This window comes from Lachnobacterium bovis DSM 14045, assembly GCF_900107245.1.
In the GTDB taxonomy this organism is placed as follows: Bacteria; Bacillota; Clostridia; order Lachnospirales; family Lachnospiraceae; genus Roseburia; species Roseburia bovis.
Map to the genome: position 1 here is coordinate 1 of NZ_FNPG01000008.1, position 115,343 is coordinate 115,343.

A 115,343-nucleotide genomic window follows, 5' to 3' on the forward strand; every position below is an offset into this window, starting at 1 on the left:
GGTTGGGCTTATCAGATGAAAGCATACTCGCATAGACTAAAAGAAGAACGAATATTTCAAAGTATGTCCAGGAAAGGGAACTGCCTTGATAATTCGATAATGGAGAATTTCTTTGGTTTACTTAAGCAAGAGATATACTATGGTGTTGTTTACTATAGTTATGAGGAATTAAAATCGGAAATAGAACGGTTTATAAAGTATTACAATGAAGAGAGAATAAAAGAAAAGTTAGGATGGATGAGTCCTGTTCAATACAGGCACCATCTTTTAGCTGCATAAAGAAAACGAGACGACCGAAGTCGTCTCGTAAAAAAGTCTAACTTTGAGGGGTCACCTCAATTTTTATCAAATAGGCAATGTCCTTTTTTCTTATAAAAAAACTTATTACAACAATTAAATTGTAAATTTTTTCCAAGCTAAAACTTTTGATAACAAAGTTTTAATATAGTTTTTGCAGAATTATTATGCGTTTCACTAAAATAATTGTGCTGGCATGTTTTCGCCTGTTGCGAGCTTTGTAATGTATGATAAGCCATTGGTGAAGCTTTTGCTGCAACTAGAAAGAGCCAATAGACCAAGTGTTAAAGCCATTTCTGAAAATAAATATATGCCGTTGTATGCAATGGAATATGCAAATGAGTTTGTCATTCCTAAAAATGATGTATAGGAGCTAAAGAATATAACACCTGATAGAACAGCAAATACAAATCTTCCAAAAACTCCAGCAATATAGCCTTTTATTAAACCGTGTTTTGAATTGGTAAAGATACCAGATAATCCTAAAGCACCAAATGCTAAAATATAATCAGTAATAGTTTGTGGTAAACTTATGATGTAAGGATTAACAATTAATTGCAAAAGTCCGAAAGCTACTCCGGCAGTTATACCTATTTTTATGCCATACCAATAGCCTATTAGTGTTACAAAAAGCATACTAAAAAGAGTAATAGAACCGCCCATTGGTAAATTAAAAAGTTTGATAAATGAGGCTAAAAAAGCAATTGCAAGTGTTACAGATGTAAATGCAAGTTGTTTAGGACTAAGTTTTAGTTTTTTCCCAAAGAAAGCACAGGAAAGTAACAAAATAGCGATTATTAAAACTACAATTGATATATTACCTAATAAGGTGAATGAGTAAGTACCATCATTTGCGGTACTAGATTTTAAAAATAGTGACATTTTAATTATTCCTCCATAACTATAAAACATAAAATCGAATATATTTCAATCCAGATAAAACTTTAATATTTTTTTTGAATAAAGTCAAGTTGTGTATAAAATATATTATTATTATAGAAAATTGATGTAAAAGCACTTTACAACTGTGAAAATATACAGAAATAAAGAAAAAAATATTTACAAATTCTAAAAAAAGCTTTAATATAGAGAAGAAGTAATATTTTTATACACAAAAGGAGAATTGGAAGATGAGTTATGTAGATGAGGTATTAAAAAGAGTTAAAGAAAAAAATGCATCAGAACCTGAATTTTTACAGGCAGCAGAAGAAGTTTTAGAGTCATTAAAACCTGTTATTGATGCAAATGAGGAAAAATTTAGAAAAGAAGCATTGCTTGAAAGACTAGTTGAGCCAGATCGTCAGATTAAATTCCGTGTACCATGGGTTGATGATAAAGGACAAGTACAGGTTAATACAGGATATAGAGTACAGTATAATAATGCTATTGGACCTTACAAGGGAGGATTGAGATTACATCCTTCTGTTAATATCGGTATTATTAAGTTCTTGGGCTTTGAACAAATTTTCAAAAATTCTTTGACAGGACTTCCTATTGGTGGAGGTAAGGGTGGTTCTGATTTTGATCCTAAAGGAAAATCTGATAGAGAAGTTATGGCATTTTGCCAAAGCTTTATGACAGAATTGTGCAAATATATTGGAGCTGATGTAGATGTACCAGCTGGTGATATTGGAACAGGCGCAAGAGAAATTGGATACATGTTTGGACAGTACAAGAAAATAAAAGGAACATACGAAGGTGTTCTTACAGGTAAAGGATTAAGCTATGGTGGTTCACTTGCTCGTACTGAAGCTACAGGATATGGCCTTGTATACATTACAGAAGAACTTTTAAAAGATCACGATATGGATATTAAGGATAAAACAGTAGTAGTATCAGGTGCTGGAAATGTTGCAATTTACGCTATTCAAAAAGCACAGCAGTTAGGTGCAAAGGTTGTAACATGTTCTGATTCTACTGGTTGGATTTATGATCCAGAGGGAATTGATGTTGAATTATTAAAAGAAGTAAAAGAAGTTAAACGTGCAAGATTAACAGAATATGCAGCAGCTCGTAAGAGTGCAGAATATCACGAGAAAAAGAATGGTGAGCACGGAGTATGGAATATTAAATGTGATATTGCATTACCATGTGCTACTCAGAATGAATTAGACTTAGATGATGCAAAAGAGCTTGTTAAAAATGGTGTATTAGCTGTTTGTGAAGGCGCAAATATGCCTACAACTTTAGATGCAACTAAATATCTTCAGGATAATGGAGTATTATTTATTTGTGGTAAAGCTTCAAATGCAGGTGGTGTTGCTACTTCAGCACTTGAGATGTCACAGAATAGTGAGAGATTAAGTTGGACATTTGAAGAAGTAGATGGTAAATTACAGCAGATTATGAAAAACATTTATCATAATATTTCAGATGCTGCAAAACGTTATGATATGGAAGGTAACTATGTGGCTGGCGCAAATATTGCAGGTTTCGAAAAAGTTGCAGATGCAATGTTAGCTCAAGGTGTTTGCTAAAATAAATTATTTGCTAGAAAAGTAAATTCAAGATATTTATAGTATTAAGTAAACAATACTAAGAAAAAATATCAAACAAAAAATATCAAACAAAAAATATCAAACAAAAAATATCAAACAAAAAAATTAAAAATAAAAAATATTATTAAAAAAATGATAAATTCCTCTGTGTAGGCAGATTGTTTATGCATATGTATGCCAAATGATGCATATTATTTAACAATCTACATAGAGGGATTTTTCTTAATATGAGATGTTTTCTTTCCGAAATATACACTGTATATAATATATAAAAAATATAAAGAGAGAGTGTAAGAATGAGAAAGAAAAAACAGCTACAAAGATTACTCGGATGGATACTAATAATTATGGCTGCGATTATTGTTGCGATGGTTATTAAAACGTATGTAATAATCAATGCCATTGTTCCAACAGGTTCAATGGAAAGGACTATTAAACCTGGCGACAATATTTTTGGAAATCGATTAGCGTACGTTTTTGATAATCCAAAGCGAGGAGATATAATTATTTTTTATGCACCAGATGATTTGTCTCAAAAATTTATTAAAAGAATTATAGGATTACCTGGAGATAAAATAAAAATAGTAAGTGGAAAAGTATATATAAATGATTCCAAAACTCCCCTAAAAGAAAATTATTTAAAAGAAAGATGGTACGTTATGGCAGGACCGCTTGAATATAAGGTGCCAAAAGATTCCTATTTCGTAATGGGTGATAATAGAAATAACTCTAATGACTCAAGATTTTGGAAAAATACATATGTAAAAAAAGATTATATAATTGGAAAAGGATTCTTTATCTATTTTCCTTTTAAAGATTTTGGTGAAATGAAGTAGATTAATACTTAAAAGTGTGCAATAATACTCAATATAAAGAGTGTTGTTACACACTTTTTTGGAGGGAAAAATGGGTATTTTAGAAAAAATATTTATTAAATCAGAATATTCTCAAGAGAAAAAAAGAACAGAATATGGTATTTTATGTGGAGTTTTAGGCATTTTTTTGAATATGGTGTTATTTTTGTCTAAAATCATAATTGGTACTATAAGTGGTTCAATTGCAATTACGGCAGATGCGCTAAATAACTTATCTGATGCAGGAGCTTCTGTAGTTACCTTGGTAGGTTTTAAAATGGCCTCACAAAAACCAGATCCAAATCATCCGTTTGGACATGGTAGAATGGAGTATATTTCGGGTTTTGTTGTGTCAATTTTTATTATTATAATGGCAGTTGAGTTGATACAATCTTCTTTTTTAAAGATACTAAATCCCCAAGAGGCTAGAACATCGGTGTATGTAATACTTGTTTTGATAATGTCAATCCTTGTTAAATTTTATATGGCATTTTATAATAGAAGAGTGGGAAAAAAGATTAACTCTCAGTCATTGTTTGCAACTGCAACGGATAGTTTGAGTGATTGTGTTGCAACGAGCATCGTATTAATAGTTTCTATTTTAGCCAAGTTTGGATATGGTTTTTTAGATGGGTATGCAGGAGTAGCGGTTGGATTTTTCATCTTGTATGCAGGATATACAGCAGCAAAAGATACAATAAATCCGTTGTTAGGACAACCACCAGAACCAGAATTTCTTGATAAAATTATCTATATAGTGACACATTATAATGAAAATATAGTAGGTGTTCATGATGTTATGGTTCATGATTATGGACCAGGAAGACGCATAATATCTTTGCATGCGGAAGTTCCTGTTGATGGAAATATAATAGAGTTACATGATATAATCGATAATATTGAAAATAAATTAAATAACGATTTAAATTGTATATCCGTTATACATATGGACCCGGTTGTAACATCGGATAAAGATGTTATAGAATTGAAAGATAAGATAAAAATTATAGTTTTAAAAATAGAATCTTCAATGACTATTCATGATTTTAGAGTTGTTAAAGGAAGTACTCATACTAATATTATTTTTGATGTAGTTGTGCCATATTATATGGATGCTAATGAAGCAATTCTACAAAAACAAATACAAGAAGAAGTGAATAAACAAATTGGTGAAGATTATTTTGTGGTAATTCATATGGATACTGATTTTACGAAAAAAAAGAGAGTTGAAAGTAAGAGTAATTAGGAGGAAGTAATGAGCAAGGAAAATTTTGAAGCATTTTCTAGAACAAAGAAAAACATGGAAAAACAAGGAAAAACATGGAATGGAGGAGAAAAAAGTGAGCAAACACAACAGGCTAGTAAAGAGGATTTTAAAGAGCCTATGAATGCATTTTCAAATATAAAAAATGTAATTGGTGTTGTAAGTGGAAAAGGTGGAGTAGGAAAATCTTTTGTGACATCATCATTAGCTGTTCAAATGGCAAAAAAAGGTTACAAGGTTGGAATACTTGATGCTGATATAACAGGACCATCAATACCAAAAATGTTTGGCTTAAAAGAGCAGGTTGTTGGTGATCATAGAGGAATGCTTCCAATTGAAACAAAAGAAGGTATCAAAGTTATTTCTATAAATCTTTTAATGGATAATGAAGAGGCACCTGTTATTTGGAGAGGACCAGTTATTGCTGGCGTTGTAAAACAATTCTGGAATGAAACATGTTGGGGAGATTTGGATTATTTATTCGTCGATATGCCACCTGGAACAGGAGATGTGCCACTAACAGTGTTCCAGTCTCTTCCAGTCGAAGGAATAGTTATTGTAACATCACCACAGGAATTAGTTCAGATGATTGTGAAAAAGGCTTATAATATGGCAAATATGATGAATATAAAGGTATTAGGGGTTGTTGAGAACTTCAGTTATTTACTATGTCCAGATTGTGGTAAACAAATCAAATTATTTGGTGAAAGTCATATAGATGATGTAGCAAAAGAACTTGGAATAGAAGTACTAGGCAAGCTACCACTTAATCCGGAAGCTGCACAGATTGCAGATGAAGGAAAATTCTTTGAAATTGATAATGAAGAAATGTTATCAAAAGCAATTGAAGTATTACAGAATACTGAAAAGGTTAAAGCATAATTTAATTTTGATAAAAGTATCAATGAATCATAATTAAAATATAAATAAAACCCCTCTTTATTGGTGACTATGAGAGATATTCCAAATTTTGGATAACCTCTAAATTAAACCTTTAAAGAGGGGGTTATGTTTATTTATTTTTTTATTCTATACAGAATCCCTTAATAGTATTTAAATTCGTATGATTAATCATATCGCGTTTTTATTTGCCTGAATATTTATATTCGTTAGAGCTTCTAAATATAGTATTGCTTGAACCTAATTGATTAACTACAATCTTATCTCCAGGTTTGATACCACTTGAGCTGATAGTTAATAATTTGTCTGAAGAGAAGTCGGTATCAACCTTTGTACCATTGATATAAACCCTACTCCATTTAGTGAAATTCTTACCTTCAATAATCACTTGTGAACCATCAATTGATTTCTTAGCATTTGAAACTGTTACGTCATCTATACCCATAACGATGTTTGTTGCTGGATATAAATCTTTGCCATTGTAAGCAAAACGTTTACCGTATAACAAATCGTATTGTAAATTCTCTAAACCTTTTTCGTAGTCAGAAGAATTCATTTGTGTTTGATGATAGTTTAAAATTGTTCCTTCATGAATACCAAGTGTATTTGTTGTATTAGCTAAAAGCTGATATGCTTTTAAATCAGCATCTTGTTTTGGAAGACCAAAATTGTTCCAAGTAATATATTTTGTTTTATAAATATCACCTGACTTCATATCAGAATCCTGAAGTCCCATAGTTGGTAAATGATCTCCAAACATAACAACTATAGTTTTTTCATTACGTTTACTTAATTCAGCAGTTAAATCAGCAATAAAGTTATCTACTTGGTGAAGCTGGTTAACATAGTATGTATACTGGTTAGTCTGAGCTTCATTAGAAGTACCAGAAACTTTGAATTCTGGATTGGCGATAACTGGATCTTTAGGATAATCACCATGTGAACTTACAGTAATTGTGTAAGTAAAATCAGGCTGATTAGGTGTTGAATCAAGTGTTTTAATTGTCTCGTTTACAAGAATATCATCTGTTGCCCAGCTTCCGTTAGGAGTGTAACTTTGGATATTCATAAGTTCTTTACTAGTAAAAGAATTAAATCCCATTTTAGAGAATGCATTAACACGGCTGTAGAAATTACCACCATTGTTGTGAACAGCATGTGTGCTATATCCGATTTTTGTTAAATCTGCTGCAACACTTTCACAATCAGTATCCTTAAGAATAGTTTTGTAAGGATATTCTCCAGTACCAAAGTATTTAATACTCATGCCAGATAATACTTCGAATTCTGTATTTGCAGTACCGGCACCTACTACAGGCACTGTTAAATATCCAGAAGTGTATTCTTTTTCTAATTTATGGAAAGTTGGTATAGGGTCTTTATTTGTGTGTAAGAATTTAATCTCTGATGGATCACAAAAAGACTCTAATAAAATACAAATTACATTTGGTTTTTCGTTATCAGCGATTGAAGTAGTTTGTTTTTGACTGTTTACTTTATCTTCAATTGCGTCAATTGTTTCTTTGTTGTAATTGTGTGGCTTTTTCATACCACGGTCAATAACGCTTGATGAAAAACTATATACAAAGCCATAGTTTTCATATCCTTGAGCGATATTCGAAAAATAACTTGCAACTACATGTGTTTTCTGTGCAGCAGTTGTAATTGTTGGAACACCTGCAAATAAAATAATTAAAACAGAAACAGGAGCAACAATGTAGTGGATTTTACCTTGATATTTTGGTCCTTTAATGAAAAATACAACAAGGAATAAAACAAATAATCCTAATCCTGCCACAACAAGAATTGCCTGTGTAATTGTAAAGTAATGAGTGTTGGTCATTGCAAGTAAATCTGATACCATCTTAAAATCTGTAAAAGCAAATGGAGTTACACGATTTGATAAAATAACACCATTTGTTACCCCAAGTAAAAACCATACCGAACTAATAATCAATCTGAAGAATGCACGTCTTCTAAATAAATATACTAGTGTAAGTGAAGCAAAAACTAAAAATGCATTGTAGAAATATGCAAGAGTATGACCTCCAACGAATCCACATGCTGATACCAAGCTACGTCTAGAAATCCATTCTATAACAAAAACTAATCCACAAGAAAGTAATAAGTGGAAAAGTAAAGAGTATTTATTTAAGAAATCTATACGTTTTTGTCGCTCTGGAGAAATTTGCTTTTTAGCAGTATTTGTTTGCTGTGCATCATCTTTTTTTCTTGGAAAATTTAATTTTTTAAAATTGAATTTTCTAAATTTTGTAGACATTTTTATACCTCCATCTTATAATAATTAGATTAAAAAAAAATAGATATAAAAACAAGTGGAAAGATAGATAAAAAATAAGGATAAAAAAACTAAAAAATATAAGAAATAAACAAAAAATTAAATAAGTCCAATTTAATATAAAGAAATATATATAAATATTTTACTTAATTATGCAGTAATTACAAAAAGACCCCAAATTTAAGTAGGGGTCTTTGGTAGTTTTTTGATTTTTAATTGTGTCTAAATTGTGAAAGCAATGTGTTCAAAAATTAAAAGATATTATTTATTTGATCTTCTCCAGATTTTTAATTTTTCTGCTTCCTTTATAAGCTCATCTCTGAAATCTGGATGTGCAATTGAAATCAATTTTTCGGCGCGCTCCCATGTAGATGTTCCTTTAAGATTTATAATACCATATTCTGTTACAACGTAATGAGTGTTTGCTCTTGTATCTGTTACGATAGATCCGTTTGTAAGAGTAGGTTTGATTCTAGAATATGTTTTTCCTGAACGATCAGTAAATGTTGAGGAACAGCAAATAAAACTCTTACCACCATTAGATAGGTAAGCACCTAATACGAAATCAAGTTGTCCGCCTGCACCACTGATTTGTTTTGTTCCAGCTGATTCAGCATTAATTTGACCGTATAAATCAAGATCAACGCAGTTATTAATAGAAATAAAATTATCAAGTGCTGAAATCTGGCGAATATCATTTGTGTAGCTTACTGGAGCACTCATTAGTTCAGGGTTTTCATTGATGTAATCATACATTTTTTTTGTACCTGCACCAAAACCAAAAGTTTGACGATAACGGTCGATATTTTTCTTTGAACCGTTAATTTTTCCAGCTCTTGCGATGTCAACAAATGCGTCAACATACATTTCTGTATGTACACCTAAATCTTTTAAATCAGATTGAGCGATAAGTGAACCGACAGCGTTTGGCATTCCTCCAATGCCTAATTGTAGGCAAGCACCATTTGGAATTTCATTAACTATTAATTCAGCAACCTTTTGGTCAATCTCAGTTGTTGGGCCACCAGAACTTAATTCAGGAATTGGTGAATTATCTCCTTCTACTATGTAGTCAATTTCTGAAATATGAATACAGTTTTCAGTTCCGCCTAAACAAACAGGCATATTTTGATTTACTTCTACTATAACTTTTGCTGATGAATCGCAAACAGCTTTAAGATGAGATGCATTTGGTCCAAAATTAAAATAACCATGGGCATCCATAGGAGCAACAGTAAACATTGCAACGGCGGGTTTAACGTCCAAATCACGATAGTATCGTGGAAGTTCAGAATATCGTATTGGTGAATAATATGCGCATCCACGAGAAACCAACTTACGTTCGATGCCGCTCATGTGCCAACTGTTCCAAGTGAAGTGTTCCCCAGCATCTTCACGTTCAAAAATAGCAAGTGGCTTAAGTAAAATTCCGCCACGCAGTTTTACGTCAGTTAATTCGTCTGTTCTTTTTGCTAGAGCTTTATCTAATACGTCAGGTGTGCCATTACACCAACCGTAATCAACCCAATCTCCAGATTTGATTGTTTTAACTGCTTCGTCAGCAGAAACAAGTTTTTGAGAGTATTCCTTTAAAAAATCCATTTCTTCCTCCTTATATAAACTCCTTATACAAAAAAATTGTTATTTTTTTGTCATAAATAAATATACTACTTTTATAAAAAATATACAATTGTTAATAATCACATAAATTGTTTTTGTTTTTTATAAAAATAACCATATTTATAGATATATTATGTGTATAAAAAAAATATAAAGTCAATTTACAAGGAGAAAGAGCACGGTATAAAATTTAAGCACCACTTCCTAGAAAGAACAAGAAATGGGTTAATCGTCAAAAAATAGAGGAAAGAGAAAGTTAAAGTGTCTCAGGTAATTTAAATTCATCCCCTTTGGCTTTATAGATATCAATCATTTTTTTATATTCTTCATTACGTGGTCTAGACAAATCGTATAGCTTTTGATAGCATTTTGATAGTTCATAAAAAGCAAGTCGTCCACTGATTTCTACATCGATAATGGGACCAACTTCAAAGGCACAATTATAAAACCAGATAATTGCCTCGGAGTAATCTTTTATTTCCTTATAATATAAGCCGATTTCATAACACATTTCACTACATGCATCAGTTGCAAAATCTTTTAATGCGTATTTAAAGAAATTAGCGTCATCTTTTAATATTCTATATGAGTGTGCTAAAGCACATGATATTTCCTTGAAACAATCTGTGTTATCTATGAAATGTAAAAAAATTTCTTGACTCTCTAAAAAATCAGAATCGCTTCCACATTTATATAACTCTTTGACGTACATTCTTAAAATCTTGTTAGAAAGAGTTTTATTTTTCTTAAACGAATCAATAAAGATAGAAAAGTCTCGTTTGCTATGATTTCCTTCTGGATAATGCAGTATTTCAATATCACTATCGAATATTATAGGCGTTGTATTAATTGTTTCGTGGATTGGATCAATCCATGTAAAAGTTCGTAATCGTTTAAAAAGTTTAGGGCGTAATTCTTTTTTTGCATTTTGGACAGTATTGTTTGAAGATGGAGTGACATAATACATTTGTACGATTTCAACGTCATCAATAAGTGCATCTTTCAATAATTTGAATTTTTTTTGATTTTCTTCGTTAAGTACTTCATCAGCATCTGGAGCATAGATGTAATCTTTTGTGGCTTTTGAAAAAGCAAAATTTCTTGCGGCTGAAAAATCATTAATCCACTCAAAATCATAAACTTTGTCAGTATATTCTAAGGCTATTTTTTTGGTGTTATCAGTTGAGCCGGTATCAACAATTATTATTTCATCCATAAGATGTGCAACGGAATCTAAACAACGTCTTAAAACTTTGGATTCATTTTTTACAATCATACATAGGCTTATAGTTTTCATGTTTTTAATTGGCATAATATGGAGAATAATATTATGCTATCCCCTTTCTTTGTATGTATTTTATAAGATAACTATATTTTTATATTAATATGTGATACAATTATTGAGCTTAAATGGAGGTAGAAAAAATCATGAGTAGTAATGAGTTTTTCAAAAAAACAATAGTTGTAGTAATTGGTGCATTAATTTGCTGTGCATTGTGGGGAAGTGCATTTCCTGCTATTAAATTGGGATATAAATCAATGAATATCAAAGCACATCAAACCAATCATCAGATACTATACGCAGGTGTAAGATTCTTTTTGGCAGGATTTCTTACTATATTAATAGCAAGTATAATACAAAGAAAAATTTTAAAACCACAAGTTGAGTCAGCTTCTAAGATTTTTATATTGGCAATGTTTCAAACGGTAGGACAATATATTTTCTTTTATATAGGATTAGCTCATACCACAGGGATAAAGGCATCAATTATTGAAGGTATAAGTGGTTTCGTTGCAATAGTTTTATCGGCAATAATACTAAAGATGGAAAAGATTACATTAAATAAAATTTTGGGATGTATTCTTGGTTTTTCAGGTGTGGTTATAGTGAATTTATCAGGACAGGGATTTAATTTTAGTTTTTCACCAATAGGTGAGGGATTTATACTTTTATCTACGGTAGCATATGCGTTTTCATCAGTTTTTTTAAAGCTGTTTTCAAAGACAGAAAAGCCGGTCATTCTTTGTGGATATCAATTTATGATAGGTGGACTTTTAATGATGATGTATGCAGAGCTTATGGGGGCACAGATAAGTGATTTTAGACTAAGAGGTGTAGGAATACTTCTTTATTTGGCTTTTGTATCGGCAGTGGCATATTCCCTTTGGGGAGTGTTGCTTCAATATAATGACGTCTCGAAAGTTGCAATTTTAGGCTTTATGAATCCGGTTTTTGGAGTAATATTATCGGCAATATTGCTAAACGAACTTGATTTGTTAGGCGTCAGATGTATAGCGGCTCTTTTGTTAGTTAGCGTAGGAATTTACATTGGAAGTAAATTTTCTGATAAAAATTAAAATAATACATAGAAAAAGGATAAAAAAATGGAAAATCATACAATAGTAACTTTAAAAAAAGGACAAGGAAAAATATTAAAATCAGGCGGTTTGTGGGTGTTTGATAATGAAATTGACACAATCGTAGGAAAGTTTAAAAATGGTGACATGGTTATAGTTCATGATTTTGATGGTTATCCTATGGGACGTGGATTTATAAATCAAAATTCCAAAATTCGAGTTCGCCTGATGACTAGAAATGTTGATCAGGAAATAAATGATGATTTCTTAAGAATGAGATTACAAGAAGCGTGGGATTATAGAAAAAAAACAGTAGATATTAGCAGCTGCCGAATAGTATTTGGAGATGCTGATTTCTTACCAGGTCTTGTAATTGATAAATTTTCAGATGTTTTAGTAGTACAATGTTTAGCACTTGGAATGGAAAGATTTAAACTGAAAATTATTGAACTATTAAAAGAGATTTTGTTAAATGATGATATAACAATCAAAGGTGTCTATGAAAGAAGCGATGCCAAAGAAAGAATAAAAGAAGGAATGAAAAAGGTAAAAGGATTCATCGGAGACGAATTTGATACTAATGTGGAGATAATTGAAAACGGTGTTAAATATATAGTAGACGTTAAAGATGGTCAAAAAACAGGATTCTTTTTAGATCAAAAATATAATAGATTATCTATTCAAAAGCTTTGTAAAGGTGCCAAAGTACTTGATTGTTTTACTCATACTGGTTCATTTGCATTAAATGCAGGAATTGCAGGCGCAAAAAGTGTTACAGGAGTTGATGCTTCAGAACTCGCTGTAAATCAGGCTACTGAGAATGCTAAGTTAAATGGTTTAGAAGATGTTGTTAAATTCAAATGTGAAGACGTGTTTGAATTATTACCAGAATTAGAACAAAAAGGAGAAAAATTTGATGTAGTTATACTTGATCCACCAGCATTTACTAAATCAAAAAGTTCTATAAAAAATGCAGTAAAAGGTTATAGAGAGATTAATCTAAGAGGAATGAAATTGGTTAAAGATGGAGGATATTTAGCAACATGTTCATGTTCACATTTTATGGACTATGAGCTCTTTACTAAAACAATTGGTCAAGCAGCGAGAAATGTTCATAAGCGATTAAAACAAGTTGAATTCAGAACACAGTCTCCAGATCATCCTATTTTATGGGCAGCGGATGAGAGCTATTATTTGAAATTTTATATTTTCCAGGTTGTTGATGAAAAATAAAGAAGGATAAAAAACTATAATAATAAGGGCGTATAAAAAAAGTTTATACGCCTTTAAATAAATACTTGATATAAGTCACATAAATTACTTTTCTACTTTTCGAAAAATTCTTTTTCTAGTGCATCAACAGCATTTCTAACACAGTCATCACAGGAACATAGAATAGTTCCAGTTTCGATACCTTTTAAATTTTTGCAAATAGTATCACCGCAAGACTGAGAAAAAGCAGATAATAATTTTTTTCCATTAGCTGGAGTTTTAGGTGTAATTGTGTTAGCACATCCGGCAACAATTCCTGCTCCAACTAAAGCACCACAAGTTCCTTCTAAACAGCCCATTCCACCGCCAAAGCTACTGCCTAGGTTGCGGACTAACTCATCATTCATTCCTGTAATATCAGAATATGCTTTGATTACAGCTTGACAGCAATTATATCCATTGTGTTTAAAAACTACGGCTTGTTCACGTCTATCCATAATGGTCTCCTTTGAAAAATTGTTAATATTTATAAAGCAAGTATAACATGTTTTTTATAAAAAATTAACTGGAATAAGTAAATGTGCTGTGCTAGAATAAAAGGCGCTAGAAAATACCAAACTTTTTAAAAAGGAGACAAAATGGAAGTCTGTAAATATAAAAAGAAATGTGGAGGATGTGATTATCAAGGCATTTCTTATGAAGAACAATTAAACAAAAAACAAAAATATATAAACAAGTTACTAGGAAAGTATGGAAGAATTCATAATATAGTAGGAATGAAAAATCCATATAATTATAGACATAAAGTAAATGCTGCATTTAGTTTTACAAGACAGGGTAAAATAATTGCAGGAACATATAAGGAAGGAACTCATGATGTGGTTGATATTCCAGAGTGTCAAATAGAAGATTTGGAATGTAAAAAAATTATTAACGATATAAAATTAATGCTAAAATCATTCAAAATCAAAACATATGATGAGGATACGGGCTATGGTTTGCTTAGACATGTTATGGTTAGAAAGAGTTACTATAATAAAGAAATCATGGTTGTATTGGTTTTATCGTCTCCAATTTTACCATCAAAAAATAATTTTGTTAAAGCATTAAGAAAAAACAATCCTAATATAAGTACGGTTGTAATAAACGTTAACGATAAAAAAACTAGCATGGTTCTTGGAGAAAGAAACATAGTAATATACGGTAAAGGATTTATAGAAGATCAATTATGTGGAATGACATTTAGAATTTCGCCTTCATCTTTTTATCAGGTAAATCCAGAACAAACAGAAAAAATCTATTACAAAGCAATTGAATATGCTAAACCTTCTATGAAAAAGAAAATGATAGATGCTTACTGTGGAACAGGAACTATCGGTTTAGTAATGAGTAAAAAAGCAAAAGAAGTAATAGGTATAGAGTTGAATCCTGATGCAATAAAAGACGCCGTTACAAATGCAAAAAAGAATAATAGTAAAAATATTAAGTTTTATAATGAAGATGCTACAGATTTTATGCTTAAACTTGCAAGCAAGGATGAAAGAATAGATGTTGTAGTTATGGATCCACCAAGAAGTGGAAGTACTTCGGAGTTTATAGATGCAGCAGCTAAATTATCTCCAGGCAGAATAGTCTATGTCTCATGTAATCCAGAAACATTAGAAAGGGATTTATCTTATTTTGCCAAGAAAAATTATAAAGTAAAAGAAATGACACCATATGATCAATTTCCTTTTACAAAACACATAGAAGTCGTTAGTGTGTTGATTAAGGAAGATTAAAAACAATAAATCAGGCATGTAAAAGTGCACAAAAAAGCAACATATTTTTCGTAAAACTTGGTGAAAAATAAAAATAAAAATTAGGGAAAATATGTTGCAAAAAAGGAAATATTAGGTTATAATAGGTGTTGCTGTGACATTGATAGCGATGAAATGTGAGGTTGCTACCTATGTGGTAGGTTTTCCATGGAGCGAATGTCAAGTTAGGAAACTGACGACAAGTCACTGTACAAACAATATGGACTACCAAAGTGTAGGGATAACGTGTGTTTAAAACAATGACACACACGGGAAAGTGTACAGTCACCGCTTGTCGTACTGAAGTAAAAGTGCGAAAAGGAGGCGACTTTTTTTATGGCAAGTCAAGTAATGAGAATTACTCTTAAAGCTTATGATCACGAATTAGTTGATTCATCAGCAAAAAAAATTATCGAAACTGTAAAGAAGAACGGATCACAGGTGAGCGGTCCAGTACCTCTTCCAACTAAGAAGGAAGTTGTTACTATCTTAAGAGCTGTTCACAAATATAAAGATTCACGCGAGCAGTTCGAACAGAGAACTCATAAGAGACTTATTGATATCACAACACCAACACAGAAAACTGTTGATGCATTATCAAGATTAGAAATGCCAGCTGGTGTATTTATCGATATCAAAATGAAAGAGAAATAAGATTTCTCAAAAGAATAATTAAGATATCCCTGATTAGTTAATATAGATTGACTGCTCTAGGATGAACGGGTCCGCTACTTATTTATTCATTAATAAGCAAGAAGCGTTCCGCTGTAGAAAACAGGAGGTAAAGAAATGAAGAAAGCGATTTTAGCAACAAAAGTCGGTATGACACAGATCTTCAATGCTGATGGCGTATTAGTACCAGTTACAGTATTACAAGCTGGTCCTTGTGTAGTAACACAGGTTAAAACTGTTGAAAATGATGGTTATAGCGCTGTTCAGGTAGGATTTGCTGACAAAGTAGCAAAAGTTGTAAGCAAAGATGCTAATGGAAACAAGAAAGTTGGTCATAGACATGGCCTTAACAAAGCTCAGATGGGACATTTTGAAAAAGCAGGTGTTTCAGGAAAGAGATTTGTAAAAGAATTCAAATTTGAAAATGCAGATGAGTACAAATTAGCAGATGAAATTAAAGCTGACATCTTCGCAGAAGGCGACAAGATTGATGCAACAGCAATTTCAAAAGGTAAAGGATTCCAAGGTGCAATTAAGAGATTAGGACAGCACAGAGGACCTATGGCTCACGGTTCTAAATTCCACCGTCACCAGGGTTCAAACGGTTCTTGTTCAACACCAAGTAGAGTATTCAAAGGAAAAGGAATGCCAGGACACATGGGTAGCGTAAAAGTTACAATTCAGAATCTTGAAGTTGTAAGAGTTGACGCTGAGAACAATTTACTTTTAGTAAAAGGTGCTGTACCAGGAGCTAAAAAGTCACTTATCACTATTAAAGAGACTTGCAAGGTTAAATAAGCACTTGAATTAAGAAAGGAGGAACTTTACGATGGCTAAAGTAGCTGTTTATAATATGGAAGGCGCTGAAGTTGAATCAATGGAATTAAATGATTCAGTATTCGGTGTAGAAATAAATGAACACTTAGTTCACATGGCTGTACTTCAACAGCTTGCAAATAATCGCCAGGGAACACAGAAAGCAAAAACACGTTCTGAAGTTCGTGGAGGCGGAAGAAAACCATGGAGACAAAAAGGAACAGGTCATGCAAGACAGGGTTCTACAAGAGCTCCACAATGGACAGGTGGTGGAATGGTATTCGCTCCAACACCAAGAGATTACTCTTTCAAAATCAATAAAAAAGAGAAGAGAATCGCTTTAAAATCAGTTTTAACATCAAAAGTTTCAGAAGAAAAATTTGTTGTTGTTGATGAATTAAAATTAGATGAAATTAAAACAAAGAAATTTGTTGAAGTTTTAAATAACCTTAAAACACAAAAAGCTTTAGTTGTATTAGATGAAATGAACGCAAACGTTATTGCATCTGCAAAAAACATCTATACAGTTAAAACTGCTCAGGTTAACGAGCTTAATGTATACGATGTATTGAAATATGATACAGTTATCGTAACTAAAGCTGCTGTAAAGAATATCGAGGAGGTATATGCATAATGGCTGATATTAAATACTATGATGTAATCCTCAAACCAGTAGTAACTGAAAAAAGTATGGAAGCTATGGCTGAGAAAAAATATACTTTCTTAGTTCATCCAGAAGCTACTAAAACTATGATTAAACATGCAGTTGAGGAAATGTTCGAAGGCGTTAAAGTTTCTAAAGTAAACACAATGAACTGTGCAGGAAAGAAAAAACGTCGTGGAATGGTAATCGGTAAAACTGCAAAAACTAAAAAAGCTATCGTAACTCTTACAGCAGAAAGCGCTGACATTGAACTTTTCGCTGAAGCATAAGAGATAGCTGAGTAGAATATGCACAGAAAAGTGCGATAAAAAATCGAAAGGAGAAAGCGAATGGGAATTAAAACATATAACCCATATACACCTTCTAGAAGAAATATGACTGGCTCAGATTTCGCAGAGATTACAAAAACAACTCCTGAGAAATCATTATTAGCACCATTACAGAAACATGCTGGTCGTAATAATCAAGGTAAAATTACAGTTAGACACCACGGTGGTGGAAACAGAAGAAAATATAGATTAATCGATTTCAAAAGAAATATTGATGGTATTCCAGCAAAAGTTGTTGGTATCGAATACGATCCAAACAGAACTTCAAACATTGCGTTAATCGTATATGCTGATGGTAGAAAATCATACATCTTAGCTCCACAGGGACTTACAGATGGAATGGTAGTTATGAGTGGTCCAGAAGCTGAAGTTCGTGTTGGTAACTGCTTACCACTTGAAAATATTCCAGTAGGTACACAAATTCATAATATCGAAATTATGCCAGGTAGAGGTGGACAATTAGTTCGTTCTGCAGGTAATGCAGCTCAGTTAATGGCTAAAGAAGGAAAATATGCAACATTACGTCTTCCTTCAGGAGAAATGAGATTAGTACCAATCACATGTCGTGCTACAATCGGTGTTGTAGGTAATGCTGATCATAACCTTGTAAATATCGGTAAAGCTGGTCGTAAACGTCACATGGGTATTCGTCCTACAGTTCGTGGATCTGTTATGAACCCTAATGACCATCCACACGGTGGTGGTGAAGGTAAAGCTCCAGTTGGACGTTCAGGACCAATGACTCCTTGGGGTAAACCAGCTCTTGGATTGAAGACAAGAAAGAAAAATAAACATTCTAACAAACTTATCATAAGAAGAAGAGATGGTAAGGCAATCAAATAATTAGGAGGTTATTATAATGGCACGTTCACTTAAAAAAGGACCATTTGCTGACGAAAGCTTATTAAAAAAAGTTGATGCGATGAACGCTTCTGGCGACCAACAGGTAATTAAAACTTGGTCACGTCGTTCAACTATTTTCCCATCTTTCGTTGGACACACAATTGCTGTTCATGATGGTAGAAAACATGTACCTGTATATATTACAGAAGATATGGTTGGACATAAACTTGGTGAGTTCGTAGCAACAAGAACTTACAGAGGTCATGGAGCGGATGAAAAGAAATCTGCAGTAGGCAGATAGTAAGATTACTGAAAGGAGGTTCTAACCATGGCAAGAGGACATAGATCACAAATTAAAAGAGATAGAAATGCAGTTAAAGACAACAGACCTTCAGCTAAGTTATCTTACGCAAGAGTATCTGTTCAGAAAGCATGTTTCGTTTTAGATGCTATTCGTGGCAAAGACGTACAAACAGCTCTTGGTATTGTAATGTACAATCCAAGATATGCTTCAAGTCTTGTAGAAAAATTATTAAGATCAGCTATTGCAAACGCTGTTAACAATAATGGAATGAGAGAAGAGAACCTTGTAGTAGCTGAATGCTATGCTAACAAGGGACCAACAATGAAGAGAATCAAACCTAGAGCACAAGGAAGAGCTTATAGAATCGAAAAAAGAATGAGCCACATCACAATTGTGCTAGATGAAAGATAGGAGGAGAATTCATGGGACAGAAAGTTAATCCTCATGGCTTAAGAGTCGGCGTAATCAAAGACTGGAACTCAAAATGGTATGCAGACAAAGATTTCGCTGATTACTTAGTAGAAGATCATGAAATCAGAACTTTTTTGAAAAATAAGTTATACGCAGCTGGTGTTTCAAAAATTGATATTGAAAGATCATCTGATCGTGTAAAAGTTATCATTTATACAGCTAGACCAGGTGTTGTAATCGGTAAGGGCGGAGCTGAGATTGAGAAAGTTAAAGCAGAAGTTCAGAAATTAACATCTAAGAAATTAGTTATCGATATTAAAGAAGTAAAAAGACCAGATAAAGATGCTCAGTTAGTAGCTGAGAACATTGCATTACAGTTAGAGAACCGTGTTTCTTTCCGTAGAGCAATGAAATCTTGTATGGGTAGAGCAATGAAATCAGGTGCTAAGGGTATCAAAACAACATGTTCTGGACGTCTTGGCGGAGCTGATATGGCTCGTACAGAAAGTTACAGTGATGGAACTATTCCACTTCAGACATTAAGAGCTGATATTGATTATGGATTCGCTGAAGCAGATACAACTTATGGTAAAGTTGGTGTTAAAGTTTGGATCTATAAAGGAGAGGTACTTCCTACAAAAGCTAATAAGGAAGGAGGAGCTAAATAATTATGTTAATGCCAAAGAGAGTAAAACATCGTAAACAGTTCCGTGGTTCTATGGCTGGTAAAGCTACAAGAGGTAACAAAATCACTTATGGTGAATATGGTATCGTAGCATTAGATCCATGTTGGATCAAATCTAATCAGATTGAAGCAGCCCGTGTAGCTATGACAAGATACGTTAAACGTGGTGGTAAAGTTTGGATCAAAATTTTCCCGGAAAAACCTGTAACACGTAAACCTATGGGTGTTCGTATGGGTAAAGGTAAAGGATCCCTTGAGTACTGGGTAGCAGTAGTTAAACCAGGAAGAGTATTATTTGAGATCGCAGGTGTACCTGAAGACGTTGCTAAAGAAGCTTTACGTCTTGCTACACACAAATTACCTTGCAGATGTAAGATAGTTTCTCGTGCAGATTTAGAAGGCGGTGAATCAAATGAAAAATAATTATATTAATGAATTAAAAGCACAGTCTGTTGAGGATTTACAGGCTAAGCTTGTAGAAGCAAAAAAAGAACTTTTCAATTTGAGATTCCAGAATGCAACAAATCAGTTAACAAACACAGCAAGAATTAAACTTGTAAGAAGAGATATTGCAAGAATTCAAACTGTTATTACTGAAAAATCAAGAGTTGCAGAGTAATCGATATCCTACAGAAAGGAGATTTATATCGTGGAAGGAAGAAATCTTAGAAAAACACGTATTGGTGTTGTTGTAAGTGATAAGATGAACAAAACAATTACTGTTGCCGTTCTTAACAACGAAAGACATCCACTTTACAACAAAATCGTTAAAAAGACATATAAATTAAAAGCACATGATGAATTAAACGATGCTAAAATCGGTGATAAAGTAAAAGTAATGGAAACAAGACCTCTATCAAAAGATAAGAGATGGAGACTTGTAGAAGTAATAGAAAGAGCAAAATAATCAAAGGAGGCTACAAGCATGGTACAGCAGGAAAGTAGACTCAAAGTCGCTGATAATACAGGAGCAAAAGAGTTACTTGTTATCCGCGTTATGGGTGGATCTACTAGAAGATATGCGAACATTGGTGATGTTATCGTTGCTACAGTTAAAGATGCAACACCAGGTGGCGTTGTAAAAAAAGGTGACGTTGTTAAAGCCGTTGTTGTTCGTACAGTAAAAGGTGCCCGTCGTAAAGATGGTTCATATATTAAATTTGATGAAAACGCAGCAGTTATTCTTAAAGATGACAATACTCCAAGAGGAACTCGTATTTTTGGACCAGTAGCTCGTGAGCTTCGTGAGAAACAGTTTATGAGAATTGTTTCTTTAGCTCCAGAAGTATTATAGGAGGTACTTACAGATGGCTAGCATGAAAATTAAAAAAGGCGATAATGTTGTTGTAATCGCTGGTAGATATAAAGATCAAGAAGGCAAAGTTATTGCTGTTAACAAAAAAGATAATTCACTTATTGTTGAAGGTGTTAACATGGTTACAAAACATGCTAAACCTAGCATGGCTAATCAACAAGGTGGTATTATCCAAAAAGAAGGCAAAATCGATGCTTCAAATGTAATGCTTATGCACAATGGCGTACGTACAAGAGTTGGTTTTAGAGTAGAAGACGGTAAAAAAGTTCGTTTCGCAAAAAAAACTGGCGATGTAATTGATACAGTCATTGACAAGAAAAAAGTAAGAGAATCTAAATAATTACTGGAGAGAGGAGGAAAATTCAGTTGAGTAGACTTAAAGAACAATACGATAACGAGATCAAAGACGCAATGGTCAAAAAATTTGGTTATAAGAATGTGATGGAGATTCCAAAACTTTCTAAAATCGTTGTAAATATGGGTGTTGGAGAAGCTAAAGAAAATAGTAAGGTTCTCGACGCTGCCGTTAAAGATATGGAAACAATCACTGGACAGAAAGTTGTTAAGACAAAAGCTAAAAACGCTATTGCTAACTTTAAGATCCGTGAAGGTATGCCAATTGGATGTAAAGTTACATTACGTGGAGAAAAAATGTATGAGTTTGCAGATCGTTTAATCAATCTTGCATTACCACGTGTACGTGACTTTAGAGGTGTTAATCCTAACGCATTCGATGGTCGTGGAAATTATGCTCTTGGTATTAAAGAACAGATTATTTTCCCAGAAATCGAGTATGATAAAGTTGATAAAGTTAGAGGTATGGATATTATCTTCGTAACTACAGCTAAAACAGATGAAGAAGCACGTGAATTATTGACATTATTCAATATGCCATTTGCTAAATAAGTAGGAGGGAATTTTAATGGCTAAGAAATCAATGAAAATCAAACAGCAACGTCCAGCAAAATTCTCTACTAGAGAATACACACGTTGTAGAATTTGTGGTCGTCCACATTCAGTATTAAAGAAATACGGAATTTGCAGAGTTTGCTTCCGTGAATTAGCTTACAAAGGAGAAATCCCAGGAGTAAGAAAAGCTTCTTGGTAATTTTCTAAAGGTAGGTAGATGAAATCCTAGGTAGGTGGTGAGGGAATAATTTCCCGAGCCATAGACAGGATTGTAATGATATTAATTTTACTCTCAAGAAGGAGGAAACCTAAAGCATGGTAACAAGTGATCCAATCGCAGATATGCTTACAAGAATTCGTAATGCAAACACTGCTAAACACGATACAGTAGATATCCCAGCTTCTAAAACAAAAGTTTCAATTGCTAACATTCTTGTTGATGAAGGATGGGTAGAAAAATACGAGATTGTTGAAGATGGAAATTTCAAAAACATCCGTGTTACATTAAAATATAGCGCAGATAAAAGTGAAAGAATTATCACTGGATTAAAGAGAATTTCTAAACCAGGTTTAAGAGTATATACTGGTAAAAACGAAATCCCTAGAGTACTTGATGGACTAGGAACAGCTATCCTTTCAACAAATCAGGGAATCATTACTGACAGAGAAGCTAGAAAGCTTCAAGTTGGTGGAGAAGTATTAGCATTTGTATGGTAGTATTTCGTGGCGTGAATCATTAGATTTATGCTTAAGTCTTTAGGTTATGGGCTAAGGACGCTATTTAGTCTTATGACTAAAATGAACTCTAAAAGTATAAACCAATCTTGTTAGGTTGGACATACTATATAAATCAAAGATGATATTTCATCAATACAAAATAGGAGGTACGGGCATGTCACGTATAGGAAGAATGCCAATCGCAATTCCAGCAGGTGTAACTGTTGATATTGCAGAAAATAATCATGTGACTGTAAAAGGTCCTAAAGGAACTCTTGAAAGAACACTTTCTTCTGAAATGAAAATTGCTATTGAAGAAGACAAAGTTGTTGTTACTAGACCTAATGATTTAAAGAAAATGAAATCATTACACGGTTTGACAAGAACATTAATTAACAACATGGTTGTTGGTGTAACAGAAGGTTATACAAAAACTCTTGAAGTTAATGGTGTTGGTTATAGAGCATCTAAATCTGGAAAGAAATTAACATTAAACTTAGGATATTCACATCCAGTTGAAATGATCGATCCAGAAGGTCTTGAAGCAGTAGTTGAAGACAATAAAATTATCGTAAAAGGTATCGATAAAGAACGCGTTGGCCAGTACGCTGCTGAAATCAGAGATAAAAGAAGACCAGAACCTTACAAAGGTAAAGGTATTAAATATGCTGATGAAGTTATTAGACGTAAAGTTGGTAAGACTGGTAAGAAATAATTAGAAGGAGTGGACAAGTAATGGTTAGTAAAAAATCAAGAACACAGGTTCGTGAAAAGAAACATAAAAGAATGCGTAATCATCTTGCAGGTACTGCAGAACGTCCACGTTTAGCAGTATTCAGAAGCAATCAACATATGTATGCTCAGATTATTGACGATACTGTTGGACATACACTTGTTTCTGCATCTACTCTTAATAAAGACGTGAAAGCAGAACTTGAGTTTACAAATAACGTTGATGCAGCTGCTAAACTTGGTACAGTTATTGCAAAAAAAGCTTTAGACAAAAACATCAAAGAAGTTGTTTTTGATAGAGGCGGATTTATTTACCAAGGTAAAGTTAAAGCTTTAGCTGAAGCAGCAAGAGAAGCTGGATTAGAGTTCTAGAAATTTCTAGACTCTCCGCTTTCTGCTTAAAAAGTAGAAAGATTCAAAATTTTAGGAGGAAATAACATGAAACGTGAAATCATTGATGCAAGTCAATTAGAATTAGTTGACAACGTTGTTGACATCAAACGTGTAACAAAGGTTGTTAAAGGTGGACGTAACATGCGTTTCACAGCTCTCGTTGTTGTTGGCGATAAGAATGGTCATGTTGGTGCTGGTCTTGGAAAAGCAGCTGAAATTCCTGAAGCTATTCGTAAAGGAAGAGAAGATGCTATCAAGAGCTTAATCAACGTTAAATTAGACGATAACAAGAGTGTTACTCATGATGTAACAGGAAAATATACAGGTGCTTCTGTTTTATTAAAGAAGTCTCCTGAAGGTACTGGTATCATCGCTGGTGGTCCAGCACGTAGTGTGTGCGAATTAGCAGGTATCGAAAACATTCGTACAAAATCATTAGGATCAAACAATAAGCAAAACGTAGTACTTGCTACAATTGAAGCTTTAAGACAGTTAAAATCCCCAGAAGAAGTTGCTAGACTTCGTGGTAAATCTGTTGAAGAAATCTTGGGTTAAGGAGGAATTGAATAATGGCAGATAAGAAAGTAAAAGTTACACTTATTAAGTCCACAATTGGTGCAGTTCCTAAGAACAAGAAAACAATCGAAGCTTTGGGATTAACAAAATTAAACAAAACTGTTGAGTTGCCAGATAACGCAGCTACACAGGGAGCTATTCGTAAAGTAGCACCATACGTGAAAGTAGAAGAAGCATAATTTAGTTTTATAAAGAAGGAGGTGCAATTATGGATTTATCAAGTTTAAAAGCAGCTGCTGGATCAAGACAAAGCAGTAATTTTAGAAAAGGTCGTGGACATGGTTCAGGCAATGGTAAAACAGCTGGTAAAGGACATAAAGGTCAGAAAGCTCGTTCAGGAGCACCAAGACCAGGTTTTGAAGGTGGACAAATGCCTTTATACAGACGTTTACCAAAGAGAGGTTTCACTAATAGAAACTCTAAAGACATCGTTGCAATTAACATTAGCGTATTAGAGAGATTTGATAATGATGCAACAGTTTCAGTTGCAACATTAATTGAATGTGGTATCGTTAAGAATCCAAGAGATGGCGTTAAGATCTTAGGTAACGGCGAATTTACTAAAAAACTTACTGTTCAAGCTGATGCATTCAGCGCAAGCGCTAAAGAGAAAATCGAAGCACTTGGTGGAAAAGCTGAGGTGATCTAATGCTAGAAACAGTCCGTAATGCATTTAAAATTAAAGATATTCGTAAGAAATTAATATATACTTTTTTTATGCTTATAGTCATCAGAATAGGAAGTCAGCTTCCTATTCCTGGTGTTAATGGCAGAGTATTCTCGGAGTGGTTTAAGAACCAGACATCAGATGGATTGGGATTTTTTAATGCAATTACTGGCGGATCGTTTTTAAATATGTCGGTATTCGCACTGAATATCACACCATATATCACAGCTTCTATCATTATTCAATTATTGACTGTAGCTATTCCACAATTGGAAAAGATGCAAGAAGATGGTGAAGATGGTAGAAAGAAAATTGTTGCGCTTACCAGATATTTAACTGTTGTTTTAGGCCTAGTACAGTCTATAGCAATGGTTGTAAGTTTTTATCGTGGCAATTACTTAAATACACAATTACCTACAGCACTTAACATTGTTATGGTAGTTTCTGTGTTAACAGCAGGTTCCGTTATTTTAATGTGGATCGGCGAACAAATTACTGAGAAGGGTATAGGAAATGGTATTTCTATTGTTTTAACAATCAATATTATTTCTAGAATGCCAGAAGATATTGGTTCATTATGGACACAGTTTATTTCTGGCAAAAAAATACCAAAAGCAACATTAGCAGCATTCATTATTGCAGCTATTATCATTGCAATGGTATGGTTCGTAGTTTTACTTCAAGGAGCAGAAAGAAGAATTCCTGTTCAGTATTCAAAGAAAATACAAGGAAGAAAACAAGTTGGCGGACAGCATACAAATATTCCTTTAAAAGTAAATACAGCTGGTGTTATTCCAGTAATCTTTGCTCAATCATTGTTGCAAACACCTGTAATTATTGCAAGTGTTCTTGGAAAAGATAAAGGAACAGGTATTGGAGCAAAAATTCTTAATACATTATCACAGTCAAACTGGTGTAAAGCAGAGCATCCTGAATATAACATTGGTTTAGCTATATATATTGTATTAATTATAGCATTTGCATATTTCTATACACAGATTACATTTAATCCATTAGAAATTGCAAACAACATGAAACGTTCTGGTGGATTTATTCCAGGTATTAGACCAGGAAAATCTACTAGTGATTATTTGAATACAATTTTAAATTACGTTGTTTTTATTGGAGCTATCGGATTAGCGATTGTTGCATTTGTACCAATCTTCTTTAATGGAGTTTTCGGAGCTCAAGTTTCATTTGGTGGAACATCTATTATCATCATCGTAGGTGTTATCATTGAAACAGTTAAACAGGTTGAGTCACAAATGTTAGTGCGCTACTACAAAGGTTTCTTAAGCGACTAATTTAAATGCACAATTGGAGATACTGGCTTAGCCGTATCTCCTTTCGTGCAATAAACTATAAAAGCATATATTGGATTATACTGAGTCAGTGTAAAAGGAGAAAAATGATGAAAATTATTATGTTAGGAGCTCCTGGAGCAGGAAAGGGAACTCAAGCAAAACAGATTTCTACAAAATATGAAATTCCTCATATCTCAACAGGAGATATTTTCCGTGCTAACATAAAAAATGGTACAGATTTAGGAAAAAAAGCTAAAGAGTACATGGATAAAGGTGCGTTAGTGCCAGATGAATTAACATGTGATTTAGTTATGGATAGAATTCAGCAGGAAGATTGTAAAAATGGATTTATTTTGGATGGTTTTCCAAGAACAATACCTCAGGCAGAAGCACTTGAGAATGCTTTAACTGCAGCTCAACAGACAATGGATTATGCTATAAATGTTGATGTTCCAGATGAAAATATCATCAAGAGAATGGGTGGTAGAAGAGCTTGCTTAAATTGTGGAGCAACATATCACGTTGAATTTAATCCAACTAAAGTAGAAGGCGTATGTGATTCATGTGGTAGTGAAATTGTTTTAAGAGAAGATGATAAGCCAGAAACTGTAAAAAACAGATTAAATGTTTATCATAATCAGACACAGCCATTAATTGATTTTTATAATAAAAAAGGTATCTTAAAAACAGTCGATGGAACACAAAGCTTAGATAAAGTTTTTGAAGATATAGTTACAATTTTAGGTGATAGATAATGAGTATTACGATTAAATCTGAACGTGAAATTGACATCATGCGTAAAGCAGGTGAGATTTTAGCTAATGTACATCAGAAATTAGCAAAAGAAATTCAGGTGGGTATGTCTACTTATGAAATCGATCAAATAGGAGAAGATCTTATTAGAGAATATGGATGTATTCCTTCTTTTAAAAATTATCAAGGATATCCAGCTTCGATTTGTATATCAATAAATGATGAAGTTGTACATGGAATTCCTTCACAAAAGAGGATTGTTAAAGAGGGAGATATAATAAGTTTAGATGCCGGAGTAATATATAAAGGATATCATTCGGATGCTGCAAGAACAGTTGGTGTTGGAAAAATATCACAAAGTGCTGACAAATTAATAAAAGTTACTAGACAAAGCTTTTTTGAAGGTATGAAAAAAGCTAAAGCTGGTAATTATTTGAGTGATGTTTCAAATGCAATTGGTGGATATGCAGAAGGTATGGGATATGGAGTTGTCCGCAGTTTTGTGGGACATGGAATAGGAACAAGTTTACATCAGGAACCAGAAATTCCCAATTTTGTGGTTGCTAATAGGGGACCTTTATTAAGAAAAGGAATGACATTAGCAATAGAACCAATGATTAACGAAGGAACACATAAAGTCGATGTATGTAGTAATGGTTGGACAGCAGTTACTTCTGATATGAAGAATTCTGCGCATTATGAAAATACAGTGCTAATTACAGATGGTAAACCTGAGATTTTAACTCTAACAGAAGAAGAAAAAGAAAATGGTTTTTTAGAACTATTTTAAATAAATAATTAACTAAAATCAATAAATCAATTGACACAGGAGGATAAAGTAATGTCTAAAGCAGATGTAATTGAAGTTGAAGGAGTTGTAGTTGAAAAACTACCAAATGCATTTTTTAAAGTCGAATTAGAGAATGGCCATCAAATTATGGCTACTATCAGTGGTAAATTAAGAATGAACTTCATCAGAATTTTACCTGGAGATAAGGTAACTATAGAGATGTCTCCATATGATTTGACAAAAGGTAGAATTATTTGGAGAGATAAATAAAATAGTATTGACTTTCAAAGTGTTTAAAGTTATAATATAAAACGGACACTTTTGGAAAGTATTCCTCAATCGATTTGAGGAAGCTTGATAGAGAAAGGAGGATTTGCTGTGAAGGTAAGATCATCAGTTAAACCTATTTGCGAAAAATGCAAAGTCATCAAAAGAAAAGGAAGAGTCAGAATTATCTGCGAAAATCCAAAACACAAACAGAGACAGGGCTAATCAAATATATTAACCCTGTTATTTGTGCATAAAGTAATTCTTTTGAAATCAGTAAATCACTGATTATTATGATTATGTGCGGCTGCAGCGCATTAATAGTGTGCTGTTCATAATAAACAGTAGTGTCATCCTACTGTATCTAGTCTATAATACCGAGTAGATATAGATAAAAATTGGTGTCAAGTAAGTCTTAGACTGAAAGAAAATATGGAATACTCATTGGTGTACACACATTTCAGGACGTGCAACCGTAGCTGTGCAGGAGTGAGGTTCGGGCGAGAGTATATTTTGTTGCAAGTATACTATGTAGGATATAAAAAAGAGAAAAATATGGAGGTGTAAACACACATGGCTCGTATTGCAGGTGTAGATTTACCAAGAGAAAAACGTGTTGAAATCGGTTTAACATACATTTACGGTATTGGTAGAGTAAGTTCAAATCGTATTCTTGAAGCAGCTGGTGTAGATCCTAGCACTCGTGTTAGAGATTTAACAGATGAAGAAGTTAAGAAAATCAGTTCAGTTATCGATGAAACTCAAACTGTAGAAGGTGATTTAAAGAGAGAAATCGCTCTTAACATTAAGAGATTACAAGAAATCGGATGCTACAGAGGAATTCGTCATAGAAAAGGACTTCCAGTTCGTGGTCAGAAAACAAAGACTAATGCAAGAACAAGAAAAGGTCCAAAGAGAACTGTTGCAAACAAGAAAAAATAATTAAAAGATAACAATGTAAATACTGAGTGCAAGAGATGCGCTTAGATCATAAATTTGAGAGAAAGTAGGTTAGTTTTAAAATGGCTAAGAACGTTGCAAAGAAAACAACTAAAAAGCGTGTAAAGAAAAACGTTGAACGCGGACAAGCACATATTCAGTCATCTTTCAATAACACAATCGTTACAATTACAGATGCTGAAGGTAATGCTTTATCATGGGCAAGTGCTGGTGGTCTAGGATTTAGAGGTTCAAAGAAATCTACTCCATATGCTGCACAGATGGCAGCTGAAACAGCAACAAAGGCAGCTTTAATTCACGGATTAAAGACTGTAGACGTTATGGTTAAAGGACCAGGATCAGGAAGAGAAGCAGCAATTCGTGCGCTTTCTGCATGTGGTCTTGAAGTTACAAGCATTAAAGATGTAACTCCAGTACCTCACAATGGTTGTCGTCCACCAAAACGTAGAAGAGTCTAATAGGAGGTATAGATTAAGATGGCAGTTAATAAAGTACCTGTACTTAAAAGATGCAGATCTCTTGGTTTAGAGCCAAGTTACTTAGGATATGATAAAAAATCAAAAAGAAATTTAAAAAGAGGTAGAAAAATCTCTGAATATGGACTTCAGTTAAGAGAAAAACAGAAAGCTAAGTTCATCTATGGTGTATTAGAGAAACCTTTCCACAACTATTATGAAAGAGCTGATAGAATGAAAGGTATCACTGGTTCAAACCTTATGACTATTTTAGAGTCTAGACTTGATAATGTAATCTTCAGACTTGGTTTTGCAAGAACTAGAAGAGAAGCTAGACAGCTTGTAGGTCATAAATTCGTTACAGTAAACGGAAAATTAGTAAACATCCCTTCATACCTTGTAAAAGCTGGTGATGTTGTAGAAATTAGAGAAGCTAGAAAAAATTCTCAGAGAATGAAAGACGTAGTTGAAGTTGCTGGTGGAAGATTAGTACCAGAATGGTTAGATGTTGATGCAGAAAAATTACAGGGAACTGTAAAGAATTTACCAACACGTGAACAGATCGATGTTCCAGTAGACGAAATGCTTATCGTCGAGTTATATTCTAAATAATGATTAGTATTAAGTAAATTAGCAACGATACCCGAGAAGGAGGGACTTTGTAGTGTTCGATTTTGAAAAACCAAAAATTGAAATCGCTGAAATATCAGATGATAAAAAATATGGCAGATTTGTTGTTGAGCCATTAGAAAGAGGTTATGGTACAACACTTGGTAATTCTTTAAGAAGAATTATGCTTTCTTCATTACCAGGAGCAGCTGTCAGCCAGGTTAAGATCGAAGGTGTTTTACATGAGTTCAGTTCAATTCCAGGTGTTAAGGAAGATGTTACTGAGATCATCATGAATATCAAGAATCTTGCAATTAAAAATACCAGTTCTACAAATGAACCAAAAGTTGCTTATATTGAATTCGAAGGTGAAGGCGTTGTTACCGCAGCTGATATTCAGGTTGATTCTGATATCGAAATAATGAACCCGGATTTAGTAATAGCTCACTTAAACGGTGGCGCTGAAAGCAAATTATACATGGAGCTTACTATAACTAAAGGTAGAGGTTATGTAAGTGCAGATAAGAATAAAACAGATGATACTCCAATCGGTGTAATTGCTGTTGATTCTATCTATACTCCGGTAGAGCGTGTAAATCTTTCAATAGAGAATACTCGTGTTGGTCAGGTTACAGATTTTGATAAGCTCACTTTAGATGTTTATACTAACGGAACACTTGAGCCTGATGAAGCAGTTAGTTTAGCTGCAAAAGTTCTTAGCGAACACTTAAATTTATTCATCGATTTATCAGATGCTGCACAGCAAGCAGAAGTAATGGTTGAAAAAGAAAGCGATGCTAAAGAACAGGTTCTTGTTATGAATATTGATGAATTAGAACTTTCTGTTCGTTCATACAACTGTTTAAAGAGAGCAGGTATCAACACTGTTGAAGAACTAATTAATAAAACACCTGATGATATGATGAAGGTTCGTAACCTTGGTCGTAAATCATTAGAAGAAGTTTTAGCTAAATTAAAAGAGCTAGGACTTGAATTAAATCATGGAGTTGAATAAACTCTTATAGTAATGTAACTAAAAATAACTCATTAATAGGCAGAAACAGTAAGACCATTTGGCATGGAGTATGTCTATAGTCATGAGTGGCACTTGGAGAGTTCTATGAAATGAAACTCTTCATTATATAGCTTGCACTTTTAGTAAGTCCATAAGGGCATAGAAATGTAAGTACCACAGGAGGAAAAATAAATGGCTAAATATCGTAAATTAAGCAGAACTTCTAGTCAGAGAAAAGCTTTATTAAGAGGACAGGTAACAGCTCTTTTAGCTAATGGTAAAATCGTTACAACAGAAGCAAAAGCTAAAGAAGTTCGTAAAATTGCTGAAAGATTAATTGCAAAAGCAGTTAAAGAAAAAGATAACTATGAAGAAATCGTTGTAAAAGCAAAAGTTCCATGCAGAGACGAGAACGGAAAAAGAATTAAAGAAGTTGTTGATGGAAAGAAAGTAGCACGTTATGATCTTGTAGATAAAACTATTAAAAAAGATTTACCTTCAAGATATCATGTTAGAAAAGAAATCAATAAAGTTTTATATACAGTAACTGAAGGAACTAAAAAGAAAGATAGACATAAAGTTGATCTTTGCGATAAATTATTCGGAGAATATGCTGAGAAATATGCTACACGTAATGGTGGATATACTCGTATCGTTAAGATTGGCCAACGTAAAGGTGACGGAGCTTTAGAAGTTATTCTTGAGTTAGTTTAATCGGTATAAATTGGACTATGTGTAATACTGATGTTGCACATAGTTCTTTTTTTATTTAAAATTTACAATTTTAGTATCATATGTTACAATTGTAGTGAAATGATCAAAAAAAGAGATAAAGCATAAAGTCAAAAAATGAAAAGTGAGGTGAGACAAATGGAAAGTGGCGATAATGGAGGGAGTAAGTCGATTTATTCTTCTGGAAATGAGGCTGAGGGACCCGGTATTAAGTATATAAATAAATTTGAAGTTTGTCTGACCGTATATAAATATCTATAATAGTTACTTTTTATTTTTAAATAGTATTTTTACATTAAATATATATGTCGAAGGCAATAATTTCATATTTTTCATATTTCTTAATCCTTTCATTTTCTTTTCTAGAATGAGACTTATAACACATGTTTAAGAATTTAAAAGATAATTAAAAAATAATTCAAGTTTTATATGGTGTTTTTTTAGGACTATACAAAGGAATGTTAATGTATTTTGAGACTAACATATCTGAATTCAGATACATCATATTGAAACTTGGTGTTTTGGTGCGCAAAAATAAATATGTGTTATCCTTCTGTTCTACCTATTAGACAAAAATAGCTTTAGACAGAAAGAGAGGAAGAAATGACAAGTGTTAATGAGGTTTTAAAAGATAATGATAAAGTTAAAATTAATTATCAAGATGAAATAATAGCTTTAGTTAGAAGTAAAAGCTCTCCAAAAGTTGTAAAGGATAAATTGTCAGAATATCATGCAAGTGATATTGCGGATGTAATTGAAGTCTGTACGCTTAAAGAGAGAGAGCTAATTTATAGAATACTAGATATGCAAAGTTTAGCAGATGTATTTGAATATCTTGAAAATGCAAGTGAATTATTAGAAGAAATTGATATTCAAAAAGCAGCTAGAATTCTAGAATTGGTTGATGCAGACGATGCGGTTGATATTTTAAAGGATGCAGATCCAAAAATGCGAAAAGCATGGTTGAGTCTTATGAATAAAGAACATTTGAAAACGATTAATGTTTTTTATTCATACGAAGAAGATGAAATAGGTAGTAGGATGTCTACAAATTTTGTCACATTATATTGTAATTTATCAATCAAAGAAGCTATGACATCCATTATTAAACAAGCTAAAAGTCATGATAATATATCTAATATATTTGTTTTGGATGAAAATGGTGTTTATTATGGAACAATCAGTTTGAATGAATTAATTATTGCGCGTGAAAATGATGAATTATTAGATATCATTTCGACGTCATATCCTTATGTTTATTCAGATGAAAAGATAGATGATTGTATTGAAAACTTGAAAGATTATTCAGAAAAATCAATACCAGTTTTATCAGATGAAAACAAGGTATTAGGTGTAATTACTGCCCAGGATTTGATTGAAGTTGTAGATGATGAGATGGGTGAAGATTATGCTAAATTAGCTGGTTTAACTGCGGAAGAAGATTTAAAAGAGCCAATTTTTGAAAGTGTAAGAAAAAGATTACCATGGTTAGTGCTTTTATTAGGTTTAGGATTGGTTGTATCAAGTGTTGTAGGTTTATTTGAGGCTGTTGTATCACAGCTTACGATGATAATATGTTTCCAATCTTTAATACTAGACATGTCAGGAAACGTTGGTACACAATCATTGGCTGTTACAATTAGAGTGTTAATGGATGCACAACTCACAGGGAAAAAACAGTTAAGTTTGATATTAAAGGAAATGAAAGTAGGCTTATTGAATGGTTTATTGTTAGGCTCACTTTCGTTTGTCGGAATAGGACTTTATATAGCATTGTTTAAGCATTCGCCAGCAGTTACGGCGTTCTCAATATCAGCTTGTATTGGAACAGCGTTACTTTTGGCAATGGTGATTTCAAGTTTAGTTGGAACAATTATTCCTATTGTGTTTAAAAAAATTGGAGTAGATCCAGCTGTTGCGTCAGGTCCATTAATAACAACTGTTAACGATTTAGTAGCTGTTGTGACATATTATGGATTAACATGGATTTTTATTATTGATATTATGCATATTACGTGTTAATAAGATATTTGATAAAAAAGTCATGCCTAATAATAAGCAAATAAATATAAAATAACTATTTAAAAGACATTATGAATATGGAAGGTTAAAGTAATGTTAATAGCAACAAATAGAAAAGCAATTTTAAGAAAAGTCTTAATATATATAGCATTTATTATGATAGCTGTTTTTTTGGTAAAAAACGATTATGCGTTATATGAAAAACCAATTGGTACGATAATTGAAGCTAGTACTAAACAAACAAATAAGAATCACAAAGAAGAAATTGAAAAAAAATATGAACAAAATTTAAAAGTCAAAATAAGAAACACAAAGGATAAAGGTAAAATTATTAAGATAAAAAATGATTTTTCTTATTCACGATTTCAATGTTCTGAATATAAAAAAGGGCAAGATGTATTTTTACATATGACAGAAGGTAGTGTTTCAAAAGTTTCAATTACTCAAGTAAAATTGGATTATGTAACAGTTGGACTTATTATAATATTTTTGATGTTCTTATTTGCTTTGATGAATACAACAGGTATATTGATAATGTTGTCATTGGTGGCTAATAGTATTGTGTTTGTATTTGGATTAAAAGGATTTGCAAGTGGAAAAAATTTGATGTTATTAACTATTATTATGACGTTGTTGTTTATAATATGTACAATAGTTATATTAAATGGATTTTCCAGAAAATCAATTGGAACTGTATTGTCATCGGTTTTAACGGTTATAATTGTTGCAATAATTTATGCAATAGCGTATATGAATTCACCTAAACCTAGTTTTGAATACATTCCGTATACAATTGGATTTGAGGACTTAGAGACTTTGTACCATGCGTCATTGGTATTTGGAATCTTAGGAGCGGTAACGGATGTTGCGATAACAATAAATTCAGCAACATGTGAGATTATTAATGTTTCTAAAAAAATAAATTTAAAAAAATTAATTAGTTCAATTAGAGAAATTGCGTATGACATAATGGGAACAATGATAAGTGTCGTTTTTTTTAGTTTTATTTGTGGTGAAATACCATTGTATGTGCTAAAAATGAAAAATGGTTTTTCTTTTTTAGAGATTATGCGTAATGGCGAAGAATTTGAGATAATTCGATTTTTGGTAGGTGCAATCGGAATTGTTATGGCAATTCCGGTGTCTGCATTTGTTGCAGTTTTGGTGAATTTAAAAAAATACAAAGAAATTGCTGTTGGTACTGTTAAGATTGATGAAGAAAATAATAGAGTAGATAATAAAGTAGATAATAAAAAAACCAATCAAGTAGATAATACTATAAATCATAGTAAGGAGGAAGAAAAATGATAATGATAATTTTAGGTGTTTTCCTCTTTATTATGATGTCAGCAATTGGTGGAGAAAGAGGAATTGCATCAGTTTTTTCAGTTTTTGGAAATATTGCATTATTAGTAGTGTTTTTATATTTGTTAGCTTGGGGCTACAATATTTATGCTGTTACTTTGGTGTGTGGATTAGCTTTTTTATTAATAACGTTATTTGCTCAAAATGGTTTGAACTTCAAGACAATGGCAGCTTTTGTATCTATCTTGATAATAATGGTTTTGTTGGGAATAATTGGTACATTTGCAATAAATATGTTCAATATTGGTGGATTTGGTGAGCTATATACACTTGATGAAGATATGGCTTTTTTAAATAATCGTATTGGAATTAACGCAAATGGTCTATTGGTTAGCTCTTGTTTTTTAGGAGGAATTGGAGCAATATGTGATACAGCATTATCAGTTGCTACTGTAGAATATGAAGTTTTTTCTAATAATAAAAATATATCGGAAAACAAGCTTATAGAAGCAGGAAGCAAAATAGGAAAAGATATTCTTGGTACAACAATTAATACATTATTATTTGCAGAAGTAGGAGACGCATTTTTTGTATGGATTATTTTTGTGAGAAGACATTATGATTTTGTTGAATTAATAAATTCTAAATCATTCCTACAAAACATTTTGATGCTTGTAGTTGCTAATATAGGATGTTTAACAATAATTCCTCTGTCAGCATTTTTGACAGCTAAAATGTTAAGTAAGAAAGGTATTCAAAAGCAGGAAAGTCAAAAAATCAGTAATCAAAAAAAGAATTAAAGAAAAAGACTGTAAAGAAATAGGAAATAGCAAAATAAATAAAAGTAAATTTAATGAAAATTCGACTAAATTAGAGAATTATTCAAAAATCTATTTACAATATTTATTGTAAGTGCTATATTAGATTGCGGATGGTATTCGAAAAGAAACTATACCGTAATTGATAAGATGTTTTTTAAATTAAGGGTAGAGTAGACTAAGTGACGAAGCTTGCATCATTTTTATGAGTGGGACTTGTATCACCTTCAGAAAGGAAGGTGGTGTCATGAAAGTTGGTATTATAGGAGCAGGAAAAGTAGGTTGTTCTTTAGGAATGCTACTTAACCTGCAATATAACAATGTACTGGGCTTTTATAGTAGGAGCCTGCAGTCCTCAAAAGAGGCTGCCCAATTTACCAAAACAAAACAATATTTTGAATTAGAAGAGTTAGTAGAAGAAAGTGATACAATATTTTTGACAGTGCCAGATGATGTAATTGAGGAGGTTTGGAATTGTCTAAAAAGGTTTCCAATAAAAGGGAAAATGATTTGCCATTGTAGTGGCTCTTTGTCGTCAACAATCTTTTCAAATATTGAAGATACCGGAGCGTACGGGTTTTCAATTCATCCATTATTAGCAATATCTGATAGATATTCATCGTATAAAGAACTTCCAAAAGCTATATTTACAATTGAAGGAAATAAAGAAAAAATAGAGAATATTTCATCATTATTTGAAAAAATTGGTATCAAAGTAGAAACAATTAGTTCAGAAGTAAAAATGAAATATCATGCAGCAGCTGTTATGAGCTCAAATTTAGTTGTGGCATTAATAGAAAGTGCTCAGAATCAGTTAGTTAAATGCGGATTTTCTCAGCAGTCGGCATGTGCTGCTTTAGAACCATTGATTAGGGGAAATGTAGAAAAAGTATTAAAAAATGGTACTATAAATGCTTTGACAGGGCCTATTGAGAGAAATGACATTGGAACTGTACAAAAACATATGTCAGTTATTGATGGAATTGATAAAAAAATATATGATATTTTATCAATTAAAACATTAGAAATCGCTAAATATAAACATCCAGAGAATGATTATAGTAAAATGGAAGAATTTTTAAAAGAGATTTAAAGGAGAATGGGAAATGAAAAACACAGTAACAACACTTCAGAACATGAAAAAAGAAGGAAAAAAAATCAGCATGTTAACATGCTACGATTACACTACAGCTTGTTTAATGGATGAGGCTGGAATTAACGGAATTTTAGTTGGAGATTCATTAGGAATGACAATGATGGGATATGAAGATACTTTGCCAGTAACAGTTGAAGATATTATACATCATACAGCAAGCGTTTCAAGGGGATTAAAAAATACATTCTTAGTTGCTGATATGCCATTTATGTCGTACCAGACTTCCGTATATGATGCAGTAAAAAATGCAGGAAGATTGATTAAAGAGGGACATGCTCAAGCCGTAAAATTAGAAGGTGGCGCTTCAGTTTGCAAGCAGATTGAGGCAATAGTCAAAGCCGATATTCCTGTTGTTGCGCATATAGGATTAACTCCACAATCAATTAATGCATTCGGAGGATTTAAAGTTCAAGGAAAAAATATAGATAGAGCAAAACAGCTTTTAGAGGATGCGAAAGCAGTTGAAGAAGCTGGAGCTTTTATGGTAACTCTAGAATGCGTTCCAGAAAGATTAGCAACATTAATTTCAAAAGAATTAACAATTCCAACAATTGGTATTGGTGCTGGAAATGGTTGCGATGGTCAGATTTTAGTGTATCAGGATATGTTAAACATGTTCTCTGGTTTTAAACCAAAATTTGTAAAACATTTTGCAAATATTGGGGAAGAAATGAAGAGAGCATTTAAAGACTATGATCAAGAAGTAAAATCATTAGCATTTCCAGCAGAGGAGAATAATTTTAAAATAGATGATCAGGTAATTGAAGCGCTTGAAAAAGAGTGTGAAAATAAGAATAAAGAAATTGAAGTTATAATTAATAATAAATTAAATTCAGATGAAGTTAATGCATAAAGGAGAAGGAAAGAAATGATAATTGCAAAAGAAATCAGTAAAGTTAAAGAAAATGTTAGAGAGTGGAAAAAACAAGGCTTATCAATCGGCCTAGTTCCTACAATGGGCTATTTACACGAAGGACATGCAAGTTTAATAAAAAAAGCAAGAGAAGAGAATGATAGAGTGATTGTTTCTGATTTTGTTAACCCAATTCAATTTGGACCCAAAGAAGATTTGGCAACTTATCCAAGAGATTTTGATGCGGATTGTAGATTATGTGAGTCAATTGGAGCAGATTTAATTTTTAATCCAGAACCATGTGAAATGTACGAAGATGACTTTCATTCATATGTTGGAGTAAATACATTGTCAGAGGGATTATGTGGAAAAAGTAGACCAATACATTTCAATGGTGTGTGTACAGTTGTAACAAAATTATTCAATATTACAGAAGCTGACAGAGCTTATTTTGGACAAAAAGATGCACAACAGCTTGCAATTGTTAGAAGAATGGTAAGGGATTTAAATTACAATATTCAAATCGTTGGTTGCCCAATTATCAGAGAAGCGGATGGTTTAGCTAAGAGCTCTAGAAATACATACTTATCAGAGAATGAAAGACAAAAAGCTACAATTTTACATAAGGCACTCGAGCAAGGCGAAAAAATGGTTAGAGATGGCGAGACTGATGCAAATAAAATTGTAAAAACAGTTAGAGACATTATTGAATCAGAACCACTTGCAAAAGTTGATTACGTAGAAATTGTTGATTGGAATGAATTGCAAAAAGTAGATAAGATTGATGGACCAATATTAATGGCTGTTGCAGTTTATATTGGAAAAGTTAGACTTATTGATAATTTCATAGTTGAAAATTCAATAGTTATCGAAATGGTTTAATTAAGAAATTAATATTAAATTATAAAAACGATAAATATTGAAGAAGTCATATATATTTTAAAATAATTATAATCAGATTTAATTTTTTTGGAGGAAGTCTTGTAATGAATCTTACAATGTTAAAAGGAAAAATACATAGAGCAGTAGTAACTCAGGCAGCATTAGATTATGTTGGAAGCATCACAATAGATGCTGATTTATTAGATGCCGCAGGGATAAATGAATATGAATTGGTACACATTGCAGATGTTGAGAATGGAAATCGTTTTGAAACATATACAATAGCAGGCGAAAGAGGAAGCGGAATGATTTGTCTTAATGGAGCAGCAGCAAGGGAAGTCCAGGTAAATGATCATGTTATCATTATGTGCTATGCATCTGTAGATGAAAAAGAAGTAAAAGATCACAAGCCACAGGTGGTGTTTGTGGATGAAAAGAATCATATTTCTAGAAAAACATGCTATGAGAAGCATGGTAGATTAGAAGATATGGAATAGGAATAATTAAAAACCATATATAATAAAAAATATAAAAAATTAGGAATATACAATTATATAGTTTATAAGAGGTTAATTTAAAGGTACTTTCTGAAATAGAGTATTTCATTTTTTAGAAATGGGATATTTTGAAGAAAGTACCTTTTTTGTATTATTTAATTTAGTGTTTCTAAGTGCATATATAATGAAAAAATTTACGTATGGAGTAATTAACTGTAGACATTTAAAGTGTTAATGTGTATAATTATAAAATACTAGAGATATAATCTGTAATTATCATAGGAAGAACTTTTATGAATGTTTAATTATAATATCTGTCATTCATAAGTACCTCTAGTATAGGAAGAGAAAAAGAGAGGAAGAGAATTATGGAAAAAAAATCCAGAAGTAAGTTTTCAAGCAAGTTAGGTTTTGTACTTGCAGCAGCTGGTAGTGCAGTTGGATTAGGTAATATTTGGAGATTTCCTTATCTTGCGGCAAAATATGGCGGCGGAATATTTTTATTAGTGTATTTAATTTTAGCTTTTACATTTGGTTATACAATGATTATGACTGAATCTACATTAGGAAGAATGACTGAAAAAAGTCCAGTTGGTGCATATAAGCATTTCGGTGCATCAAAGTTTTTAAAAGCAGGTGGATGGCTTAATGCAATAATTCCATTACTAATTGTTCCATATTATTCAGTAATTGGTGGCTGGGTAATGAAGTACTTATTCACATATTTAAGTGGAAACGGAAGCAGTGCTTCAAAAGCAGATGCATTCGCTAAATTCACAACTTCAGCTCAAGAACAAGTATTTTGGTTTGTGTTGTTTACACTTATTACAATGTTAATTATTTTTGGTGGCGTTAGAAATGGTATTGAGGCCGTTTCAAAAATTATGATGCCAATTTTAGTATTTTTAGCTATTGTTATTGTTTTCTATTCAGTAACAAGACCTGGCGCAATTAAGGGTGTTAAATATTTCTTAATCCCTAACTTTAGTCAGTTTTCATATAAAACTGTAGTAGCAGCTTTAGGACAGATGTTCTATTCATTATCAATTGCGATGGGTATTTTATATACATTTGGTTCTTACATGAAAAAAGACATTGATATTGAAAAAACTACAAAACAAGTTGAAATTTTTGATACTGCAATTGCAGTTTTAGCTGGTCTTATGGTTATCCCAGCAGTATTTGCATTTGACGGAGGCAAGAATTTGAACGCAGGTCCAGGATTAATGTTTGTTGCTTTACCTAAAGTATTCAACAGCATGGGATTCGGTGGATTTATTGGAGTTGTATTTTTCTTATTAGTTTTACTTGCAGCAGTTACAAGTTCAGTAGCTTTGGCAGAAAGTGTTGTTTCTACATTCGAAGATGAATTACATTTTACAAGAAAAAGAGCAGCAACAGTTACTGCAACTATAATGTTAATCCTTGGTACATTATCAGCATTAGGATTTAATGTGTTATCAAGTGTTAAGATTTTTAATATGGATATTCTTTCATTCTTTGATTTCTTAACAAACTCAGTGATGATGCCAATTGCTGCGATAGCAACTTGTGTGTTAGTACTTAAAGTAGTAAAAATCAAAACTATTGAGGATGAAATCAAAACAACATCTAAATTTAGAAGAAAAATTGTTTATAATTTTGTAATTAAATATGTTGCTATTATTTTCTTATTAGTAATTTTAGTGACATCAGTTTTAGGTGCATTTGGCTTTAAAATGTTCCAATTATAAAATAATAAGAGAGAGAGAGTTAGTATGAAAACGAAAAAAAAAGGTGGATTTTCCGGACAATTAGGATTTGTCATGGCCGCTGCGGGAAGCGCAGTTGGTGTTGGTAACATTTGGAGATTTCCGTATCTTACAGCCAAAGATGGCGGTGGATTATTCTTGCTTGTTTATTTGGCATTAGTACTCACTTTTGGTTTTACATTATTAACCAGTGATTTGGCTATTGGACGTAAAACCAAAATGAGTTCAATTTATGCGTATGGTCAGGTTAAGTCAGGATGGAAGTTTTTGGGTTATATCACATTTGTTGTTCCGGCATTGATTATGACATATTATGCAATTATTGGTGGATGGATCACAAAATATATTTTAATTTATCTAACTAATTCAAGTAAAGATGCAGTAAAAGATAATTATTTTACAGACTTTATTACTTCTAAGGTGTCGCCAATTGTGTTAATGTTGATCTTTATGACAATAACATCAATTATCGTATTCTTAGGAGTTGAAAAAGGAATTGAAAAATTCTCTAAAATTATTATGCCAGGATTGTTTGTAATAATTGTTGGTATAGCAATTTATTCATTGACTTTATCACATAATGTTACATTACCAAGTGGAAAACAAATAACAAGAACTGGTTTAGATGGCTTGAAAGTTTATGTTATTCCAGATTTTAGTGGACTTACTGTTAAGAAATTTTTACAAGTTTTATTAGATGCAATGAGTCAGTTGTTTTTCTCACTTAGTGTATCTATGGGGATTATGATAACATATGGTTCGTATGTAAAAGATGATATTGATTTGAATAAAGCTGTTTCACAAATCGAAATATTTGATACAGCAGCAGCATTTTTAGCAGGACTTATGATTATTCCAAGTATTTTTGTTTTCTCAGGAGTAGAGGGAATGTCGGCTGGACCAGGATTGATTTTTATTTCATTACCTAAAGTGTTTAATGAAATGGGAATTGCTGGAAAAGTAGTTGGATTAGTTTTCTTTGTTATGGTATTTTTTGCAGCATTGTCATCATGTATTTCTGTATTAGAGACATTAGTAGCAAACTGTATGGAATTATTTAAAGTATCAAGAAAAAAGGTAACAGTAATCTTAACTTTAATTTATATGTTGGCTTCTATAGTAGTATGCTTAGGATATAATGTATTTTACTTTGAAGTTAAGTTACCAAATGGCTCAACAGGACAGTTGTTAGATATAATGGATTATATCAGTAACAGTTTCTTGATGCCTTTGATCTCACTCATTTCAGCAATCTTAATTGGCTGGGTAGTTGGACCAGATTGGATAATTGGAGAAGTATGTAAAAACGGCGAAAAATTCAGACGTAAATTAATTTATAGAATTATGATTAAATATATTGCACCAGTAATAATGTTTGTCCTATTCTTGCAGTCAATTGGTGTATTCTAAAATAATCATAAAAGTGAAAAGATTATATGTGTGAGAAATCACATAAAGAAAAAACACATAAAATAAAAAAGCTTTCATATCGTAGGAAATTGCGATATGGAAGCTTTTTTTATAAAAATTATGTAACAAAGCTGTAAGAAAAAATCTCTCAAAAAGGAATCTAATAGGTGTTAAAAAGAAGTAAAAAAGAAAGAACCGATATGACCTACCCCTAAATCAAATCGATTCTTTCTTACCCTTAAAAATATTTATACACCCATAATTTGTAACTATTTATTGCTCCCCTTCGTTACTCCTTATGACCATACTATATCATAAAAATAAATTTTCGTAATTTTTTGACGTGAAACTGTCTTTTTTTGTCTTAAAACTGTTTTTTTCTGGTAACTATTATAAAAAAATAAAATTTAAACCGTAAAAATAGGGCATAGTAAGTCACGATTACAAAAAACGTATTAAGATGATTTAATAAAAATAAATAAGAAAAATCGAAAAAAATAAACTGTTAACGAAAAGATAAATTAGTTTACAAAAATATAAAATTATAAATATTCAATGATAAATATTCAATGATAGTAATAAATATTCAATATATAAAATATAATTAAAAAAATATAAAATTATATTAAAGACAACAAAATTTTATCCATTTTTTCAGCAAAAAGGTAGAGAATTAGGGCCTTTTTGCCGTTATAACACAAGAGATGATGAAAATAAAGAAGAGTTGACAATTATGAATGAATTGTATACAATTTGCTTACATGATATATACGGAGGTCGAATATGAAAGAATTAATAATAAAAAATTCTAGTTTTGAGGAAGATGTATTGAATTCTGATATACCAATCCTAGTTGATTTTTGGGCGGAATGGTGTGGTCCATGTAAGATGCTTTCACCAGTATTGGCAGAAATTGCTGAAGAAAATGATGCTTTTAAAATTGGAAAAGTTAATGTAGATAAAGATCCATCTTTAGCTCAGAAATATCTTATTACCAATATTCCATGCTTAATTTTATTTAAAGATGGAAAAGAAGTCAATAGGATGGTGGGTTTACATAGCAAAGAAGAAGTATTAGAGTTTATACAAAAGTAAAAAATAGTTGTAAAGATTATAATATTAAATTAAATCAAAAAGAAGAAGAGGTATAGCATGAGTGATAAATACGATCTATTAAAAATTGAAAATCAGATATGTTTTCCATTATATGCATGCTCCAAAGAATTAATTAGAAAGTATACGCCGTTATTAAAAAAGCTAGAGCTGACATATACGCAGTATATAACAATGTTAGTTTTATGGGAGAAGAAATCGGTAAATGTTAAAACGCTAGGTGAGTATTTGTTTTTAGACTCTGGAACATTAACTCCGGTATTGAAAAAATTAGAGTCAAAAGGACTGTTAACAAGAGAGAGATGCAAAGAAGATGAGCGTTTATTGAATGTAAGCATAACTGAAAAAGGATTAGAATTAAGAGAATTAGCTGTTGATGTACCAAAAGAGATACAGGGATGTGTTGATTTAGACTTAGAAGAAAAAAAAGTGTTATATAAAATTTTGTACAAAATGCTAGAACAGTTTTAACGTATTAAAAAAATGAAAAAAGTATTATTGCATAAAAATTAAAAGAAAAATTTGGTAAAATTTAACGTTGTAGTTTTTACAAAATAGTATTAACATTTAATTAGATTAAACGTTTAAGTAGCTAGATTAACTAGTCTTAGCTACTTAAATTTTGAAAAGCTATTTAAACGTTTAAACTATTGCTAATAGCGACAATAATAATGACAAAGATGCTAATAGTAAGAAAATTTACGGTAACAATAGAAACCGTAATAACAGAAAAGGTAATAATGATATTAACAATAGGTTATTTTATGAAGGAGGAATAATAATATGTTGAGGAAAAAAGTTACAGCATTTTTAATGGTTGCAACAATGGGAGTAGGAGCACTTGGGATGTCTGCGTGTGGAACAGACAGTAGCAAAGCTGACAGCGCAAAGGCTGATACAGTAAAAGATGGAGTAAAAGTAGAAATATACAACGTAGATGGAAAAACTAAAATAGAAACATTGAAAGTTAAATCAGGTGAAAAAGTCAATCCTAAAGAGCCAAAGAAGGATGGATACAAGTTTATTGGCTGGTATTTAACACCAGATCACACAAGAAAAGCAGATTTGACACAGGGAATCACAGAAAACACAAAGCTTTATGCAGGACTTGCACAGCAGAAAGAAGATACAAGAACTTTTTACATCGTAGGAAATGGAAAAAGTGATGTTTTGAAGGAATCTAACTGGGGCAAAGTAATGGGTGATGCACAAAAATTAGAGAAAAAAACTGTAAATGGAGAAAATGAATACACTATAACATTGAATCTAAAAGCAGGAGATCAGTTCCAATTTGCACTTGATGGAAAATGGTCTGATCAAAGAGGATATGGTTATTTGGCAGAAACCTCAAAAGATGGAAAAGAATATTTTAAAGATTCGGGTTCGTTAGGTGATGCGTCTGTGAAAAAATCGAACATAGAAGTAAAAGAAGATGGTAAGTATACTTTTACACTAAAGACTTATCCAGCAGATGATTATTATGACAAAAAAGATGAGTATTATAAAGAGTCAAGCAAAGAAAACTTTAATTTAAATCCTTATGATACCATTACATTTGATTACAGCGCGAACTAAAAAAGGAAAAATAAGGATATAAAAATTCTGAATATATGACTCACAGCACTAAGCACTAGACTAGTACATTGTGCTGGTCTAGTGGTTTATGAGCGATTAGAGATGAGAGACATTCATCTAGGATATTTAGTTTTGTGTTAGATAATTTAGGAATGTAGCAAACACTATTGTGTTGTTTTAATGTTTTATATAAAACATAATCCGTTACTAAAATATTTTTATCTTTATATTTTTCTAAATCTTCAATTGATTGTATAATTTCAAAATTAGCGAAATTATTTTTGTATAAATGTATTTTATCACTATTAGAAGAATCTAGTGCGATGAAATTATATTTATCTGAATTGAAGAATTTAGATGCCGTTTGTTTTAGGTTGTCTAAATCAGAATTAATCTGGTAAAACAATGGATCATTGATTATGCAATCTAAGGCGATTAAAGGAATAAAATTTTTGTTACCTAAAGTATAAAAAGACTCTTTACATGTGTTATAACAAATGATTGCATCAGCTTTATCACATTTTTCGTAGGAAGAGTCATTAAGAATGATAATATCATATTTTAAATTATTAAAATATTTTATCAAATCCTTCAACACGAACATATTCTCAGAGTTTAGAAGAATAGAATCAGTTGGAGGAATATAAATTGCAAGAACGCTATTGCGTTTTGCAGCAAGCGCTTGAGCTGCTTGATTTGGAGAGTAGTCGAGAAGGTTAATAATTTGTAGGACCTTCTGTCTGGTTTCAGGTTTAATTTTGACATCTTTTCGATTGTTGATAATGTATGAAACTGTGGCAGTAGAAACACCTGCTTCACGAGCAACATCTTTAATAGTAACTTTAGTTTTTGACATAATTGCCTCCTAAAAGTAGTTTAATCGTCTTATCTAATATTATTTATAAATAAATAAAATGTCAATACAGAAGGGAAAATAAAAAATGAACCAGTTTGCATTATTACATGAGGCAGATTCGAAGTATTGTTTTGCAATAAAAAATGATGAAATAATAATAAGATTACGAGCTTCTAAAGAGGATAAAATAGATGTATATTTAGTTTATGGCCCCAAATATGAATTTCATAATAATAGATACAAGGCTAAAATGAAAATTCAATATGAAGATTCGTTATATAAATATTATGAAAAAAAATTAAAATTGAAGGATTTAAGACTTGCATATATTTTTGAAATCTATGAAAATGGGAAAAAATATTTTTTTTGCGAAGATGGATTAGTAATAAACTATGATTTTGAAAATGCATTCTATAATTTTTACCAAATGCCATATATAAATGAAAATGATAGAGTAAAAGTGGTGGATTGGATGCAGGGAGCAGTATTTTATCAAATTTTTGTTGATAGATTTAATATTGGCAGAAGCTCAAAGGATAAATCGTATATTGACATGAAGTGGGGCGATAAGCCTACTCCCAAAAACTTTGCAGGTGGTGATTTGAGAGGAATAATTGAAAAACTTGATTATTTAAAAGAACTTGGAATCACAGCAATATATTTGACACCAATATTTTTGTCAATTTCAAATCATAAATATGATATTTCAGATTATAAAAAAATTGATCCAATGTTTGGAGACAAGGATGATTTAAAAGAACTTGTACAAAAAGCTCATAAAAAAAATATTCGTATAGTGCTTGATGCGGTATTTAACCATTGTAGTATGAATATAGCACAGTTTCAGGATGTTATTAAAAATGGAACTAAGTCAAAATATTATAATTGGTTTATAATAGATGGTGAATATCCAGAACCTGAAAAAGGAAATTATGAATGCTTTGCGTCATGCAATTATATGCCAAAATTTAATACTTCAAATGAAGAAGTACAAGATTTTTTACTTGATATTGCAGTATATTGGATTAAAGAATGTGATATTGATGGATGGAGATTAGATGTTTCAGATGAAGTATCACATGATTTTTGGAGGAGATTCAGAAAAGCTGTAAAAGGTGTAAAATCAGATTGTGTAATAATCGGAGAAAATTGGCATGATGCGTATACATATTTGATGGGAGATCAATATGACAGTATTATGAATTATGCATTCACAAAAGCATGTTTGGATTATTTCGCAAAAGACAGACTTGATGCAAAAGGAATGGCAGCTAAGTTAAATCAGATTTTAATGAGAAATAATAGCTTAATTAATTCGATGATGTTGAATTTAGTTGATTCGCATGATACATTAAGATTTTTTACAGAGCTAGGGTGTAATAAGAAAAAACAATTGTGCGCACTTATGCTAGCTACTGTTTTTCCAGGTGCCCTATGTGTATATTATGGAACAGAAATATGCATGGAAGGCGGATATGATCCAGACTCAAGACGATGCTTTAATTGGAATCAGGATGAATGGGATACAGAGTTTTTGAAAGAATTTAAAAAAATACTTAAAATGAAAAAAGATGATGTAATCAGATATGGAACAATTACAGCATCAGAAAAAAACGGACTATTAGTTGTGGTCAGGGAGTATAAATGCGAGAAAATTGTCTTGGAGATGAACATGACAAAAAAGGCAGTAAATGGAATAGAACCATTTAAGTATAGAGTTATAAGAAAGGGTGAATATAATGAAAAGAAAATTGGTTGCAATGTTGCTTCTTAGTTCAATGCTATTAACAACAGTTGGATGTGCAAAAAAAGGAGAATCAGTAAACGCAGATAAAGGGAAAGGGGCAGCAGTCTTTGATGGGAAAATAGAAAAAAATGTGACAATTCATGTTTTGGAGAATGACACCGCAATTGAGAAGGGCTATTTTAAAGAGTTAATCGAAGCTTTTAATGAAAAATATAAATCAAAGGGAATAAAAGCAGTTGATGCAAACATGGATCAACATTCAGATTTAGCAAAAGATGGACCTTATGGATATGGACCTGATGTAATCTATCAGGCTAACGATGTTATCATGAAATATGCAAAGGGTAAACATATTTTACCATTACCAGTTGAACAATTTGATTGCTATAAACAGGTTCCAAAAGTTGCCTGGAAAGCATACGAGACAAAAGTTGATGGAAAAACATACACATGTGGTGTTCCAGTAAATGTTCAGGCACCAATGCTATATTACAGAAAAGATTTATTGCCAGCAGATTGGAAAGAAAAATGGGATGAGAATAAAGATAATATTCCAGATATGGTGCAGTCTTGGAAGAAAATGTATCAGTTTTCTGTAGAAAGACATAAAGAAGATTCCACAAAATATGGTTATATGAAATCAATAAATGATATGTATTTTACAAGTGGATTCCTATTTTCATATGGTGGATATATATTTGGAAAAAACAATACAGATACATCAGATGTGGGGCTTTCAGCTAAGAATTCTGCTAAAGGAGCAAGAGTTGTAAATCAGTTGGCATCAGTTATGAATGAAGATTGTATTGATGATACGATTACAACAAATGCATATAGTAAGCTTGGTGATGGCTCATATTTTTCAACAATTTCTACACCGGATGTTTACTCAACATTCGTAGAAGAGTTAGAAAAAAACTATACTGGAATGTCAAAAAGTGAAGCCGAAAAGAAGGCAAAGGAGAACCTTGTAATGACAACCTTACCAACTTTACCAGCTTCAGGAGATTTAACTGATAATAGTACAAAAGAGATAGCATGCAAATCAATGGGCGGAGTAAATGCGTATGCAATTAGTTCTTATACAAAAGCACCAAATGCAAGTTTGCTATTTGTTAAATTCGCAACTGAATATAAAATGATTCAAAAACGTGCGGAAATGCTTGGAATTGCACCTGCTAGAAAAGATGTGGCAGAAAAAGTTGGAGGAGTTTCAAAACAGATTTATAAAAACTTGGATAATAATGATATTGTCTTGATGCCATCTATATCAGCAGTTTCACAGATATGGACTCCTGGGCAGACATTTTTTACTGATATTGCAAAAGATGCATATAGAAAGGACTCAGAAAAGAAATATAAAGAAATTGGAGATTATCAAAAAGGTCTAAAAGAAATGTGTAAACAAATAGAGGACGCAATTACGACGCTTAAATAATGGGGGAATATGATGGATAACATTGTAAGAAATAAGAATAAATTTTTCAAAAATAATGTTACAAAAAAGAAAAAAAACAAAGAAACAAAGACAAAAAAGATTACTGAATTTTGGAAAAAATCTTCTAATCCGGTAAAAGCGTCTTTAGTACTTATGGGAATCGGTCATTTGAAATATAAATGTTTTTACAAGGCAATTATTTATTTTATGGTAGAAGCTTTGATGATTACATATATGATTTCAAGAGGAATAGACGATGTGATTGGATTTTTTACCTTAGGAGTTGTAAAAGCAGATGCGTGGGCTAGAATTGAAGGTGACGATTCAATAATTATGCTTTTAATGGGAATATTCTCATTTATAGTAATTACTCTTTTCGTTGTTATTTATATTCAATGCATAAAAGATGCATATAGACTTCAATTAGATTATGAAAACGGGAAAAAATGTAAAACTTTCAAAAAATTTATAGCAGATTTTTTTGATACAAAATTTCATGTTACAGCATTATCATTACCAGTTATAGGTGTATGTATTTTTAATGTACTTCCAATTGTTTTCATGATTTTAATAGCATTTACAAACTATGGAGGAACGATTGTTCCGCCAGAATTAATAGATTGGGTTGGAGTGAAGAATTTCCAAAAGTTGTTGGTATTATCTAAATTTGGTCCAACTTTTGCTAAGATTTTAAAATGGAATCTTTTGTGGGCAGTTTTATCAACAACTTTAAATTATTTTGCAGGGTTAGGACTTGCGCTTCTTTTAAACAAGAAATGTGTAAAGGGAAAAGCTTTTTGGCGAGCTTTTCCAGTACTTGCATATGCAATACCTGGTTTTATTACATTATTAGCATTTAAATTTCTTTTCTCGTATGGTGGACCAATTAACCAGATTATTGTTGCACAGGGTGGAAAAGCCATTGGATTTTTAGATTTGGATGCTAAGATTTCTTCAAGAATTATTGGTTTATTTGTTAATTGCTGGATTAGTGTTCCTTCAATTATGTTACTTGCAACAGGTCATCTTTCTAATATGGATAAGACTTTATTTGAAGCAGCTAAAATTGATGGTGCAGGTAGGTTTGCAAGATTTTGGAAATTAACAATGCCATTTATGTTATTTTCGACAATGCCAGTTTTGTTAGGACAATTTATTGGAAATTTTAACAATTTTGGTATCTTCTATTTCTTAAGAGGAGGACTTTATAATAAAGGTTATTTCCTCGCAAGTGATACAGATTTGCTAATAAACTGGTTATACAACTTATCGATTGATAATAATTATTATTGCATAGGTGCTGCAATCAGTTTGGTTATTTTCATAATAACATCAGCGATTTCGCTATTCATTTATGTAAAATCGCCATCATATAGAGAGGAGGATACTTTCCAATAATGAATAAAAGAGAAAAACTAGACACTTTTTTTACATATGTGTTTTTAATACTTATTGCATTTATTTTCTTTTTCCCATGTTTGTGGCTGATACTTGCTTCATTTTCAAAATCAGGAAGTATATATTCGTTTAAGGGATTTTTCCCAAAATCATATAGCTTACAGACATTTGCAAAATTATTTACAGATACGAGAATGTATAATTATCCCAGATGGTTTTTTAATACACTTTTCATTGCCACTGGAAGTTGTATTATAGGTACTTTTTTGACAATAATGACAGCATATACAATGTCTCGATTTGAGTTTAAGGGTAGAAAAACAATTATGAAATCAACAATGGTATTGGGAATGTTTCCATCTTTTATGGGGATGATAGCAGTATATTTGTTGATGACTCAATTTGGATTAATCAATCATTTATGGGGATTGATTTTGATTTATGCAGCAGGTGCACCGATGGGATATCTTACACAGAAGGGATTTTTTGATACGATTCCTAAAGCGATAGATGAGGCCGCTAAGATTGATGGTGCAACCAATTTTCAAATTTTTACTAAGATAAATCTTCCTTTGGCCAAGCCAATGATAGTTTACACAGCCCTGACTTCATTTACATGGCCATGGAGTGATTTTATACTCCCAAAACTTTTGTTGAAGGAGAAAAACTTATATACAGTTGCAGTTGGCTTGATGAGCTTAGATGAGACACAATTTGCCAGATTTGCAGCAGGAAGTGTATTTATTGCGTTACCAATTGTTGTTTTATATTTTTGTTTAGTCAAAAATATGGTTAATGGTATTTCGGAAGGAGCTATTAAGGGATAAAAGGAGGAAGCGAATGAACAGAAGAAGGTTAATAGGCGCTACAATGTTATCACTAGTTTTGACAGTTAGTAATGTACCAATGGTTACAGTTCGAGCTACAGAAGACACTTCAGTGTCGAATAAGGCTGATTTTTCAACAGATGTTGTTTATTAGATTGTTACTGACAGATTTGTAGATGGAGATTCATCGAATAATCCACAGGGCGAAATATTTAATAAGTCAGATAATAGAAAGTATCATGGTGGAGATTGGGCTGGTATAACACAAAAGATTAATGACGGATATTTTACAGATATGGGGATAAGTGCACTTTGGATTCCATCTCCTGTTGAAAATATAATGTCAATTGATCCAAGTAATAAAACTGCATCATATCATGGATATTGGGGAAAAGATTTTTTTAGAACTAACCCTGCGTTTGGCACGATGAATGATTTTAAAAATTTAATAAAAACTGCTCATAGCAAAAACATTAAAATCATAATAGATTTTGCACCTAATCATACTTCGACGGCAGAGTTTGCAGGAATGAATTTTCCTGAAGATGGAGCGTTATATCGTGACGGAAATCTTGTTGGAAAATATTCTGATGAATTAGGCGGAATTTTAAAAGGTCAATCAATAAACGTAAATAGTAAGGGAGAAGTTAATGGATTAAGACTTGAAGGTGGAGAATATGATATTTCTGTTGAAACAACAAAAGGAACTAAGGCAAAATACAGTTCGTTTAGAGTATTATCATCTAAGCAAGTGGCAACTAGGTTCTATGTAAATAATGCTAATACACAATATGGATCGTCAGTTTATATAGTAGGAAATGTTGAAGAATTAGGAAACTGGGATGTAAATAAAGCTGTTGGCCCATTTTTCAATAATACAAAGTCAATAGCAAACTATCCAACCTGGTTTTATGATATCAGTTTACCATCTGGTAAAAAAATAGAATACAAATACATTATGAAGGATTCAAGTGGTAATGTAATATGGGAAAGTGGAGCTAATCATAAGTATTCAACTGTTACTCAAGGAACTGGTGTAGTCGTAGATAATTGGAAGTAATACATTTTGATTTTCATAAAATCCATATGTTATAAAAAATAACAAAACCACCAACTAGTGTACAAATAACCCTCAATCGTCAGGTTTGTTCTGACTTTTGTAAAGGTGCACTTGGTTGGTGGTTTTTATTGTTACTTTCTATATATCCTGCCAAAGAGATAGAATGCGATGTAAATTTAATTATAAAAAATTTAATTATCAATTGTATAAAGACGTTCAAATTCTTCAACAGGTTGTGGTGGAGAAAAATAAAAGCCTTGAAACAAATTACAACCCATCTTTGACAAGAAAGGAATCTGTTCTTTAACTTCGACACCTTCAGTTATAACTGTCATACCCAATTCCTGTACAAGCTTTATTAAAAGTTCCAAAATGTAATGATTTTTTTCAGGCTCTCGTGTCTCATATAAAAAGGACATTTCAAGTTTTAATACATCAACTGGTAAATCTTTTAAAATATTTAATAAAGTATATCCGTTACCAAAGTTATCTATTTCAATAATAAAGCCATTACTTTTTAATTTTTGAACAACAGCAATTTTTCTGTCAATGTCCTGCATCAATACGTCTTCAGTTATTTCAAGGCGCAGAGTCTGAGGTGATAAATCATATTTTTTTATAAGGCGCATAAATTCTTCATGAACATCTAAAAAGTAAAAATCCATAGGAGAAATGTTAAGAGATAAGTAAAAGTCTTCTCCTAACTGATTTTTACGTCCTTCCTTTTTCCATTTTGAAAGAAGAGCACAACTGCTTTCCCATATAAATTTATCTAGCTTAATAATGGTTCCGTTTTTTTCCAAAATTGGAATAAACTGGTTAGGATACAGCAATCCTTTAATTATATGTTGCCATCTGACGAGCACTTCTGCACCTACAACTATATCGTCCTTGGTAACTTGTGGTTGAAGATAAAGTAAGAGTTCGTTATTATTAATTGCATCATTAATGCCAACGGTTACTTCACGTTCCCAAAGAAGCTGTCTGTCAAGGTGTTGGCTGTATTTTATGATTTGGTGTGTATAATTGTTTTTAAGCTGTTCTATGGCTTGGAAACAGTGTTCAAACATTAAAGTTATTGGAATTCGGTCATCGGTTATTTCATAAATGCCAATCTGATAAACGATAGGGTAATATATTTTGTCGTAGCTATCAGCCAGTTCTCCAAAGAGGTTCCTGACTTCTAAATCGTTAAAATCAGAACGTTTAATTAAAAATCCAAACTTGTTACTACTTAATCGTCCATATAATATACTGTGATTTTTTGCAAGCTCTTTAAGACCCTTTGTGGTGATATGTAAAACATCATCGCCGATAAATGATCCAAAAACATCATTTATTAATTTAAATTCATTTATTGCAATTACAACAGCAAGATATCTGAATTGAGGGTATTCTTCTATATGATCCCTTACAATTTTGTAAAAATGATTTTTATTATAAACTCCCGTTACGGCGTCGTGTATAGCTAGATAGCGTTGTTTTTCAAAACTATCAACGGAATCAGTTCGATCCATAATTTGATAGTACGAGCTTATGCGTTTATTTTTGGAGTTATATACATTATGATAATCAATTTGTAAGTGTAAAAGTTTATTATTAATAACTCTTGAACAAAAACAGGTAAAATCTTCTTTAACTTCACTTAAATTAGGATTGTTTAACCATACTTTTAAGATTTCCTGGCTTAAGTCAACTTCGTTGTCAGATAATCCTAACAGTTCATGAGCAGCATCATTTATATAAATACAGGTATTGTCAATGTCACAAAAAATAAGTGCATCCGAAAAACTTGAAATTACTTGTGAAAGCATGTATTCAAGTAATCTTTTTGGTACATGATAAAAGGAAAAATAATACACAAGTAAAGCTGAAAATGAATATCCGAGAATTGGTAAAATAGGATCGGATGAATTAAAAATATGTAATAAATCAAAAATTATAGAGATCAGCATAAAAATTACGATGAAAATATATTTATGAAAATATGAAAAGGGTGTGGTTATTATTTTGTTAATAAGAATGCCAAAAGAGAAGGCCAAAACAATAAAAATCACCGTAAAATGTAGTGTAAACCCCCAATATGTTGTTAAAAATAATTCGCCACGAGTAAAGATAAGTTTGGTATCAGTAATTTTAAAAACATGGTGGAATCTATAATTTAAAAATAATGAAACAGTATCAAGGATTGTAAGTATGGTTAAAATTTTGTGAAAGGCATCTCTGTAAAAAACATACTTGGTATATGATGAGCAAAAGAAAAATAAAGATAACATGGTCCAGTCAATTGCAACAAAATAAAGCGCAAATGCGATATTTGCAACATTATCGGATGGCGATATAACTAAAAGAATAGTAATTAAATGTATCATAAGTACAGCTGCAATAAAATGGCGAACATAATTTGCAGCTGCCTTGTGAAATCTATATGTGCTGATTAAACATATAAATAATATTATAAATGAAAAGCTCAAAATACCAATGTTAAAATAAAAGCTCAAAATTTTCACCTACATTCAATAGTGTATAGATTTTTATCTGTACTCAAAAATTTCGTTTGTCATAATATGTTTCGGTAATTTATAAACAAACATAAACAAATATAAACAAATATAAACAAATATAAACAAATAGGAAATGAGCTTGACATGTAGAATGAAATAAAGTATCTTATAATTAAATTGTGCACAACCTAAATAAAAAGGAGGAAAACATATGTATGATGTAATCGTTATTGGATCAGGACCAGCTGGATTATCAGCTGCAATAAATGTTAGACAAAGAGGTGGAAGTGTATTAGTTTTAGGAACCAATATAGAAGAGAATCCTCTTATGAAAGCAGAAAAAATAGATAATTATTTAGGATTACCAGGTAAAACAGGAAAAGAGCTAATGGAAATTTATGTTTCTCATGCAAAAGATATGGGAGTAGAAATTAAAGAAGCAAGAGTACTTAATACAATGAAAAATGGTGATTCGTGGATGGTTAGTGCTGGAAGTGATTTTTATGAAGCGTATGCCATTATTCAAACTGGAGGCATTGTCAGAGGGAAAAAATTCGAAGGTGAAGAAGAAAAAGTTGGAAAAGGTGTAAGTTATTGTGCAACTTGTGATGGAATGTTATACAGAGGAAAAAATGTTGCCGTAATAGGATATGGAAAAAGTGATGAAAAAGAAGCAGAATTTTTAAAGGGAATTGGATGTAACGTAGAATATTTTGAAAACCCTAAAAAAGTGGTGGTTGAGGGAAAAGATAAGGTTGAAAAAATAAAAGTATCCGATGTAGAATATACTGTAGACGGAGTGTTTATTTTAAGACCAACAATCGCACCAAACGAGCTTTTTCCTAATCTTGAGTTAGATGGAAATTATATAAAAATAGACAGAAAAATGCAGACAAATATTGAGGGATTGTATGCAGCAGGTGATTGTACAGGTTTGCCACTCCAGGTTGCAAAGGCTGTAGGTGAAGGACTAGTTGCAGGCCAAAGTGCTATGGCATATGTATCAAAAAGTAAAAAGAAATAAATAATAAAAGAGGTTATGTGATGCAGAATAAACAAATAACAAATTATTTAAAGGCAAATCTACATGCTCATACATTCAGATGTCAGCATGCTTATGGAACAGAAAGAGAATATGTAGAGACTGCAATTGAGATGGGAATTAAAGAATTTGGTTTTTCGGATCATATTTTTTGTCCATTTAAACATGGTGAAGTATCTACAATGCGAATGAAATTAAGTGAAGTAGAAGGCTACGTTGATACACTCAATAATCTTAAAAGAGAGTATAAAAATGATATAGATATCTTAATTGGGTTTGAGGCTGAGTATATAAGAGATTTTTATGAAGAACAGATGAAAATTTGTAGAGATTATGATATAGATTATCTTATTTTAGGTCAGCATTTTATTGGAGATGAGTTCCATGGACCATATTCAGGTGCACAGACAACGGATGAGTCAATACTAGAGGGATATGTGGAATTGGCAATAGAAGGAGCCAAAACAAATAGTTATACTTATATGGCGCATCCCGATCTGATTTTTTATACAGGAAATAAAGAAATATATTATAAGCACATGAAACATTTGTGTGAAGAATTAAAAAAACTAGATATGCCATTAGAATTTAATATGTTAGGAAGAGCGACAAATAGAAATTATCCAAACGAGTTTTTCTGGCAGATTGCAGGAGAAGTTGGAAATAAGGCAATTATCGGAATTGACGCACATGATACTACAATTATCCAAAATGTAGAAGCATATAATCAGTGTATGGAGATTGCAAGGAAAAATAATATAGAAGTGTTACCAAAAATTGACGTAAAAAAAACACCATAAGCTATCTTTATGGTGCTTTTTTTTGTTCTGCATATCGAACAGAACGAATCAAAAGGGGGGTATATATATTTATAAGGGGAATAAAGGAAAGGGTTACAATATATAGTCAAATACCCAGTATCGCCTGAGTATTTACAAATCATTGTTATTTTTTTCCAACAGATGTATAATAACATGGTGAATTTAAAGCATCAAGGTGTAATAATTGCAAAACAAAAAAGACCATGGAATTGAGGGAAAATATGGAAAAATTACAAATATATATAAAAAATGTAATTCACGAACGATTGAAAAATTTAGAATGTTTTTCGCCGTATGAGGTTGTGATAAAAGATTTTACGTTATCAGATGACAGTGTTAAGGAAATTGATTCAAATGAACCAATAATATATGTATTTAGTTTAAATAAGCAAGAAACCAACAATCCTTATACATTTTTTAGATTTGTCGATTCAATAAAGTTAAAATCAAATTTAGCACGTTTTTTATTTATTATAGAGAACAAAAATTTTGATTGCGCTTATGGATGCATAAGTCATGGGGTGGATGCACTTCTAGTTGAGCCTGTTGATAATGTCGATTTAGCAATTCAATTGGCAAAGCTGACTGGAAATTTAAGGAAGGCGCAAAGAGACTATAAAGAAAGAATACGCCTAGAAGAGTATGAATTTAAAAAAAGGTCCGTTATAATGGGAAGAATGGTTAAGAATATCCTGAACAAACCAAAGGAATTCGAGTTCTTACTTCCAGAAATTAATAATAGATACAAGTTAAATTTAGAAGAAAAGAGATATAGAGTGGCAATTGTAGGCCTCGGAAAATATAGCATATATCAGGGAAATATGAGTTTTATTCGTGGAATATATAAATTGTCAGTTAAAACACTTAATAATGCAAATGAAATAATTGCCTCAAGTGAACCATCAATAGGTCTTATTGGTATTATCAATTATTCTGAGAATTATTCTAAAGAACTAGATCTTATGGAATTACATCGCCTAAAAAATTATTTAGACCAGGAAAGTGCAGATAGATCAGAGGGACAAATATCTTTGACAGTTGGACCAATTGTTCAAAATATAAGTGAAATTTATGATTCATTAGAACAAGTAATAGATGCCCAAGAATATAGGATGATAAAAAATGATAATGTAATTTTTGCAGAAGATGTATGTAAGAATAGAATAAATTTATATGATTTGATTCCACAAAGAGCTATCAAAGAGTTGGTGCGTTATGTTGCACTAGGAAATATAGAGGCAGTAAATAATTGGTTTAAGCTTTTTGATGAAAAATATATTGAAGATTTCCAGAATTATCCACCAGGGTATAGAAAACTATGTGGAGAAATATATGAAAATATTAAACAGTTAGGGGAAAACAACAGATTAACCATGTTCCCTAAGGCACGATTTAATGCAATTGGAAATGTTTTTGATGGGAAAAAACGAATGGAAGAGTTACAGATTCTACTTGTTGAAATGTGTCATATTGTTTTAGATGAGGCTGATAATGGTAAAGAAATAGCACATAGAGCCATTGCCTATATGAAGGTGCACTACAAAGAGCCTTTGACATTAGAGGTTTTGGCAGAAAAATGTAATTTGAGTACTAGTTATTTTAGTAGAAAATTCAAAGAACAGACTGGTGAAAATTATATAGATGTTTTAACGGAAATCAGAATAAAAGAGGCAGAACATCTTCTCGTTAATACTCGAAAATCAATTATTGAGATTTTAACAGAAGTAGGTTATTGTGATGATAAACATTTTAGAAAAGTATTTTTCAAGCACACAGGACTTACACCAAGTAAATATAGAAAAGAAAAAACAAGGATAAAGACCGAGAGGGAGGATAAGGTTGAAAAAAAATAATTATAAAGAGGAAGATTTAGTTGTAATCGCAAAACGAGAGAACAATACAAAAAGAACATATCTAGTTGTAAATAAATTGCAGGGTAAGCATATTCCGGTTTCGCCATCAAAGGCGTTAGCGATGTTTGATACCCTGGCAGATATTTTAAAAAACAGATATCAAAACGAAAAAGTTTTATTCGTAGGATTTGCTGAGACTGCAACAGCGATTGGAGCAAGAGTTGCAAATACATTTGGAGGAATTTATATTCAGACGACACGAGAAAAAATTCCAGATGTTGATTATTTGTTTTTTACAGAATCTCATAGCCATGCAACTGAACAAAAACTTGTTGAAAATGATATAAAAAAGTGGATAAATGAAGTTGATAGAATCATTTTTGTGGAAGATGAGGTTACAACAGGTAATACCATTAAAAAAATTATAGATATAATTAAGAACAAATATCCACAGAATAAAAATAAAAACAAGATTAAATTTGCAGTAGCATCCTTACTAAATGGAATGAATGATGAAGCTTTAAATAAATATAAAAAGGAAGATATAGATTTAAATTATCTGGTTAAGACAAACCATGAAAAATATATACAAATAGTTTCAGGAATTTCGGAAAATGGAGAATATATTGTTGATTCAGTAGATATAAACAATATATTAAATCCTGATATTATAAAAATACCTGGACTTATCAATACAAGACGTGCAGCAGATACTAAAACATACGAAGTTGCCTGCAAAAATCTGGCAGAAAAAATATGGACTATAATACAAGAGAAAAATGAGTTAGTACAATTAAATTCCAAAAATATATTGGTGCTTGGTACAGAAGAATGTATGTATCCGGCTATTTTTGTGGGAGCTTTTTTAGAGGAAAAAGGTTTTAAAGTTAAAACACATTCAACGACAAGAAGTCCAATCGCTGCAAGTAAAGATGAAGGATATCCTTTCGAAAAACGTTATCAAGTCTGTAGTTTTTATGATAGTCAGCGAGTTACGTTTATTTATAATTTAGCTAAATATGATCAGGTGATAATAGTAACTGATGCTGAAGTTACAGAAAGAAATAAAGGATTAAATTCACTAGTTAATAGCCTGGAAACAATGGGAAATCAAAACATAATGTGCGTTAACTGGATAAAATAATACAAAGGGGATTAAGATGAGAAGTTCATATAATACAAATGATGTAGAGTTACTTTTAAAAGATATTACTGGGGTGGTCAAGCCACAACCCACGGAAGAAAGAGAAAAACTGATTCAGCAGGGAAAACATTATTCAGAGATGTTACCAATAGAATATGTTCCAACAGAAAAATATATGGAAATATACGAAGAGTCTCTTAAACAATTTGCAAAGGTCAATGCAAAGGCTATTGGTGTTTTATCAGACAAGATTATAAAACGAAGGGGTAAGGATGTTGTTCTGGTGTCATTGGCACGTGCAGGAATTCCTGCGGGTATACTCATTAAAAGATATATAAAAAAGAAATATGATATAGAAATAAAACATTATTCAATTTCTATAATCAGAGGTCGTGGAATAGACAAGAATGCTGTAAACTATATTTTAAGTAAGCATAAGCCAGAACAAATAGTTTTTGTAGATGGTTGGATAGGAAAAGGTGCAATTCTTAAGGAATTAAGAAAAGATGTGCAGGAATTTAAAGGGGTTTCAAGCGAACTAGCAGTTATTGCTGACCCGGCAGGGGTATCCGATTTATATGGAACAAGAGAGGACATTTTAATTCCCAGCTCATGTTTAAACAGCACAGTTTCAGGCCTAATAAGCAGAACTTTTTTAAGAGATGACATTATTAAAGAAAATGATTTTCATGGGGCAGTTTTTTACGAAAATTTAAAAGGCTCTGATTTGTCATACGCTTTTATAGAAGCCATTGAAAAAGAATTTGATTTTTCAGATGAAGCAGAAACAAAAGAAATAACTTATTCGAAATATAGATACGGACGTGAAGAGGTTGAGGCCATAGCCACTGAATATGGAATTGATGATATCAATTTAGTTAAGCCTGGTATTGGAGAGACGACAAGAGTGCTACTGAGAAGGGTTCCATGGAAGATTTTAATTGATGAAAAGGTTAAAGACGAACCAGAATTAAGTGCATTAAAAAGGCTTGCAAAAGAAAAAAATGTTCCAGTGGAATTTCATCCACTAGAACACTATAAAGCATGCGGCATAATAAAAAAATTAGCTGATGCATAAAATGCAATATCTAACGTGTAGTATTCAGTTACATACTGTAGAGAAAAACTGATATAGTAAATGACTAACGTAATATATGCTTGGATGTAGAAGGTGGTGTTATATCAAATGATGATGTGACACCATATTCTTTTGCTAAGAATAATATTTTCTGAGCCCATCTTCCGTGAGTTTTATACTCGTTCATTCTAGTCTGACTACCTTCTTTTGAAACCAATTGCGATGAATTTAAATCATAATTTAATATAGCACAAGCATCTAAATAATCTTGTTTAGTTACCTTTAATGAATCGTTGATAACATCAATTTGTTTTGGATGTATGACAGTTTTGCCAATAAAACCAAAATTAAAATCACGTTTTAATTCTTCTTCCAAACCTTCTTTCCAGTTATAACCATCAAAATATTCCCAAACAGGTCCAGAAATTACGTAGTCTTGCCCGAAAATTGAAACTATACTTGCCAAAATATTGGCAATAGGAATAATATCATAAATGGTGTCAGTGCTATGACGTCTAAAACCATATGTATTACATAAATCATTGCCGCCCACCCTGATAGTTAAAACGTATTTTTCAATTTTTTTCAGCGACTGTTTAAGAGAATATAAAATATTAGTTCTTTCTAATTCGTTTGTAAGAGTCGAATCCTCCAATATTGGCATCATATAAAAAGTTTGATTGTAAGAGTCATTGATTTTGATGATTTGGTCAATATAATCATTTACATTTGTAAGCGAAAATTTCGGGATAATGTATCCTTTAATAATTTTTCGTGTATCACCTAAACGTTTGGTGATAGATTCGATTTGTTCTGGATTACGAACTCTGATAAAAATTTTAGGAATATAAAAATCCTGTGTTTTTGAAGTTTTATATATTTTTGTTAAAGAAGAAATCATTGTTTCTTCGGCTTCTTCTACAAAATTATCATTAATTGTATCTTCTAAACATAGTGCTAAAGAAAACTTTTTTCCAAAATCTTCATTAATAATTTTTTGAGAAATATTTGATTTGTTAGCAGGTGAGTATAATAAAGCTCCTACACTATAGTATAGTTCTGAATTTTTCATAGTAACTCCTTTATAATTATTTATTGTCTAAAGAAAAGTATATAATCTTTTTTAATATTATTCAAGAAGAGCATATTTTAAAAAAGAAGACTGTTAATTTATTGACAAGAGGGTATATTGTTTGAAAAGATAAAGTGTGATAATATTATATTTAAGATTCCTTTAGAGAGGTGTAAAACAATGTATAGATGTGGCAGATTAAATCAGCTTAGTGATTTTTTTAAAGATATATCCCAAAGGGAAAAAGGCATAATTTATCGCTATAGAATAGAAGAATATAACCAGGATATCTTTGAATTTTTAAAAAGATATTTTGATGAAGCATATAAAAGTGGAGCTGTATTAGGAGATGGAATTACTAATCCTACAGAGCAGAATCTAGATTATTTTTACAATATTCATGGAAACGAATTTGAGAATTCGATAGATTTTTTTGAAAAAAAATTAAAAATATGGCTACCGCGATTGAACGATTATCAGAAGGATATATTGGCTCAATCGATTTATGATGAATTGATGGGGTTAAAAAAATCTGGAAAAAATGACAACATGCTTAAAAATGCCTACATAAAATTTATGTGCTGGCTATACTATAAATTTGAAAAAGTTGTTAATCAATCAAGTAGTTCATTCATTCCTAAAATATTGTATATGGGAAATATGAGTAAGCATGAAATGCAATTTTTGAGTATGATCTCAAAGATTGGTTGTGATATTGTTTTGGTCTTTACAGATAAGGGCCAAAGTTATAAAAAAGTTGATTCAAATAATGTTTTTTCAACCAAATTTGAGGTGCTAAACGGAGGAGAGTTTCCAAGCGATTTTTCAGTAAAAAAATTAGCAGAGAAGCCGGTTGTAAATGTAAGTAAAAATCAGCCGGTAAATAGAGCAAACCAGCCGGTAAATAGAGCAAACCAGCCGGTAAATAGAGCAAACCAGCCAGTAAACAGAGCGAACCAGCCAGTAAACAGAGCGAACCAGCCGGTAAACAGAGCGAACCAGCCGGTAAACAGGACAAGTCATCCGACAGCACCGACAAGAAGATTAGAAAGTGGTTTTATAAGTGCAATTAACACTTGGATAGAGGGAAAAGACATTACGGATATTTTAACTCCATATTCTCAAAGAGGTAATGAAGAAAAATTTATTTATACATCGTTTATTAGAGTAAATGGAGTAGAAGATAGACAAACATATCCAAATGAGTTATATAGATTTATAGAACAGTTGCGCCAGAATGATAGAAAGTTTGTGATAATAGAAAACGAGATTCCTAAACCTACAGTACAAGAAATCTCAAATATCAGACGAGGTAATTACACAGATGTAGCTCGAATGCTTAATGAATTATCAAAAAACATTAATTATGCGACTAGCGTGCAATTGCAAAAGATAGTTACAGTAGAATTTATTAACTTCTTTCTTGATGAAGGGGAAAAAATGGGCAATAATGTTAATAAATTGATGAATAAAGCTGTCTATATTTTGTGCTGGTTAAAGAAATATGGAGACATTTTATTTCACGATTGGAAGAAGGAAAACATAGGTTGTGTTATTTATTTAGGTGGATGTAAAGACGAAAATGAAGATACTTTTTTAAGATTTTTGTCACGATTGCCTTTAGATATTTTAATTTTAGTTCCAAATTTAAATCAAAAATGTCTATTGACAGATGAAAAATTATATGAGATAAATTATAGTCAAAGTATGGAATTAAATGAATTTCCTAAGACCAGTAGTGGTTTAACAATGAATACAGTGGCGTTTAATGCAGAAAGAGACTTAGATACAATAATGTATCAGGATTCTGGAATGTACAGAATTAATCAGTTTAAAAAAGCGAATGTTGTATTTTTGAGAACAATGTTTGAAGAGATTGAAATATTATGGGATGAGGCATTAAAATTTAGACCAGGATTTGAGACAATAAATGACACAGTAATTATGCCGGTTATCTCAGCTAAAGTTTCAGGAGTAAAAGATAGAAACGTTAGAGATTATTTAGCATTAGTTAACAAACTAAAAGCGGCACCACGTACATTGGTTATACAAAATGTTGATTATATTCCTCAAGGAATGAGAAACCCTATGAAAGAATATGCAACAAGTTTTTACAAAAATGGAAGACTTCTTAAGGAAAAAATAAAAAGTCATCCAGCGTATAAATTTAGAATTTTACGTGAAGAAATGCAGGATTATATGTTAGAAAAATTGCAAAGTTTAATAGAACAATGTATAATCAGAGGAACAAAGCAAAATGGAACTGAATATACAATTATTTCTGTAGCATTGAATTTAAACAATGAGATTATTCGTATGTTGCAAGAATTTGATTTTACAGGGAAGAATCCGAAAGTGATTTATTTTAACACAAAAGACAGACCGTGTTCGTTAGAAGATACTATTTTACTTGCTTATCTGAACATGCTTGGATTTGATACGGTATTCTTTGTTCCAACAGGGTATCAGTGTATAGAAGGGTATTTAAACAAGAAATATTTCGAGGAATATCAAGTGGGTGAGTTCATGTTTGATTTGGCAACAAACCATGTCGACAGTATGTTTTCATCCATAACAAATAAAATATTTAGAAGATAAGAGGAAAAAAGATGGGATTAAATTTTAAAACAAATGAAACACAGACTGCTGTAGCTACAGCGCCTACAACATCAACAGATATCATTGATGTTAAACCATACGATATCGTAGAAGACAGACAGAAAATGAATGAGACATTAGTTGCATCTAAAGAAGTAGACGATTTAGCAAGCCAAATTGAAATTGCTGATTTAAACACAATCGTTACATTTGGTGCAGAAGCAGCAGATGAAATTGCAAAGGCTTCAGATGTTGTATTAAACGGAATGTCTTTATCACAAATTGAAGAGTCAAGTGAAATGCTTAATACTCTTTCAAAAATAATGTCAAAATTTGATATTGATGAAATCAAACAGGAGCCAGGTTTTTTCAATAAATTGTTTGGAAGTTTTAAAAAACAATTAGAGAAAATCTTAGAAAAATACCAGACAATGGGTGGAGAAGTTGACAAGATTTATGTTCAACTAAAACAGTATGAAAATGAAATAAAAGAAGCTAACAAAAAGTTAGATAAGATGTTTGATGCTAATGTTGAGTATTATCATTTATTGGTAAAATACATTTTAGCTGGAGAGCAGGGCTGTCAAGAAATTAAAGACTATATTGAAAAGAGACAAGCTGATTTTGAAGCGACAGGAGATAATTCAATTCAATTTGAAATCCAAAATTTGAATCAGGCGTTACTTATGTTAGAGCAAAGAACACAAGATTTAAGAATAGCAGAAAATGTAGCTATGCAGTCTATTCCAATGATTAAAACAATGGAATTTTCTAATTTGAATTTAGTAAGAAAAATAAATTCAGCATTCATCATTACATTACCAGTTTTCAAACAAGCTTTAGCACAGGCTATTATGCTTAAACGTCAGAAACTTCAGGCAGAAGCTATGGCTGCATTAGATGAAAAGACTAATGAATTATTAATTAAAAATGCCAATAATACTGTTGAACAGTCTAAGATGACAGCAAGACTTGCTTCAGGAAGTTCAATTAAGATAGAGACTCTGGAATCAACATGGAGAACTATCGTAAATGGTATTGAAGAAACAAAAAATATTCAGGAAAATGCCAGAGCTAAGAGAATCGAGGATCAGGCAAGACTTGAAGAAATTAAAAAAGATTTCAATGAAAGATATCATATGCCAGCTAGCAAAAGATAATTTCATAAGATATAAAGGGAAACAAGGAGGATTATAATATGCCAATTAACTTATCAAAAGGACAGAAAATTGATTTGACAAAAGGAAGACCAAGCTTACATAAAATAAGAGTAGGATTAGGATGGGATGTAAATGAGTTTGATACAGGTGGAAGTTTTGACTTAGATGCATCAGCATTTTTGGCAGCAGGAAATGGAAAGTGTACTCAGGATACAGATTTTGTTTTCTATGGAAATTTAGAGCATCCTTCAAAGGCGGTTGTTCATACAGGAGATAACAGAACAGGTGAAGGAGAAGGCGATGATGAAGTAATTAATGTAGACTTATCATTGGTACCAGATAGAATTGAAAGAATTGCATTTACTGTTACAATATATGAAGCAGAAAAGAAGAATCAGAATTTTGGACAGGTTTCAAATGCCTATATTAGACTTATTGATGAAGAAACTAATGAAGAAATTGTTCGTTATGATTTAGGTGAAGATTTTTCAATTGAAACAGCAATTGTTGTAGGTGAGTTGTATAAGAATAACGGAGATTGGAAATTTAATGCAATTGGTAGTGGATTCCAGGGTGGACTTGCTGCTCTTTGTGGTCACTATGGATTAGAAGCAGAATAATAGGAGGAATAAAATATGCCAGTTAATTTAACAAAAGGACAAAAGGTTAGTTTAACAAAGGACAATCCAGGATTAAATAAAATTGTAGTAGGATTAGGATGGGATGCTAATCAGTTTGACACAGGTTCACAATTTGATTTAGATGCAGCAGCGTTCATTTTAGGAAGCAATGGAAAAGTTGCGTCATCAGATGATTTTATTTTTTACGGAAATAAAAAAGATAAATCTGGATCAGTTGAGCATTTAGGAGATAATAGAACAGGTGAAGGTGAAGGCGATGATGAACAGATTCGTATTAACCTTGCAACAATGCCAGCCAGTGCAGAAAGAGTAGCATTTACTGTTACAATCTATGAAGCTGAAGCAAGAAATCAAAATTTTGGACAGGTAAGTAACGCTTACATTAGAGTTTACAATGAAGAAACTAACGAAGAATTAGTTCGTTACGACTTAGATGAAGACTTCTCTATAGAGACAGCTGTAATTTTTGCTGAAGTATATAAAAGAGGCAATGAGTGGAAAGTTAATGCAATGGGAAGTGGCTACCAAGGTGGCTTAGCAGCGCTTTGTGCAAATTATGGAGTTGAAGTAGAGTAAAAATTGACAGGAAGGCTAATTAAAAGAAGGAGGTTTTTAAAATGGCAATTAGCTTATCAAAAGGACAGAAAATAAATTTAACAAAAGAAAAAGAAGGCTTAAACAAGATACGTGTTGGCCTCGGATGGGATGAAGCTAAAAAATTCCTTGGAATTTTTGGCGCAGATGTTGACTGTGATGCGTCTGCAATATTATTAAGAAACGGTAAATTTGTTGACAAAAAAGATTTAGTCTATTTTGGAAATTTAAAGCATAAATCAGGTTCAGTAGTACACTGCGGAGATAACCTAACAGGATCAGGCGCAGGAGATGATGAACAGATTCTTGTCGAATTAAAAAGTGTACCAAGCGATGTTGATAGAATTGTATTTGTTGTAAACATTTATGATTGTATTGCAAGACGTCAGCATTTTGGAATGGTAAAAAATGCCTATATCCGAATCGAAGATCAAGGTTCAAGATCAGAATTATGTAGATTTAACTTGACTGATGAATATAATGGATGTACAGCAATGATTATGGGTGAAGTATCCAAAGAAGGAAATGAATGGCAATTCCATGCTATTGGACAAGGAACAGATGACGCTAAGATTGGACAATTAGTTAACAGATTTTCTTAAAAAAAATAGGGAGAAAAGAAAATGAAATTTGAAGGTTTAACCAACACTCAGGTTGAAGAATCACGTAGAAAATTTGGCTCTAACGTGATACCGGATTCAGAACCAACAACTTTTTGGGATGAATTCAAAGAAACATTTAGCGATCCTATGATTAAAATACTATTAGCGATTGCTGGTTTAATGATAGTAATGTTTTTCTTAGGTTATGCAGAAATCTATGAACCAATTGGAACTATCGTTGCAGTTTTAATTGTTGCTTTTGTATCAGCAAAGACAGGAGTTGCAAGTGATACAAAGTATAGAGAGTTAAAAGACAGCACAAAGAAAGATACTTGTAAAGTACATCGTGATGGAAAATTAGAAGTGATTGAAGTTGATGATGTTGTTGTCGGAGATAAAGTATTACTTCAGTCGGGAGATAAGATTCCTGCTGATGGTATATTAGTAGATGGAAAATTAAGAGTTGACAACTCAGCTCTTAATGGAGAAGCTGAAGAATGTAAAAAAGAAGCAGCTCCTATTGAAACACAATTAGCTGATAGTATCACAGGTGATACATTTGTTGATAAACATTCTTTATTTAGAGGCGCAGTAGTATTTGATGGCGAAGGCTACTTAGATGTAAGAAAAGTCGGTCTTAAAACTATGATGGGTAAAATGGCTGAAGAAATGCAGGAAGAAGAGCCAGATTCACCACTTAAAGTTAAATTAGGAATTCTTGCAAAACAGATTTCTACATTTGGTTATATCGGTGCCATTGTTATTGCTATTTTTTACTTAGTTCATACAATTATGGTGGCACATGGTTTAGGTGCATTTTTGGCACAGGGACCTCAAGGTGTTATTAAGAGTGTTGTAAACGCAGTTTCATTGGCAGTTGTTATTATCGTTTGTGCAGTACCAGAAGGCCTTCCTCTTATGATTTCACTTGTTCTTATGCAAAATACAAGTAAGATGCTAGATCATAACGTATTAGTTAGAAAAGCAGAAGGTATTGAAACTGCTGGATCACTTAATATTTTATTTAGTGATAAAACAGGTACAATCACAAAAGGATCACTTGAAGTTGTAGATTTCTTTACAGCTGATGGTAAAAGTATTGAAATTAATGAATTGGATAAACATGAAAAAGTAAAAGGTTTAATCAATTTTGCAATTGGAAAAAATACACAGTCGCTTTTTGATGCAGAAGGCAGAGTTGTCGGTGGTAATGCAACTGATCAGGCATTAATGAAATTCTTAGGAATTGATGAATTCAATAAACTAGAAAATGATGATGTTCATAAAATTACTGCGAACCAGGGCTTCAATTCAACTAACAAATTTTCACAGGCTAGAATTGATAGTTTAGGAAAGACATTCTACAAAGGTGCACCAGAGAGACTTTTAGCAAAAGCAAAAAAATATTTAGATGCAGATGGTAATGTAAAAGACTTAAATCTTGATGTTTTGAATAAAAAAATTGATGATTTAGCTGTTAAAGCAATGAGAGTTTTAGCTTTCGGTTATTCAGAAAAAGATTTAGTTGAAAATAGCATTAATGACGATGTTGTTTTAATTGGTTTAGTTGGTATCAGAGACGATGTTCGTGCTGAAGCTAAAGAAGCTATTCATGAAGTTAGAAAAGCCGGAATTCAGGTCGTTATGATTACTGGTGATAGATTAGAAACAGCAGTAGCCATTGCAAAAGATGCCGGATTAATTGAATCAGATGAGGATAAAGCAATTTCTTCAGCTCAGTTAAATGAAATGTCTGATGATGAAGTAAAAGCTATTATTCCACACATCAGAGTTATTGCAAGAGCTTTACCAACAGATAAGTCAAGAATGGTAAGACTTTGTCAGGAAATGAATCTTGTTGTAGGTATGACAGGTGATGGTGTAAATGATTCGCCAGCTCTTAAACGTGCAGATGTAGGTTTTGCTATGGGTAGTGGTACTGAAGCTGCTAAAGAAGCAGGTAAGATTGTTATCTTAGATGATAACTTTAAATCTATTAAAGATGCTATTTGGTATGGAAGAACTATTTACCATAATATTTTAAAATTCTGTAAATTCCAGTTAGTTATTAATGTAACAGCTGTATTAGTAAGTGCAATTGGTCCTTTCTTCGGAGTAGAAGAACCACTTAAGGTAACACATTTATTATTTGTTAACCTTGTAATGGATGGACTTGGAGCTATTATGTTAGGTAATGAACCAGCACTTGAAAAATATATGTCTGAAAAACCAAGACGTAGAGATGAAAGCATCATCAGTAAGAAAATGATGGCTCAGATTATTACAATGGGACTTTGGTTAACAATCATAAGTTTTGTATATTTAAAACTTCCTTTCTTCCAAAATCTATTTGTAGGTGCAGGAGAAAAATATAAAGTACTTAAAAACAATGTAAAAATGTCTAATGAATATTTACCATACGTAAGACACTTAACAGGCTACTTTGTATTATTTATAGTTGCTGCATTATTCAATGGATTTAACGTAAGAGATAATGGTTTTGGTATTTTCAAAAATTTAGTTTCAGGTGAAGATAAAAACACAGGATTTTTAAAGGTGTTTGTTGCTATTTGTGCAGTTCAATGTTTAATAGTTAATGCAACATTAATTCCAAATCCAGTATTCAATTTCATTGGTAAGATGTTTAGCTGTGAAACATTTGGAATCAAAGGTTGGATTGCTGTTATTGTACTTGCATTTACAATGATTCCTGTTGACATGATTAGAAAATTTGTTACAAAATCATATAAAGAAGTATAATCGAGATAAAGGCAATAAAAAGCAGATTATAATTTATAATAATTAAATTAAAAACAAGAAATACAAAAGGATAAAAAGATGGCGTGTCAACTATGGATAATAGTGGAAATAGATTGATGCGACATCTTTTTGATTTTCACAACATACGAGCAAAACATAAACAACATATAAGTGAAGCACAAACAACATACTAATAAAGCATAAGGAGAATATAATGTTAATCTTTTTTTCGGATTTAGATAAAACTTTAATTTATTCGTATAAGCATGACATAGGAAAAGAAAAAGAATTAGTTGAGATGTATCAGGGGCGAGAAGTCTCTTATATTTCAAAAAAGACATCAGACTTGTTAAAAAAAATGATGGGTACAAGAAAAATAGCAGAAAATAATAATGTTTTATTTGTGCCAACAACGACAAGAACAATTCAACAATACAATAGAATTACGCTTCCAATCGAAAAACAAAAATTTGCATTGGTTTGTAATGGAGGAATTCTTTTAGAAGAGGGAAATATTAATCAAGTATGGTATAAAAAATCGTTAGAAATAATCAAGGATTCTAACGCAGAAATTAAAAAAGCTATATCCATTCTAGAAAAAGACGAAAGTGTAAATTTTGAAATAAGGTATATTGAAGATTTATTTGTTTTTACGAAAAGTGAGGAGCCTCAAAAAACGTTGAATAATTTAAAAGAATCAATAGATCAAGAGAAGGTTGATGTTTTTTTGAATGGAGTAAAAGTCTATGCCGTTCCTAAAAAACTTACAAAAGGAAATGCAGTAAAAAGATTTATCGATTTTTATAAAAATAATATAAAACAAGATGATATTAAAACAGATGATATAAAAGCAGAGGATATTAAAACAGTTGCAGCAGGTGATTCGCTTTTTGATATTTCTATGCTAGAAAGTGTGGATCAAGCTTTTGCACCTTTCGAACTATTAGCCGAATATCCTCATTTAAAAAATATAAAAACGAATTCTGATAATCAATTATTTTCGGAGAAGATTTTAGAGAGTCTATTAGAATGAATACCATAAAAGATGAATTTGAATCGTGAATTAGAATGAAAAATGCGCACTTACAAACAAAATATCAGACAATAGAAAAATAAAATAAAAAATATCAGAAAAAGGGTTGACATATTTAAAAGTGCATGTTATATTATATATAACAAATCACTTAGTGAAGAAAAGAGGTTGAGCTAGAAAAAAGGTTTAGTTTAGAAAAAGAATAGTTTATTGAATCACTTAGGAATAAGAAAAAATAAGTGTACTAAGTGAAATACAAAAAGGAGGTACGGTCCAAAAGGAACGTTACGTTGGCAAGAAGCAACCAAGCAAACTAAAGTCGAATCAGAAACCAATAGACAATGGAATAATATGAGAGTAGGTATTTGGTATTAAAGTTTAGTTAGATAGTATCGTTTGCTACTGAAGTCTATTAGGAAGACGAAAGAAGAGATTTTAGAATGTTTTTTAACTGGTGGCTGAGACAATACTCAAGCCATTAAGAAAAGGCATAACGGAGGTATAGGCCATTGGAAATCACAAATTGATAGGCGTCGTTCGAATTTAAAATTTTTCGGATGACGCCTATCTTATTTTATAAAATAATGGTACAATTAATCCGATAAATAAAATAACTATTTTTTAGGAGACTAATATGAAACTTATATCTTGGAATGTTAATGGCTTAAGAGCATGCGTAAAAAAAGGATTTGAGGAATTTTTCAATGAAATAGATGCAGATGTTTTTTGCATTCAAGAATCTAAGTTACAAGAAGGACAGATAGATTTAAAACTTGAAGGATATCATCAATACTGGAATTATGCAGAGAAAAAAGGATATTCAGGAACAGCTCTATTTACAAAAAAAGAACCAATAAGTGTAACTTATGGAATGGGTATAGAAGAACACGATAAAGAAGGACGTGTTATTACAGCGGAATTCGAGGAATTTTATGTAGTGACATGCTATACACCAAATGCCAAAAGGGAGCTAGAAAGACTTGAATATAGAATGGTATGGGAAGATGACTTCAGAAAATATTTAAAGAAATTAGAAGAGAACAAACCAGTAATAATGTGTGGAGATTTAAATGTGGCTCATAAAGAGATTGATTTGAAGAATCCTAAGACAAATCGTAAAAATGCTGGCTTTACAGATGAAGAACGAGGTAAAATGACTGAATTGTTAGAAGCCGGGTTTATAGATACATTTAGATATTTTTATCCAGACAAAGAAGAAATATATTCATGGTGGTCATATAGATTTCATGCTAGAGAAAAAAATGCAGGTTGGAGAATTGATTATTTTATAGCTTCAGATTCATTAAAAGATAAATTAGTAGATGCAAAGATTCACACATCTATATTAGGTTCAGATCATTGTCCAGTTGAACTAGACATAAATGCCTAAAGTAGTCAAGTAAAAAAATAAAAATAAATAATGAATTTTTTTTACATTTAGCCCATGGAAAACAAGTATTGCTTGCGTTATAATTAGACTCGTTGTTGATAAATAAGGAGGAGCGTGTATAATTATGGTAAATGAAGTGTTAGATGAAGTAATGCTAAAAGGGAAATGTAAAGGAAAAGCTGAGGCAGTAGTAAGGTGTCAATGCAATATTGAGGATGCACCGAAGAATTGTCCGCAAGCTGAAAAATGTATGTTTTATTCATATTACAAGTGCTCTAAGTATTGGAAGCGCTTAGCATAAAGAGAATTGAAAATTTAATAAAAATTTAATTGATTTATGGTGAAGCACATATTATAGTATAGTAGATGCGTTTTTAGTATTTACCTCATAACGATATTTTACAGAAGATACTAAATGATGCTATATTGATATTAAATTGATGACTAGGGGTTCTTGAGGTGGCGAAGCGGCCACACCAAGGCCCTTTTTTGTTCTTTTATAAAAAACGGAGGGATTAAAATGAAAATTTTAGTATTAAGTGATTCACACGGAGATGTTGATTCGATGGTAGAAGTTGTAACAAAAGAAAGACCAGATGCAATATTTCATTTGGGCGATTTGATAGGAGATGCCCAAGAATTACATAATGAATTTCCAAATATTCCATTTTATATGGTCCCAGGTAATTGCGATGGATATGGTTACGATGATATAGAGGCTTCTGAAAAAGTTGTTGAGTTGGAAGGTAAAAGATTTCTTCTTTTACACGGACATACAAGAGCTGTTAAGTTAGGATATATGTCGTTAGAGTATCGTGCAAAAGAATTAGAAGTGGATGCAGCCTTATTTGGACATACACATGTGCCGTATGCTGATTATTTCGGTGAAACTTTAATTTTTAATCCTGGTAGTATTGGACAACCACATTATGGAGAAGACCCAACTTATGGCATTTTAAAAATAATTGGGGATAATATCAAATATGAGCACTGCGTATTTTCTGAGGTGTGTTCCAGGTAATAAAATAAAAAAATCATTAATAAAACACATAAATAAGATTTTTGATTCATTTTTTCACGGATAATGCAAATAAATCGTTTTTTTATAGAAAAATTGTTGTTTCATAACTACAAGTTATAAATAGAATAAAAATAAAAAAATTGACTGTATAGGGGGTTATGGTTTACAATATTGTTTGAATTTTATAAAAATAACGAGGAGCGAAAAATGGTAAAAGTAGTTAAATTTGGTGGAAGTTCGTTAGCAAGTGCAGAACAGTTTGCTAAGGTTGGAAAAATTATACGTGCAGATGAAACAAGAAGATATGTTGTACCAAGTGCACCAGGTAAGAGACATTCAAAAGATACTAAAGTTACAGATATGCTTTATAAATGCTATAGTTACGCAGAAGCTGATGAGGACTTTCGTGTTTTATTAATGAAAATTAAGGATCGTTATGATTCTATTATTAATGGTTTAAGAATAAAAGTAAGTTTAGATAATGAATTTAAGACTATTAGTGATAATTTTAAAGCTAAAGCAGGTGAAGACTATGCAGCATCTCGTGGAGAGTATTTAAATGGTATTGTGATGGCTGCATATTTAGGATATAAATTTATTGATGCGGCAGAAGTAATTTTCTTTGATGAAGATGGTAATCTTAATATGGATAAAACCATTAAAGTTTTAGGGGAAAGACTTTCAAAAGAAGAAAAAGCCGTTATTCCTGGATTCTATGGAAGTTTACCAGATGGAACAGTAAAAACATTTTCAAGAGGTGGATCTGATATTACAGGTTCAATAGTTGCAAGAGCCGTACACGCTGGTTTATATGAGAACTGGACAGATGTATCTGGTTGTTTGGTTGCTGATCCAAGAATTATTGATAATCCAGTTCCAATTGAAGTAATTACATATAGAGAATTAAGAGAATTATCATATATGGGAGCTTCTGTTTTACATGAAGATGCTATTTTCCCAGTTAGAAAAGCTGGTATTCCAATTAATATTAAAAATACAAATGCACCAGAAGAACCAGGTACATTAATTGTTGAAAGCACAGTTCAAAAACCTGATTATACAATTACAGGTATTGCTGGTAAAAAAGGATTTGTAGCAGTAAATATTGATAAAGATATGATGAATGGTGAAGTTGGCTTCTGTAGAAAAGTTTTACAGGCATTTGAAGAAGCAAATATTTCAATCGAGCACATGCCATCAGGTATTGATACTATGACAGTATTTGTTCACCAGGATGAATTTAAAGAAAAAGAGCAGCAGATTATTGGTTCAATCAGAAGAAATCTTGATCCAGATGTAATTGATATGGAAGGAGATTTAGCATTAATCGCAGTTGTTGGGAGAGGAATGAAGGCTACAAGAGGTACAGCCGGAAGAATTTTCTCTGCATTAGCACATGCAAGAATTAATGTAAAAATGATAGATCAGGGTTCATCAGAACTTAACATTATCATTGGAGTAAGCAATAGCGACTTTGAAGAAGCAATAAAAGCTATTTATGATATTTTTGTAGAAACAAAATTATAAAATAATATATTTTTTATAAGAACCGTTGAGTATAAGAACCGTTGGGTATAATGTTACTCAGCGGTTTTTTCGCATAAATCTATGAAGTCTTATGATTTTTTATTATTTCATTCTAGGATTGTGAAAGTTTTTTTAAAACTTTTTGATTTTTCTGCAAAAAACTATATTTTCTTGCAAAAAAAACAATAATGATGTAAAGTTATAATATTGAATATTATGGAGGATGATTGAGAAAGATGGAAAGTGAGATTTTTAAAAGAGCAAATGTTGCCAAAAAAAGACATTTGTTAGGATTTGCAGGTCTTGCAATTCTTTTATGTGCATTTATTATTGGATATACATGGGATATTAAAAATACGAATGCACACAGAGTTGACTTAGATAAGAAATTTATTAGTAAGTGTAAAGATGGAAATGCTGTTAAATTAACAATTACTTCTGCACCAATTGAGGTTGCTAGTAGAGAAGGCTCAAAAGTAAAATATAGCATTGTTGAAAATGAGAATGCTTTGTATATTTTTGAAGCAAGTAAAGATGAAATGAAGAGCATCAGCAAAAAAATAAATAAAGATGGAAAATATGTTATCTATGGTGCTTTAAGAAAAATTTCTGCAGTTAGTGATGAGAGTGACTTAGAAAATTGCGTTGTTAAGTCATTAACTGATATGCAGGGAAAACAATTAATCGATAAAGAAGACTTCAACGACACATTTGGCGATTATATGGTTGAAAATGGTGCGGATGGACATTCGTTATTTGGGGATGTTTTAATATTTTTAATGATTATTGACGGAATTGTTATGGTTATTTTCGTATTCCTATTATATGGTGATAGAACCGCCACAAAGAGACTTGCTAAATATTCAACAGAAGAGTTAAAGAAAATTGAAGATGAAATAAAAGATTCTAAAACTGTAGCTATTGTGGATAATAAGTTATATTTAACACCTAACTATTTGGTTAGAGCATCTCGAAATTTAGTGATTTTGCCTTACGAAGACATTTGCTGGATTTATAAAAAAACAAATTCATATGGATTTGTTAAGGTACCAGATCAATTAACTATTGCAACAATAGAGGGTTATTTTATTACAATTCCTAATAAGATGTTTGATTCAGATAAAGAAAAAACAAAAGTTATTGATATATGCGTAGAAAATAATCCAAATATAGCAGTAGGATATGACATTGGAAAAGAAAATAATTACAGAATAATTAGCAAAGACATGAGAAATCTAGTAAAAATTGGGGAGGATCCAAGAGATAAATATAAAGATAAAAACTTTGTAGAATTATTAGATAAAAAAGACTTAGAAGTAGACGAAGAAGATGCATAGTAAGAATTAATTCCTCACTTATAAGTGAGGAATTTTTTTACATAAAAAAGAATCAATTAGCATTTGATTATAAAATAAAAAGGGCTTTAGAAACGGGACTATAAAAGCACTATATGAATTCCTATCAAGGAAATTATATGAGTGGAATGGTAAAGATAGTGACTCATTTATCGGACCTGGAGATATTTTTGGTGAATACTATATTGTGAATGAAAGCACAGGCGAAAGTAAAATAGGATTTTTATCTAGAATAGCATTTAAATTATTAAAATATGATGTTTTGTTTTTAGTGTACGGAGTTTTACGTGTTATGCTTGATAGAAAGTATGGTAAGTACATGAAGAGATATACAGAATATGAAAGAGAAAAAATAGATGCAGAAGTATGTGGCGGCAAAAAAGAGTATATAGGCAAAATATATTTGACACCTACTTATTTCGTTTCAGATTTAGTAGCAGTACCGTATGAAGATATTTGTTGGATGTATTGTAAAACTATTAAAAAAAATTTTATAAAAGCAAGTGAGCAATTAGTGGTTTCTACAATTGATGGTTTTACTTTTGCAGTAACTTGTTTTAAAAACAGGGATTATGATCCCAAAATTCTTGTAATGAGAAAATGTTTAGAAAAAAATCCAAATATTGCAATAGGATATGACAGACATAAAAAAGCTAGATATTCGAAACTAAAAAAAGAAATAAGAAGACTAAAAAGAGAAGGTAAAGATCCTATTAAGGAATATAGAAACAAGGATTTTGTAGTATATTTTGGATAAGATAATAGAAATTGAATAGTAAAATAATCCCTTATTAATACATATTTTAAATAGCCTATATTTTTACGATAATTTGTAAAAAAAGGATACATATCACTGAAAATATTAGTAAGGGATTTTTTACATAAAGTAATTATTTTTATATGATATTATATACAACTTTATATATAATATTATGCTTGTTTACTTGCTTTGTAGGCTTCAATACAAGCGTTAGCAAGTTGATCACCGCATGAAGTGTTCTTGATGCCACATTTAATTCCTTGTATTCTGTTTACAACTTCTTCAACGGTCATGCCTTCAACAAGTTTAGGAATAGCCGCAAGGTTACCAGGACATCCACCAGTAAAAACAACATTTCTAACGATGTTTCCGTCCAATTCTAATTCAATTTTACTAGAGCAAGTTCCTTTTGTTTTATAAGTATATTTGAACATGTTTCCTCCTTGTATTACATCAAATTAATCCCAATTATAGCAAGTAATATTTGTTAGTTCAATAGCAATTGTTAAATGTAGTTACAAATATGTAAATTGTTAAAAAAAAGTTAACAATTAGTTAATTACATAAGGTTGAGAATAATTGTTTAAAGTGATATAATTTTGTCATTGTTTATGATAGGAGTAGGTATAGGATGAGTACAATTACAAAGATTTTTGGCACACATAGCCAGAGAGAATTAAAAAGAATCAAATCTAAAGTAGATAAAATAGAATCATATCATGATTCTATGAGAGCTCTTTCAGATGAAGAGTTAAAGGGAAAAACATTAGAGTTTAAAGATAGACTAAAAAATGGTGAGACACTTGATGATATTTTACCAGAGGCATATGCAACAGTACGAGAAGCAGCAAAACGTGTTTTAGGTATGGAACACTACAGAGTTCAGCTTATTGGTGGAATTATTCTTCATCAGGGAAGAATTGCAGAAATGCGTACTGGTGAAGGTAAAACATTAGTATCGACATTGCCAGCCTATTTGAACGCCCTTGAAGAAAAAGGCGTACATATCGTTACAGTTAATGATTACCTTGCAAAACGTGATGCTGAGTGGATGGGAAAAGTTCATGAATTTTTAGGCTTAACAGTTGGTGTTGTCCTAAACGATATGGATAATGACGAAAGACGTGATGCTTACAATTGTGATATCACATATGTAACTAATAACGAATTGGGTTTTGATTACTTAAGAGATAACATGGTAATCTATAAAGAACAATTAGTTCAAAGAGGATTACATTACGCTGTAATCGATGAGGTCGATTCAGTATTAATTGATGAAGCCAGAACTCCACTTATTATTTCAGGTCAAAGTGGAAAATCTACTAAGTTATATGAAGCCTGTGATGTACTTGCAAGACAGTTACAAAGAGGTGAGGATTTACCAGAATATTCTAAGATGGATGCTTTAATGGGTGTTGAACAGGAAGAAACTGGTGATTTCATTGTTAATGAAAAAGATAAAATTGTTAACTTAACTCAGGAAGGCGTTAAGAAGGTTGAAAGATTTTTTAATATAGAGAACCTGGCAGATACAGAAAACTTAGAGATTCAGCACAATATTAACCTTGCTCTTAGAGCTCACAATTTGATGTTTAAAGATCAGGATTATGTTGTAAAAGATGATGAAGTATTAATCGTAGATGAGTTTACAGGAAGAATAATGCCAGGACGTCGTTATTCAGATGGTTTACATCAGGCGATTGAAGCAAAAGAGCATGTTAAAGTAAAACGTGAAAGTAAGACACTTGCAACTATTACATTCCAGAACTTCTTTAACAAATACGATAAGAAATCTGGTATGACAGGTACAGCTCTTACAGAAGAAAAAGAATTTAGAGATATCTATGGAATGGATGTAATTGAAATTCCTACAAATAAACCAATAGCTCGAATCGATCATGACGATGCAGTATATAAGTCAAAAGATGAAAAATTTAAAGCTGTTGTTGAGGAGGTTGTAAAAGCGCACCAAAAAGGACAGCCAGTTCTTGTAGGTACAATTACAATCGAAACATCAGAATTAATCAGTGGTTTATTAAAGAGACGTGGAATTAAACATACAGTACTTAATGCTAAATTCCATGAGCAGGAAGCTGAAATTGTAGCACAAGCTGGTCAGCACGGTGCAGTTACAATTGCTACAAATATGGCTGGTCGTGGTACTGATATTAAACTTGATGAGGAAGCATTAGAAGCAGGTGGATTAAAGATTATTGGTACAGAAAGACATGAATCAAGACGTATTGATAATCAGTTAAGAGGACGTGCTGGTCGTCAGGGTGATCCAGGTGAATCACAGTTTTTCTTATCACTTGAAGATGATTTGTTAAGATTGTTCGGTTCTGAAAGATTAATGGCTATTTTTGAAGCTCTTGGTGTTCCAGAAGGAGAACAAATCAAACATAAGATGTTAAGTTCTGCAATCGAAAGAGCACAGAAGAAAATTGAAAGTAACAACTATGGTATACGTAAAAACTTACTTGAATATGATCAGGTTAATAACGAGCAAAGAGAGATTATGTATGCAGAACGTCGTAGAGTATTAGACGGAGAAAACATGAGAAATGTAATCTTTAAGATGATTCAGGACAGAGTAGAAGCTGCAGTTGATACATGTATTTCATCTGAAATCGATAGAAAAGATTGGGATTTAAACGAGTTAGATGAGTTATTACTTCCAATTATCCCAATGGAACCAACAAGACATATGGATTTATCAGATGTAAAAAATGAAAAACAATTAAAACAATTCTTAAAAGAAAAAGCAGTAAAATTATACGAAGAAAAAGAAGCAGAGTTCCCTGAAATCGAACAGTTTAGAGAATTAGAGCGTGTAGTTTTACTAAGAGTTATGGATAGGAAGTGGATGGATCATATTGATGATATGGATCAGTTACGTCAAGGTATCGGTTTACAGGCATATGGTCAAAGAGATCCAAAAGTCGAATATAAAATGGTTGGATTTGATATGTTCTCAGAGATGACTTCAGCTATTCAGGAAGATACAATCAAACTTCTATATCATGTAAACGTTGAAGAGAAAGTTGAAAGAGAAGAAGTAGCTAAAGTTACAGGTACTAACAAAGATGCAGAGGGTCCAAAGGTACCTAAGAAGAGAGAAAATGCCAAAATATATCCAAACGATCCATGTCCATGCGGAAGTGGTAAAAAATATAAAAACTGTTGTGGAAGAAATTAGTACATCAAAGATGTAAATGTTAAATTAAAAGGTGCAAAGTCAGTGTGATTTTGCATCTTTTTTAGTTATATAGGAAAAGTGTTATTTAAGGAATACGTTATTAGAGGAGGCATTATTTATTAAAGGTTGTAATATTAGAAGTGGGATTAGAAGATTATATAGTTTAAAAGAAATTAAGTTGTTTGTATATGTAAAAAAAGCACGCAAATATAACGAAAATTTTATCGTTTTAAGTCAAAATAACGAAAAAATAAAGAAATATTCGCAATATATATTGCAATATAACATATAAAGTGTTATATTGAATGTATCTTAAAAATATGCCTATGAGAGAAGAGAATGTGGCAAATAGCAGAGGTAATACTGTGCATCTTTTTGTTACGTTCTCTTTTTCATTGAAAAAGAAGAAAAATAAAAAGATGGAGTAGAGGTTTATGTGTAGTGATTTTGTTGAAAAAGTCGAAAATACACCAATTATTGCTGCTATTAAAAATACAGAGGGTTTGGAGGTGTGTTTGAAAACTGATATTGATGTTATATTTGTTTTATTTGGAGATGTGTGCTCTATACCAAAGATTGTAAAGAAGATAAAAGATGCAGGAAAGATAGCTATGGTGCATATAGATTTAATCAGTGGATTAAGTGGAAAAGACATAGCGGTTGATTATATTAAAAAAAACACGCAGGCGGATGGAATAATAACCACGAAAAATAATTTGATTGCACACGCTAAGGAAGTTGGACTAAATACTATTTTAAGATATTTTGTGTTAGACAGTATGGCACTTGTAAATATCGAAAACCAAGCAAAACAAAGTAATATACAACCAGATATAATCGAAATTATACCAGGTGTAGTTGTTCCCAAAATTATTAAATGTATTGATAAGATAACTAAAGTTCCGGTGATGGCTGGGGGGCTGATATCGGATAAAGAAGATGTTATGAATGCATTATCAAGTGGAGCAATCTCAATATCAACAACTAATCAAAGTGTCTGGTTCTTAGATTAATCTCAGGGTGAATAGAGGAGGAAGAAAATGGCAAAATATGTAATGGCATTAGATGCAGGTACAACAAGTAACAGATGTATTTTATTTAATGAAAAAGGGGAAATGTGCAGCGTTGCTCAAAAAGAGTTTACACAATATTTTCCACAACCAGGTTGGGTCGAGCATGATGCAAATGAAATCTGGCAAACACAATTGTCAGTAGCTCGTGCTGCAATGAATAAAATTGGTGCGAAAGCAGAAGATATTGCTGCAATAGGTATAACCAACCAACGTGAAACGACAATAGTTTGGGATAAAAAGACAGGTCAGCCAGTATATCATGCAATTGTATGGCAATGTAGAAGAACAGCGGATTATGCAGAAAGTCTTAAAGAAAAAGGATTTGTTGATTGCTTTAGAAAGAAAACTGGTTTAGTAATTGATCCTTATTTTTCAGGAACAAAATTAAGATGGATTCTTGAAAATGTACCTGGAGCAAGAGAAAGAGCAGAAAAAGGAGAACTATTGTTTGGTACAGTTGATAGTTGGTTGATTTTTAAATTGACTAAAGGAAAGGTTCACGTAACGGATTATTCAAATGCATCAAGAACAATGTTATTTAACATTAATACACTTGAGTGGGATGATGATATCTTAAAAGAGTTAAATATTCCAAGAGAGATGCTTCCAGAAGCAAAACCATCAAGTTGTGTATATGGAGAATCTGATCCAGAATTCTTTGGAGGAAAAATCAAAATTGCTGGTGCAGCAGGTGATCAGCAGGCAGCTTTGTTTGGCCAGACATGTTTTACAGCAGGTGAAGCAAAAAATACATACGGAACTGGTTGCTTTATGCTTATGAATACAGGCGACAAACCAATTTTTTCAAAAAATGGATTATTAACCACAATAGCTTGGGGATTAGATGGAAAAGTAAGCTATGCTTTAGAAGGTTCTGTATATGTTGCTGGAGCAGCTATTCAATGGTTAAGAGATGAGTTAAGAGTGATTGATACATCACCAGATTCAGAGTATTTTGCAACACAGGTAAAAGATACAAATGGATGCTATGTTGTTCCTGCTTTTACGGGGTTAGGTGCACCATATTGGGATCCATATGCGCGAGGAGTTATTACAGGTTTAACACGAGGTGTTAATAAATATCATTTGATTCGAGCAACTTTGGAATCTTTAGCTTTCCAAACAAATGATGTATTACATGCAATGGAACTTGATTCAGGAATCCATTTATCAGCATTAAAAGTTGATGGTGGCGCTTGTAAAAATAATTTCTTGATGCAATTCCAATCAGATATTATCGGAGCACCTGTAAGAAGACCTGAATGTGTTGAAACAACAGCTATGGGTGCATCGTATTTAGCAGGTTTGGCTGTAGGATATTGGAAGAACAAAGAAGATGTTATGAAAAACTGGGAAATCGATAGAACGTTCGAACCAGAAATGACAGAAGAACAAAGAAAAGAAGAAATTAAAGGATGGGACAAAGCAGTTAAATGTTCATTTAATTGGGCTAAAGATGAATGATAAATATGGAGGTATAGAATATGCGAATATTTATTTGTGAAATGATTGGCACGGCGATGTTATTGTTATTAGGTAACGGCGTTAATTGTAATGTTTCTCTTAATAAGTCAGGGCAAAAAGGCGGAGGAACAGTGCAGACAGGACTTGCTTGGGGACTTGCAGTTTTGCTGCCAGCATTTATTTTTGGCAAAACAACAGGAGCACATTTTAATCCAGCAGTTACATTAGCACTTGCAGTAGAAGGATCTGTAAAAACAAGTGATATTCCTTATTATCTTTTAGGACAATTTATTGGCGCATTTATCGGTGCTGCAATTGTTATTTTATTATTCTATGATCATTTTAAAGCAACAGATGATCCAAGCGTTAAATTAGGTTGTTTTGCGACTGGTGGAACAATACGTAATACGTTCTTGAATTTTTGTTCAGAATTTGTATGTGGATTCGTTTTATTATTTGCAATTAAAGGAATAGGACAAGTCAGTGGTGCTGATAAAGTCGGATTAAATTATTTACTTGTTTACGCTATCATCGTATCAATTGGTATGTCACTTGGAGGTTTGACAGGATATGCTATGAATCCAGCCAGAGATTTTGGACCTAGACTTGCTTATGCAGTTTTACCAGTTCCTGGCAAAGGAGATGCAGATTGGGGTTATGCATGGATTCCGGTTGTGGCACCAGTATTGGGCGGAATTGCAGCTGTTTTGCTATATTCCGTAATACCATTTGCTTAAAAATTAATATTAAATTGTGGAGATTGGAGTCAAACAATTATTAACTTACCGCAAGGTAGGTTAGATTGTTGGCTCCTTTTTTGAAAGGAGAAGGGCATGAAAGACGTTATAATTATTGGCGCAGGAGTAACGGGAGCTGCCGTTGCTAGAGAGTTATCCAAATATGATTTAGATATATGTGTATTAGAAAAAGAAGAAGATGTATGTTGTGGTACATCAAAAGCAAATAGTGCTATAGTACATGCTGGCTTCGATGCAAAAGCTGGCTCATTAATGGCAAAACTAAATGTAAGAGGAAATGAAATGATGGACGAACTATGTAAAGATTTGGATATTCCATTTAAAAGAAATGGTTCGCTTGTTGTATGTATTCATGAAGAGACAAAAGAAGGTTTAAAAGATTTATATAATAGAGGAATCGAAAATAATGTCAAAGGACTTAAAATTATAGATAAAGAAGAACTAAGGAAATTGGAACCAAATATTTCAGATAATGCTGTAGCTGCTTTATATGCTCCAACTGGTGGAATAATTTGCCCATTTGAATTAAATATTGCTATGGCAGAGAACGCAAATGAAAATGGTGTTGAGTTTTATTTTAACACTCAGGTTGAAAAAATATATTCTGATATAGAAGGAATTTATCATGTAAAAACAAATAATGGAGAATATAAAACACGTTATGTTGTAAACGCCGCTGGAGTGTACGCAGATGTAATCCATAATATGGTAAGTAGTAAAAAAATAAAAATTACACCAAGACGTGGAGATTACTGTTTGCTTGATAAAGAAGTAGGAGGACATGTAACACATACAATTTTTCCACAGCCAACAGCACTTGGTAAAGGAGTTTTAGTTTCACCAACCATACACGGAAATTTAATTGTTGGACCAACAGCTGTTGATATAGAAAACAGGGAAGGAGTCAACACGACAGCAGAAGGAATAAGCGATTTAATAACAAAGGCTAATGATCATGTCAAAAATTTACCACTTAAAAAAGTTATAACAAGTTTTGCAGGACTAAGAGCGCATGAAGATAATCACGAATTTATCATAGGAGAAGTGGAAGACGCACCTAATTTTATTGATTGCGCTGGTATAGAATCACCGGGATTGACAAGTAGCCCTGCAATTGGAGAAATGGTTGGAAACATTTTTAAAGAAAAATTATATTTAAAAGAAAAACCAAATTGGAAAAAAACTAGACGTGGTATTTTAAATCCAAGCACATTATCAATGGATGAACGCAATGAATTGATAAAAAAACAACCAGCATATGGAAATATAATTTGTCGATGTGAATCGATTTCGGAAGGTGAAATAATAGATGCAATCCATAGACCATTAGGTGCTAGATCACTAGATGGGGTAAAAAGAAGAACAAGAGCTGGAATGGGAAGATGCCAAGCAGGTTTTTGCTCACCTAAGACGATGGAAATAATAAATCGTGAATTAGGTTTAGATTATGAAAACATAACCAAAAGCGGTGGTAAATCAAATATTGTATTTGGTCGCACAAAGGGGGAAGACAGATGAAAGAATATGATATCGTTGTAATTGGAGGAGGTCCTGCAGGACTTGCGGCAGCAGTATCTGCAAAATGTTCCGGCGTAGAAAATATAATAGTTTTAGAAAGAGATAAAGAATTAGGTGGTATCTTAAATCAGTGTATTCATAATGGTTTTGGACTTCATACATTTAAAGAAGAATTAACAGGTCCAGAGTATGCATACAGATTTATGGAAAAATTATATAAAGAAAAAATACCATATAAATTAAACACAATGGTTATGGATATTTCTAAGGATAAAATTGTAACTGCAATGAATAGAGAGGATGGAGTTTTCAAGATAAAAGCAAAAGCAGTTATTTTAGCAATGGGATGCAGAGAACGACCAAAAGGAGCACTTAATATTCCGGGCTATAGACCAGCAGGTATTTTTTCGGCAGGAACAGCGCAAAGACTTGTAAATATTGAAGGATATATGCCTGGCAAGGAAGTAGTTATTTTAGGATCAGGTGATATAGGACTTATCATGGCAAGAAGAATGACTCTAGAAGGTGCAAAAGTAAAGCTCGTTGCAGAATTAATGCCATATTCAGGAGGCTTAAAACGAAATATAGTTCAGTGCCTAGATGATTTTAATATTCCATTAAAGTTGTCTCATACAGTTGTTGATATAGAAGGAAAAGAAAGAGTTTCAGCAGTTACAATAGCGCAAGTAGATAATCATGGAAAACCAATAAAAGGTACTGAAGAAAGATATACTTGTGATACATTGCTTTTATCATGTGGTTTGATTCCAGAAAATGAGCTTTCTAGAAATGCTGGAGTTTTAATGAATTCACTAACAAATGGCCCAATCGTAAATGAAAGTCTAGAGACAAACATAGAGGGAATATTTGCATGTGGAAATGTGTTACATGTGCATGACTTAGTTGATTATGTATCAGAGGAAGCAAAAAAAGCAGGTGAAAGCGCCGCAAAATATGTTAAAGGTGAGCAAATAAATAATAATAACAATTCAGTAGAAATTAAAGCAATAGAAGGTGTTCGTTATACAGTCCCATCTACAATAAATGTAGATAGAATGGAAGATATGCTTACTGTAAGATTTAGAGTTGGCAAGGTATATAAAGGTGCATATGTAAGCGTATATCTTGACAATGAGCGCATTATGCATAACAAGAAAAAAATAATGGCACCCGGAGAAATGGAACAAGTTATTCTAGTAAAAAATAAATTAAAGGAACAACCTGAATTAAAAACGATAACTGTAAAAATTGAAGATGAATAAGGGGAGAAAAAATGCTATGGAAAAGAGAGAATTAACTTGCATTGGATGCCCAATGGGCTGTCAAATTACAGTTGAATTAGATGAAAAAGAGGTAAAATCAGTCCAAGGTAACACCTGTGCAATAGGAGATAAATATGCAAGAAACGAAGTGATAAATCCAGAGAGAACTGTAACTTCAACGATTGTTGTTTTAGAAGGTGATAAACCAAGAGTTTCAGTAAAAACCAAAAGCAATATACCAAAATCACGAATAATGGATTGCATGAAGGAAATTGATTCTGCAAGAGTAAAAGCTCCTGTTAAAATAGGAGATATACTTATAAAGAATGTTTGTGATACGGGAGTTGATATAGTTGCAACAAGAAATATAGAAAAGTTATAAACACTGTAGAATATCAATGAGATGTACTGACCCCCAAAAGTTTGAACAAAAACTAACGATTGGAGGTCGGTACAAGATATTTCTACAGTGTTTTTCTAATGAAATAATCAGCTGTTACAGGTATTAACGAGTAGTAGTCTAAGCTACCGCAAACTATTGTTCGTAAATGTTATATGTGCTATACTGAACCTAAATATGATTTCGGAGGGTGATTAAGAGATGGATTTTAAATTGCATTCAAAATACAAGCCTACAGGGGACCAACCGCAGGCAATCGAACAATTAGTTAAAGGGTTTAAAGAGGGAAATCAATTTCAAACTCTTTTGGGTGTAACTGGTTCTGGAAAGACATTTACAATGGCAAATGTGATAGAACAATTGAACAAACCAACCTTAATTATTTCTCATAATAAAACGCTTGCCGGACAGTTATATGGCGAGATGAAAGAATTTTTTCCAGAAAATTCAGTAGAATATTTTGTATCATATTATGATTATTACCAACCAGAAGCTTATGTTCCACAGTCCGATACCTATATTGCAAAGGATTCAGCAGTTAATGATGAAATAGATAAACTTAGATTGTCAGCAACGGCTGCATTAGCAGAACGAAAAGATGTAATAATTGTTGCATCAGTTTCGTGCATTTATGGAATTGGTAGTCCGGATGATTATATGAATATGATGGTATCTTTGCGTGAAGGAATGGAAAAAGATAGAGATGACGTAATAAAAGAATTAATAAACATACAGTATACAAGAAACGAAATGGATTTTAAAAGGAGTACATTTAGAGTTCATGGAGATGTACTTGAAATTTTTCCGGCAGACGCAACGGATACAGCAATACGAGTTGAGTTCTTTGGAGATGAAATAGATAGAATAACAGAAGTGGATGTTTTGACAGGAGAGATTAAAGCAGTGTTGAAACATGCTGCAGTTTTTCCAGCTTCACATTATGTAGTTCCTATGCAAAAGATGTTAGTTGCTTGTGATAAAATTGAACAAGAAATGCAAGAACGTGTTAAATTTTTTAAGGGAGAAGATAAATTAATTGAAGCTCAAAGAATAGCAGAAAGAACTAATTTTGATGTGGAAATGATGAAAGAAACGGGCTTTTGTAGTGGGATTGAGAATTATTCACGTCACTTAGCAGGTAGAAAAGAAGGCGAAATGCCAGAAACTCTAATGGATTACTTCCCAGATGATTTTTTGATAATAGTTGATGAGTCACATATTACAATACCACAGGTTAGAGGAATGTATGCTGGAGATAGATCAAGAAAACAGACACTTGTTGATTATGGTTTTCGTTTACCATCGGCACTTGATAATAGACCTTTAAATTTTGAAGAATTTGAGAGCAAGATAAGTCAAATGTTATTTGTGTCAGCTACGCCAAATGTTTATGAAAAAGAACATGAATTGTTTAGAGCTGAACAGATTATTAGGCCAACAGGTCTATTAGATCCAGAAATTTCGGTACGTCCGGTCGAGGGCCAGATAGATGATTTGATTTCTGAAGTAAATAAAGAAGTTGCCAATAAGCATAAAGTTTTGATAACGACTCTTACAAAGAGAATGGCGGAAGATTTAACACAATATATGACAGAAGTTGGAATAAGGGTTAAATATTTACATTCAGATATTGATACTCTTGAAAGAGCAGAAATAATAAGAGATTTAAGACTAGATGTTTTTGATGTTTTAGTTGGAATTAACCTTTTAAGAGAAGGATTAGATATTCCAGAAATTACGTTGGTAGCTATATTAGATGCAGATAAAGAAGGTTTTTTACGTTCAGAAACATCACTTATTCAAACGATTGGTAGAGCTGCTAGAAACAGTGAAGGACATGTAATAATGTATGCGGATAAAATCACTGATTCGATGAGAGTTGCCATTGATGAAACAGAACGAAGACGAAAAATACAAATGGCATATAATAAAGAACATAACATTACGCCGATGACTATAAAAAAAGAAGTAAGAGATTTAATCTCGATTTCTAAGAGAGTGGCCGCAGAAGAACTTAATTTTTCAAAGGATCCTGAATCAATGGATGATAAAGAACTTGAAAAATTAATAGCAGATATCAAAAAGAAAATGAAAAAGGCAGCAGCAGAATTGAATTTTGAGGCAGCAGCAGAATACAGAGATCAGATTGTAAAATTAAAAAAGATGCTAAATTCATAACTCAGAACATAGGAAGGAAAGAAAATGAGTAAACCAAAATTAATAAAAATAAGAGGAGCCAAAGAACACAATTTAAAAAATATAAGTGTTGATATTCCAAGAGATGAGTTTGTGGTTTTTACAGGCTTGTCTGGTTCAGGAAAATCATCACTTGCATTTGATACAATATATGCAGAAGGCCAGCGAAGATATATGGAGTCGCTTTCTTCATATGCAAGACAATTCTTAGGTCAAATGGAAAAGCCCAATGTAGAAAAAATAGAGGGATTGCCACCAGCTATTTCAATTGATCAAAAAACAACTAACAGAAATCCACGTTCAACAGTTGGAACAGTAACAGAAATCTATGATTATTTTAGGCTGTTATATGCAAGAATTGGTGTTGTTCATTGTCCAAAATGTGGCAGAGAAATAAAAAAACAGACAATTGATCAGATGGTAGATTCAGTTATGCAATTGCCAGAAAGAAGTAAAATTCAATTATTGGCACCAGTGGTACGTGGTAGAAAAGGAACCCATCAGAAATTACTTGAAAAAGCCAAAAAAAGTGGATACGTTAGAGTGATAGTAGATGGTTCATTATATGATTTATCAGAAGTTATTGAACTTGAAAAGAATAAAAAACACGACATTTCAATTGTAGTAGATAGATTAGTTGTAAAAGAAGGAATTGAAAAAAGATTAACAGATTCACTAGAAACTGTTTTTCATTTAACAGAATCAATTGCAGTAGTTGAAGTTCTTGGAGGAAAAGATGGTGAAAATATATATCTTAATTTTTCTCAGAATTTTGCGTGCCCAGATTGCGGAATAAGTATTGATGAGGTTGAACCAAGAAGCTTTTCATTTAATAATCCATTTGGTGCATGTCCAACATGTTACGGCTTAGGATATAAAATGGAATTTGATGAAGATTTAATGATTCCGGATAAAAATTTGTCGTTTAGTGAAGGGGCAGTTCAAGTAATGGGATGGCAGTCGTCAAACGATCCTAAAAGTTACTCCTATGCAACATTGAAAGCTTTGTCAGAAGAATACGGTTTTTCGTTGGATACTCCATACAAGGACTTACCAGAAGAAATTAGAACAATGTTTATAAAAGGTGGAGACGGAAGAGTTTTAAAGGTTCACTACAAAGGCCAAAGAGGTGAAGGCGTTTATGATTTAGTATGGGAAGGGCTTGTTAATAATGTTGAAAAAAGATACAGAGAGACAAGTTCAGATGTTATGAAAGCTGAATACGAACAGTTTATGAGAATCACTCCTTGTAAAACTTGTAAAGGACAACGACTAAAAGAGTCTTCACTTGCTGTAACTGTAGGCGATAAGAATATTTATGAAATGACATGTCTTTCAATCAAAGATTTGGTTAAATATTTAGATGAATTACAATTAAACGAACAACAGAAATTGATAGGAAATCAGATTCTTAAAGAAATTAAAGCAAGAGTTGGTTTTTTAAAGGAAGTCGGACTAGATTATTTATCATTAGCTAGGACTGCAAGCACTTTATCAGGTGGAGAAGCCCAAAGAATAAGACTTGCAACACAGATAGGTTCTGGATTGGTTGGAGTCGCATATATTTTAGATGAGCCAAGTATAGGCTTGCATCAACGTGATAACGAAAAACTATTAAAGGCGCTTATGAATCTTAAAGATTTAGGTAATACGTTGATTGTTGTAGAACACGATGAAGATACCATGAAAGCAGCAGACTACATAGTTGATGTAGGACCTAAGGCAGGTGTTCATGGTGGAGAAATAGTGGCGACAGGTACATATGAGGACATTATTAATAATAAAGATTCAATAACTGGAGCGTATTTAAGTGGAAAAATAAAAATACCTGTTCCATCAGAAAGAAGAGAACCTACAGGCTGGATTACTGTAAAAGGAGCTCGTGAGAACAATTTAAAAAATATCGATGTTGATTTTCCACTTGGTGTACTTACCTGTGTAACTGGCGTCTCAGGTTCTGGAAAAAGTTCATTAACTAATGAAATTTTATATAAACACCTTGAAAAATCACTGAATCGTGCAAGAACTATAGCGGGTGATCACGATGGAATCGAAGGAATCGAGCAACTCGACAAAGTAATAGATATTGATCAGTCTCCTATAGGAAGAACACCACGTTCTAATCCTGCAACGTATACAGGAGTATTTGATATAATAAGAGATCTTTTTGCAGCAACAGCAGAAGCAAAAGCACGCGGATATAAAAAAGGAAGATTTAGTTTTAATGTAAAAGGTGGACGATGTGAAGCATGTCGTGGAGATGGAATATTAAAAATTGAAATGAGATTTTTACCAGATGTGTATGTTCCTTGCGAAGTCTGTGGTGGAAAAAAATACAATAGAGAAACGTTAGAGATAAAATATAAAGGAAAAAGTATTTATGATGTTTTAGATATGACAGTTGAAGAAGCATTGGAATTTTTCAAAAACGTACCAAGAATTCATTCGAAAATACAAACCCTTTATGATGTTGGTTTATCTTATATAAAATTAGGACAACCATCTACAGAATTATCAGGTGGAGAAGCCCAAAGAGTTAAGTTGGCAACTGAATTAAGTAAACGAAGTACCGGAAAAACGATATATATTCTTGATGAACCAACAACCGGTTTACATTTTGCAGATGTTCATAAATTGGTAGAAATTTTAAGAAAACTATCAGAGGGTGGAAATACTGTAATTGTTATTGAACATAATCTTGAAGTGATAAAGACGGCAGATTACATTATTGATATGGGACCTGAAGGCGGCGAAGGCGGCGGTCAGGTAGTGGCAACGGGTACCCCAGAAGAGATATGTAAAGTAGAGGAATCCTATACTGGACAATTTTTAAAGCCATATTTAAAATAATAGATTGAATAGTCGAGTGATAAGTTTGTTCAAATATGATAAAAGAGCTATCGTATATTTTGTAAATGTGAACAAATTTTAAAAATTCAAATAAATAAAAAAAATTATTTGAAAAAAAATTATAATCGTATATAATGGTTATTGTATATGTAAAATTGATAGCATAGATTTTCCGTATATAAGAAGAATGAGCACAGTAAAGACTGGCAATTAGTAAGAAAATGCATATTAAAGTAGATATAATTTATGTATGAGAGATATTGATAATATTTTGGTGTTGTTATAGGACAATGCAAACTTCTTAAAAATATATGGAATATATAAGATAAATTTGGATAAAGTTAGAAAGGGGCTATAAAATGGTCGGAACAGATATAGGAATTGATTTAGGAACAGCGAGTATTTTAGTATATGTAAAAGGAAAAGGCGTAGTTTTAAAAGAGCCTTCAGTAGTTGCAATAGATAGAAGTACTAGAAAGATTTTAAAATATGGTGAAGATGCCAGACTTATGATTGGTAGAACACCAGGTAATGTAGTTGCAACAAGACCATTAAGACAGGGTGTTATCTCAGATTATGATACAACAGAAAAAATGATTAAACATTTCATTCAAAAAGCTGTTGGAAAGAGATGCTTCCGTAAACCTAGAGTAGCAGTTTGTGTACCTTCTGCAATTACAGAAGTAGAGAGAAGAGCAGTAGAAGAAGCTACTTCAGAAGCAGGAGCAAGAGAAGTAAGAATTATAGCAGAACCAATTGCAGCTGCAATTGGAGCTGGTATTGATATTTCTAAACCATGTGGAAACATGATTGTAGATATCGGTGGTGGTACAGCTGATATTGCTGTAATTTCATTAGGAGAGTCAGTAGTAAGTACATCAATTAAGATTGCTGGTGATAACTTTGATGAAGCTATCGTTAGATATATGCGTAAGAAACATAACTTATTAATCGGTGAGAGAACAGCCGAGAACATCAAGGTTAAGATTGGTACTTGTTACCCACTTGCTGAACCTGAAACAATGGAGGTAAGAGGTCGTAACCTTGTTACAGGTCTTCCAAGAACAGTTACAGTAAGTTCAGAAGAAACAGAAGAAGCTTTAAGAGAAGCTACTTTAAATATCGTAGAAGCTGTACACACAGTATTAGAGAAAACTCCACCTGAATTAGCAGCTGACGTTGCTGATAGAGGTATCGTATTAACAGGTGGTGGAGCATTGCTTAGAGGCTTAGAGGAATTGATTGAGGATAGAACAGGTATCCACACAATGACTGCTGATGATCCAATGACATGTGTAGCTATCGGTACAGGTCAATACGTTGAATTATTAGGAGAGAAATTCTAATTTTTTCATAAAAAAGATTAAGTTTTTATAAAAGAAATTTCAGTATTATTAATACTATTTTATAATTGAATATTGAAAAGATGATAATTCCACCGGCTATGTTAATAGGCGGTGGGTTTGTTGTTGAATGAATGCCAAAATTGAGCTGATAAGGTTAGATATATGTACATAGGATAATTAATTTTTTTGTTTTGTGGCTCCGATATAGTAAGAAGATACAGTATAAATATAGTACTTAATATATAAGTATATGAATTATTTATTACATTTGTTGCTTATATAAATGGTTTGTTTATTTATAATTTATAATTTTATGTAAGGAGCTTCGAGATGGTAAAAGGACTTTATACTGCGCACATGGGTATGGTAAATGAGATGCGTCGATTAGATGTTATGGCCAATAATTTGGCTAATGCACAGACGACAGCTTACAAAAAAGAAGGCACTACTTCTAGAACATTCGCAGATGAAATGGCTGTTAAATTGAAAGATACATCAGAATATGCATTACCTAAAAAGATAGGTGAGATTACGTTTGGTGTGCATCTTGGACAGGTCTATACGGACTATGATCAGGGAAGCTTTATCATTACTAATAATGCTTCTGATTTTGCACTAGACGGAAAAGGCTTTTTTGCTATTGCATTTACCGACAAGAAAGGAAATACTTCGGTTAAGTATACAAGAGATGGAGCGTTTGTAGTTAATACAGAGGGTTATCTTATGACTAAGGATGGAGATTATGTATTAAATCAAGCAGGAGCTTCTACAGGTAATCCTTCTCCAAATAATTATATTAGAATAGATCCAAATGCTACATATGCTGTAAATACGTTAGGGCAGATTTATCAAAATGGACAAATGGTTGCAAATATAGGAGTAACTGATTTTGATAATTATGATTACTTAGAGAAATATGGAGAGAATTTGTATAATCTTGTTGATGGAGGTAATCACATTCAGACTACGGCGAAAGTTCGTCAGAGTACACTAGAAGCCTCTAATGTTAATGTAGTATCGGAGATGGTTAATATGATTACGATACAAAGAGCATATGAAGCTGGACAAAAGTTAATTGTAACAGAAGATTCTACTTTGGAAAAAGCATGTAATGAAGTTGGTAAGGTGTCTTAATTTAGCACTTGATTTCAAACGGATATCTGGTAAGGAGAAAAGCCTATGATGAGAGCATTATATACGGCTGCTAGTGGTATGATTGCTGAGCAGACAAACGTAGATACAATATCTAACAATTTAGCTAACGTTAATACAAATGGTTTTAAAACGGAGCGAACAGAGTTTAAATCACTTTTATATCAGACTCTTCAAACCAAAACAACAACTGCAAATGGAGACAATAAGCCAGTCGGCGCTCAAGTGGGGTTAGGTACTAGAGTGGCAGCTACAACGTCTATGTACACACAAGGAGCTATGTTGGCAAGTGAAAGCAAGACAGATTATTGTTTAGATGGTCAAGGTTTTTTTGCAGTAAGAGGAATTGATGGTCAAACATACTATACGAGGAATGGTAACTTTACTTGGAATACAACAGGTGATGGAAGAGTGATGCTGACTGATCATAGTGGTCAGGCAGTGCTTGATGCGGGCGGTAATCCAATTTATGTTCCAAATGGTGTGCCAGCTGATTCAATTGAAGTGTCACAGACAGGCAGATTTGCATATGTAAATCCGGATGGTTCTAAAGTCGATATGGGAATTTCATTTGGTGTATATCAGTTTAATAATCCGGCTGGTTTAGAGAAAATTTCGGATAGTTTGTTACAACAGACAGGTGCTTCGGGCCAACCACTTCAAGAAGGTGTGGTTCAAGGTCTAAAAACATCAAAAGTGTTGGCGAATTATTTAGAGGGTTCAAACGTTCAAGTTGCAGATGAGATGGTTAATCTTATCATAGCTCAAAGAGCATATGAATTAAATTCTAAAGCAATTACTACAGCGGATTCAATGCTTGATACAGCTAATAACCTGAAGAGATAAAGGGGGCAATGAAGTATGAATATTTCTAATATTTCAAATAGCTCAAATGCATCAATGTTGAGCACAGCTAATAATAGTTTGACCTCTTCGAACGTTGATAAGCTTGCTAATTCAGCAAAGAATATTTCCTCAGAATCTAGTGAACAAGAACTGAAGCAGGTTATAAAAGATTTTGAATCATATTTTGTTGAACAAATTTTAAAAGAAATGAAAAAAACATTCACAAATGATGAATCAGAAGATAAATCGATGTCTCAGTATAAAGATATGTTTATGGATAAGACTATTGAACTTTTAGCAGATGAAGTTGTTGATCAGATTGGTGAGAATTATACGAATCAGTTGTATGAACAGATGAAACGTAACTATGATATAAAATGATAGATTAGAGTTGCAAACTTCCTTTGGCGTAAGTCGAGGGAAGTTTTTTAAATGAAATAATTTGACTATTCGGAAAGGAAAAATTAATTGGAAACTATAAGTGGATATGTAGATCATATAATCTTTCGTAATGAAGAAAACGGATATACTGTATTAGTTTTAGTAAGTGATGGAGAAGAAGTGACTTGCGTTGGAATATTTACAGATATATCTGAAGGCGAAAATATAGAGTGTGTAGGTGAATTTATAAAACATTCTACTTACGGGGAACAATTTAAGACAACATCCTATGAACACAAGGATCCAGAAGATATCGTGAGTATAGAGCGATATCTTGGTTCTGGTGCAGTAAAAGGTTTAGGAAAGGCATTGGCTTCGAGAATAGTTAAAAAATTTAAAGAAGATACTTTTAGAATAATAGAAGAAGAACCAGAAAGATTAGCAGAAATAAAGGGTATTAGTCAGCAAAAGGCAATGGATATCGCAAATCAGATTAATGAGCGTAAAGATTTAAGAAGAGCGATGATTTATCTTCAAAAATATGGCATATCAACTCTTATGGCTGTAAAAATATATAAAACATATAAGCAGGATGTTTTTAAGATTTTAAAAGAAAATCCATATAAGTTATCAGAAGATATTGGAGGAATAGGTTTTAAAACAGCAGATTTAATTGCAAGTAAGATAGGAATTAAGCCTGATTCTGATTTTAGAGTTCAAAGTGGAGTATTATACACTTTACAGCAAGCTTCATTAGAGGGGCATACGTATCTTCCGTTTAATGAATTAATAGAACAGAGTATAAATGTTTTAAATGTTAGTCAGGAACAAATAGAAACCAATATCATGAACTTGGCCATAGAAAGAAAAATTGTTATTACAGACAAAAATGATGACAAACAAGTTTTTTATGCACCATATTACTACATGGAAGCTAATTCTGCGCGAATGCTAAAAGGGATAAATGATTATTACGAAGTATCAGAGATAGAGCTTGAAAAAGATTTAGAAGAAATCCAAAAGAAGACGAAGATGACTCTAGATGAAGCGCAAAAAGATGCAGTAAGAGCTGCAGCACGTAATGGCTTGTTGGTAATAACAGGTGGACCAGGTACAGGAAAAACAACTACAATTAATTCAATAATACAATATTTTGAGATGAATGGATTAGATATTTTTTTAGCGGCTCCAACGGGAAGAGCGGCAAAACGAATGAGTGAGACTACAGGATTTGAAGCAAAAACAATTCATCGAATGTTAGAATTAAATGGAGGAGTTGGGGGCGCTACAACGTTTGAAAAGAATTCAGATAATCCACTTGAAGCTGATGTGATTATAATTGATGAAATGTCGATGGTTGATATCAATCTTATGAATGCTTTGCTGAAGGCTATAATTCCAGGTCAGACGCGTTTGATTTTGGTTGGAGACGTTAGTCAGCTCCCTAGTGTTGGACCAGGCAGTGTTTTAAAAGATATAATTGATTCAAATTGTTTTAAAACAGTTGCTTTAACAAAGATTTTCAGACAGGCAAGTACTTCAGATATAATTGTTAATGCACATAAGATTAATGCAGGCGAAATGGTTCTGTTAGATAATAAGAGCAAAGATTTCTTTTTCTTGAAAAGATATGAGGCGGAAAAGATAATAAATGTTACACTTCAACTTATTATTCAAAAGCTTCCAAAATATGTTGATGCTACTTCGTATGATATACAGGTCCTTACGCCTATGAGAAAGGGATTATTAGGTGTTGAAAGATTAAATGGGATTTTGCAGGCTTATATTAATCCACAATCAGATAAAAAAAGTGAAAAAGAGCATAATGGTAGGATTTTTAGAGAAGGCGACAAAGTTATGCAAATGAAAAATAATTATCAAATGGAGTGGGAAATAAAATCAAAATATGGATTGGCAATAGATAAAGGAACAGGGATTTTTAATGGTGATGTTGGAAAAATAGAAAGAATCAACGAATACACAGACACAATGACTATTATTTTTGATGATAATAAAACAGTAGAATATCCGTATAAAATGCTAGATGAATTAGATTTAGCATACGCAATTACGATTCATAAATCACAAGGATCAGAGTATCCAGCTATCGTCATTCCGTTATTAACAGGACCATCAATGCTGATGAATCGAAATTTATTATATACAGCAGTTACTAGAGCAAAAAAATGTGTTACAATAGTTGGAAATGATAAAACTTTTGATATGATGGTTAAAAACGTGTCGCAACAAAAAAGATATAGTGGACTTATAGAGAGGTTGAAGGAGGATTTTTATGATAACAAGAAGATTTAATCCAAATGAAGCAAGGGTGGCTGTAAGATTTGCAAGAGATGTTTATCAATATACATTTAACCCTAATTTTGAAAGCGTTGTGAATAGAGATTATTTCTTGCAATATGCTAATGAAGATAGTTTTGAAAATCAAGTTATAAATGGCCAATTAACAATTTTTGGAACTTTAAATTCAGTTGGCGAAATAGTAGCAGTAATAGCGGTTGATATGTACAATTATGTTACAATGCTTATGGTTTCTCCAAATTATAATAATTTAGGTTTGGGAAAGAACCTATTAAACATGGCAGAAAAATTTGTGAAAAATCGTCCAGGAGATGGCTGTATAAAAATCAATTTAACCAGAATGAATTTAAAAAATTATTTTTTAGGGAAAAGATATTTAGAAGTAAAAAATGAAACTGGTGTAATGTATCCCTTTATTAGATTATATAAGCCATTAAATGTAACGCCAAATAATGTAGTATATGAAAAAAAAGAATTTAATCCAGCAATGTTTGGCGTTGGAACATTAATAATGTTTATCTCTATAATATTTGTTGCAATGTGTTCTGTATATTTATAGATTAAAAAACTAAGCTATACCTGAAATATAGGTGATAGTTTAGTTTTTTTATTATAGAATTTAAATTATAAGTATCATTAATAAAGTTATGAAAATAAATTCTAAAAATATGACTTGAAAAAAACCACATTGTGTGATAAGATTTTTACAATTTAAGTATGAACAAGAAAAATTTTTTAAGCAAAAAAAGAGATTCCCTCTTTTTTTTTGCCAAGATTTAGACAATGGAATGAAGGGCAGGGAAAGAAATGAAATCATTTTTGATACTTGAGGATGGAACTGTGTTCGAGGGACAAAATGTTGGCTCTACACAGGATGTAATTAGTGAGATAGTGTTTAATACCTCGATGACAGGATATTTAGAAGTTTTAACAGATCCGTCATACGCAGGCCAGGCAGTTGTGATGACATATCCTTTAATTGGTAATTATGGAATTACTCCTGATATGGAATCTAAAAAACCATGGCCAATGGGGTATGTAGTAAGGGAGTTGTCTAGAATTCCTAGTAATTTCCGTTCGGAAGGTACCATTCAGGACTTCCTGCAGAAAAATAATATTCATGGTATAACAGGTATTGATACTCGTGCATTGACTAAAATCCTTCGTGAAAAAGGTACAATGAACGGTTTATTTACAGTTAATGAAAATTATAATCTTGATGAAATTATTCCTAAATTAAAAGAATATCACACAGGTGATGTTGTTTCTAAAGTGACATGTAAAGAAAAATCTATTTTAAAAGGCAATGGAAAAAAAGTAGCTTTATTAGATCTTGGAGCCAAGAAAAATATTGCCAAATCTTTAAATGAACGTGGATGTGAAGTTGTTATTTATCCAGCACACACTACAGCCGAAGAAATCTTAAATTCTAATCCAGACGGAATTATGTTAAGTAATGGACCTGGAGATCCAAAAGATTGTAAAACAATTATTGAAGAAATTAAAAAATTATATAATTCTGACATTCCAATTTTTGCTATATGTTTAGGACATCAGCTTATGGCTCTAGCAACAGGTGCAGATACTCATAAGATGAAATATGGTCACAGAGGTGGCAATCATCCTGTAAAAGATTTAGCAACAGGAAGAGTATATATATCTTCTCAGAATCATGGATATGTTGTAGATACAGATACTTTAGATGAAAAAATTGCAAAACCTGCTTTTGTTAATGTAAACGACGGAACAAACGAAGGTTTAAGTTATGTAGGAAAAAATATTTTTACAGTTCAATTTCATCCAGAAGCTTGTCCAGGACCACAAGATTCATCATATTTATTTGATAGATTTATTGATATGATGGGAGGAGAAAAATAATGCCAAAGAATAATGCAATAAAAAAAGTTTTAGTTATAGGATCAGGCCCAATCGTTATTGGACAGGCTGCCGAATTTGATTATGCCGGAACACAGGCATGTAGATCACTTAAAGAAGAAGGAATCGAAGTTTGCTTAGTAAACTCAAATCCTGCTACAATCATGACAGATAAAGAGATTGCAGATCAGGTATACATTGAGCCACTTGATTTAAAAGTTTTAAAAGAAATAATTATAAAAGAAAAACCAGATAGTATTTTACCAACACTAGGTGGACAAGCAGGTTTAAACTTGGGTATGGAACTTGCTGAGTCAGGTTTTCTTGAAGAACATAATGTAAAATTAATTGGAACAACAGCTGAAACTATTTTCAAAGCAGAAGATAGACAAGCTTTTAAAGATACAATGGAAAAAATTGGTGAGCCAGTTGCAGCATCTTTAGTAGTAAAAAATGTTGAAGATGGTATTAAATTTACAAACACAATTGGTTACCCAGTAGTACTTCGTCCTGCCTTTACATTAGGAGGAAGCGGCGGTGGAATTGCTAATAATGAACAGGAACTTGTTGATATTTTGACAAACGGTTTACGATTGAGTCGTGTTGGAGAAGTTCTTGTAGAACGCTGTATCGCTGGATGGAAAGAAGTAGAGTACGAAGTTATGCGTGATGCAAACGGAAACTGTATAACAGTTTGTAACATGGAAAACATCGATCCAGTAGGTGTACATACAGGTGATTCAATTGTAGTTGCACCTTCACAGACTCTTTCAGATAAAGAATACCAGATGCTTAGAAGCTCTGCATTAAACATTATAGATGAGTTAAAAATTACAGGTGGATGTAACGTTCAGTACGCATTAAATCCGGATTCATTTGAGTATTGTGTAATCGAAGTTAACCCTCGTGTATCAAGATCATCTGCTCTTGCTTCAAAAGCAACAGGATATCCGATAGCTAAAGTTACAGCTAAAATTGCTTTAGGATACAATCTAGATGAAATTGAAAACGCAATCACAAAGAAAACATATGCAAGTTTTGAGCCAATGCTTGATTACTGTGTAGTTAAGATTCCAAGACTTCCATTTGATAAATTTATAACAGCTAAGAGAACACTTACAACTCAGATGAAGGCAACAGGTGAAGTTATGAGTATTTGTGATAACTTTGAAGGCGCCTTAATGAAAGCTATCAGATCACTTGAACAACATGTTGATTCAATGAGATCATATGATTTTACAAAGCTTTCAAAAGAAGAACTTTTAGAACAGTTAAAATTAGTTGATGATAGAAGAATTTGGGTAATTGCTGAAGCATTAAGAAAAGGAATCAGCTATGAACAAATTCATGAAATTACAAAAATTGATCTTTGGTTTATCGATAAAATTGCAATTCTTGTTGAAATGGAAAATAAATTAGAAAAAGAAGAATTGACAGTTGAACTTTTAAAAGAAGCAAAAAGAATTCAATTCCCAGATAATGTAATTGCTGAGTTAACTAAGATTGATGAAGAAAAAATCAGACAGATGCGTTATGATAACAACATTGTGGCAGCATTTAAGATGGTTGATACATGTGCAGCTGAATTCGAAGCTGAGACACCATACTACTATTCAGTATACGGTAGTGAAAACGAAGCAGTGGAGACAAAACCAGAGAAGAAAGTATTAGTACTAGGTTCAGGTCCAATTCGAATTGGTCAAGGAGTAGAATTTGATTACTGTTCAGTTCACTGTACATGGGCATTCGCAAAAGAAGGATGGGAAACTGTTATCGTAAACAATAACCCAGAGACAGTTTCAACTGACTTTGATATAGCGGATAAATTATATTTTGAACCATTAACAGCAGAAGATGTAGAAAGTATCGTAAACATCGAAAAACCAGACGGAGCAGTTGTTCAATTTGGTGGTCAGACAGCTATCAAATTAACAGAGGCGCTTATGAAAATGGGTGTAGAAATTCTTGGAACAAAAGCAGAAGATGTAGATGCTGCAGAAGATAGAGAACTTTTTGATGAAATACTTGAAAAGACACAGATTCCAAGAGCTGCAGGCGGAACAGTATTTACAGCAGATGAGGCTAAAGAAGTTGCAAATAGATTAGGCTACCCTGTATTAGTTCGTCCGTCATACGTTTTAGGTGGTCAAGGTATGCAGATTGCTTTCAATGACGAAGAAATCGAAGAATATATGGGTATCATTAATAGATATGCACAGGATCACCCAATTCTTGTAGATAAATACTTACAAGGAAAAGAAATCGAAGTTGATGCAGTTTGTGATGGAGAAGACATATTGATTCCAGGTATTATGGAACACATTGAAAGAACAGGTGTACACTCAGGTGATTCAATTTCTGTTTATCCAGCACCAACAATTACAGATAAGGTTAGAGATACGATTGTAGAATATACAAAACGTTTAGCAAAAGCCTTACACGTAAAAGGATTGATAAATATTCAGTTTATTGATATGGATGATGAGGTTTATGTAATCGAAGTTAACCCTCGTTCATCAAGAACTGTACCATATATCAGTAAAGTAACAGGTATACCAATTGTAGATTTAGCTACAAAAGTTATTTTAGGAGAGACAATCAAGAGTTTAGGTTATGAGCCAGGATTAGCACCAACAGCAGATTATATTGCAATTAAGATGCCAGTATTCTCATTTGAAAAATTAAGAGGAGCTGAGATTTCACTTGGACCAGAAATGAAATCTACAGGTGAGTGTTTAGGTATTGCAAAAGACTTTAATGAAGCATTATATAAAGCATTCTTAGGTGCAGGTGTTGTTTTACCAAAACATAAACAAATGATTATGACAGTAAAAGATGCTGACAAAGAAGAAGCAGTAGGAGTTGCAAGAAGATTTGCAAATTTAGGATATAAGATTTACGCAACAAGAAGTACTGCAAAATATTTAAATGATAATGGTATTGAGGCACTTAGAATCAATAAGATTTCTCAGGAATCACCAAACGTTATGGATTTGATTTTAGGACACAAGATTGATTTGGTAATCGATACTCCAACACAAGGTGGAGATAAATCAAGAGATGGATTCTTAATTAGACGAAACGCTATTGAGACAGGTGTCAACTGTTTAACATCACTTGATACAGCTAATGCATTAGCAAGAGCAATGGAAACTGCAAATGGAAAATTAACACCAGTTGATATTGCAAAAGTAAAAAATGCCTAAGAACCTAAAGCTTACGTAAAAAGGACTATACTAAAAATGTACTAAAAATGTACTAAAAATATATGTGCCGACCCTAAAGGTTAGTTAAAAACTAACGATTAGAGGTCGGCATTATTTTATCTGCGAATGTATCGAAAAATGGTTAAAATAAATTGTTCAACTAGATCTTTTAAATTTACTAAGCATAGAATTTAGATAAGGATCAGATTGAAACTGTTTTAAGGTATCATCATCAAATTTTATTCTATTATCCATGGTTTTCATAGAGTCGTAAATTTGAATATATTTATATGTCCTAGGATCGTTTAAATCGTATATTTTGTTATCTATAAGTCTTAAAATAACTGGCTTCATAAAATTTTCATTATTTTCTTCAAGAACAATAGCTGCATCTCCGGTAGTTAAATCAATACAAGCTCCTTTTGGCATAATATGAATAACTTTAGATAGAGCATCAACAATTTTTTTGCTATATTTGTTTTGTTCTGCGTATAAGAATTTCATTGCAGTGACATCAGATAAAGGTGTATGATTAATATTCATAGCAGTTAATTGATCAAATGCGTTAGCAACTTTTAAAATATTAGATAAGTATTCATTCATTTTTGAAGGCTTAGGTTTGATTTTATCATTGCTTGTAGAAAGAATGTAATATTCTACTAAATCAATGGCATCAATCGGGAAAAGTAATTTTTTATCTTGTTGCTTTAAATAATCAAGCCCTTTTTCCATGGAGATCTGTATTAATTCTTTATCGTTGGCACTCAGCCAGGTCCCTTTTCTAGCAATGTTGTCAGGAATAAAAAGATTACCAAAATTAGATAAAAATGCTGCAGAAATAAGAGTTTTTTGGTATCTATAATCTAATTTTAAATATTTAGATATTAATGCACACAAAATTGCTACACTCACCCCATGCTTATAAACATAATCATCAGGGGAGCGCATATTTTGTACAAAATTGATAGGATGATTCAAAGAACCATAAATCTTAATAATTTGTTCAACAAGTGGATTAAATTTATCGGAGAGTTTCCCATTTTTTAAATTATCAAGAGATTCCTTGTAACTAAAAACAAAAACAGTTTGATTTTTTTCAAATTCTATATCTTCAGCAGATAGTGGTGGAACGGGTTCTGCCGGTTCTAAAATATAAACTCCAATTAAGCCAAAATTTGAAATACTACTAATAATTGTAGAAGTTATTTTTGAGTCTCTTTCATATAACAAAACACCGGTTTTATTATAAATAGGTTTTGCAAGTCGCATATTTGGTGTTAAATTTTCAGAACGAACAAACAGCACTATTGATTCCTCCTTCTACAAATGTATTGTATAAAATTCTTTTTAGCTTGGTTGAAACAAAACATACAATCTGTTATTATATTATTTGAATAATTTATTTTAAGAATACACGAGTTACATTGTATTTATCGGCTGTTTTTTAAAATGAATGAAAAAGTAACTTGAAATTTAGGCTAGAAAGAAAGATAGGTAGGGAATGAGAAAAAAATTAATCACATCATTACTAATGTTAAGCATAGTTTGCAGTTGTAACGTTAATGTTGTAAGTATCAACGCTGCAGGCATGGGATCAGTTTCTAAAGATGAGTTAATTAAACAGAAACAAGAATCAGATAAAAAAGCTAAGGAATTAGAACAGCAGAAGAATCAGCATAAACAGCAACTAGATGGTTCTAATAATCAGATGGCAAAAGTGTCTGATTCAATCAAGAATACTAATGATAAAATATCTAAAGTTCAAAAAGATATTAATGATACCCAAAAAAAATTAGAAAAAGCTAAAGAAGATGCTAAAGAAAGATATGAGCAGATGAAATATCGTATCAAATATATATATGAGAATTCATCTTCGAATACTATCTCAGAATTGCTATATGCTAAAAACATGTCCGAATTTTTGGATAAAATGCAATTTGCGGCAGATATTTATGATTTTGATAAGAAAGCAATAGAAGAATATAAACAAGAGCTTTCTAAAATAAACGGTTATCAAGAAAAATTAAAGAAAGATCAGGAAACATTAAGGAAACAGCAATCAGCTTTAAAACAACAGGAGTCTCAACTTAACGAGAACATAAAAAATCAACAAAACAATCTTCAAAATGCACAAAATGCATATAATAGTCAAGTTAATCAATCAAAAGAACTTGATAAAAAGATTAAAGATATGGAAGCTTACGAGAAGAAACTTGAAGAAGAAAGAGCTAAAGAGGTTGCAAAAGCACAGCAGAAAAATCCTAATCCGCAACCTTCTGGCACACCTATCACAAGTGGACCTACACAGGTAAGTTCTTCAGAAGAAGTTTTACTTGGAGCAATTATTCAATGTGAAGCTGGAGGAGAACCGTATGCAGGTAAGTTAGCGGTTGGAAGTGTAATTATCAATCGTGTGCATAGCCCTAGATTCCCAAATTCATTAACAGGAGTAATTTATCAAAGTGGTCAATTTACACCTGCAAGAAGTGGAAGACTAGCACTTGTTTTACAAAGTGGCAGGGTAGATGCAAGCTGTATGCAAGCGGCAAGAGAAGTATTAGCAGGCAAAATAACGATAAACTGTCTGTATTTTTGCATGAATTACGGTGGGGTTAAAGGCACTGTGATTGGTAATCAAGTCTTTTATTAATTTTTATACTAAATGATTTAAACATTGATTTAAAAAAAATCAAATGTTTGCTATAAAGATATTTGTATCACCTCCGATAATCTATATGACTATTATTATTTTTTTACGGAGTAGTCATGTAATTAAAGGAGGTGATATGTATGTATAGCACTACAATTCGTTCAAACAATCTTCATAATGACACACACTACATAGTGACTCCCCAAAATAATAAAAAACAGAATAGAAAAAATAATGAACCGTTGAAATCAATTGCTGCTGATGATATTAGGGGTATTGTTGACAGAAATGTTGAAAGCAGGAAAAACAATGCTAGGCGTCAAGCATGGAAGCTGGTATCAGATGCCTGGAAGAAAGATGAAGATTTGCAGAAATCTAAACGAAAGGTTTCAGATGAAATGAAATCTAAGAGAACAGAAATAAATGACGAAAACGAGATAATAAAAGAAATAAAGGAACAAAAAGAAGCTTTAAAGAAAGAATATGGCATTGAAGACGATTCGGAAGAACAAAAGACATTAAATCTGTTGTGCAAATACCAAAATAATATGCATGGATTAGCGAATGATTCTTTTTCTGAAGAAGAAAGAGAAAAACTAAAAAATATAAATACAGCTGATTTGACAGAGTATCAGAAAAGAATTTTAACCTTGAATTCAAAAGAGATAGTTTCGAAAACAAAAATAGGAGATAACAAGAAAATTCTTGAAGTATATACACACGTTAGAAGAGACCTTATTCAAACAGAGCTTAAGAGCCAGAATATGGTAAAAGCTTCTAGAGCATCGGATGAAATTAAAGAATTGGCAAATAAGGATTTAGTTTCTTTTCTAGTTAGCGAAGTAAAAAACAAGATAGATGAAGAGAATAAAGAAAAACAAAAAGAGATACAAGAATCAAAAGAGAAAAAGATTGAAGAACAAAGAAATTCTACTAATATGAAAGACAAGTCAAGAGAATTAAGAGATGAGAAGGAAAAAGAAGACGTTATTTTTAATTCATCAAATGCTATGAAACAAATTAGTAGTATTGAAGGACAAAAAAATGAAAACAAGAGAATGAGTGAAATTCAGATACAGATAGAAGGCGTATTAAAAGAAAATCAGATTTTGAACGAAGATTTAAAGGGAATAGAAATTGATTTAAATTATTAAGATAAATAGGTGCTCAGAGTCACTTAATGATTCGGGCACCTATTTTTTTGAGAACAAAGTTGTATATTGTATACAAGAAACTAAATAAATTTACTGTATACTATGGTGCAAAATGAAAAAACGAAAAAAACGAAATTCCACAAAATCAACAAAAAATATGAAGAAAGTGCAAAGAAACTATAAAAAACAAACAAACAGTGAAAACGTTTTAGTGATTAAATCACCTTCGAATGATAAAAAATTAACAAATATTAGTGCAAAAATTTGCCAAAAAGCTATTTAATAAAAACCAAAAAGCTATGTCAAGCCATTATTATCTGATAATTTAAATTGATTTTGGGCCTAGAATGTGGTAAAATTCAATTGTTAAAAAATTAACAGCAGAACAAAAATTATGGTATATGACGTTAAAAGGAGAAGAGAACATGGCAAAGAAAGTTGTAATTGCAGGCGCTTGTCGTACTGCTATCGGAAAAATGGGTGGACAGTTTGCTTCAGTCCCAGCTGTAGATTTAGGAGCAGCAGTTATCAAAGAAGCATTAAATAGAGCAGGTGTTAAACCTGAACAAGTAGATGAAGTTAAAATGGGTTGCGTAATTCAAGCTGGTCTTGGACAAAACGTTGCAAGACAGGCTGCCATCAAAGCAGGACTTCCAGTTGAAGTTCCAGCAATCACATTAAATGTTGTTTGTGGTTCTGGCTTAAAATGTGTAAACGAAGCAGCAAATATGATTATGGCTGGTCAAGCTGATATCGTAGTAGCTGGTGGAATGGAGTCTATGTCTCGCGCACCTTTTGCATTAGATAAAGCACGTTTTGGTTACCGTATGAACAACGGTAAATTAATTGATACAATGATTAATGATGCATTATGGGATGCTTTCAATCAGTATCACATGATGATTACAGCCGAAAATGTTGCAGAACAGTATGGAATTACTCGTGAAGAGTTAGATCAATTCTCAGCAAATAGCCAGCAGAAATGTGAAAAAGCTATGGCTGAAGGAAAATTCAAAGATGAAATTGTACCTTACGTTATTCACGATCGTAAGAAGGGTGATATTGTTATTGATACAGATGAAGGACCTCGTGCAGGAACAACAGCTGAGTCATTAGCAAAATTAAAATGTTGTTCGGGCAAAGAAGGCGGCTTAATTACAGCTGGTAATGCTTCAGGTATCAATGATGGTGCAGCAGCAGTTGTTGTTATGTCTGAAGAAAAAGCAAAAGAACTTGGTGTTACACCAATGGCTACATTCGTTGGAGGAGCAATGGGTGGTGTAGATCCATCAATCATGGGTGTTGGACCTGTTGCAGCTGTTAAGAATGTAATGAAGAGAACAGGATTAACAGTTGATGATATGGACTTAATCGAAGCAAACGAAGCATTTGCAGCTCAATCAGTTGCAGTAGCTCGCGATTTAGGATTTGACATGAATAAAGTAAATGTAAACGGTGGCGCTATTGCATTAGGACATCCAGTTGGAGCATCAGGTTGCCGTATTTTAGTAACATTACTTCATGAAATGCAGAAGAGACAAGATGCTAAGAAAGGCCTTGCAACATTATGTATCGGTGGCGGAATGGGTTGCGCTACTGTTGTTGAAAAATACAACTAATATATTTAATTAAAAAAGAAAGTTTTGTGGTACATCTATTTGTATCACAAAACTTTTGACTGAAGAAGAAAACATTACCAAAATTTGGTTTGAAAAATAAATTGAAATAAAAAAGGAGATAATAAAGATGAAGGTAGGAGTAATCGGAGCAGGAACAATGGGTTCTGGAATCGCACAGGCTTTTGCACAGACAGAAGGATATGAAGTATATTTATGCGATATTAATGAAGAATTTGCAGCAAACGGAAAAAATAAGATTAAAAAATCTTTAGATAGAATGGTTTTTAAAGGAAAAATGGCACAAGAAGATGCTGATAAAATTTTAGGAAAAATCACAACAGGTGTTAAAACAATCTGTACTGATGCAGATTTAATTGTTGAGGCAGCACTTGAAGTTATGAAAGTAAAACAGGATACATTCAAAGAGTTACAGGATATTGTGCCAGCTGATTGTATTTTTGCATCAAACACATCATCATTATCAATCACAGAAATTGGAGCAGGATTAGACAGACCAGTAATCGGTATGCATTTCTTTAATCCAGCACCAGTAATGAAATTAATCGAAGTTATCAAGGGTGAGAACACACCAGATGATCTTAATGATAAAATCGTTGCTATTTCAAAAGAAATCGGAAAAACTCCAGTAGAAGTTAAAGAAGCTCCTGGCTTTGTAGTAAATAGAATTTTAATTCCAATGATTAACGAAGCAATTGGAATTTATGCAGATGGCGTTGCATCAGTTGAAGGAATTGATACAGCTATGAAATTAGGTGCTAATCATCCAATGGGACCTTTAGCATTAGGAGATTTAGTCGGATTAGATATCTGTCTTGCAATCATGAACGTTTTATATGATGAGACAGGAGATCCAAAATATCGCCCACATGTATTATTAAAGAAGATGGTTCGTGCAGGAAAATTAGGACGTAAGACAGGAATCGGATTCTACGATTACAGCAAATAAAAATTCAGAACATTAAAAAACGGAGGAATTAAATCATGGATTTTACTTTAGACAAGAAACATGAGATGGCTCGCAACTTATTCAGAGAGTTCGCAGAGACAGAAGTAAAACCTCTTGCGCAGGAAGTTGATGAAACAGAAGTTTTCCCACGCGAGACAGTTACTAAAATGCAGAAATTTGGATTCATGGGAATCCCAGTACCAAAAGAATTCGGTGGACAAGGATGCGATCCTTTAACATATGTTATGTGCGTTGAAGAATTATCAAAAGTTTGTGCAACAACAGGCGTTATTGTTTCAGCTCATACATCACTTTGTATTGATCCAATCATGACATTTGGTACACAAGAACAAAAAGAAAAATATGTAAGACCACTTTCGACAGGTGAAAAACTTGGTGCATTTGCTTTAACAGAGCCAGGTGCTGGTACAGATGCACAGGGTGCTCAGACAAAAGCAGTATTAGATGGCGATGAGTGGGTATTAAATGGTTCAAAATGTTTCATTACTAATGGTAAAGAAGCAGATGTTTATATCGTAATCGCGGTTACATCAGTAACAGAAGATAAGAGAGGAAGAAAGAAAAAGAACTTCTCAGCATTTATCGTTGATAAAGATGCTCCAGGCTTCTCATTTGGTACAAAAGAAAAGAAAATGGGTATTCGCGGATCTTCTACATACGAATTAATTTTTGAAGATTGTAGAATTCCAAAAGATAACTTATTAGGAGCTCAAGGAAAAGGATTTAGCATTGCAATGCATACGCTAGATGGTGGACGTATTGGTATTGCGGCACAGGCACTAGGTATTGCAGAAGGTGCTCTTGAGCGTTGTATTGAATACACAAAAGAAAGAAAACAGTTCGGACGTTCAATTGCTCAACAGCAGAATACACAGTTCAAACTTGCAGATATGGCAGCAAGAGTAGAAGCTGCTCAGTTATTAGTATATAAAGCTGCTCAGGCTAAAGCTACACAGAAGAGATATTCTTTAGAAGCAGCAAAAGCAAAATTATTTGCAGCAGAGACAGCAATGGCTGTAACAACAGAGGTTGTACAATTATTCGGTGGATATGGATATATTAGAGAATATGATGTAGAACGTATGATGAGAGATGCAAAGATTACAGAAATTTACGAAGGAACATCAGAAGTTCAAAGAATGGTAATCGCAGGAAACTTATTAGCTTAGTACATTATATTATTTATGTTAGTTGGTATGAAGTAATTTTACGATTGCCAATTAACATAATCAACAAAAATAAAGGAGAACAGATACATGAAAATAGTAGTATGTATTAAACAAGTTCCTGATACAAAGGGTGGCGTAAAGTTTAATCCAGACGGAACTTTAGATAGAGCAGCTATGCTTGCTATCATGAACCCAGATGACAAAGCTGGACTTGAAGCAGCACTTAGAATAAAAGATGAAATTGGCGCAGAGGTTACAGTTCTTACAATGGGTCTTCCAAAAGCAGAGGATGTATTGAGAGAAGCATTAGCAATGGGTGCAGATAATGCAATCCTTGTAACAGATAGGGTACTTGGTGGAGCTGATACATGGGCAACATCAACAACTATTGCAGGCGCACTTAGAAATATTGATTATGATTTAATTATTACAGGACGTCAGGCTATTGATGGTGATACAGCTCAGGTAGGACCACAGATTGCTGAACATTTAGGACTTCCAGTAATTTCATATGCTGAAGAAATCAAATTAGATGGTGATTCAGTCGTTGTAAAACGTCAGTATGAAGATAGATATCATGAATTAAAAGTTCAAATGCCATGCTTAATTACAGCACTTTCAGAATTAAATGAGCCAAGATACATGACACCAGGCGGAATTTGGGATGCATTTGATAAAGATATTACAATTTGGGGAAGAAACGATCTTAAAGATGTAGATGATTCAGATTTAGGACTTAAAGGATCTCCTACAAAAATCGCAAAAGCATCAGACAAAGTACGTAAAGGTGCTGGCGAAAAAGTAACTCTTGATCCAAAAGAGTCAGTAGAGTATCTTGTAGGCAAATTAAAAGAAAAACATATTATATAATAGAATAAAAAAGAAAAGTGGTGAAAAAAATGGGCTTAGAAGAATATAAAGGCGTATTCGTATACGCACAACAGGTAGATAATGAAATTAGTTCTATTTCTTATGAATTAATAGGAAAAGGTAAAGAATTAGCAGCTGACTTAGGAACAGAAGTAACAGCAGTATTACTTGGTTCAAACGTAAAAGGTTTAGCTGATCAATTAGGTGAACATGGAGCAGATAAAGTTATCGTTGTAGATGATAAAGCTCTTGAAACATATAGAACAGAACCATACGCAGAAGCACTTTCAGCAGTAATCAATGAATATAAACCAGAGATTATGTTAGTTGGAGCTACAGCAATCGGTAGAGATCTTGGACCTACAGTTTCTGCAAGAGTAAAAACAGGACTTACAGCAGATTGTACAAAACTTGAGATTGGTGATTTTCCAATCAATCCAATGCCAGGTAAAGAACAGAAACACAATCAGTTATTAATGACAAGACCAGCATTTGGTGGAAACACAATTGCTACAATTGCATGTCCAGATAACCGTCCACAGATGGCAACAGTTCGTCCAGGCGTTATGCAGGCACTTCCAAAAGAAGCTGGAAGAAAAGCTGAAGTAATTGAATTTAACCCAGAATTAAAAGAATCAAAAAGATGGGTAGAAATTCTTAAAGTTGTAAAAGCAGTAGGACACGTTGAAAACATCATGGATGCTAAAATCTTAGTATCAGGTGGTCGTGGAGTAGGAAGCGAAGAAGGCTTTAAAGATTTAAGAGAATTAGCTGATGTTTTAGGCGGAATGGTAAGCTGTTCACGTGCAGTAGTAGAGAATGGTTGGTTGGCTCAGGATTATCAGGTAGGACAGACTGGTAAGACAGTAAGACCAAACGTATATTTTGCAATTGGTATTTCTGGTGCAATTCAACATACAGCAGGTATGGAAGATTCAGATCTTATCATCGCAATCAATAAAGATGAAGATGCTCCAATCTTTGATGTTGCTGACTACGGTATCGTTGGTGACTTACATAAGATAGTCCCAGCTCTTACAGCTGCTTTAAAAGAAGAATTAGCAAAATAATAAGTATTTAATATAATTAAAATAAAAGGCTCTATATCATAAAAATGATTCTAAAATGCTAGATTTCATTATGATATAGAGCTTTTTTGCTGTAATAATCTTAAAAAAGAATGTAAGTATAAAAAAATGTAGCTATATCTCTGAATGTTAATAAAATTAATGAAATTATTAAATAAAAAAAAGTATTCAAAAAATATTGACAATGAAAGAGAAAGTTGTATACTTTTAGCAAAGGTATTTGACTTTTTTGCGACTATTCAAACGAGTTGCTAGAAAAGTAATACACTTTAGGAAGAGGAGGACAGTTTATGAAAAAAGCTTTTAGGAAAACTTTTAAGCAAGTAAGTGCAATTGCGCTTGCTTTAGGAGTTGTTGTTACTTCAGCTGGATTCAATAAAGTACCTGTATATGCACAGCAGGGAGAAAAGAAAACGACTGACAGTAAAACGATTGAAGATTTGAATAAAACAGCACTTTCGGTTTTATCAAATTCAAATAACAAATTAAGTAAAGAAGAAGACAAAAAAGATCCCAAAGAAGTAGTTCGAATAATTGTAGAGTTAAATGAAGAACCTGCAATTGAAAAAACAAAAGATGATGATTACACAAATCAGACTAAAAAAATTGAAAAAGAAGTAAAGAATAATCAAAGTGATGTAATCAAAAAAGTTGAGGAGTTAACAGGAGCATCGGTTATTAATCAATCATCATATCTTGTGAACAGTTTTTCAATAGAAGCTGCTCGAGGCTATATTGATCAAATCAAATCCCTAAAGGGTGTAAAAAATGTTTATGAAGCTTCTTCAGTAAAAACAGAGATGGATTCTGCACTTGAAATAGGAAATGTTTTAAATGCATGGAAAAATGGCAAAAAAACAGGCTATCAAGGTGAAGGTGTTGTAGTTTCCATAATAGATACTGGAGTAAACTATGAACATAAAGATATGGCATTAGAGAAAAATGTCAAAACAAAACACTCTAAATCATGGTGGGAAAACCAAATAAAATTATTAGGATATGGAAAATATTATTCAAAAAAAGTTCCATTCGGATACAGCTATAGCAATGGAAACGATGAAGTATTAAATGATCGTTCAACTCATGGCTATCACGTTGCAGGTATTACTGCCGCAAATGGAAAACCAAATGATGGAATGGAATCTATACAAGGTGTAGCACCAAAGGCACAGGTTATCGGAATGCAAGTATTTACAGCAGATCCAAATAACTCAAGTGCTTATACTGATGATATAGTAAAAGCTATAGAAGATTCAGTAAAATTAGATGCAGACGTTATTAACATGAGTTTAGGCTCAGATAGTGGTTTTGATACTGACGCAGATTTTATAGAAGCAGCAGTAGAAAAAGCATATCAAGCAGGTGTAGTATCAGCCATTTCAGCTGGAAACTCAGGAACAAGTGATTCACTAAGAGGTGATAATACTTCTTATAAAGAAGCTATAAATTTAGTAGATGATGCAATGATAGGTTCACCTTCAGCGTATAAAAATTCTTTGTCAGTTGCTTCATATAACAACAATAGTGTTTACCAGGATGTATTAAAAATCAAACAAAACGGTAAAGAAATTGGCTCTTATCCAGCTACAACAGTAGATGGAGATAAGAAATGGAGTGACTTAAAAGACACATATGAACTCGTAGATTGTGGCAAGGGAAATAAAGAAGAATGTGAAAAAGTAGATGTAAAAGGAAAAATTGCAGTAATCAAACGTGGTGATATTACTTTTACACAAAAGGCAGCAAATGCAATAGATGCAGGAGCTATCGGAGTTGTTTTATATAATTCAGATGCATATCCAAATGCATATATTGCACCAAGTGTTGATAGTAAAATTCCATTTGTTTCAATTTCAAACAATGCTGGTAAGGAATTGTTAAAAAATATGAAAGATAATGGAGCAACAGGCTATTCGTTTGCACAAGGAAAAGATTTTAAAGAAAATGTAAATGCCGGACAAAACAAAGAAGAAATGTCTGATTTTTCTTCATGGGGTCCAACACCAACATTAGATATTAAGCCAGAAATCTCAGCTCCTGGTGGAATGATTTATTCCTTAAATTCAGGAAAAGCAGGATATCAGTACATGAGTGGCACTTCAATGGCATCACCATATGTTGCAGGAGCAGAAGCTCTTATCAAACAGTCAATGAATAAAAGAAAACTTTCATTTGCAGGAAGCAAAAATGTTGACTTCATGAAAGAAGTTATAATGAACACTGCAAAACCTGTAATTAATAAAAATTCACAGACACCATATTCAGTAAGATATCAAGG

113 protein-coding genes (1 of these 113 running past the window's edge) are annotated in these 115,343 nt (G+C 32.3%); 103 read left to right on the forward strand and 10 right to left on the reverse strand.

Annotation, left to right across the window (positions count from 1 at the left end; all coding sequences use genetic code 11):
* On the forward strand, positions 1-279 hold a 279-nt coding region (locus tag BLV79_RS03565), incomplete at its 5' end, for an IS3 family transposase (RefSeq protein WP_143470205.1).
* A gap of 195 nt (positions 280-474) precedes the next feature.
* On the opposite strand, the gene BLV79_RS03570 is transcribed toward BLV79_RS03565, so the two are convergent.
* Positions 475-1,179 (reverse strand): energy-coupled thiamine transporter ThiT, encoded by a 705-nt coding sequence (locus BLV79_RS03570; RefSeq protein ID WP_074716255.1) that lies wholly within the window; start codon positions 1,177-1,179, stop codon positions 475-477.
* 248 nt (positions 1,180-1,427) lie between these two features.
* On the opposite strand from BLV79_RS03570, the gene gdhA reads away from it, so the two are divergent.
* From gdhA to BLV79_RS03590, 4 genes are all read left to right on the forward strand, one after another.
* Positions 1,428-2,774 (forward strand): NADP-specific glutamate dehydrogenase, encoded by a 1,347-nt coding sequence (gdhA, locus tag BLV79_RS03575; RefSeq protein ID WP_074716257.1) that lies wholly within the window; start codon positions 1,428-1,430, stop codon positions 2,772-2,774.
* Positions 2,775-3,091: 317 nt separating this feature from the next.
* Positions 3,092-3,631, forward strand: coding sequence for a signal peptidase I (gene lepB / locus BLV79_RS03580; protein WP_074716259.1), 540 nt, complete (start codon positions 3,092-3,094; stop codon positions 3,629-3,631).
* A gap of 70 nt (positions 3,632-3,701) precedes the next feature.
* Positions 3,702-4,895, forward strand: coding sequence for a cation diffusion facilitator family transporter (locus tag BLV79_RS03585; protein ID WP_074716261.1), 1,194 nt, complete (start codon positions 3,702-3,704; stop codon positions 4,893-4,895).
* Between the two features lie 54 nt (positions 4,896-4,949).
* Positions 4,950-5,795: a P-loop NTPase gene (locus BLV79_RS03590; protein WP_083354436.1), complete on the forward strand. Its 846-nt coding sequence runs from the start codon at positions 4,950-4,952 to the stop codon at positions 5,793-5,795.
* 202 nt (positions 5,796-5,997) lie between these two features.
* Here BLV79_RS03590 and BLV79_RS03595 read toward each other — a convergent pair whose 3' ends face one another.
* From BLV79_RS03595 to BLV79_RS03605, 3 genes are all read right to left on the reverse strand, one after another.
* Complete coding sequence (locus tag BLV79_RS03595) at positions 5,998-8,094, reverse strand: LTA synthase family protein (protein ID WP_083354430.1); 2,097 nt, start codon at positions 8,092-8,094, stop codon at positions 5,998-6,000.
* A gap of 279 nt (positions 8,095-8,373) precedes the next feature.
* Complete coding sequence (locus tag BLV79_RS03600; RefSeq protein ID WP_074716262.1) at positions 8,374-9,714, reverse strand: butyryl-CoA:acetate CoA-transferase; 1,341 nt, start codon at positions 9,712-9,714, stop codon at positions 8,374-8,376.
* Between the two features lie 274 nt (positions 9,715-9,988).
* Positions 9,989-11,044 carry a glycosyltransferase family 2 protein gene (locus tag BLV79_RS03605; protein ID WP_242871427.1) on the reverse strand — a complete coding sequence of 352 codons (1,056 nt, stop codon included), beginning with the start codon at positions 11,042-11,044 and terminating at the stop codon, positions 9,989-9,991.
* Positions 11,045-11,160: 116 nt separating this feature from the next.
* Here BLV79_RS03605 and BLV79_RS03610 point away from each other — a divergent pair, with 116 nt between their 5' ends.
* Complete coding sequence (locus BLV79_RS03610; RefSeq protein ID WP_074716264.1) at positions 11,161-12,090, forward strand: DMT family transporter; 930 nt, start codon at positions 11,161-11,163, stop codon at positions 12,088-12,090.
* Between the two features lie 27 nt (positions 12,091-12,117).
* Positions 12,118-13,323 carry a class I SAM-dependent rRNA methyltransferase gene (locus BLV79_RS03615; protein ID WP_074716266.1) on the forward strand — a complete coding sequence of 402 codons (1,206 nt, stop codon included), beginning with the start codon at positions 12,118-12,120 and terminating at the stop codon, positions 13,321-13,323.
* 92 nt (positions 13,324-13,415) lie between these two features.
* Here the strand turns inward: BLV79_RS03615 and BLV79_RS03620 are convergent, their stop codons facing one another.
* Positions 13,416-13,799: a C-GCAxxG-C-C family protein gene (locus BLV79_RS03620; RefSeq protein ID WP_074716268.1), complete on the reverse strand. Its 384-nt coding sequence runs from the start codon at positions 13,797-13,799 to the stop codon at positions 13,416-13,418.
* Between the two features lie 141 nt (positions 13,800-13,940).
* Between BLV79_RS03620 and rlmD the strand changes: the two genes are divergently transcribed.
* The 45 genes from rlmD to BLV79_RS03840 all read left to right on the forward strand — a co-directional run bounded on the left by rlmD (position 13,941) and on the right by BLV79_RS03840 (position 45,401).
* A complete protein-coding gene (gene rlmD, locus BLV79_RS03625) occupies positions 13,941-15,083 on the forward strand; it encodes a 23S rRNA (uracil(1939)-C(5))-methyltransferase RlmD (RefSeq protein ID WP_074716270.1) in 1,143 nt (380 codons plus the stop codon).
* Between the two features lie 354 nt (positions 15,084-15,437).
* Entirely contained in the window at positions 15,438-15,755 is a 318-nt protein-coding gene (gene rpsJ, locus BLV79_RS03630; protein WP_074716272.1) for a 30S ribosomal protein S10, read from the forward strand.
* Positions 15,756-15,890: 135 nt separating this feature from the next.
* Positions 15,891-16,571 carry a 50S ribosomal protein L3 gene (gene rplC, locus BLV79_RS03635; RefSeq protein ID WP_074716274.1) on the forward strand — a complete coding sequence of 227 codons (681 nt, stop codon included), beginning with the start codon at positions 15,891-15,893 and terminating at the stop codon, positions 16,569-16,571.
* A 31-nt stretch (positions 16,572-16,602) separates the two neighbouring features.
* Positions 16,603-17,223, forward strand: coding sequence for a 50S ribosomal protein L4 (gene rplD / locus BLV79_RS03640; RefSeq protein ID WP_074716275.1), 621 nt, complete (start codon positions 16,603-16,605; stop codon positions 17,221-17,223).
* A complete protein-coding gene (rplW, locus tag BLV79_RS03645; protein WP_074716278.1) occupies positions 17,223-17,522 on the forward strand; it encodes a 50S ribosomal protein L23 in 300 nt (99 codons plus the stop codon). Before rplD ends, rplW begins: the two co-directional genes overlap by 1 nt.
* A gap of 60 nt (positions 17,523-17,582) precedes the next feature.
* A complete protein-coding gene (rplB, locus tag BLV79_RS03650) occupies positions 17,583-18,425 on the forward strand; it encodes a 50S ribosomal protein L2 (protein ID WP_074716280.1) in 843 nt (280 codons plus the stop codon).
* A gap of 16 nt (positions 18,426-18,441) precedes the next feature.
* A complete protein-coding gene (rpsS, locus tag BLV79_RS03655) occupies positions 18,442-18,726 on the forward strand; it encodes a 30S ribosomal protein S19 (RefSeq protein ID WP_074716282.1) in 285 nt (94 codons plus the stop codon).
* A 27-nt stretch (positions 18,727-18,753) separates the two neighbouring features.
* Positions 18,754-19,140: a 50S ribosomal protein L22 gene (gene rplV / locus BLV79_RS03660; RefSeq protein ID WP_022749243.1), complete on the forward strand. Its 387-nt coding sequence runs from the start codon at positions 18,754-18,756 to the stop codon at positions 19,138-19,140.
* A gap of 11 nt (positions 19,141-19,151) precedes the next feature.
* Entirely contained in the window at positions 19,152-19,808 is a 657-nt protein-coding gene (gene rpsC, locus BLV79_RS03665) for a 30S ribosomal protein S3 (protein WP_074716283.1), read from the forward strand.
* 2 nt (positions 19,809-19,810) lie between these two features.
* On the forward strand, positions 19,811-20,248 hold the full coding sequence (gene rplP / locus BLV79_RS03670; RefSeq protein WP_074716286.1) for a 50S ribosomal protein L16: 438 nt from the start codon (positions 19,811-19,813) through the stop codon (positions 20,246-20,248).
* Complete coding sequence (gene rpmC / locus BLV79_RS03675) at positions 20,238-20,444, forward strand: 50S ribosomal protein L29 (RefSeq protein ID WP_074716288.1); 207 nt, start codon at positions 20,238-20,240, stop codon at positions 20,442-20,444. The genes rplP and rpmC overlap by 11 nt, the downstream gene beginning before the upstream one ends.
* Before the next feature lie 30 nt (positions 20,445-20,474).
* On the forward strand, positions 20,475-20,732 hold the full coding sequence (gene rpsQ, locus BLV79_RS03680) for a 30S ribosomal protein S17 (RefSeq protein ID WP_022749237.1): 258 nt from the start codon (positions 20,475-20,477) through the stop codon (positions 20,730-20,732).
* An 18-nt stretch (positions 20,733-20,750) separates the two neighbouring features.
* Positions 20,751-21,119, forward strand: coding sequence for a 50S ribosomal protein L14 (gene rplN / locus BLV79_RS03685; protein ID WP_022749236.1), 369 nt, complete (start codon positions 20,751-20,753; stop codon positions 21,117-21,119).
* Between the two features lie 13 nt (positions 21,120-21,132).
* Positions 21,133-21,480, forward strand: a complete 348-nt coding sequence (gene rplX / locus BLV79_RS03690; protein WP_074716290.1) for a 50S ribosomal protein L24 — start codon at positions 21,133-21,135, stop codon at positions 21,478-21,480.
* 26 nt (positions 21,481-21,506) lie between these two features.
* The gene (gene rplE / locus BLV79_RS03695; protein ID WP_022749233.1) at positions 21,507-22,046 is read left to right on the forward strand and encodes a 50S ribosomal protein L5; all 540 of its coding nucleotides are present in this window, start codon (positions 21,507-21,509) and stop codon (positions 22,044-22,046) included.
* A gap of 16 nt (positions 22,047-22,062) precedes the next feature.
* Positions 22,063-22,248, forward strand: coding sequence for a type Z 30S ribosomal protein S14 (locus BLV79_RS03700; RefSeq protein WP_074716292.1), 186 nt, complete (start codon positions 22,063-22,065; stop codon positions 22,246-22,248).
* 116 nt (positions 22,249-22,364) lie between these two features.
* Positions 22,365-22,766, forward strand: coding sequence for a 30S ribosomal protein S8 (gene rpsH, locus BLV79_RS03705; protein ID WP_022749230.1), 402 nt, complete (start codon positions 22,365-22,367; stop codon positions 22,764-22,766).
* A gap of 175 nt (positions 22,767-22,941) precedes the next feature.
* Positions 22,942-23,481 carry a 50S ribosomal protein L6 gene (gene rplF / locus BLV79_RS03710; RefSeq protein WP_074716294.1) on the forward strand — a complete coding sequence of 180 codons (540 nt, stop codon included), beginning with the start codon at positions 22,942-22,944 and terminating at the stop codon, positions 23,479-23,481.
* 20 nt (positions 23,482-23,501) lie between these two features.
* Complete coding sequence (rplR, locus tag BLV79_RS03715; protein ID WP_074716295.1) at positions 23,502-23,870, forward strand: 50S ribosomal protein L18; 369 nt, start codon at positions 23,502-23,504, stop codon at positions 23,868-23,870.
* Between the two features lie 66 nt (positions 23,871-23,936).
* Positions 23,937-24,446 (forward strand): 30S ribosomal protein S5, encoded by a 510-nt coding sequence (gene rpsE / locus BLV79_RS03720; protein ID WP_074716297.1) that lies wholly within the window; start codon positions 23,937-23,939, stop codon positions 24,444-24,446.
* Positions 24,447-24,460: 14 nt separating this feature from the next.
* A complete protein-coding gene (rpmD, locus tag BLV79_RS03725; RefSeq protein ID WP_074716299.1) occupies positions 24,461-24,646 on the forward strand; it encodes a 50S ribosomal protein L30 in 186 nt (61 codons plus the stop codon).
* A 29-nt stretch (positions 24,647-24,675) separates the two neighbouring features.
* Positions 24,676-25,116 carry a 50S ribosomal protein L15 gene (gene rplO / locus BLV79_RS03730; protein WP_074716301.1) on the forward strand — a complete coding sequence of 147 codons (441 nt, stop codon included), beginning with the start codon at positions 24,676-24,678 and terminating at the stop codon, positions 25,114-25,116.
* A complete protein-coding gene (gene secY / locus BLV79_RS03735; RefSeq protein WP_074716303.1) occupies positions 25,116-26,438 on the forward strand; it encodes a preprotein translocase subunit SecY in 1,323 nt (440 codons plus the stop codon). The genes rplO and secY overlap by 1 nt, the downstream gene beginning before the upstream one ends.
* 107 nt (positions 26,439-26,545) lie before the next feature.
* Positions 26,546-27,193: an adenylate kinase gene (locus tag BLV79_RS03740; protein ID WP_074716304.1), complete on the forward strand. Its 648-nt coding sequence runs from the start codon at positions 26,546-26,548 to the stop codon at positions 27,191-27,193.
* The gene (gene map / locus BLV79_RS03745; RefSeq protein WP_074716306.1) at positions 27,193-27,981 is read left to right on the forward strand and encodes a type I methionyl aminopeptidase; all 789 of its coding nucleotides are present in this window, start codon (positions 27,193-27,195) and stop codon (positions 27,979-27,981) included. Before BLV79_RS03740 ends, map begins: the two co-directional genes overlap by 1 nt.
* Positions 27,982-28,032: 51 nt before the next feature.
* Positions 28,033-28,251, forward strand: coding sequence for a translation initiation factor IF-1 (gene infA / locus BLV79_RS03750; RefSeq protein WP_074716308.1), 219 nt, complete (start codon positions 28,033-28,035; stop codon positions 28,249-28,251).
* A gap of 108 nt (positions 28,252-28,359) precedes the next feature.
* A complete protein-coding gene (gene rpmJ, locus BLV79_RS03755) occupies positions 28,360-28,473 on the forward strand; it encodes a 50S ribosomal protein L36 (RefSeq protein ID WP_022749217.1) in 114 nt (37 codons plus the stop codon).
* Positions 28,474-28,821: 348 nt separating this feature from the next.
* Complete coding sequence (rpsM, locus tag BLV79_RS03760) at positions 28,822-29,190, forward strand: 30S ribosomal protein S13 (protein ID WP_074716309.1); 369 nt, start codon at positions 28,822-28,824, stop codon at positions 29,188-29,190.
* A gap of 80 nt (positions 29,191-29,270) precedes the next feature.
* Positions 29,271-29,666: a 30S ribosomal protein S11 gene (gene rpsK, locus BLV79_RS03765; RefSeq protein ID WP_022749214.1), complete on the forward strand. Its 396-nt coding sequence runs from the start codon at positions 29,271-29,273 to the stop codon at positions 29,664-29,666.
* Positions 29,667-29,684: 18 nt separating this feature from the next.
* Positions 29,685-30,275 (forward strand): 30S ribosomal protein S4, encoded by a 591-nt coding sequence (gene rpsD, locus BLV79_RS03770; protein ID WP_074716311.1) that lies wholly within the window; start codon positions 29,685-29,687, stop codon positions 30,273-30,275.
* A gap of 52 nt (positions 30,276-30,327) precedes the next feature.
* Positions 30,328-31,287: a DNA-directed RNA polymerase subunit alpha gene (locus tag BLV79_RS03775; RefSeq protein ID WP_074716312.1), complete on the forward strand. Its 960-nt coding sequence runs from the start codon at positions 30,328-30,330 to the stop codon at positions 31,285-31,287.
* A gap of 192 nt (positions 31,288-31,479) precedes the next feature.
* Complete coding sequence (locus BLV79_RS03780) at positions 31,480-32,001, forward strand: bL17 family ribosomal protein (protein WP_074716314.1); 522 nt, start codon at positions 31,480-31,482, stop codon at positions 31,999-32,001.
* Between the two features lie 135 nt (positions 32,002-32,136).
* Positions 32,137-32,280, forward strand: a complete 144-nt coding sequence (locus BLV79_RS12710) for a hypothetical protein (RefSeq protein WP_159429323.1) — start codon at positions 32,137-32,139, stop codon at positions 32,278-32,280.
* A gap of 342 nt (positions 32,281-32,622) precedes the next feature.
* Positions 32,623-34,041, forward strand: coding sequence for a magnesium transporter (gene mgtE, locus BLV79_RS03785; protein WP_074716317.1), 1,419 nt, complete (start codon positions 32,623-32,625; stop codon positions 34,039-34,041).
* A gap of 93 nt (positions 34,042-34,134) precedes the next feature.
* On the forward strand, positions 34,135-35,349 hold the full coding sequence (locus BLV79_RS03790) for a YibE/F family protein (RefSeq protein ID WP_074716319.1): 1,215 nt from the start codon (positions 34,135-34,137) through the stop codon (positions 35,347-35,349).
* Complete coding sequence (locus BLV79_RS03795) at positions 35,346-36,146, forward strand: YibE/F family protein (RefSeq protein WP_074716321.1); 801 nt, start codon at positions 35,346-35,348, stop codon at positions 36,144-36,146. Before BLV79_RS03790 ends, BLV79_RS03795 begins: the two co-directional genes overlap by 4 nt.
* A gap of 265 nt (positions 36,147-36,411) precedes the next feature.
* On the forward strand, positions 36,412-37,257 hold the full coding sequence (locus BLV79_RS03800; RefSeq protein WP_074716323.1) for a Rossmann-like and DUF2520 domain-containing protein: 846 nt from the start codon (positions 36,412-36,414) through the stop codon (positions 37,255-37,257).
* A 13-nt stretch (positions 37,258-37,270) separates the two neighbouring features.
* Positions 37,271-38,173, forward strand: a complete 903-nt coding sequence (panB, locus tag BLV79_RS03805; protein WP_083354431.1) for a 3-methyl-2-oxobutanoate hydroxymethyltransferase — start codon at positions 37,271-37,273, stop codon at positions 38,171-38,173.
* Between the two features lie 15 nt (positions 38,174-38,188).
* Complete coding sequence (panC, locus tag BLV79_RS03810; protein WP_074716325.1) at positions 38,189-39,055, forward strand: pantoate--beta-alanine ligase; 867 nt, start codon at positions 38,189-38,191, stop codon at positions 39,053-39,055.
* A gap of 104 nt (positions 39,056-39,159) precedes the next feature.
* A complete protein-coding gene (gene panD / locus BLV79_RS03815; protein WP_074716326.1) occupies positions 39,160-39,552 on the forward strand; it encodes an aspartate 1-decarboxylase in 393 nt (130 codons plus the stop codon).
* A 368-nt stretch (positions 39,553-39,920) separates the two neighbouring features.
* Entirely contained in the window at positions 39,921-41,285 is a 1,365-nt protein-coding gene (locus tag BLV79_RS03820) for a sodium-dependent transporter (RefSeq protein WP_074716327.1), read from the forward strand.
* A 24-nt stretch (positions 41,286-41,309) separates the two neighbouring features.
* Entirely contained in the window at positions 41,310-42,713 is a 1,404-nt protein-coding gene (locus BLV79_RS03825; protein WP_074716328.1) for a sodium-dependent transporter, read from the forward strand.
* A gap of 783 nt (positions 42,714-43,496) precedes the next feature.
* Positions 43,497-43,808 carry a thioredoxin gene (gene trxA / locus BLV79_RS03830; protein WP_074716329.1) on the forward strand — a complete coding sequence of 104 codons (312 nt, stop codon included), beginning with the start codon at positions 43,497-43,499 and terminating at the stop codon, positions 43,806-43,808.
* Positions 43,809-43,865: 57 nt separating this feature from the next.
* A complete protein-coding gene (locus tag BLV79_RS03835) occupies positions 43,866-44,297 on the forward strand; it encodes a MarR family winged helix-turn-helix transcriptional regulator (protein ID WP_074716330.1) in 432 nt (143 codons plus the stop codon).
* A gap of 312 nt (positions 44,298-44,609) precedes the next feature.
* Complete coding sequence (locus BLV79_RS03840; protein ID WP_074716331.1) at positions 44,610-45,401, forward strand: InlB B-repeat-containing protein; 792 nt, start codon at positions 44,610-44,612, stop codon at positions 45,399-45,401.
* Between the two features lie 55 nt (positions 45,402-45,456).
* On the opposite strand, the gene BLV79_RS03845 is transcribed toward BLV79_RS03840, so the two are convergent.
* Positions 45,457-46,257, reverse strand: coding sequence for a LacI family DNA-binding transcriptional regulator (locus tag BLV79_RS03845; protein ID WP_074716332.1), 801 nt, complete (start codon positions 46,255-46,257; stop codon positions 45,457-45,459).
* 85 nt (positions 46,258-46,342) lie between these two features.
* Here BLV79_RS03845 and BLV79_RS03850 point away from each other — a divergent pair, with 85 nt between their 5' ends.
* Genes BLV79_RS03850 through BLV79_RS13155 form a run of 6 tightly spaced genes read left to right on the forward strand, consistent with a single transcriptional unit; the run spans position 46,343 to position 52,727 of the window.
* Positions 46,343-48,031: a glycoside hydrolase family 13 protein gene (locus BLV79_RS03850; protein ID WP_074716333.1), complete on the forward strand. Its 1,689-nt coding sequence runs from the start codon at positions 46,343-46,345 to the stop codon at positions 48,029-48,031.
* The gene (locus BLV79_RS03855; protein WP_074716334.1) at positions 47,997-49,442 is read left to right on the forward strand and encodes a sugar ABC transporter substrate-binding protein; all 1,446 of its coding nucleotides are present in this window, start codon (positions 47,997-47,999) and stop codon (positions 49,440-49,442) included. Before BLV79_RS03850 ends, BLV79_RS03855 begins: the two co-directional genes overlap by 35 nt.
* A gap of 12 nt (positions 49,443-49,454) precedes the next feature.
* On the forward strand, positions 49,455-50,840 hold the full coding sequence (locus BLV79_RS03860) for a carbohydrate ABC transporter permease (protein ID WP_083354432.1): 1,386 nt from the start codon (positions 49,455-49,457) through the stop codon (positions 50,838-50,840).
* A complete protein-coding gene (locus tag BLV79_RS03865) occupies positions 50,840-51,667 on the forward strand; it encodes a sugar ABC transporter permease (RefSeq protein WP_074716335.1) in 828 nt (275 codons plus the stop codon). The genes BLV79_RS03860 and BLV79_RS03865 overlap by 1 nt, the downstream gene beginning before the upstream one ends.
* Positions 51,668-51,680: 13 nt before the next feature.
* A complete protein-coding gene (locus BLV79_RS13150) occupies positions 51,681-51,821 on the forward strand; it encodes a hypothetical protein (protein WP_278320453.1) in 141 nt (46 codons plus the stop codon).
* Complete coding sequence (locus tag BLV79_RS13155; protein ID WP_456297738.1) at positions 51,822-52,727, forward strand: carbohydrate-binding module family 20 domain-containing protein; 906 nt, start codon at positions 51,822-51,824, stop codon at positions 52,725-52,727. It abuts the gene before it with no gap.
* 191 nt (positions 52,728-52,918) lie between these two features.
* On the opposite strand, the gene BLV79_RS03875 is transcribed toward BLV79_RS13155, so the two are convergent.
* The gene (locus BLV79_RS03875) at positions 52,919-54,541 is read right to left on the reverse strand and encodes a sensor domain-containing protein (RefSeq protein ID WP_159429324.1); all 1,623 of its coding nucleotides are present in this window, start codon (positions 54,539-54,541) and stop codon (positions 52,919-52,921) included.
* A gap of 208 nt (positions 54,542-54,749) precedes the next feature.
* Here BLV79_RS03875 and BLV79_RS12930 point away from each other — a divergent pair, with 208 nt between their 5' ends.
* From BLV79_RS12930 to BLV79_RS03900, 6 genes are all read left to right on the forward strand, one after another.
* Positions 54,750-54,887, forward strand: coding sequence for a hypothetical protein (locus BLV79_RS12930; protein ID WP_207645668.1), 138 nt, complete (start codon positions 54,750-54,752; stop codon positions 54,885-54,887).
* 555 nt (positions 54,888-55,442) lie between these two features.
* On the forward strand, positions 55,443-56,255 hold the full coding sequence (locus tag BLV79_RS03880; protein WP_074716338.1) for an NAD(P)/FAD-dependent oxidoreductase: 813 nt from the start codon (positions 55,443-55,445) through the stop codon (positions 56,253-56,255).
* Positions 56,256-56,275: 20 nt separating this feature from the next.
* Positions 56,276-57,073: a histidinol-phosphatase gene (locus BLV79_RS03885; protein ID WP_083354433.1), complete on the forward strand. Its 798-nt coding sequence runs from the start codon at positions 56,276-56,278 to the stop codon at positions 57,071-57,073.
* A gap of 242 nt (positions 57,074-57,315) precedes the next feature.
* Complete coding sequence (locus BLV79_RS03890; protein ID WP_074716339.1) at positions 57,316-58,947, forward strand: helix-turn-helix domain-containing protein; 1,632 nt, start codon at positions 57,316-57,318, stop codon at positions 58,945-58,947.
* Positions 58,934-60,091: a phosphoribosyltransferase domain-containing protein gene (locus tag BLV79_RS03895; protein WP_074716340.1), complete on the forward strand. Its 1,158-nt coding sequence runs from the start codon at positions 58,934-58,936 to the stop codon at positions 60,089-60,091. The genes BLV79_RS03890 and BLV79_RS03895 overlap by 14 nt, the downstream gene beginning before the upstream one ends.
* 16 nt (positions 60,092-60,107) lie before the next feature.
* The gene (locus BLV79_RS03900) at positions 60,108-61,169 is read left to right on the forward strand and encodes a cysteine protease StiP family protein (RefSeq protein ID WP_074716341.1); all 1,062 of its coding nucleotides are present in this window, start codon (positions 60,108-60,110) and stop codon (positions 61,167-61,169) included.
* Between the two features lie 64 nt (positions 61,170-61,233).
* On the opposite strand, the gene BLV79_RS03905 is transcribed toward BLV79_RS03900, so the two are convergent.
* Positions 61,234-62,241 (reverse strand): HpcH/HpaI aldolase/citrate lyase family protein, encoded by a 1,008-nt coding sequence (locus BLV79_RS03905; RefSeq protein WP_074716342.1) that lies wholly within the window; start codon positions 62,239-62,241, stop codon positions 61,234-61,236.
* Between the two features lie 180 nt (positions 62,242-62,421).
* Between BLV79_RS03905 and BLV79_RS03910 the strand changes: the two genes are divergently transcribed.
* The 13 genes from BLV79_RS03910 to BLV79_RS03965 all read left to right on the forward strand — a co-directional run bounded on the left by BLV79_RS03910 (position 62,422) and on the right by BLV79_RS03965 (position 77,679).
* Positions 62,422-64,839, forward strand: coding sequence for a YceG family protein (locus BLV79_RS03910; RefSeq protein ID WP_074716420.1), 2,418 nt, complete (start codon positions 62,422-62,424; stop codon positions 64,837-64,839).
* 11 nt (positions 64,840-64,850) lie between these two features.
* Positions 64,851-65,999, forward strand: a complete 1,149-nt coding sequence (locus tag BLV79_RS03915) for a toxic anion resistance protein (RefSeq protein ID WP_074716343.1) — start codon at positions 64,851-64,853, stop codon at positions 65,997-65,999.
* Positions 66,000-66,037: 38 nt separating this feature from the next.
* On the forward strand, positions 66,038-66,619 hold the full coding sequence (locus tag BLV79_RS03920) for a TerD family protein (RefSeq protein WP_074716344.1): 582 nt from the start codon (positions 66,038-66,040) through the stop codon (positions 66,617-66,619).
* Positions 66,620-66,634: 15 nt separating this feature from the next.
* The gene (locus BLV79_RS03925) at positions 66,635-67,216 is read left to right on the forward strand and encodes a TerD family protein (RefSeq protein ID WP_074716345.1); all 582 of its coding nucleotides are present in this window, start codon (positions 66,635-66,637) and stop codon (positions 67,214-67,216) included.
* Between the two features lie 41 nt (positions 67,217-67,257).
* The gene (locus BLV79_RS03930; RefSeq protein ID WP_074716346.1) at positions 67,258-67,836 is read left to right on the forward strand and encodes a TerD family protein; all 579 of its coding nucleotides are present in this window, start codon (positions 67,258-67,260) and stop codon (positions 67,834-67,836) included.
* Positions 67,837-67,857: 21 nt separating this feature from the next.
* The gene (locus tag BLV79_RS03935) at positions 67,858-70,596 is read left to right on the forward strand and encodes a calcium-translocating P-type ATPase, PMCA-type (RefSeq protein ID WP_074716347.1); all 2,739 of its coding nucleotides are present in this window, start codon (positions 67,858-67,860) and stop codon (positions 70,594-70,596) included.
* Positions 70,597-70,810: 214 nt separating this feature from the next.
* Entirely contained in the window at positions 70,811-71,629 is an 819-nt protein-coding gene (locus BLV79_RS03940; protein WP_074716348.1) for an HAD family hydrolase, read from the forward strand.
* A gap of 634 nt (positions 71,630-72,263) precedes the next feature.
* Positions 72,264-73,019: an exodeoxyribonuclease III gene (locus BLV79_RS03945; RefSeq protein WP_074716349.1), complete on the forward strand. Its 756-nt coding sequence runs from the start codon at positions 72,264-72,266 to the stop codon at positions 73,017-73,019.
* A gap of 124 nt (positions 73,020-73,143) precedes the next feature.
* Entirely contained in the window at positions 73,144-73,320 is a 177-nt protein-coding gene (locus tag BLV79_RS12870) for a hypothetical protein (RefSeq protein WP_173335441.1), read from the forward strand.
* 219 nt (positions 73,321-73,539) lie between these two features.
* Complete coding sequence (locus BLV79_RS03950) at positions 73,540-74,040, forward strand: metallophosphoesterase (protein ID WP_074716350.1); 501 nt, start codon at positions 73,540-73,542, stop codon at positions 74,038-74,040.
* A gap of 207 nt (positions 74,041-74,247) precedes the next feature.
* Positions 74,248-75,567, forward strand: coding sequence for an aspartate kinase (locus tag BLV79_RS03955; protein WP_074716351.1), 1,320 nt, complete (start codon positions 74,248-74,250; stop codon positions 75,565-75,567).
* Between the two features lie 236 nt (positions 75,568-75,803).
* On the forward strand, positions 75,804-76,904 hold the full coding sequence (locus tag BLV79_RS03960) for a DUF6709 family protein (protein WP_074716352.1): 1,101 nt from the start codon (positions 75,804-75,806) through the stop codon (positions 76,902-76,904).
* Between the two features lie 205 nt (positions 76,905-77,109).
* Positions 77,110-77,679 (forward strand): hypothetical protein, encoded by a 570-nt coding sequence (locus BLV79_RS03965; protein ID WP_074716353.1) that lies wholly within the window; start codon positions 77,110-77,112, stop codon positions 77,677-77,679.
* 173 nt (positions 77,680-77,852) lie between these two features.
* On the opposite strand, the gene BLV79_RS03970 is transcribed toward BLV79_RS03965, so the two are convergent.
* Positions 77,853-78,116, reverse strand: coding sequence for a TIGR03905 family TSCPD domain-containing protein (locus BLV79_RS03970; protein WP_074716354.1), 264 nt, complete (start codon positions 78,114-78,116; stop codon positions 77,853-77,855).
* 197 nt (positions 78,117-78,313) lie between these two features.
* Between BLV79_RS03970 and secA the strand changes: the two genes are divergently transcribed.
* The 17 genes from secA to carB all read left to right on the forward strand — a co-directional run bounded on the left by secA (position 78,314) and on the right by carB (position 103,527).
* Complete coding sequence (secA, locus tag BLV79_RS03975) at positions 78,314-80,881, forward strand: preprotein translocase subunit SecA (RefSeq protein WP_074716355.1); 2,568 nt, start codon at positions 78,314-78,316, stop codon at positions 80,879-80,881.
* A gap of 434 nt (positions 80,882-81,315) precedes the next feature.
* On the forward strand, positions 81,316-81,894 hold the full coding sequence (locus tag BLV79_RS03980; RefSeq protein ID WP_074716356.1) for a glycerol-3-phosphate responsive antiterminator: 579 nt from the start codon (positions 81,316-81,318) through the stop codon (positions 81,892-81,894).
* A 27-nt stretch (positions 81,895-81,921) separates the two neighbouring features.
* Positions 81,922-83,418, forward strand: a complete 1,497-nt coding sequence (gene glpK, locus BLV79_RS03985) for a glycerol kinase GlpK (RefSeq protein ID WP_074716357.1) — start codon at positions 81,922-81,924, stop codon at positions 83,416-83,418.
* A gap of 20 nt (positions 83,419-83,438) precedes the next feature.
* Entirely contained in the window at positions 83,439-84,155 is a 717-nt protein-coding gene (locus tag BLV79_RS03990) for an MIP/aquaporin family protein (RefSeq protein WP_074716358.1), read from the forward strand.
* A 96-nt stretch (positions 84,156-84,251) separates the two neighbouring features.
* A complete protein-coding gene (locus BLV79_RS03995) occupies positions 84,252-85,694 on the forward strand; it encodes an NAD(P)/FAD-dependent oxidoreductase (RefSeq protein WP_074716359.1) in 1,443 nt (480 codons plus the stop codon).
* The gene (locus BLV79_RS04000; RefSeq protein WP_074716360.1) at positions 85,691-86,956 is read left to right on the forward strand and encodes an NAD(P)/FAD-dependent oxidoreductase; all 1,266 of its coding nucleotides are present in this window, start codon (positions 85,691-85,693) and stop codon (positions 86,954-86,956) included. The genes BLV79_RS03995 and BLV79_RS04000 overlap by 4 nt, the downstream gene beginning before the upstream one ends.
* Positions 86,957-86,972: 16 nt before the next feature.
* Complete coding sequence (locus BLV79_RS04005; RefSeq protein WP_074716361.1) at positions 86,973-87,338, forward strand: DUF1667 domain-containing protein; 366 nt, start codon at positions 86,973-86,975, stop codon at positions 87,336-87,338.
* Between the two features lie 219 nt (positions 87,339-87,557).
* The gene (uvrB, locus tag BLV79_RS04010) at positions 87,558-89,534 is read left to right on the forward strand and encodes an excinuclease ABC subunit UvrB (RefSeq protein WP_074716362.1); all 1,977 of its coding nucleotides are present in this window, start codon (positions 87,558-87,560) and stop codon (positions 89,532-89,534) included.
* A 24-nt stretch (positions 89,535-89,558) separates the two neighbouring features.
* The gene (gene uvrA, locus BLV79_RS04015; protein ID WP_074716363.1) at positions 89,559-92,402 is read left to right on the forward strand and encodes an excinuclease ABC subunit UvrA; all 2,844 of its coding nucleotides are present in this window, start codon (positions 89,559-89,561) and stop codon (positions 92,400-92,402) included.
* Positions 92,403-92,761: 359 nt separating this feature from the next.
* Complete coding sequence (mreB, locus tag BLV79_RS04020) at positions 92,762-93,748, forward strand: rod shape-determining protein (protein ID WP_022748438.1); 987 nt, start codon at positions 92,762-92,764, stop codon at positions 93,746-93,748.
* 330 nt (positions 93,749-94,078) lie between these two features.
* Complete coding sequence (locus BLV79_RS04025; protein ID WP_074716364.1) at positions 94,079-94,882, forward strand: flagellar hook-basal body protein; 804 nt, start codon at positions 94,079-94,081, stop codon at positions 94,880-94,882.
* A 45-nt stretch (positions 94,883-94,927) separates the two neighbouring features.
* Positions 94,928-95,746 (forward strand): flagellar hook-basal body protein, encoded by an 819-nt coding sequence (locus tag BLV79_RS04030; protein ID WP_074716365.1) that lies wholly within the window; start codon positions 94,928-94,930, stop codon positions 95,744-95,746.
* 15 nt (positions 95,747-95,761) lie between these two features.
* Positions 95,762-96,127 carry a hypothetical protein gene (locus BLV79_RS04035; protein WP_074716366.1) on the forward strand — a complete coding sequence of 122 codons (366 nt, stop codon included), beginning with the start codon at positions 95,762-95,764 and terminating at the stop codon, positions 96,125-96,127.
* 87 nt (positions 96,128-96,214) lie between these two features.
* Complete coding sequence (gene recD2 / locus BLV79_RS04040) at positions 96,215-98,440, forward strand: SF1B family DNA helicase RecD2 (RefSeq protein ID WP_074716367.1); 2,226 nt, start codon at positions 96,215-96,217, stop codon at positions 98,438-98,440.
* Positions 98,421-99,005 carry a GNAT family N-acetyltransferase gene (locus tag BLV79_RS04045; protein ID WP_074716368.1) on the forward strand — a complete coding sequence of 195 codons (585 nt, stop codon included), beginning with the start codon at positions 98,421-98,423 and terminating at the stop codon, positions 99,003-99,005. Before recD2 ends, BLV79_RS04045 begins: the two co-directional genes overlap by 20 nt.
* Positions 99,006-99,253: 248 nt before the next feature.
* Entirely contained in the window at positions 99,254-100,324 is a 1,071-nt protein-coding gene (locus BLV79_RS04050; protein ID WP_074716369.1) for a carbamoyl phosphate synthase small subunit, read from the forward strand.
* Complete coding sequence (gene carB / locus BLV79_RS04055; RefSeq protein ID WP_074716371.1) at positions 100,324-103,527, forward strand: carbamoyl-phosphate synthase large subunit; 3,204 nt, start codon at positions 100,324-100,326, stop codon at positions 103,525-103,527. Before BLV79_RS04050 ends, carB begins: the two co-directional genes overlap by 1 nt.
* Before the next feature lie 156 nt (positions 103,528-103,683).
* Here the strand turns inward: carB and BLV79_RS04060 are convergent, their stop codons facing one another.
* Positions 103,684-104,832, reverse strand: a complete 1,149-nt coding sequence (locus BLV79_RS04060; RefSeq protein WP_074716373.1) for an HD-GYP domain-containing protein — start codon at positions 104,830-104,832, stop codon at positions 103,684-103,686.
* Between the two features lie 196 nt (positions 104,833-105,028).
* Between BLV79_RS04060 and BLV79_RS04065 the strand changes: the two genes are divergently transcribed.
* The 9 genes from BLV79_RS04065 to BLV79_RS04100 form a co-directional block, all read left to right on the forward strand.
* Positions 105,029-106,177, forward strand: a complete 1,149-nt coding sequence (locus BLV79_RS04065; protein ID WP_074716375.1) for a cell wall hydrolase — start codon at positions 105,029-105,031, stop codon at positions 106,175-106,177.
* A 140-nt stretch (positions 106,178-106,317) separates the two neighbouring features.
* Positions 106,318-107,331, forward strand: a complete 1,014-nt coding sequence (locus BLV79_RS04070) for a hypothetical protein (RefSeq protein ID WP_074716377.1) — start codon at positions 106,318-106,320, stop codon at positions 107,329-107,331.
* Positions 107,332-107,488: 157 nt separating this feature from the next.
* The gene (locus BLV79_RS13160) at positions 107,489-107,614 is read left to right on the forward strand and encodes a hypothetical protein (protein WP_278320454.1); all 126 of its coding nucleotides are present in this window, start codon (positions 107,489-107,491) and stop codon (positions 107,612-107,614) included.
* A 142-nt stretch (positions 107,615-107,756) separates the two neighbouring features.
* A complete protein-coding gene (locus BLV79_RS04075; RefSeq protein WP_074716378.1) occupies positions 107,757-108,950 on the forward strand; it encodes an acetyl-CoA C-acetyltransferase in 1,194 nt (397 codons plus the stop codon).
* Positions 108,951-109,077: 127 nt separating this feature from the next.
* Complete coding sequence (locus tag BLV79_RS04080; RefSeq protein ID WP_074716380.1) at positions 109,078-109,917, forward strand: 3-hydroxyacyl-CoA dehydrogenase family protein; 840 nt, start codon at positions 109,078-109,080, stop codon at positions 109,915-109,917.
* 35 nt (positions 109,918-109,952) lie between these two features.
* Positions 109,953-111,107, forward strand: coding sequence for an acyl-CoA dehydrogenase (locus BLV79_RS04085; RefSeq protein WP_074716382.1), 1,155 nt, complete (start codon positions 109,953-109,955; stop codon positions 111,105-111,107).
* An 87-nt stretch (positions 111,108-111,194) separates the two neighbouring features.
* Entirely contained in the window at positions 111,195-111,977 is a 783-nt protein-coding gene (locus BLV79_RS04090) for an electron transfer flavoprotein subunit beta/FixA family protein (RefSeq protein ID WP_074716384.1), read from the forward strand.
* A 29-nt stretch (positions 111,978-112,006) separates the two neighbouring features.
* Positions 112,007-113,047: an electron transfer flavoprotein subunit alpha/FixB family protein gene (locus BLV79_RS04095; RefSeq protein ID WP_074716386.1), complete on the forward strand. Its 1,041-nt coding sequence runs from the start codon at positions 112,007-112,009 to the stop codon at positions 113,045-113,047.
* Between the two features lie 308 nt (positions 113,048-113,355).
* A protein-coding gene (locus BLV79_RS04100) for a S8 family serine peptidase (RefSeq protein ID WP_074716387.1) crosses the window boundary here: on the forward strand, positions 113,356-115,343 show its beginning. Its footprint extends 3,055 nt past the window's final position; the window shows 1,988 of its 5,043 coding nt (coding positions 1-1,988); it begins with the start codon at positions 113,356-113,358; its stop codon lies off the right edge, out of view.

What these genes read in the sequence shown, in the direction of transcription:
- BLV79_RS03570 (WP_074716255.1), bottom strand. Translation starts at nt 1,179, where the DNA reads ATGTCACTATTTTTAAAATCTAGTACCGCAAATGATGGTACTTACTCA.
- gdhA (WP_074716257.1), top strand. Translation starts at nt 1,428, where the DNA reads ATGAGTTATGTAGATGAGGTATTAAAAAGAGTTAAAGAAAAAAATGCA.
- lepB (WP_074716259.1), top strand. Translation starts at nt 3,092, where the DNA reads ATGAGAAAGAAAAAACAGCTACAAAGATTACTCGGATGGATACTAATA.
- BLV79_RS03585 (WP_074716261.1), top strand. Translation starts at nt 3,702, where the DNA reads ATGGGTATTTTAGAAAAAATATTTATTAAATCAGAATATTCTCAAGAG.
- BLV79_RS03590 (WP_083354436.1), top strand. Translation starts at nt 4,950, where the DNA reads ATGGAAAAACAAGGAAAAACATGGAATGGAGGAGAAAAAAGTGAGCAA.
- BLV79_RS03595 (WP_083354430.1), bottom strand. Translation starts at nt 8,094, where the DNA reads ATGTCTACAAAATTTAGAAAATTCAATTTTAAAAAATTAAATTTTCCA.
- BLV79_RS03600 (WP_074716262.1), bottom strand. Translation starts at nt 9,714, where the DNA reads ATGGATTTTTTAAAGGAATACTCTCAAAAACTTGTTTCTGCTGACGAA.
- BLV79_RS03605 (WP_242871427.1), bottom strand. Translation starts at nt 11,044, where the DNA reads ATGCCAATTAAAAACATGAAAACTATAAGCCTATGTATGATTGTAAAA.
- BLV79_RS03610 (WP_074716264.1), top strand. Translation starts at nt 11,161, where the DNA reads ATGAGTAGTAATGAGTTTTTCAAAAAAACAATAGTTGTAGTAATTGGT.
- BLV79_RS03615 (WP_074716266.1), top strand. Translation starts at nt 12,118, where the DNA reads ATGGAAAATCATACAATAGTAACTTTAAAAAAAGGACAAGGAAAAATA.
- BLV79_RS03620 (WP_074716268.1), bottom strand. Translation starts at nt 13,799, where the DNA reads ATGGATAGACGTGAACAAGCCGTAGTTTTTAAACACAATGGATATAAT.
- rlmD (WP_074716270.1), top strand. Translation starts at nt 13,941, where the DNA reads ATGGAAGTCTGTAAATATAAAAAGAAATGTGGAGGATGTGATTATCAA.
- rpsJ (WP_074716272.1), top strand. Translation starts at nt 15,438, where the DNA reads ATGGCAAGTCAAGTAATGAGAATTACTCTTAAAGCTTATGATCACGAA.
- rplC (WP_074716274.1), top strand. Translation starts at nt 15,891, where the DNA reads ATGAAGAAAGCGATTTTAGCAACAAAAGTCGGTATGACACAGATCTTC.
- rplD (WP_074716275.1), top strand. Translation starts at nt 16,603, where the DNA reads ATGGCTAAAGTAGCTGTTTATAATATGGAAGGCGCTGAAGTTGAATCA.
- rplW (WP_074716278.1), top strand. Translation starts at nt 17,223, where the DNA reads ATGGCTGATATTAAATACTATGATGTAATCCTCAAACCAGTAGTAACT.
- rplB (WP_074716280.1), top strand. Translation starts at nt 17,583, where the DNA reads ATGGGAATTAAAACATATAACCCATATACACCTTCTAGAAGAAATATG.
- rpsS (WP_074716282.1), top strand. Translation starts at nt 18,442, where the DNA reads ATGGCACGTTCACTTAAAAAAGGACCATTTGCTGACGAAAGCTTATTA.
- rplV (WP_022749243.1), top strand. Translation starts at nt 18,754, where the DNA reads ATGGCAAGAGGACATAGATCACAAATTAAAAGAGATAGAAATGCAGTT.
- rpsC (WP_074716283.1), top strand. Translation starts at nt 19,152, where the DNA reads ATGGGACAGAAAGTTAATCCTCATGGCTTAAGAGTCGGCGTAATCAAA.
- rplP (WP_074716286.1), top strand. Translation starts at nt 19,811, where the DNA reads ATGTTAATGCCAAAGAGAGTAAAACATCGTAAACAGTTCCGTGGTTCT.
- rpmC (WP_074716288.1), top strand. Translation starts at nt 20,238, where the DNA reads ATGAAAAATAATTATATTAATGAATTAAAAGCACAGTCTGTTGAGGAT.
- rplN (WP_022749236.1), top strand. Translation starts at nt 20,751, where the DNA reads ATGGTACAGCAGGAAAGTAGACTCAAAGTCGCTGATAATACAGGAGCA.
- rplX (WP_074716290.1), top strand. Translation starts at nt 21,133, where the DNA reads ATGGCTAGCATGAAAATTAAAAAAGGCGATAATGTTGTTGTAATCGCT.
- BLV79_RS03700 (WP_074716292.1), top strand. Translation starts at nt 22,063, where the DNA reads ATGGCTAAGAAATCAATGAAAATCAAACAGCAACGTCCAGCAAAATTC.
- rpsH (WP_022749230.1), top strand. Translation starts at nt 22,365, where the DNA reads ATGGTAACAAGTGATCCAATCGCAGATATGCTTACAAGAATTCGTAAT.
- rplF (WP_074716294.1), top strand. Translation starts at nt 22,942, where the DNA reads ATGTCACGTATAGGAAGAATGCCAATCGCAATTCCAGCAGGTGTAACT.
- rplR (WP_074716295.1), top strand. Translation starts at nt 23,502, where the DNA reads ATGGTTAGTAAAAAATCAAGAACACAGGTTCGTGAAAAGAAACATAAA.
- rpsE (WP_074716297.1), top strand. Translation starts at nt 23,937, where the DNA reads ATGAAACGTGAAATCATTGATGCAAGTCAATTAGAATTAGTTGACAAC.
- rpmD (WP_074716299.1), top strand. Translation starts at nt 24,461, where the DNA reads ATGGCAGATAAGAAAGTAAAAGTTACACTTATTAAGTCCACAATTGGT.
- rplO (WP_074716301.1), top strand. Translation starts at nt 24,676, where the DNA reads ATGGATTTATCAAGTTTAAAAGCAGCTGCTGGATCAAGACAAAGCAGT.
- secY (WP_074716303.1), top strand. Translation starts at nt 25,116, where the DNA reads ATGCTAGAAACAGTCCGTAATGCATTTAAAATTAAAGATATTCGTAAG.
- BLV79_RS03740 (WP_074716304.1), top strand. Translation starts at nt 26,546, where the DNA reads ATGAAAATTATTATGTTAGGAGCTCCTGGAGCAGGAAAGGGAACTCAA.
- map (WP_074716306.1), top strand. Translation starts at nt 27,193, where the DNA reads ATGAGTATTACGATTAAATCTGAACGTGAAATTGACATCATGCGTAAA.
- infA (WP_074716308.1), top strand. Translation starts at nt 28,033, where the DNA reads ATGTCTAAAGCAGATGTAATTGAAGTTGAAGGAGTTGTAGTTGAAAAA.
- rpsM (WP_074716309.1), top strand. Translation starts at nt 28,822, where the DNA reads ATGGCTCGTATTGCAGGTGTAGATTTACCAAGAGAAAAACGTGTTGAA.
- rpsK (WP_022749214.1), top strand. Translation starts at nt 29,271, where the DNA reads ATGGCTAAGAACGTTGCAAAGAAAACAACTAAAAAGCGTGTAAAGAAA.
- rpsD (WP_074716311.1), top strand. Translation starts at nt 29,685, where the DNA reads ATGGCAGTTAATAAAGTACCTGTACTTAAAAGATGCAGATCTCTTGGT.
- BLV79_RS03780 (WP_074716314.1), top strand. Translation starts at nt 31,480, where the DNA reads ATGGCTAAATATCGTAAATTAAGCAGAACTTCTAGTCAGAGAAAAGCT.
- BLV79_RS12710 (WP_159429323.1), top strand. Translation starts at nt 32,137, where the DNA reads ATGAAAAGTGAGGTGAGACAAATGGAAAGTGGCGATAATGGAGGGAGT.
- mgtE (WP_074716317.1), top strand. Translation starts at nt 32,623, where the DNA reads ATGACAAGTGTTAATGAGGTTTTAAAAGATAATGATAAAGTTAAAATT.
- BLV79_RS03790 (WP_074716319.1), top strand. Translation starts at nt 34,135, where the DNA reads ATGTTAATAGCAACAAATAGAAAAGCAATTTTAAGAAAAGTCTTAATA.
- BLV79_RS03795 (WP_074716321.1), top strand. Translation starts at nt 35,346, where the DNA reads ATGATAATGATAATTTTAGGTGTTTTCCTCTTTATTATGATGTCAGCA.
- BLV79_RS03800 (WP_074716323.1), top strand. Translation starts at nt 36,412, where the DNA reads ATGAAAGTTGGTATTATAGGAGCAGGAAAAGTAGGTTGTTCTTTAGGA.
- panB (WP_083354431.1), top strand. Translation starts at nt 37,271, where the DNA reads ATGAAAAACACAGTAACAACACTTCAGAACATGAAAAAAGAAGGAAAA.
- panC (WP_074716325.1), top strand. Translation starts at nt 38,189, where the DNA reads ATGATAATTGCAAAAGAAATCAGTAAAGTTAAAGAAAATGTTAGAGAG.
- panD (WP_074716326.1), top strand. Translation starts at nt 39,160, where the DNA reads ATGAATCTTACAATGTTAAAAGGAAAAATACATAGAGCAGTAGTAACT.
- BLV79_RS03820 (WP_074716327.1), top strand. Translation starts at nt 39,921, where the DNA reads ATGGAAAAAAAATCCAGAAGTAAGTTTTCAAGCAAGTTAGGTTTTGTA.
- BLV79_RS03825 (WP_074716328.1), top strand. Translation starts at nt 41,310, where the DNA reads ATGAAAACGAAAAAAAAAGGTGGATTTTCCGGACAATTAGGATTTGTC.
- trxA (WP_074716329.1), top strand. Translation starts at nt 43,497, where the DNA reads ATGAAAGAATTAATAATAAAAAATTCTAGTTTTGAGGAAGATGTATTG.
- BLV79_RS03835 (WP_074716330.1), top strand. Translation starts at nt 43,866, where the DNA reads ATGAGTGATAAATACGATCTATTAAAAATTGAAAATCAGATATGTTTT.
- BLV79_RS03840 (WP_074716331.1), top strand. Translation starts at nt 44,610, where the DNA reads ATGTTGAGGAAAAAAGTTACAGCATTTTTAATGGTTGCAACAATGGGA.
- BLV79_RS03845 (WP_074716332.1), bottom strand. Translation starts at nt 46,257, where the DNA reads ATGTCAAAAACTAAAGTTACTATTAAAGATGTTGCTCGTGAAGCAGGT.
- BLV79_RS03850 (WP_074716333.1), top strand. Translation starts at nt 46,343, where the DNA reads ATGAACCAGTTTGCATTATTACATGAGGCAGATTCGAAGTATTGTTTT.
- BLV79_RS03855 (WP_074716334.1), top strand. Translation starts at nt 47,997, where the DNA reads ATGAAAAGAAAATTGGTTGCAATGTTGCTTCTTAGTTCAATGCTATTA.
- BLV79_RS03860 (WP_083354432.1), top strand. Translation starts at nt 49,455, where the DNA reads ATGGATAACATTGTAAGAAATAAGAATAAATTTTTCAAAAATAATGTT.
- BLV79_RS03865 (WP_074716335.1), top strand. Translation starts at nt 50,840, where the DNA reads ATGAATAAAAGAGAAAAACTAGACACTTTTTTTACATATGTGTTTTTA.
- BLV79_RS13150 (WP_278320453.1), top strand. Translation starts at nt 51,681, where the DNA reads ATGAACAGAAGAAGGTTAATAGGCGCTACAATGTTATCACTAGTTTTG.
- BLV79_RS03875 (WP_159429324.1), bottom strand. Translation starts at nt 54,541, where the DNA reads ATGCTTTCACAAGTAATTTCAAGTTTTTCGGATGCACTTATTTTTTGT.
- BLV79_RS12930 (WP_207645668.1), top strand. Translation starts at nt 54,750, where the DNA reads ATGCCAAAAGAGAAGGCCAAAACAATAAAAATCACCGTAAAATGTAGT.
- BLV79_RS03880 (WP_074716338.1), top strand. Translation starts at nt 55,443, where the DNA reads ATGTATGATGTAATCGTTATTGGATCAGGACCAGCTGGATTATCAGCT.
- BLV79_RS03885 (WP_083354433.1), top strand. Translation starts at nt 56,276, where the DNA reads ATGCAGAATAAACAAATAACAAATTATTTAAAGGCAAATCTACATGCT.
- BLV79_RS03890 (WP_074716339.1), top strand. Translation starts at nt 57,316, where the DNA reads ATGGAAAAATTACAAATATATATAAAAAATGTAATTCACGAACGATTG.
- BLV79_RS03900 (WP_074716341.1), top strand. Translation starts at nt 60,108, where the DNA reads ATGAGAAGTTCATATAATACAAATGATGTAGAGTTACTTTTAAAAGAT.
- BLV79_RS03905 (WP_074716342.1), bottom strand. Translation starts at nt 62,241, where the DNA reads ATGAAAAATTCAGAACTATACTATAGTGTAGGAGCTTTATTATACTCA.
- BLV79_RS03910 (WP_074716420.1), top strand. Translation starts at nt 62,422, where the DNA reads ATGTATAGATGTGGCAGATTAAATCAGCTTAGTGATTTTTTTAAAGAT.
- BLV79_RS03915 (WP_074716343.1), top strand. Translation starts at nt 64,851, where the DNA reads ATGGGATTAAATTTTAAAACAAATGAAACACAGACTGCTGTAGCTACA.
- BLV79_RS03920 (WP_074716344.1), top strand. Translation starts at nt 66,038, where the DNA reads ATGCCAATTAACTTATCAAAAGGACAGAAAATTGATTTGACAAAAGGA.
- BLV79_RS03925 (WP_074716345.1), top strand. Translation starts at nt 66,635, where the DNA reads ATGCCAGTTAATTTAACAAAAGGACAAAAGGTTAGTTTAACAAAGGAC.
- BLV79_RS03930 (WP_074716346.1), top strand. Translation starts at nt 67,258, where the DNA reads ATGGCAATTAGCTTATCAAAAGGACAGAAAATAAATTTAACAAAAGAA.
- BLV79_RS03935 (WP_074716347.1), top strand. Translation starts at nt 67,858, where the DNA reads ATGAAATTTGAAGGTTTAACCAACACTCAGGTTGAAGAATCACGTAGA.
- BLV79_RS03940 (WP_074716348.1), top strand. Translation starts at nt 70,811, where the DNA reads ATGTTAATCTTTTTTTCGGATTTAGATAAAACTTTAATTTATTCGTAT.
- BLV79_RS03945 (WP_074716349.1), top strand. Translation starts at nt 72,264, where the DNA reads ATGAAACTTATATCTTGGAATGTTAATGGCTTAAGAGCATGCGTAAAA.
- BLV79_RS12870 (WP_173335441.1), top strand. Translation starts at nt 73,144, where the DNA reads ATGGTAAATGAAGTGTTAGATGAAGTAATGCTAAAAGGGAAATGTAAA.
- BLV79_RS03950 (WP_074716350.1), top strand. Translation starts at nt 73,540, where the DNA reads ATGAAAATTTTAGTATTAAGTGATTCACACGGAGATGTTGATTCGATG.
- BLV79_RS03955 (WP_074716351.1), top strand. Translation starts at nt 74,248, where the DNA reads ATGGTAAAAGTAGTTAAATTTGGTGGAAGTTCGTTAGCAAGTGCAGAA.
- BLV79_RS03960 (WP_074716352.1), top strand. Translation starts at nt 75,804, where the DNA reads ATGGAAAGTGAGATTTTTAAAAGAGCAAATGTTGCCAAAAAAAGACAT.
- BLV79_RS03970 (WP_074716354.1), bottom strand. Translation starts at nt 78,116, where the DNA reads ATGTTCAAATATACTTATAAAACAAAAGGAACTTGCTCTAGTAAAATT.
- secA (WP_074716355.1), top strand. Translation starts at nt 78,314, where the DNA reads ATGAGTACAATTACAAAGATTTTTGGCACACATAGCCAGAGAGAATTA.
- BLV79_RS03980 (WP_074716356.1), top strand. Translation starts at nt 81,316, where the DNA reads ATGTGTAGTGATTTTGTTGAAAAAGTCGAAAATACACCAATTATTGCT.
- glpK (WP_074716357.1), top strand. Translation starts at nt 81,922, where the DNA reads ATGGCAAAATATGTAATGGCATTAGATGCAGGTACAACAAGTAACAGA.
- BLV79_RS03990 (WP_074716358.1), top strand. Translation starts at nt 83,439, where the DNA reads ATGCGAATATTTATTTGTGAAATGATTGGCACGGCGATGTTATTGTTA.
- BLV79_RS03995 (WP_074716359.1), top strand. Translation starts at nt 84,252, where the DNA reads ATGAAAGACGTTATAATTATTGGCGCAGGAGTAACGGGAGCTGCCGTT.
- BLV79_RS04000 (WP_074716360.1), top strand. Translation starts at nt 85,691, where the DNA reads ATGAAAGAATATGATATCGTTGTAATTGGAGGAGGTCCTGCAGGACTT.
- BLV79_RS04005 (WP_074716361.1), top strand. Translation starts at nt 86,973, where the DNA reads ATGGAAAAGAGAGAATTAACTTGCATTGGATGCCCAATGGGCTGTCAA.
- uvrB (WP_074716362.1), top strand. Translation starts at nt 87,558, where the DNA reads ATGGATTTTAAATTGCATTCAAAATACAAGCCTACAGGGGACCAACCG.
- uvrA (WP_074716363.1), top strand. Translation starts at nt 89,559, where the DNA reads ATGAGTAAACCAAAATTAATAAAAATAAGAGGAGCCAAAGAACACAAT.
- mreB (WP_022748438.1), top strand. Translation starts at nt 92,762, where the DNA reads ATGGTCGGAACAGATATAGGAATTGATTTAGGAACAGCGAGTATTTTA.
- BLV79_RS04025 (WP_074716364.1), top strand. Translation starts at nt 94,079, where the DNA reads ATGGTAAAAGGACTTTATACTGCGCACATGGGTATGGTAAATGAGATG.
- BLV79_RS04030 (WP_074716365.1), top strand. Translation starts at nt 94,928, where the DNA reads ATGATGAGAGCATTATATACGGCTGCTAGTGGTATGATTGCTGAGCAG.
- BLV79_RS04035 (WP_074716366.1), top strand. Translation starts at nt 95,762, where the DNA reads ATGAATATTTCTAATATTTCAAATAGCTCAAATGCATCAATGTTGAGC.
- BLV79_RS04045 (WP_074716368.1), top strand. Translation starts at nt 98,421, where the DNA reads ATGATAACAAGAAGATTTAATCCAAATGAAGCAAGGGTGGCTGTAAGA.
- BLV79_RS04050 (WP_074716369.1), top strand. Translation starts at nt 99,254, where the DNA reads ATGAAATCATTTTTGATACTTGAGGATGGAACTGTGTTCGAGGGACAA.
- carB (WP_074716371.1), top strand. Translation starts at nt 100,324, where the DNA reads ATGCCAAAGAATAATGCAATAAAAAAAGTTTTAGTTATAGGATCAGGC.
- BLV79_RS04065 (WP_074716375.1), top strand. Translation starts at nt 105,029, where the DNA reads ATGAGAAAAAAATTAATCACATCATTACTAATGTTAAGCATAGTTTGC.
- BLV79_RS04070 (WP_074716377.1), top strand. Translation starts at nt 106,318, where the DNA reads ATGTATAGCACTACAATTCGTTCAAACAATCTTCATAATGACACACAC.
- BLV79_RS13160 (WP_278320454.1), top strand. Translation starts at nt 107,489, where the DNA reads ATGAAGAAAGTGCAAAGAAACTATAAAAAACAAACAAACAGTGAAAAC.
- BLV79_RS04075 (WP_074716378.1), top strand. Translation starts at nt 107,757, where the DNA reads ATGGCAAAGAAAGTTGTAATTGCAGGCGCTTGTCGTACTGCTATCGGA.
- BLV79_RS04080 (WP_074716380.1), top strand. Translation starts at nt 109,078, where the DNA reads ATGAAGGTAGGAGTAATCGGAGCAGGAACAATGGGTTCTGGAATCGCA.
- BLV79_RS04085 (WP_074716382.1), top strand. Translation starts at nt 109,953, where the DNA reads ATGGATTTTACTTTAGACAAGAAACATGAGATGGCTCGCAACTTATTC.
- BLV79_RS04090 (WP_074716384.1), top strand. Translation starts at nt 111,195, where the DNA reads ATGAAAATAGTAGTATGTATTAAACAAGTTCCTGATACAAAGGGTGGC.
- BLV79_RS04095 (WP_074716386.1), top strand. Translation starts at nt 112,007, where the DNA reads ATGGGCTTAGAAGAATATAAAGGCGTATTCGTATACGCACAACAGGTA.